General features: G+C 69.6%; 109 protein-coding genes, 1 tRNA gene and 1 riboswitch (2 of these 111 running past the window's edge). Of the genes, 38 read left to right on the top strand and 72 right to left on the bottom strand.

Annotation, left to right across the window (positions count from 1 at the left end; genetic code table 11):
• The 3 genes from HRC28_RS04985 to HRC28_RS04975 all read left to right on the top strand — a co-directional run.
• Positions 1-615, top strand: the 3' portion of a protein-coding gene (locus HRC28_RS04985; protein ID WP_182379062.1) for an HAD-IB family hydrolase. It extends 270 nt beyond the left edge of the window; only the last 615 of its 885 coding nucleotides appear in the window; the start codon falls outside the window, past its left edge; the stop codon is at positions 613-615.
• A gap of 144 nt (positions 616-759) precedes the next feature.
• On the top strand, positions 760-1,566 hold the full coding sequence (locus tag HRC28_RS04980; protein ID WP_182379061.1) for a sigma-70 family RNA polymerase sigma factor: 807 nt from the start codon (positions 760-762) through the stop codon (positions 1,564-1,566).
• Positions 1,567-1,681: 115 nt separating this feature from the next.
• Complete coding sequence (locus tag HRC28_RS04975) at positions 1,682-2,794, top strand: DUF5667 domain-containing protein (protein ID WP_182379060.1); 1,113 nt, start codon at positions 1,682-1,684, stop codon at positions 2,792-2,794.
• Between the two features lie 89 nt (positions 2,795-2,883).
• Here the strand turns inward: HRC28_RS04975 and HRC28_RS04970 are convergent, their stop codons facing one another.
• The 4 genes from HRC28_RS04970 to HRC28_RS04955 form a co-directional block, all read right to left on the bottom strand.
• Positions 2,884-4,089, bottom strand: coding sequence for a lysophospholipid acyltransferase family protein (locus tag HRC28_RS04970; RefSeq protein WP_182379059.1), 1,206 nt, complete (start codon positions 4,087-4,089; stop codon positions 2,884-2,886).
• On the bottom strand, positions 4,076-5,143 hold the full coding sequence (locus tag HRC28_RS04965; protein WP_182379058.1) for an NAD-dependent epimerase/dehydratase family protein: 1,068 nt from the start codon (positions 5,141-5,143) through the stop codon (positions 4,076-4,078). Before HRC28_RS04965 ends, HRC28_RS04970 begins: the two co-directional genes overlap by 14 nt.
• A 65-nt stretch (positions 5,144-5,208) precedes the next feature.
• On the bottom strand, positions 5,209-5,310 hold the full coding sequence (locus HRC28_RS04960) for an AURKAIP1/COX24 domain-containing protein (RefSeq protein WP_008356322.1): 102 nt from the start codon (positions 5,308-5,310) through the stop codon (positions 5,209-5,211).
• Between the two features lie 192 nt (positions 5,311-5,502).
• Positions 5,503-5,718, bottom strand: coding sequence for a helix-turn-helix domain-containing protein (locus HRC28_RS04955; protein ID WP_182379057.1), 216 nt, complete (start codon positions 5,716-5,718; stop codon positions 5,503-5,505).
• 239 nt (positions 5,719-5,957) lie between these two features.
• Here HRC28_RS04955 and HRC28_RS04950 point away from each other — a divergent pair, with 239 nt between their 5' ends.
• Positions 5,958-6,674 carry an HAD family hydrolase gene (locus tag HRC28_RS04950; protein ID WP_182379056.1) on the top strand — a complete coding sequence of 239 codons (717 nt, stop codon included), beginning with the start codon at positions 5,958-5,960 and terminating at the stop codon, positions 6,672-6,674.
• Between the two features lie 11 nt (positions 6,675-6,685).
• Here HRC28_RS04950 and proC read toward each other — a convergent pair whose 3' ends face one another.
• From proC to HRC28_RS04915, 7 genes are all read right to left on the bottom strand, one after another.
• Complete coding sequence (gene proC, locus HRC28_RS04945; RefSeq protein WP_182379055.1) at positions 6,686-7,492, bottom strand: pyrroline-5-carboxylate reductase; 807 nt, start codon at positions 7,490-7,492, stop codon at positions 6,686-6,688.
• Positions 7,493-7,587: 95 nt separating this feature from the next.
• Complete coding sequence (locus HRC28_RS04940; protein WP_182379054.1) at positions 7,588-8,964, bottom strand: choice-of-anchor D domain-containing protein; 1,377 nt, start codon at positions 8,962-8,964, stop codon at positions 7,588-7,590.
• 96 nt (positions 8,965-9,060) lie between these two features.
• Positions 9,061-9,993, bottom strand: a complete 933-nt coding sequence (locus HRC28_RS04935) for a proline dehydrogenase family protein (protein ID WP_182379053.1) — start codon at positions 9,991-9,993, stop codon at positions 9,061-9,063.
• Between the two features lie 85 nt (positions 9,994-10,078).
• On the bottom strand, positions 10,079-10,813 hold the full coding sequence (locus HRC28_RS04930) for an ABC transporter permease (protein ID WP_182379052.1): 735 nt from the start codon (positions 10,811-10,813) through the stop codon (positions 10,079-10,081).
• On the bottom strand, positions 10,810-11,526 hold the full coding sequence (locus HRC28_RS04925; protein ID WP_182379051.1) for an ABC transporter ATP-binding protein: 717 nt from the start codon (positions 11,524-11,526) through the stop codon (positions 10,810-10,812). Before HRC28_RS04925 ends, HRC28_RS04930 begins: the two co-directional genes overlap by 4 nt.
• Positions 11,516-12,331, bottom strand: coding sequence for a sugar phosphate isomerase/epimerase (locus HRC28_RS04920; RefSeq protein WP_182379050.1), 816 nt, complete (start codon positions 12,329-12,331; stop codon positions 11,516-11,518). Before HRC28_RS04920 ends, HRC28_RS04925 begins: the two co-directional genes overlap by 11 nt.
• 8 nt (positions 12,332-12,339) lie before the next feature.
• The gene (locus HRC28_RS04915) at positions 12,340-13,278 is read right to left on the bottom strand and encodes a Ppx/GppA phosphatase family protein (protein WP_182379049.1); all 939 of its coding nucleotides are present in this window, start codon (positions 13,276-13,278) and stop codon (positions 12,340-12,342) included.
• Positions 13,279-13,336: 58 nt separating this feature from the next.
• Between HRC28_RS04915 and HRC28_RS04910 the strand changes: the two genes are divergently transcribed.
• The 3 genes from HRC28_RS04910 to HRC28_RS04900 all read left to right on the top strand — a co-directional run bounded on the left by HRC28_RS04910 (position 13,337) and on the right by HRC28_RS04900 (position 15,748).
• Positions 13,337-14,098: a hypothetical protein gene (locus HRC28_RS04910; protein WP_182379048.1), complete on the top strand. Its 762-nt coding sequence runs from the start codon at positions 13,337-13,339 to the stop codon at positions 14,096-14,098.
• 103 nt (positions 14,099-14,201) lie between these two features.
• A complete protein-coding gene (locus HRC28_RS04905) occupies positions 14,202-14,840 on the top strand; it encodes a VOC family protein (RefSeq protein ID WP_182379047.1) in 639 nt (212 codons plus the stop codon).
• 221 nt (positions 14,841-15,061) lie between these two features.
• Positions 15,062-15,748 (top strand): methyltransferase domain-containing protein, encoded by a 687-nt coding sequence (locus HRC28_RS04900; protein WP_237111706.1) that lies wholly within the window; start codon positions 15,062-15,064, stop codon positions 15,746-15,748.
• Here the strand turns inward: HRC28_RS04900 and HRC28_RS04895 are convergent.
• Together HRC28_RS04895 and HRC28_RS04890 are read right to left on the bottom strand one after the other, a co-directional pair.
• Complete coding sequence (locus HRC28_RS04895; protein WP_182379045.1) at positions 15,742-17,283, bottom strand: S8 family serine peptidase; 1,542 nt, start codon at positions 17,281-17,283, stop codon at positions 15,742-15,744. The two genes, HRC28_RS04900 and HRC28_RS04895, sit on opposite strands and share 7 nt — an antisense overlap.
• A 95-nt stretch (positions 17,284-17,378) precedes the next feature.
• Positions 17,379-18,413, bottom strand: coding sequence for a LacI family DNA-binding transcriptional regulator (locus HRC28_RS04890; protein WP_237111705.1), 1,035 nt, complete (start codon positions 18,411-18,413; stop codon positions 17,379-17,381).
• Positions 18,414-18,484: 71 nt separating this feature from the next.
• Here HRC28_RS04890 and radA point away from each other — a divergent pair, with 71 nt between their 5' ends.
• Both radA and disA read left to right on the top strand, forming a co-directional pair.
• Positions 18,485-19,921: a DNA repair protein RadA gene (radA, locus tag HRC28_RS04885; protein ID WP_182379043.1), complete on the top strand. Its 1,437-nt coding sequence runs from the start codon at positions 18,485-18,487 to the stop codon at positions 19,919-19,921.
• A 161-nt stretch (positions 19,922-20,082) separates the two neighbouring features.
• Complete coding sequence (gene disA / locus HRC28_RS04880; RefSeq protein ID WP_182379042.1) at positions 20,083-21,156, top strand: DNA integrity scanning diadenylate cyclase DisA; 1,074 nt, start codon at positions 20,083-20,085, stop codon at positions 21,154-21,156.
• Between the two features lie 128 nt (positions 21,157-21,284).
• On the opposite strand, the gene HRC28_RS04875 is transcribed toward disA, so the two are convergent.
• Positions 21,285-22,037, bottom strand: a complete 753-nt coding sequence (locus HRC28_RS04875) for a hypothetical protein (protein ID WP_182379041.1) — start codon at positions 22,035-22,037, stop codon at positions 21,285-21,287.
• A 77-nt stretch (positions 22,038-22,114) separates the two neighbouring features.
• Between HRC28_RS04875 and HRC28_RS04870 the strand changes: the two genes are divergently transcribed.
• Positions 22,115-23,005, top strand: coding sequence for an A/G-specific adenine glycosylase (locus HRC28_RS04870; RefSeq protein WP_182379040.1), 891 nt, complete (start codon positions 22,115-22,117; stop codon positions 23,003-23,005).
• 21 nt (positions 23,006-23,026) lie between these two features.
• On the opposite strand, the gene HRC28_RS04865 is transcribed toward HRC28_RS04870, so the two are convergent.
• The 17 genes from HRC28_RS04865 to folP form a co-directional block, all read right to left on the bottom strand.
• Entirely contained in the window at positions 23,027-23,533 is a 507-nt protein-coding gene (locus HRC28_RS04865; RefSeq protein WP_182379039.1) for a nitroreductase family deazaflavin-dependent oxidoreductase, read from the bottom strand.
• Positions 23,534-23,595: 62 nt separating this feature from the next.
• Positions 23,596-26,163: an ATP-dependent Clp protease ATP-binding subunit gene (locus HRC28_RS04860; RefSeq protein ID WP_182379038.1), complete on the bottom strand. Its 2,568-nt coding sequence runs from the start codon at positions 26,161-26,163 to the stop codon at positions 23,596-23,598.
• A 141-nt stretch (positions 26,164-26,304) separates the two neighbouring features.
• Complete coding sequence (locus HRC28_RS04855) at positions 26,305-26,634, bottom strand: Lsr2 family protein (protein ID WP_182379037.1); 330 nt, start codon at positions 26,632-26,634, stop codon at positions 26,305-26,307.
• Between the two features lie 96 nt (positions 26,635-26,730).
• Positions 26,731-27,507 (bottom strand): type III pantothenate kinase, encoded by a 777-nt coding sequence (locus tag HRC28_RS04850; RefSeq protein ID WP_182379036.1) that lies wholly within the window; start codon positions 27,505-27,507, stop codon positions 26,731-26,733.
• 4 nt (positions 27,508-27,511) lie between these two features.
• On the bottom strand, positions 27,512-28,426 hold the full coding sequence (gene nadC, locus HRC28_RS04845; RefSeq protein WP_237111704.1) for a carboxylating nicotinate-nucleotide diphosphorylase: 915 nt from the start codon (positions 28,424-28,426) through the stop codon (positions 27,512-27,514).
• The gene (locus HRC28_RS04840) at positions 28,423-30,171 is read right to left on the bottom strand and encodes an L-aspartate oxidase (RefSeq protein WP_182379035.1); all 1,749 of its coding nucleotides are present in this window, start codon (positions 30,169-30,171) and stop codon (positions 28,423-28,425) included. Before HRC28_RS04840 ends, nadC begins: the two co-directional genes overlap by 4 nt.
• 28 nt (positions 30,172-30,199) lie before the next feature.
• Positions 30,200-30,619, bottom strand: a complete 420-nt coding sequence (gene panD, locus HRC28_RS04835) for an aspartate 1-decarboxylase (RefSeq protein ID WP_182379034.1) — start codon at positions 30,617-30,619, stop codon at positions 30,200-30,202.
• Between the two features lie 14 nt (positions 30,620-30,633).
• Positions 30,634-31,563: a pantoate--beta-alanine ligase gene (panC, locus tag HRC28_RS04830; RefSeq protein ID WP_182379033.1), complete on the bottom strand. Its 930-nt coding sequence runs from the start codon at positions 31,561-31,563 to the stop codon at positions 30,634-30,636.
• The gene (locus tag HRC28_RS04825; protein WP_182379032.1) at positions 31,560-32,498 is read right to left on the bottom strand and encodes a DUF2520 domain-containing protein; all 939 of its coding nucleotides are present in this window, start codon (positions 32,496-32,498) and stop codon (positions 31,560-31,562) included. The genes panC and HRC28_RS04825 overlap by 4 nt, the downstream gene beginning before the upstream one ends.
• A 171-nt stretch (positions 32,499-32,669) precedes the next feature.
• The gene (locus HRC28_RS04820; RefSeq protein ID WP_182379031.1) at positions 32,670-34,037 is read right to left on the bottom strand and encodes a polysaccharide pyruvyl transferase family protein; all 1,368 of its coding nucleotides are present in this window, start codon (positions 34,035-34,037) and stop codon (positions 32,670-32,672) included.
• A 2-nt stretch (positions 34,038-34,039) separates the two neighbouring features.
• Complete coding sequence (locus HRC28_RS04815) at positions 34,040-35,455, bottom strand: bifunctional cytidylyltransferase/SDR family oxidoreductase (RefSeq protein WP_182379030.1); 1,416 nt, start codon at positions 35,453-35,455, stop codon at positions 34,040-34,042.
• 61 nt (positions 35,456-35,516) lie between these two features.
• Complete coding sequence (locus HRC28_RS04810; protein ID WP_182379029.1) at positions 35,517-39,113, bottom strand: CDP-glycerol glycerophosphotransferase family protein; 3,597 nt, start codon at positions 39,111-39,113, stop codon at positions 35,517-35,519.
• A gap of 102 nt (positions 39,114-39,215) precedes the next feature.
• Positions 39,216-39,806: a hypothetical protein gene (locus tag HRC28_RS04805; RefSeq protein ID WP_182379028.1), complete on the bottom strand. Its 591-nt coding sequence runs from the start codon at positions 39,804-39,806 to the stop codon at positions 39,216-39,218.
• 92 nt (positions 39,807-39,898) lie between these two features.
• Entirely contained in the window at positions 39,899-40,381 is a 483-nt protein-coding gene (locus HRC28_RS04800; RefSeq protein ID WP_182379027.1) for a DUF3180 domain-containing protein, read from the bottom strand.
• 16 nt (positions 40,382-40,397) lie between these two features.
• Complete coding sequence (folK, locus tag HRC28_RS04795) at positions 40,398-40,967, bottom strand: 2-amino-4-hydroxy-6-hydroxymethyldihydropteridine diphosphokinase (RefSeq protein ID WP_182379026.1); 570 nt, start codon at positions 40,965-40,967, stop codon at positions 40,398-40,400.
• Positions 40,964-41,395 carry a dihydroneopterin aldolase gene (gene folB, locus HRC28_RS04790; protein ID WP_237111703.1) on the bottom strand — a complete coding sequence of 144 codons (432 nt, stop codon included), beginning with the start codon at positions 41,393-41,395 and terminating at the stop codon, positions 40,964-40,966. Before folB ends, folK begins: the two co-directional genes overlap by 4 nt.
• Positions 41,392-42,240 carry a dihydropteroate synthase gene (gene folP, locus HRC28_RS04785; RefSeq protein WP_182380458.1) on the bottom strand — a complete coding sequence of 283 codons (849 nt, stop codon included), beginning with the start codon at positions 42,238-42,240 and terminating at the stop codon, positions 41,392-41,394. The genes folB and folP overlap by 4 nt, the downstream gene beginning before the upstream one ends.
• Positions 42,241-42,323: 83 nt before the next feature.
• Here folP and HRC28_RS04780 point away from each other — a divergent pair, with 83 nt between their 5' ends.
• Positions 42,324-43,154, top strand: a complete 831-nt coding sequence (locus HRC28_RS04780; protein ID WP_202033226.1) for a hypothetical protein — start codon at positions 42,324-42,326, stop codon at positions 43,152-43,154.
• A 55-nt stretch (positions 43,155-43,209) separates the two neighbouring features.
• The gene (locus tag HRC28_RS04775; protein WP_182379025.1) at positions 43,210-43,800 is read left to right on the top strand and encodes an acyltransferase; all 591 of its coding nucleotides are present in this window, start codon (positions 43,210-43,212) and stop codon (positions 43,798-43,800) included.
• Here HRC28_RS04775 and HRC28_RS04770 read toward each other — a convergent pair.
• The 6 genes from HRC28_RS04770 to HRC28_RS04745 form a co-directional block, all read right to left on the bottom strand.
• Positions 43,787-45,076, bottom strand: coding sequence for a nucleotide sugar dehydrogenase (locus tag HRC28_RS04770; protein ID WP_182379024.1), 1,290 nt, complete (start codon positions 45,074-45,076; stop codon positions 43,787-43,789). The two genes, HRC28_RS04775 and HRC28_RS04770, sit on opposite strands and share 14 nt — an antisense overlap.
• A 14-nt stretch (positions 45,077-45,090) precedes the next feature.
• Entirely contained in the window at positions 45,091-46,683 is a 1,593-nt protein-coding gene (locus HRC28_RS04765) for a glycosyltransferase family 2 protein (RefSeq protein ID WP_182379023.1), read from the bottom strand.
• Between the two features lie 14 nt (positions 46,684-46,697).
• Positions 46,698-47,681, bottom strand: coding sequence for a Gfo/Idh/MocA family oxidoreductase (locus HRC28_RS04760; RefSeq protein ID WP_182379022.1), 984 nt, complete (start codon positions 47,679-47,681; stop codon positions 46,698-46,700).
• A complete protein-coding gene (locus tag HRC28_RS04755) occupies positions 47,678-48,772 on the bottom strand; it encodes a DegT/DnrJ/EryC1/StrS family aminotransferase (protein ID WP_182380456.1) in 1,095 nt (364 codons plus the stop codon). The genes HRC28_RS04760 and HRC28_RS04755 overlap by 4 nt, the downstream gene beginning before the upstream one ends.
• A 92-nt stretch (positions 48,773-48,864) precedes the next feature.
• Positions 48,865-50,847 (bottom strand): hypothetical protein, encoded by a 1,983-nt coding sequence (locus HRC28_RS04750; RefSeq protein ID WP_182379021.1) that lies wholly within the window; start codon positions 50,845-50,847, stop codon positions 48,865-48,867.
• A complete protein-coding gene (locus tag HRC28_RS04745) occupies positions 50,847-52,166 on the bottom strand; it encodes a glycosyltransferase (RefSeq protein WP_182381003.1) in 1,320 nt (439 codons plus the stop codon). Before HRC28_RS04745 ends, HRC28_RS04750 begins: the two co-directional genes overlap by 1 nt.
• Before the next feature lie 109 nt (positions 52,167-52,275).
• Here HRC28_RS04745 and HRC28_RS04740 point away from each other — a divergent pair, with 109 nt between their 5' ends.
• Together HRC28_RS04740 and HRC28_RS04735 are read left to right on the top strand one after the other, a co-directional pair.
• Entirely contained in the window at positions 52,276-53,856 is a 1,581-nt protein-coding gene (locus tag HRC28_RS04740; protein WP_182379020.1) for a glycosyltransferase family 4 protein, read from the top strand.
• 2 nt (positions 53,857-53,858) lie between these two features.
• The gene (locus tag HRC28_RS04735) at positions 53,859-55,997 is read left to right on the top strand and encodes an acyltransferase family protein (RefSeq protein ID WP_182379019.1); all 2,139 of its coding nucleotides are present in this window, start codon (positions 53,859-53,861) and stop codon (positions 55,995-55,997) included.
• A 9-nt stretch (positions 55,998-56,006) separates the two neighbouring features.
• Here HRC28_RS04735 and HRC28_RS04730 read toward each other — a convergent pair whose 3' ends face one another.
• Together HRC28_RS04730 and HRC28_RS04725 are read right to left on the bottom strand one after the other, a co-directional pair.
• Positions 56,007-57,098 (bottom strand): acyltransferase, encoded by a 1,092-nt coding sequence (locus tag HRC28_RS04730; protein ID WP_182379018.1) that lies wholly within the window; start codon positions 57,096-57,098, stop codon positions 56,007-56,009.
• Positions 57,099-57,154: 56 nt separating this feature from the next.
• Positions 57,155-58,417: a glycosyltransferase family 4 protein gene (locus HRC28_RS04725; RefSeq protein ID WP_182379017.1), complete on the bottom strand. Its 1,263-nt coding sequence runs from the start codon at positions 58,415-58,417 to the stop codon at positions 57,155-57,157.
• A 32-nt stretch (positions 58,418-58,449) separates the two neighbouring features.
• Between HRC28_RS04725 and HRC28_RS04720 the strand changes: the two genes are divergently transcribed.
• Both HRC28_RS04720 and HRC28_RS04715 read left to right on the top strand, forming a co-directional pair.
• A complete protein-coding gene (locus tag HRC28_RS04720; RefSeq protein WP_202033225.1) occupies positions 58,450-59,574 on the top strand; it encodes a DegT/DnrJ/EryC1/StrS family aminotransferase in 1,125 nt (374 codons plus the stop codon).
• The gene (locus tag HRC28_RS04715) at positions 59,571-60,206 is read left to right on the top strand and encodes an acetyltransferase (protein ID WP_182379016.1); all 636 of its coding nucleotides are present in this window, start codon (positions 59,571-59,573) and stop codon (positions 60,204-60,206) included. Before HRC28_RS04720 ends, HRC28_RS04715 begins: the two co-directional genes overlap by 4 nt.
• Here the strand turns inward: HRC28_RS04715 and HRC28_RS04710 are convergent.
• The 7 genes from HRC28_RS04710 to dacB all read right to left on the bottom strand — a co-directional run bounded on the left by HRC28_RS04710 (position 60,145) and on the right by dacB (position 68,296).
• On the bottom strand, positions 60,145-61,341 hold the full coding sequence (locus HRC28_RS04710; protein ID WP_182379015.1) for a TDP-N-acetylfucosamine:lipid II N-acetylfucosaminyltransferase: 1,197 nt from the start codon (positions 61,339-61,341) through the stop codon (positions 60,145-60,147). The genes HRC28_RS04715 and HRC28_RS04710 overlap by 62 nt on opposite strands.
• Before the next feature lie 15 nt (positions 61,342-61,356).
• On the bottom strand, positions 61,357-61,974 hold the full coding sequence (gene folE, locus HRC28_RS04705) for a GTP cyclohydrolase I FolE (RefSeq protein ID WP_182379014.1): 618 nt from the start codon (positions 61,972-61,974) through the stop codon (positions 61,357-61,359).
• Between the two features lie 13 nt (positions 61,975-61,987).
• Positions 61,988-64,066: an ATP-dependent zinc metalloprotease FtsH gene (gene ftsH / locus HRC28_RS04700; protein ID WP_182379013.1), complete on the bottom strand. Its 2,079-nt coding sequence runs from the start codon at positions 64,064-64,066 to the stop codon at positions 61,988-61,990.
• 96 nt (positions 64,067-64,162) lie between these two features.
• On the bottom strand, positions 64,163-64,714 hold the full coding sequence (hpt, locus tag HRC28_RS04695; protein ID WP_182379012.1) for a hypoxanthine phosphoribosyltransferase: 552 nt from the start codon (positions 64,712-64,714) through the stop codon (positions 64,163-64,165).
• Between the two features lie 5 nt (positions 64,715-64,719).
• Positions 64,720-65,715, bottom strand: a complete 996-nt coding sequence (gene tilS / locus HRC28_RS04690; protein WP_182379011.1) for a tRNA lysidine(34) synthetase TilS — start codon at positions 65,713-65,715, stop codon at positions 64,720-64,722.
• 27 nt (positions 65,716-65,742) lie between these two features.
• On the bottom strand, positions 65,743-66,792 hold the full coding sequence (locus HRC28_RS04685) for a zinc-dependent metalloprotease (RefSeq protein WP_237111702.1): 1,050 nt from the start codon (positions 66,790-66,792) through the stop codon (positions 65,743-65,745).
• 25 nt (positions 66,793-66,817) lie between these two features.
• Positions 66,818-68,296, bottom strand: coding sequence for a D-alanyl-D-alanine carboxypeptidase/D-alanyl-D-alanine-endopeptidase (dacB, locus tag HRC28_RS04680; RefSeq protein ID WP_182379010.1), 1,479 nt, complete (start codon positions 68,294-68,296; stop codon positions 66,818-66,820).
• A gap of 141 nt (positions 68,297-68,437) precedes the next feature.
• On the opposite strand from dacB, the gene HRC28_RS04675 reads away from it, so the two are divergent.
• Complete coding sequence (locus HRC28_RS04675) at positions 68,438-68,926, top strand: inorganic diphosphatase (protein WP_182380453.1); 489 nt, start codon at positions 68,438-68,440, stop codon at positions 68,924-68,926.
• 24 nt (positions 68,927-68,950) lie between these two features.
• Here HRC28_RS04675 and HRC28_RS04670 read toward each other — a convergent pair whose 3' ends face one another.
• On the bottom strand, positions 68,951-69,466 hold the full coding sequence (locus HRC28_RS04670) for a MarR family transcriptional regulator (protein ID WP_182379009.1): 516 nt from the start codon (positions 69,464-69,466) through the stop codon (positions 68,951-68,953).
• A gap of 92 nt (positions 69,467-69,558) precedes the next feature.
• On the opposite strand from HRC28_RS04670, the gene HRC28_RS04665 reads away from it, so the two are divergent.
• Positions 69,559-69,948 (top strand): cupin domain-containing protein, encoded by a 390-nt coding sequence (locus HRC28_RS04665; RefSeq protein WP_182379008.1) that lies wholly within the window; start codon positions 69,559-69,561, stop codon positions 69,946-69,948.
• Positions 69,949-70,024: 76 nt separating this feature from the next.
• Here HRC28_RS04665 and HRC28_RS04660 read toward each other — a convergent pair whose 3' ends face one another.
• From HRC28_RS04660 to HRC28_RS04625, 8 genes are all read right to left on the bottom strand, one after another.
• A complete protein-coding gene (locus HRC28_RS04660) occupies positions 70,025-70,591 on the bottom strand; it encodes a TetR/AcrR family transcriptional regulator (protein WP_182379007.1) in 567 nt (188 codons plus the stop codon).
• Entirely contained in the window at positions 70,588-71,271 is a 684-nt protein-coding gene (locus tag HRC28_RS04655) for a class I SAM-dependent methyltransferase (RefSeq protein WP_182379006.1), read from the bottom strand. Before HRC28_RS04655 ends, HRC28_RS04660 begins: the two co-directional genes overlap by 4 nt.
• A complete protein-coding gene (locus HRC28_RS04650) occupies positions 71,268-73,310 on the bottom strand; it encodes an acyl-CoA dehydrogenase (protein WP_182379005.1) in 2,043 nt (680 codons plus the stop codon). The genes HRC28_RS04655 and HRC28_RS04650 overlap by 4 nt, the downstream gene beginning before the upstream one ends.
• Positions 73,311-73,343: 33 nt before the next feature.
• Positions 73,344-74,564, bottom strand: coding sequence for a C40 family peptidase (locus HRC28_RS04645; protein WP_182379004.1), 1,221 nt, complete (start codon positions 74,562-74,564; stop codon positions 73,344-73,346).
• A gap of 115 nt (positions 74,565-74,679) precedes the next feature.
• Positions 74,680-75,765 carry a phosphatase PAP2 family protein gene (locus tag HRC28_RS04640; RefSeq protein WP_237111701.1) on the bottom strand — a complete coding sequence of 362 codons (1,086 nt, stop codon included), beginning with the start codon at positions 75,763-75,765 and terminating at the stop codon, positions 74,680-74,682.
• Positions 75,766-75,774: 9 nt separating this feature from the next.
• Positions 75,775-76,800, bottom strand: a complete 1,026-nt coding sequence (locus HRC28_RS04635) for an ABC transporter ATP-binding protein (RefSeq protein WP_182379003.1) — start codon at positions 76,798-76,800, stop codon at positions 75,775-75,777.
• Positions 76,800-78,449: an ABC transporter permease subunit gene (locus HRC28_RS04630; RefSeq protein WP_182379002.1), complete on the bottom strand. Its 1,650-nt coding sequence runs from the start codon at positions 78,447-78,449 to the stop codon at positions 76,800-76,802. Before HRC28_RS04630 ends, HRC28_RS04635 begins: the two co-directional genes overlap by 1 nt.
• Positions 78,446-79,519, bottom strand: a complete 1,074-nt coding sequence (locus HRC28_RS04625; protein ID WP_182379001.1) for a thiamine ABC transporter substrate-binding protein — start codon at positions 79,517-79,519, stop codon at positions 78,446-78,448. Before HRC28_RS04625 ends, HRC28_RS04630 begins: the two co-directional genes overlap by 4 nt.
• Positions 79,515-79,622: riboswitch (TPP riboswitch) on the bottom strand. It overlaps the preceding gene by 5 nt.
• Positions 79,623-79,679: 57 nt before the next feature.
• Between HRC28_RS04625 and HRC28_RS04620 the strand changes: the two genes are divergently transcribed.
• The gene (locus tag HRC28_RS04620) at positions 79,680-81,689 is read left to right on the top strand and encodes a hypothetical protein (protein WP_182379000.1); all 2,010 of its coding nucleotides are present in this window, start codon (positions 79,680-79,682) and stop codon (positions 81,687-81,689) included.
• Between the two features lie 3 nt (positions 81,690-81,692).
• Here HRC28_RS04620 and HRC28_RS04615 read toward each other — a convergent pair whose 3' ends face one another.
• Genes HRC28_RS04615 through HRC28_RS04600 form a run of 4 tightly spaced genes read right to left on the bottom strand, consistent with a single transcriptional unit; the run spans position 81,693 to position 85,965 of the window.
• A complete protein-coding gene (locus HRC28_RS04615; protein WP_182378999.1) occupies positions 81,693-82,763 on the bottom strand; it encodes an MBL fold metallo-hydrolase in 1,071 nt (356 codons plus the stop codon).
• A 9-nt stretch (positions 82,764-82,772) separates the two neighbouring features.
• Positions 82,773-83,630, bottom strand: coding sequence for an SDR family oxidoreductase (locus tag HRC28_RS04610; RefSeq protein ID WP_237111700.1), 858 nt, complete (start codon positions 83,628-83,630; stop codon positions 82,773-82,775).
• 1 nt (position 83,631) lies between these two features.
• Entirely contained in the window at positions 83,632-84,735 is a 1,104-nt protein-coding gene (locus HRC28_RS04605; RefSeq protein WP_182378998.1) for a diacylglycerol kinase, read from the bottom strand.
• Positions 84,736-84,756: 21 nt separating this feature from the next.
• Positions 84,757-85,965, bottom strand: a complete 1,209-nt coding sequence (locus HRC28_RS04600) for an NADH:flavin oxidoreductase (RefSeq protein WP_182378997.1) — start codon at positions 85,963-85,965, stop codon at positions 84,757-84,759.
• Positions 85,966-86,039: 74 nt separating this feature from the next.
• Between HRC28_RS04600 and HRC28_RS04595 the strand changes: the two genes are divergently transcribed.
• Genes HRC28_RS04595 through HRC28_RS04585 form a run of 3 tightly spaced genes read left to right on the top strand, consistent with a single transcriptional unit; the run spans position 86,040 to position 87,830 of the window.
• Positions 86,040-86,942 (top strand): oxygenase MpaB family protein, encoded by a 903-nt coding sequence (locus tag HRC28_RS04595; RefSeq protein WP_182378996.1) that lies wholly within the window; start codon positions 86,040-86,042, stop codon positions 86,940-86,942.
• A gap of 46 nt (positions 86,943-86,988) precedes the next feature.
• Positions 86,989-87,462, top strand: a complete 474-nt coding sequence (locus tag HRC28_RS04590) for a nucleotidyltransferase domain-containing protein (RefSeq protein ID WP_182378995.1) — start codon at positions 86,989-86,991, stop codon at positions 87,460-87,462.
• Positions 87,462-87,830 (top strand): HepT-like ribonuclease domain-containing protein, encoded by a 369-nt coding sequence (locus HRC28_RS04585; protein WP_182378994.1) that lies wholly within the window; start codon positions 87,462-87,464, stop codon positions 87,828-87,830. The genes HRC28_RS04590 and HRC28_RS04585 overlap by 1 nt, the downstream gene beginning before the upstream one ends.
• 21 nt (positions 87,831-87,851) lie before the next feature.
• On the opposite strand, the gene HRC28_RS04580 is transcribed toward HRC28_RS04585, so the two are convergent.
• From HRC28_RS04580 to nth, 5 genes are read right to left on the bottom strand one after another with little or no spacing between them, the layout of a single operon-like run.
• Positions 87,852-88,631 (bottom strand): enoyl-CoA hydratase-related protein, encoded by a 780-nt coding sequence (locus tag HRC28_RS04580; RefSeq protein ID WP_182378993.1) that lies wholly within the window; start codon positions 88,629-88,631, stop codon positions 87,852-87,854.
• A gap of 21 nt (positions 88,632-88,652) precedes the next feature.
• Positions 88,653-89,828, bottom strand: a complete 1,176-nt coding sequence (locus HRC28_RS04575) for a MarP family serine protease (RefSeq protein ID WP_182378992.1) — start codon at positions 89,826-89,828, stop codon at positions 88,653-88,655.
• 4 nt (positions 89,829-89,832) lie between these two features.
• Entirely contained in the window at positions 89,833-90,624 is a 792-nt protein-coding gene (locus tag HRC28_RS04570; protein WP_237111699.1) for a CoA pyrophosphatase, read from the bottom strand.
• Positions 90,621-91,262, bottom strand: a complete 642-nt coding sequence (locus tag HRC28_RS04565; RefSeq protein WP_182378991.1) for a TlpA disulfide reductase family protein — start codon at positions 91,260-91,262, stop codon at positions 90,621-90,623. The genes HRC28_RS04570 and HRC28_RS04565 overlap by 4 nt, the downstream gene beginning before the upstream one ends.
• On the bottom strand, positions 91,259-91,987 hold the full coding sequence (gene nth / locus HRC28_RS04560) for an endonuclease III (protein WP_237111698.1): 729 nt from the start codon (positions 91,985-91,987) through the stop codon (positions 91,259-91,261). Before nth ends, HRC28_RS04565 begins: the two co-directional genes overlap by 4 nt.
• 223 nt (positions 91,988-92,210) lie before the next feature.
• On the opposite strand from nth, the gene HRC28_RS04555 reads away from it, so the two are divergent.
• The 3 genes from HRC28_RS04555 to HRC28_RS04545 all read left to right on the top strand — a co-directional run bounded on the left by HRC28_RS04555 (position 92,211) and on the right by HRC28_RS04545 (position 94,772).
• Positions 92,211-92,831 (top strand): Crp/Fnr family transcriptional regulator, encoded by a 621-nt coding sequence (locus HRC28_RS04555; RefSeq protein WP_182380449.1) that lies wholly within the window; start codon positions 92,211-92,213, stop codon positions 92,829-92,831.
• An 85-nt stretch (positions 92,832-92,916) separates the two neighbouring features.
• A complete protein-coding gene (locus HRC28_RS04550) occupies positions 92,917-93,423 on the top strand; it encodes a SigE family RNA polymerase sigma factor (protein WP_182378989.1) in 507 nt (168 codons plus the stop codon).
• Positions 93,420-94,772, top strand: coding sequence for a hypothetical protein (locus HRC28_RS04545; protein ID WP_182378988.1), 1,353 nt, complete (start codon positions 93,420-93,422; stop codon positions 94,770-94,772). The genes HRC28_RS04550 and HRC28_RS04545 overlap by 4 nt, the downstream gene beginning before the upstream one ends.
• Here the strand turns inward: HRC28_RS04545 and HRC28_RS04540 are convergent.
• Positions 94,759-95,517 carry a helix-turn-helix transcriptional regulator gene (locus HRC28_RS04540; protein ID WP_237111697.1) on the bottom strand — a complete coding sequence of 253 codons (759 nt, stop codon included), beginning with the start codon at positions 95,515-95,517 and terminating at the stop codon, positions 94,759-94,761. The two genes, HRC28_RS04545 and HRC28_RS04540, sit on opposite strands and share 14 nt — an antisense overlap.
• Before the next feature lie 112 nt (positions 95,518-95,629).
• On the opposite strand from HRC28_RS04540, the gene HRC28_RS04535 reads away from it, so the two are divergent.
• Together HRC28_RS04535 and HRC28_RS04530 are read left to right on the top strand one after the other, a co-directional pair.
• Positions 95,630-95,992, top strand: a complete 363-nt coding sequence (locus HRC28_RS04535) for a DUF1330 domain-containing protein (RefSeq protein WP_182378986.1) — start codon at positions 95,630-95,632, stop codon at positions 95,990-95,992.
• 30 nt (positions 95,993-96,022) lie between these two features.
• Entirely contained in the window at positions 96,023-97,327 is a 1,305-nt protein-coding gene (locus HRC28_RS04530) for an MFS transporter (RefSeq protein ID WP_237111696.1), read from the top strand.
• On the opposite strand, the gene HRC28_RS04525 is transcribed toward HRC28_RS04530, so the two are convergent.
• The 4 genes from HRC28_RS04525 to HRC28_RS04510 all read right to left on the bottom strand — a co-directional run bounded on the left by HRC28_RS04525 (position 97,324) and on the right by HRC28_RS04510 (position 99,742).
• Positions 97,324-98,154, bottom strand: coding sequence for an MBL fold metallo-hydrolase (locus tag HRC28_RS04525; RefSeq protein WP_237111695.1), 831 nt, complete (start codon positions 98,152-98,154; stop codon positions 97,324-97,326). The two genes, HRC28_RS04530 and HRC28_RS04525, sit on opposite strands and share 4 nt — an antisense overlap.
• A 4-nt stretch (positions 98,155-98,158) precedes the next feature.
• Positions 98,159-99,064 carry an NUDIX domain-containing protein gene (locus tag HRC28_RS04520; protein WP_237111694.1) on the bottom strand — a complete coding sequence of 302 codons (906 nt, stop codon included), beginning with the start codon at positions 99,062-99,064 and terminating at the stop codon, positions 98,159-98,161.
• Positions 99,065-99,129: 65 nt separating this feature from the next.
• Positions 99,130-99,588, bottom strand: coding sequence for a RidA family protein (locus HRC28_RS04515; RefSeq protein ID WP_182378985.1), 459 nt, complete (start codon positions 99,586-99,588; stop codon positions 99,130-99,132).
• Between the two features lies 1 nt (position 99,589).
• Positions 99,590-99,742, bottom strand: coding sequence for a hypothetical protein (locus HRC28_RS04510; protein WP_182378984.1), 153 nt, complete (start codon positions 99,740-99,742; stop codon positions 99,590-99,592).
• Between the two features lie 121 nt (positions 99,743-99,863).
• Here HRC28_RS04510 and HRC28_RS04505 point away from each other — a divergent pair, with 121 nt between their 5' ends.
• The 7 genes from HRC28_RS04505 to HRC28_RS04475 all read left to right on the top strand — a co-directional run bounded on the left by HRC28_RS04505 (position 99,864) and on the right by HRC28_RS04475 (position 107,708).
• Positions 99,864-100,274 carry a hypothetical protein gene (locus HRC28_RS04505; RefSeq protein ID WP_182378983.1) on the top strand — a complete coding sequence of 137 codons (411 nt, stop codon included), beginning with the start codon at positions 99,864-99,866 and terminating at the stop codon, positions 100,272-100,274.
• A 70-nt stretch (positions 100,275-100,344) separates the two neighbouring features.
• A complete protein-coding gene (locus HRC28_RS04500) occupies positions 100,345-101,505 on the top strand; it encodes a histidine kinase (protein WP_182378982.1) in 1,161 nt (386 codons plus the stop codon).
• Positions 101,502-102,191, top strand: a complete 690-nt coding sequence (locus HRC28_RS04495; protein WP_272902668.1) for a response regulator transcription factor — start codon at positions 101,502-101,504, stop codon at positions 102,189-102,191. Before HRC28_RS04500 ends, HRC28_RS04495 begins: the two co-directional genes overlap by 4 nt.
• 61 nt (positions 102,192-102,252) lie before the next feature.
• Complete coding sequence (locus HRC28_RS04490; RefSeq protein WP_182378981.1) at positions 102,253-103,023, top strand: ABC transporter ATP-binding protein; 771 nt, start codon at positions 102,253-102,255, stop codon at positions 103,021-103,023.
• Positions 103,023-105,449, top strand: coding sequence for an FtsX-like permease family protein (locus HRC28_RS04485; RefSeq protein ID WP_182378980.1), 2,427 nt, complete (start codon positions 103,023-103,025; stop codon positions 105,447-105,449). The genes HRC28_RS04490 and HRC28_RS04485 overlap by 1 nt, the downstream gene beginning before the upstream one ends.
• A 79-nt stretch (positions 105,450-105,528) precedes the next feature.
• Complete coding sequence (locus HRC28_RS04480; protein ID WP_182378979.1) at positions 105,529-106,527, top strand: ArsA-related P-loop ATPase; 999 nt, start codon at positions 105,529-105,531, stop codon at positions 106,525-106,527.
• Positions 106,527-107,708, top strand: a complete 1,182-nt coding sequence (locus tag HRC28_RS04475) for an ArsA family ATPase (protein ID WP_182378978.1) — start codon at positions 106,527-106,529, stop codon at positions 107,706-107,708. The genes HRC28_RS04480 and HRC28_RS04475 overlap by 1 nt, the downstream gene beginning before the upstream one ends.
• A gap of 44 nt (positions 107,709-107,752) precedes the next feature.
• On the opposite strand, the gene HRC28_RS04470 is transcribed toward HRC28_RS04475, so the two are convergent.
• Positions 107,753-108,034, bottom strand: a complete 282-nt coding sequence (locus HRC28_RS04470) for a WhiB family transcriptional regulator (protein WP_182378977.1) — start codon at positions 108,032-108,034, stop codon at positions 107,753-107,755.
• 227 nt (positions 108,035-108,261) lie between these two features.
• Between HRC28_RS04470 and HRC28_RS04465 the strand changes: the two genes are divergently transcribed.
• On the top strand, positions 108,262-110,628 hold the full coding sequence (locus tag HRC28_RS04465; protein ID WP_182378976.1) for a transglycosylase domain-containing protein: 2,367 nt from the start codon (positions 108,262-108,264) through the stop codon (positions 110,626-110,628).
• Positions 110,629-110,637: 9 nt separating this feature from the next.
• Here the strand turns inward: HRC28_RS04465 and HRC28_RS04460 are convergent, their stop codons facing one another.
• Positions 110,638-111,096 (bottom strand): GatB/YqeY domain-containing protein, encoded by a 459-nt coding sequence (locus HRC28_RS04460; protein WP_182378975.1) that lies wholly within the window; start codon positions 111,094-111,096, stop codon positions 110,638-110,640.
• 36 nt (positions 111,097-111,132) lie between these two features.
• On the opposite strand from HRC28_RS04460, the gene HRC28_RS04455 reads away from it, so the two are divergent.
• From HRC28_RS04455 to HRC28_RS04445, 3 genes are all read left to right on the top strand, one after another.
• Positions 111,133-112,065 carry a metallophosphoesterase gene (locus tag HRC28_RS04455; protein WP_182378974.1) on the top strand — a complete coding sequence of 311 codons (933 nt, stop codon included), beginning with the start codon at positions 111,133-111,135 and terminating at the stop codon, positions 112,063-112,065.
• 100 nt (positions 112,066-112,165) lie between these two features.
• Positions 112,166-112,242, top strand: a tRNA-Pro gene (locus HRC28_RS04450).
• A 203-nt stretch (positions 112,243-112,445) separates the two neighbouring features.
• Entirely contained in the window at positions 112,446-113,303 is an 858-nt protein-coding gene (locus tag HRC28_RS04445) for a hypothetical protein (RefSeq protein WP_182378973.1), read from the top strand.
• 94 nt (positions 113,304-113,397) lie between these two features.
• Here HRC28_RS04445 and HRC28_RS04440 read toward each other — a convergent pair whose 3' ends face one another.
• Positions 113,398-113,680 carry the end of an aspartate-semialdehyde dehydrogenase gene (locus HRC28_RS04440; protein WP_182378972.1) on the bottom strand. Its footprint extends 761 nt past the window's final position, so only the last 283 of its 1,044 coding nucleotides appear in the window; its start codon lies beyond the right edge, outside the window; its stop codon occupies positions 113,398-113,400.

Raw genomic sequence — 113,680 nt, 5'->3', positions numbered from 1 at the left:
GAGGACCCCGAGCACGTCGCCGAAGCCCGCAACTCGGCCCTGGCGTTCATCGCCGGCCACACCGTCGCCGAGCTCGAAGAGGTCAGCGAGGAGATCTTCGACGAGGGCATGGCCCACCGGATCTGGCCCGGCACCCGTGCGCTGGCCCAGATCCACCTCGACCAGGGTCAGCGGGTGTGGCTGGTCACCGCGGCTCCGATCGAGATCGCCAGCCTGATCGCGCGGCGCCTCGGACTCACCGGCGCGCTGGGCACCGTGGCCGAACACATCGACGGCGTCTACACCGGCGCCCTGGTCGGCGACATGCTGCACGGCCCCGCGAAGGCGGTCGCCGTCCAGGCCATTGCGGACCGTGAGGGACTCGACCTGTCGGCCTGCTCGGCGTACAGCGACTCCTACAACGACCTGCCGATGCTGAGCCTCGTCGGCGACCCGGTCGCCATCAATCCGGACGCCAAACTCCGGGCCCACGCCCGCGCCGAGGGGTGGCGGATTCGCGACTACCGCACCGGGCGCAAGGCGGCCCGGGCCGGCCTCATCGCCGGTACGGCGGCGACGGGTGCGGCGGTCGCCGGGACCGTCGTACGACGCCAGGTCCGCCGCTTCCTCTCCTGACCGGCCCGCCAGAGGAGCCCGGAACCCCCAGGGTGACCACCGAAATTCATCCGATCGGCCCTCTCGGAGGTTCACAGGTTTGGGTAACACTCTGATTGGTTTCACCGTAGGATGCGCCGTGGGGGTACAGGGAGGGGACCGGGGATGACCTGGGAAAGCAGTAGCACCGCGCGTGGGCTCGACGCCCTGCGCGCCGCCGTGCTGTCTGTCCTGACCCTCGAACCCGCTCTCGCGATCGCTGGAACTGGCGGCTTTCCGGGCGACTCGCGCACCCGTCGTGACAACGGCTGGCTGCTCAGCGAAGCCCACGCCGAGCTCCCCAACGACGACTTCGACCGCACCTCCGGTCCGGCCGGGTACGGCGACGCCACCCTCGCCACGTCCTCCGAGGACTCCCCCGAAGCCCGCGAACGGCTGATCGGTCTCGTCGAGCTCGCCCGTGGCGGCGACTCCGAGGCGTTCGGCATGCTCTACGACCACTACCAGTCCTCGGTCTACCGCTTCCTCTACTACCGCACGCGGTCGGTCGTGGTCGCCGAGGACCTCTGCTCGGAGACCTTCTTCCGCGCCCTGCGCAACATGTCGTCGTTCCGGTGGCAGGGCAAGGACTTCGGCGCGTGGCTGATGACCATCGCCCGCAACCTCGCGACCGACCACTTCAAGGCCGGACGCACCCGCCTCGAGTTGACCACCGAGGACATGGGTCAGCACGACGACTCGACCGAGGGCCCCGAGAACGCCGTTCTGGCCGGGCTCACGAACGAGATCCTGCTCGAGTCCCTCACCAAGCTGCCCAACGAACAGCGCGACTGCCTGATCATGCGCTTCCTGCAAGGCATGAGCATCGCCGAGACCGCTCTGGCCCTGGGCCGCAGCGACGGCGCCATCAAGCAGTTGCAGTTGCGCGGGGTCCGGAACCTCGCGAAGTTGATGCCGGAGGGCCTGCGATGAGCGCCCTCACCCCGCGTCCCCAGGGTTTCGTCCGCGTAACTTCTGACGTTGTTCCCTCGTTGTACTGCTGTACGGATGGATGGGTCCACTCGACCCTGCTCACGCGAGGATGGACATGGTGATGCGCGGGAACGCCTGGTCGCGACGCGCCGAGGAGTTCGATGCCCTGGTGACCGGCAAGTCCGGTGACCTCGAGGGACATCGCGAACTGCTGGACGTGGTGGCTGCGCTGCGCTCCGTGGAGCCCGTCACCGCCCGTCCCGACTTCGTCGCCTCGCTGCGCACCCAGCTGATCGCCGCTGCGGAGCGCGAGCCCGCTCGCGTCGACCAGGCCATTGCGGCCCGGCTCACCCCGAAGCAGCGCCGCGGTTCGCGTGAGCGTCGCCTCGCGGCGGTCGTCGGCGGCTTCGCCGTCGTCTCGGCCACCGGCTCGATGGCCATGGCCTCACAAAGCGCCCTCCCGGGTGACGTCCTGTACCCGGTCAAGCGGGCGATCGAGAACGCCCAGACCAACCTGCAGGCCGACGAAGCCTCGCGCGCCGAGACCCTGCTGGCCCACGCCGAGTCCCGCCTCAACGAGGTGCGCGAGCTCACCGCCCGCGACGCCGACTCCGACGTGATCTCCTCGACGCTGCAGGACTTCACCGACCAGACCGAGCAGGCGTCCGAGGCCACCCTCGACGACTACGCGGCGACGGGCAAGAGTGAGCGGATCGCCGACCTGCGGGCGTTCGCCGCCGACAGCATGGACGTGCTGAGCGCGCTCGGTCCGGTTGTTCCGTCCGAGAGCCGTTCGATCCTGATCACGGCCACTCAGACGGTCCGCCAGGTCGACGTCGCTGCCTGGGAAGCCTGTGCCGCCTGCGCGGACGGCGACCTCGCCCAGATCCCCGACTTCGCGCTGCAGTCCCTCAGCAACGTGCTCAGCGGCACGATCCCGGACACCGCATCGGTCACCGCGCCCGGCAACTCGACGGCCAAGCCGAACGACAAGCCGACCACGGCCCCCGTGCTCCCCACTGAGATCCCGACCGGTCCCGCATCGCCCGTCGACCCCACCACGGTGCCCACCATCACCGACGGTGTCGGCGAGACGATCGACAAGGTCACCGACGGCGTCACCGGCGGTCTCACCGGCGGCGGCTCGACCCCCAGCACGGACGACCAGACGCTGACCGGGACCCTGGTCGACGGTATCGGCGGCCTCCTCGGCGGCTTGTTGCAGTAACTGCCTGACGGCAGTTGTTGTACGCACCCGACCGGCGTCGACGGGCAGCTTGCTGCCCCGGATCTACGCCGGAGACGCGCTCGGCGAAACTACTTGAAGACGCTTTGGCGCTGCATGAGCAGGCTGTAGAGGGTCTGCTGGATGGTCTCGCGGACCTGGTCAGTCACGTTGAAGACCAGCATCGGGTCCTCGGCCGCGCCGGCGTCGTACTCGTCGGTGCGGATCGGCTCGCCGAACTCCAGCAGCCACTTCGAGGGCAGCGGAATCAAGCCGAGCGGACCGAGCAGCGGGAAGAACGGCGTGATCGGGATGTACGGCATGCCCAGCAACCGGGCCAGCGCGGGGACGTTGCCGACGAGCGGGTAGATCTCCTCGGCGCCGACGACTGACAGCGGAACGATCGGGACACCAGTGCGCAGTGCGGCGGACACGAAGCCGCCACGTCCGAAGCGCTGCAGCTTGTAGCGGTCCGAGAACGGCTTGCCGATGCCCTTGAAGCCTTCGGGCCACACGCCGACGAGTTCGCCACCGCGCAGCATCCGCTCGGCGTCCTCGGTGCAGGCCAGCGTCGCGCCACCCTTGCGGGCAAGGGCGCCGACCATCGGCAGGCGGAACACGAGGTCCGCGCCGAGCGGGCGCAGGTGGCGGCCGGTCTGGTCGTGGATCGAGACCATGGTCATCAGGCCGTCGACCGGGATCGTGCCCGAGTGGTTGGAAACGACCAGGGCGCCACCGGTGGCCGGGATGTTCTCGGCGCCGCGGACCTCGATCCGGAACCACTTGTCCGCAATCGGGCGCAGCGCGGCCATGAAGAAACGGGTGGTGACCTCTTCGTCGAAGCCGTATTCGTCGACGGTGTAGTCGCCGGTGAGACGGCGTCGCAGGAAGGCCAGGAAGCGCGCCAACTGCGGCTCCCACTGGTCACCGAACATCTCGCGGCTGGCGTGCTGGAACGCGGCGAGCCAGTCGCCGACCGGGATGCCGGCCAGCGGGCTGTTCGATCGGTCTTCGGTGCGCGCAGCCGTCAGGCCGGTCGGTACGGCGGCCGGTTCGTCGAGCACGGACGCGGTCCGGATGACGGGCTCGTCAGCGGCCGGCTTCGGCGCCAGGACGTCGTCCGCCGCGGCGTCGGGTTCGGCGACCGGTGCGGTCGGCTTCTCCGGCTTCGCGGGCGGAGCCTTCTTCGTCGTACCGCTCTTGGGCGCGAGGCCCCGCGCAGCAGAGGAGGGGCGGGTCCCGGTGCCGCGGCCGGGCTGGCCGCGGGTACCGATCGGGATGATGTCAGCGTCGGCCATCGTGGTCTCCGGCAAGCGTGAGCTGGGCGGGACGGTCCTCGTCGACCGGGGGCAGGTGGTCTGCCAAGGCACCGAGGACGCGGTCAGCGCGTCCGCCGGCAGGCGGCAGGGTGGCGACGAACTCGGCCAGCGACTCGGCCGTGGAGTAGTGCGGCTCGAAACCGAGGTCTGTGCGCATCCGGGTGGTGTCGACGCCGCGACCGTAGGTCAGGAACGCGATCAGTTCGGGCGACAGGTCGGCCACGCGGGCCGACTTGAGGAAGGAACCGAGGCCACCGAAGGCGACGCCGGGCAGCGGGACACTGGTGCGACCCATCCGGCGCAGGACCTGGGACAACATGACCAGACCGTCGCCGGCGACGTTGAAGGTGCCGCCCGTGTCGGACAGCACCGCGTGGCGCAGCACGCGGTTGAGGTCGGTCTCGTGCAGGAACTGCAGGCGCGGGTCGAAGCCCAGCACGGTCGGGATGACCGGCATCCGCAGGTAGGAGGCCAACGGGCTCATCACCCGCGGGCCGAGCACATTGGCGCAGCGCAGCAGTGTGACCTGGACGTCGGGGCGGCGGCGCGCGAAGCCGCGGACGTAGCCCTCGACCTCGGTGACGTCCTTGGCGTACCCGGTCCGCGCAGGGCGCCGGGGCTCCATGTCCTCGGTGAACATCGCGGGGTCACGGCTGCTGGCGCCGTACGCGATGGTCGAGGACTTCACGACGAGCTGGCGGACCTGCTCGGCCTTCTGGCACGCCGCGAGGAGTTGCATCGTCCCCATGACGTTGAGCTCTTTCATCGTGCCGCGGGCACCGGCGGAACCGGGCGTGGCGATGACGCTCATGTGGACGACCGTGTCGACGCCCTCCTTGGCGATCACCTTGGCGATCACCGGGGTGCGGATGTCGGCGCGCACGAAAGTGACGTCGCCGAGATCACCGCGGGGCGGGATCACGTCGACGCCAATGACGCGGTCGACTCCGGGGTCGGTGGCGAGGGTGCGCGCGAACGTGCGTCCGAGGTCCCGGGAAACTCCCGTGACCAGGACCGTGCGACCGGCGCCCATACCCCGACTCCTCGGTTCAGGCCGCGCGCTCAAGGCGCGCGGCATGACCACTTACTGCAGAAGAATTACTTGCCGAGCTTGCGACGCTGAACGCGCGTCTTCTTCAACAGCTTGCGGTGCTTCTTCTTCGCCATCCGCTTACGGCGCTTCTTGATGACAGAACCCACGTGGAACCTCTCCAGATCGCCCGGCAACATTGCCAGGCGGAACGTTCGACGCTCCAGGTAGTCCCCGGAGCACCCGGTCAGCCTATCGGTGACCGGGTGGCCCCGGTGAATCTGCGTGGGAGATGGGATGAAGATCGCAATACGGGGGTGTGCACCGACCCCGGCCAACAGCGGGGGGCGGCCCGGCCAGAATCAGCCGGCGTCGTAGAAGGATTTGCGGAGGTACTCGTTGACGTTGTCCTCGGTGACCCGGAACGACCGCCCGACCCGCACCGCGGGCAGTTCGCCGTTGTGGACCAGTCGATAGACGGTCATCTTGGAAACTCGCATGACCGAGGCAACCTCGGCGATGGTGAGGAATTTCGGGTCCGGAAGGGACTCGGCGCGCTCGCGCGACGTAGGAGCCATGACAACCACCGCTTTCTTCGCGCCCGTCACTGCCTTCCCCAGCAGTGAACTCTGCGGACGCCTGAGCGTGACAATAGGGCCAGATGTGACGCGTGGGGAAGAGATTCACCTGTGAAACTTTTGAGGCGGCGGCGTGTCGCCTTGACCCTCTCGGTTAAGTCACACGGATGTTGTTCTGTCCATCCCGTCCCCGTGGCCGCTGCGCAGCGATGTCGGTGGGCGCTGGCAGACTGCGTTCCATGACGATCCAGGCACTGCTCCTCGACCTGGACGACACGCTCGTGGACCACCGCGGCGCGGCCGATCGAGGCCTGCGCGCATGGCTGACGGGACTCGGCCTGGCCGAGTCCCCGGCCGAGCTGGAAGGACACGTCGAGCGCTGGTTCGTGCTGGAGGCGCGCCACTACGAGCGCGCCCAGCGACGGGAACTGACCTACACCGAGCAGCGGCGGGTGCGGATCCGCGCGTTCCTGCCCAGCTGGGACCTCGCCGACGACCAGCTGGCCGACGACGTGTTCGCGGGCTTCCTGGGCTGCTACCAGGCCGCCTGGCGTGCGTTCGATGACGCAGCGGCCCTCATTGCCCGCGTCCGCCGCGCCGGCCTGCCCGTCGGCATCCTCACCAACGGCGACGAAGCGATCCAGACCAACAAGCTGCGCCGCACCGGCCTGCTCCGCGACGACGTCCCGGTCTTCGCCTCCTCGGCGCTCCCGGCCGCCAAGCCCGACCCCCGCTCGTACCTCACGGCATGCACGCGCCTCGGGGTCGACCCGGCCGCGACGTTGATGGTGGGCGACTCGTTGCGCCACGACGTCGTCGGCGCGCAACGCGCCGGCCTGCAGGCGCGCCTGCTCGACCGGCACGGCCGCTACGACGCCCACAGCAGCCGCGAACGCGTCCAGTCCGTGCGCGGGCTGTCCGAACTCAGCGACCTGGTCAGCCAGATCGCGAGTTAGTCCCGGAACTCCTAGGAGCCGAGCTCCTGCGAGCGGTTCCGGGCAGCTTCGAGGGCCGCCAGGAAGGCCGCCCGCACGCCGTGCACCTCGAGCTCACGAAGGGCCGCGGCCGTCGTACCACCGGGTGAGGTGACCTGCTCGCGCAAGACAGCCGGGTGTTCGCCCGTCTCGCGCAACATCAGGGCCGAGCCGACCAGCGTCTGCACCGCCAGTTCGTGGGCGACGGTGCGGGGCAGGCCGAGGTGGACGCCCGCCTCGATCATCGCCTCGACGACGAAGAAGACGTACGCCGGACCGGAGCCGCTGATGGCGGTGACCGCGTCCTGCTGCTTCTCGGGCACACGCACGACCTTGCCGACCGAGCCCATCAGCGCCTCGGCCTCGGCGAGGTGGCTGTCGTCGCAGTGAGTGCCGGGCGAGATCGCGGCCATGCCCTCGTCGATCAGGGCCGGCGTGTTCGGCATGACCCGGACGACGGCGACGCCCTCGGGGACCTTCGACTCGATGAACCCGGTGGTGATGCCGGCGGCGAGCGAGACGAGCAACTGGCCGGGGCGCAGGGCCGGGCCGATCTCGGCGAGCACGTCGGACATGTCCTGCGGCTTGACGACGAGCAGCACCGTGTCGGCTGCAGCGGCTGCGGAGACCTCGGCGACCACCGCGACGCCGTACTTCTCGTTGAGCTCAGCGGCGCGCTCGGCCCGCTTCTCGACGACCACGAGCTGGTCGACCGCGCGGCCGGACCGGATCAGGCCTGACAACAGGGTCTCCCCCATCACACCGGCACCGATCACGGCAGTCCGTCGGAACTCAGTCATGCGTCACTCATTTCCTGGAGATCAAGGACGTGAGAAACAGTGACAGGTCGCTCAGGCACAACGCCACCGGGTTCCACGTAACGAGCGTTGGCTGCTCAGGGGTTCACCCACTTGTAGATGCTCGTCGAGGTGGACGGCTTCAGGCCTGGGTTGCCGGAGTAGACGGCCTTGAAGGTGTGCACGCCCGTTGGGCCAGCGGCGACGGCGGAGCAGGTAGCAACACCGTGATCGTTGACGGGCACGGCGGCGCACGCCACGGACTTGCCGTCGTAGAAGGTCATCGTCCCGTTGTAGCCGTAGTCGTAGGTGAAGGCCCCCGGCGTCACCGTCGCGGTCAAGGTCATCGGAGAACCGATCCGGGGAGTCCCGGCGCTGGCCTTCAGCGTGGTCCTGCTCGCGACCTGGTACCCGCTGCCGGTGATTCGGAACTCTGGCAGGTGCACGCAGAGACCTGCGGCGTTGCACACCCCGACATAGGCGTCCGCCGCATGGCTCCCGGCCTGCATCGGTTGGAACTTGATCTCGACGAGGCAGACAGTCGGGCTCTGGCAGGTCGTCCTTCCGTACCGGAAATCGTTGGTCGGGTTGGGCACGGACGGGACATGACCGAAGCCGACTCCCGAGACGTGCCAGCCGGCGGCGAGGGTGACTCTCACCGACTTGACCGCTGTGGTGGTCACCCGGACCTGGCCGAAGGCCAGGCTGGTCGGCGAGACCGTGCCCGGCGCCGTACCCGTCCCGGAGATCGTTGAAGTGAGCGCGGTGCAGAACGAGAGATCCGCGACCTTGCAGACCCGCACCCTCATGGTGTCGCCCTGCTCCCCGATCGAGCGAGGGCGGAACGCGGCGGTCATCGTGCAGCTGGTCGCGGTGGGCGAGGCGCCACACGGGTCGGTGTAGACCCCGGGCGGGACGGCCGGGACGGTGAATGTCGCTGTGGCCGGTCCGGGCTGGTTGGCGAAGTCGACCAAGCGGACGAACCAGCCTGCGTCGAAAGTGACCGTGAACGGCTTGGTCACCGTCGCGCCAACCATTGCCTGACCAAAGGCAACGGCCGGGCTCGTGCCGGGGGCAACTCCCGTCCCGGTCATGGGCACGTAGGTGTGCGAGCACGAGCTGCTCGACGAACAGGTCACGACCCAAAGCGTCCCTGTGGCAACGCCGGCCTGGGTCGGGCTGAAGGTCGCCGTCACCGTGCACTCGGTCGGCCCGGGAACCGAGCACGTGGCCGGCACCGTGGGCACGTCGAAGGGCGCACCTTCCTGGGACTGGACATGATCGATCGTCTGCCCCGCGGCAACCGTCAAGGTCACGGACCGCGTCAGTGTCTTGCCGACCTGGATCGAGCCGAAGGAGACGGGCGAAGCGGTGACCGGTTCGGCGGCCTGGGCCGCCGTGTTCACCAGAGCGCTGGCGAGCAGCGCAACGAGGACGGCGAGGACACGCATCATCGGACGGGCGATTCGAGGCATGGGGGGTTCTCTCGGTAGGGGGCCCGGACATGCAACCACCGCGTAGCGATGCGAGTCAGCGGATTCCGGGAACTCACGGCCGGTGATCCGCCGCTTCTACCTCTTCGAGATCAGAGAGGTCAGGAAGAGGGACAGGTTCTGCGGACGCTCCGCCAGTCGCCGCATCAGGTAGCCGTACCACTGCTCGCCGTAGGGCAGGTAGACGCGCACCTCCTCGCCGCTCTCCGCGAGGCGGCGCTGCTCGGCGGGCCGGATGCCGTAGAGCATCTGGAACTCGTAGGTGCCGGGTGCCTTGCCGTAGCGACTGGCCAGGGACGCGGCGATCTCGATCAGCCGCGGATCGTGGGTGGCGATCATCGGATAGGCGTCGCCGGCGAACAAGGCCTTGAGGCAGCGGACGTACGAACGGTCGATGTCCCCCGGGTCGGTGAACGCGACCTCGGCGGGCTCGTCGTAGGCGCCCTTGCAGAGGCGGACCCGGCTTCCGGCGTAGGCGAGGGCACGGCAGTCGGCCTCGGTCCGGTGGAGGTGCGCCTGTACGACGGCGCCGACCTTCGGGAACTCCTCCCGCAGCGCCAGCACGATCCGCAACGTGGCGTCGGTGACCGTGTGGTCCTCCATGTCGATGGTGACCGTGGTCCCCGCGCCATTCGCGGCCCGACAGATCTTGCGCGCATTCGTCAGGGCGATCCGTTCGCCGTCCTCGAGCAGCAGCCCGATCGCGGTCAGCTTCAGTGACACCTCGGCGTACGACGACAGCCGGCGGTCGGCGATCTTGTCGAGCAGGATCCGGTAGGCCTGCACCGTGGCGGTCGCCTGCGTCTCGTCGAGCGTGTCCTCGCCCAGGTGGTCGATCGTCGTACCAATGCCGAGCGCGGCCAGCTCCTCGACGGCCTGCAATGCGTCGCGCACCGTCTCACCGGGCACGTAGTTGCGGACCATTCCGGACGTGATCGGGAGCGTCGTGACCATCTTCTTCACGGCGCCACTGCGCGACAGCAGCAGGAGGGAATCCCGGACCGGTCGCATGGCCCCAACTTACGCAAAGGGCCCACAGAATGGGGGTTTCAGCTCAGGTGTTCACCTGAGATCAAGCCCACGCGCGGCTCCGGTTTCAGTCCGTACGACGCCGCAGGGTCGCCGCACCGAGGGCCAGCGCGGCCACGGCGAACCCGGCCACGATCGCGACGTCGCGCCACACCTCGCCCGAGCGGGTGCTCGTGGCCAGCTGCTCCATCGCATCGACCGCATAGGACAGCGGCAGCAGGTCGGCCACGATCTCGAGCGCCCGCGGGAGCCGGTCGCGCGGCAGGAGGAGGCCACACAGCAGGATCTGCGGCACCACGATCGCGGGCAGGAACTGGACGGCCTGGAACTCCGTGCGGGCGAACGCGGAGACAAACAGGCCGAGCGCCGTGCCGAGGATCGCGTCCGCCACTCCGACCACGACGAGCAGCCCGGCGGCTCCGCGGATGTCGAGGTCGAGCAGCCCGATCGCGACGCCCGCCGCGAGGGAGGCCTGCACCGCAGCGACCGCACCGAAGGCCAGTGCATAGCCGAGCAGGAAGTCGAGGCGCCCCATCGGCATCGTGAACAGTCGCTCGAGCGTCCCGCTCGACCGCTCACGCAGCGTGGTCACGCTCGTCACCAGGAACATCACGAAGAACGGGAAGATCGCCAGCAGCGCCGGGCCGATCCGGTCGAAGACCAGTGGCGTGTCCAGGAAGACCCACCACAGCAGGGCCTGGAGCAGGCAGGGCAGCACCAACAGCATCGCGAGGGTGCGGTGGTCGCGGCGCAACTGGGTGAGCACCCGGGTGGTGATCGCCAGCGTCACGCGGGGATTCATGCCACGTCCCCTTCGACGAGGGCGAGGAATGCGCTCTCGATGTCGGCGGCGCCCGCCCGTTCCTTGATGGCAGCGGGGGTTCCCTGGGCGAGGATCCGACCTTCCCGCATCAGCAACAGGTGGTCACAGCGCTCGGCCTCATCCATCACGTGGCTCGACACGAGCACCGCCGTACCGCCGTCCGCGATCCGGTGGAACAACGCCCACAGGTCGCGCCGCAGCACGGGATCCAGCCCGACCGTGGGCTCGTCGAGGACCAGCAGGTCCGGCTTGCCGAGGAGCGCCACGGCCAGCCCGACCCGCGAACGCTGGCCGCCGCTGAGCCGGGACACCACGCTGTCGCGGTGACTGCCCAGGTCGACCGCAGCGACAGCCTCGTCGACGGCGCCGGCCGACCTGCCCAACACCCGCGCAAAGAAGCGGAGGTTCTCGGTGACCGTCAGGTCGTCGTACACGCTGGAGGACTGGGTCTGATAGCCGACGCGGTCGCGGACGGCCGGACTTCCCGCCGCTGCGCCGAGGACGGTGACCGTGCCCGCAGCGATCCGCTGGACGCCGACGATGCTGCGCAGGAGGGTCGACTTGCCGCACCCGGACGGACCGAGGAGGCCGGTGACGCCGGGGCCGATCTCGAGGTCGAGGCCGGCGAGGACGACGGTGCCGCCGCGCACCACCCGCAGTGCCTCAAGCGTCACCACCGCATCACTCGCCATGTGTCGAACGATCCTCCACCGGCACGACGGTCAGGTGCTGCTTGGCGAACTCCAGCGACTCGAGCAGGTCGGCCTCGCGTTCCTCGCGGGTCGTGCAGCGCCGGGTGTTGATCTCGAGCACCACCTCGCCCGCGAAGCCGGTCGCAGCGAGGTGCTGGAGGAAGGCGGCCGCACCGATGTCGCCACGACCGGGGACGAGGTGCTCGTCCTTGGCGGAGTCGGTGCCGTCCGTCAGGTGGATGTGGCGCAACCGCGGGCCGAGTCGCTCGGCCATCGCGATCGGGTCGGAACGCGCAATCGACGCGTGGGACAGGTCGATCGTGGTGTTGGCATAGGGCTCGTCGGAGGGATCCCACCCGGGCAGGTACATCTCCATCTGCCGACGGGACGCGCGCCACGGGTACATGTTCTCCACCGCGAACGCGATGCCGGTGGACTCCTCGAGAGCCGCGATCCCGTTGACGAAGTCGCGGGCGTACTCCTTCTGCCACCGGAACGGAGGGTGCACGACGACGACCTCGGCGCCGACCTCCTTCGCCATCGCCGCGGAACGCTCGAGCTTGCCCCAGGGCTCGACGCCCCAGACCGCCTGCGTGAACAGCAGGCACGGCGCGTGGATCGCACTCACCGGCATCTCATGGTGCTCGGAGAGGTGCCTGACCGCACTGACCTGCTGCGACAGAGCGTCGATGCCGACCATCACTTCGACCGCCTCGTAGCCGACGCTGGCCGCATAGGCGAAGCCGTGTGCGGTCGACTCGGGATAGACCGAACTGGTGGACAGTCCGATCCGAGGGCGGTTCATGGGGACCGTCACGGTCCGTCGGCCACACCGAGTTTGTCGATGCGCTCCAGGATCACGCCTTCACGCAGCGCCCACGGACAGATCTCCAGCTCGGCGAGGTCGAAGATGTCCATGCACGCCTCGGCGACCAGGGCGCCCGGAACGATCTGGTGGGTGCGGCTCGGGGAGACGCCGGGCAGCTCGGCCAGCTCCTCGGGCGTCATCGCGACCAGCTTCGGGATCCAGTGGCGCAACTCGGACAAGGGCAGCGAACGCGGGACGAGCGGGCCGTCGCCCGACGGCGCCGAACCACAGATCCGCGCCAGCGAACGGAAGGTCTTGGACGTCGCGGCAGCGCGATGCGTGGTCCCGCCGCGCAGCAGGTGGCCGGCATCGCGGGCGATCTCGGAGCGGATCCGGCGCCGGATCTGGCGCAGGTGCTCCTCATCCGGGGCCGCGGCGAACTCCGCGCGGGCCAGGCGCGCGGCGCCCAACGGCAGCGACCACGCAACAGTCGGCCGCTCGTCGGAGCCGGCGGCGATCTCCAGGGACCCCCCGCCGATGTCGAAGACAGCGAGTCGGCCGGCCGACCAGCCGAACCATCGTCGTACCGCCAGGAAGGTGAGGCGGGCCTCGTCCTCCCCCGGGAGTACGGCGATCCGCACGCCGGTCTGCTGCTCGACATGAGCAAGGACAGCTTCGGAGTTGCCGGCGTCGCGCACCGCGGACGTCGCGAAGGAGAGCATCTCCTCGCAGCCCTTCTCCTCGGCCACACGCACGGCCTGCGCCGTGAAGGCGGCGAGCGCGTCGATGCCGGTCTGTGACACATCGCCGGCCTCGTCGAGGTGTTCGGCGAGGCGAAGCGGCTCCTTGTAGGAGTACGCCGGGAGCGGGGCCGAACCGTCGTGGGCGTCGACCACGAGGAGATGACCGGTGTTGGAACCGATGTCGAGGACGCCCAGCCGCATGCGTCCAAGGTACTAGCCGCGACGCGGCGAGCCACCAGATCTCATCTAGATTGGGCGGATGCCTGAAGTCCCGCTCGTCTTTCCCCGCGCGTGGGTGGAATTCCAGAACCCCGCCGACGAGACCGAAGTCCTTCGTTGTGACCTGACCTGGCTGACGTCGAACTTCACCTGCATCTTCGGCAGCGGCTGCGCCGGCATCTACGCCGACTCTCCCGACGTCGGCTGCTGCACGCTCGGCGCGCACTTCGCCGACAAGGAGGACGAGGAGCGGGTCGCCGGCTTCGTCGAGCAACTCACTCCCGAGCAGTGGCAGCACCACCCCGGGCGCCCGGTGAAGCGCAAGGACTGGGTGGAGAAGGACGACGACGGCGAGCGCAAGACGCGCGCCCACAAGGTCGACGGCCAGAACTCCTGCGTGTTCGCGAATCGCGAGAACTTCCACGCTGGAGCGGGATGTGCGCTTCATGGGCTCGCCCTCGACCAGGGTCGCAACCCGCTCGAGACCAAGCCCGACGTGTGCTGGCAGTTGCCGATCCGACGCACCTTCCGTGAAGTCGAGCGGATGGACGGGTCGTCGTACACAGAGGTCTGCATCACCGAGTACGACCGCATCGGCTGGGGCCCCGGCGGCCACGACCTCGACTGGTACTGCTCGGGCAACACCGAGGCCCACGTCGGCATGGAACCGGTCTACATCTCCAACGAAGCCGAACTGGTCGCGCTGATGGGCCGCAAGGGGTACGACCAGCTGGTGGTCCACGCCGAGGCGCATCTGCGTTCGCGGTCGGCCCTGGCGTTGCACCCCGCCGACCCTCGCTGAGGCTGCCCCGTCGGCCCCTCCGGGCGTGACGACCACCTCTCGACATCAAGAAACCCGGACCCCGCTGGTTTCCCTCTCTCAGCACAGGCTCAGAATGTGTGGCATGCGCCTCGACCATCTCTCCTACGCGGCAGGACCCGACGGACTCGAGAGCACCGCTGCGCGCCTCGGGGCAGCACTCGGTCGTGAATTCGTCGATGGTGGTGTCCACCCCCGCTTCGGCACGGTCAACATGATCCTTCCGCTGGCCGACGGCATCTACCTCGAGATCGTCCAGGCACTCGACCACCCGGCGTCCGACAAGGCGCCCTTCGGCCAGGCCGTCAAGGCCCGCTCCGCCCTCGGTGGCGGCTGGCTCGGCTGGGCCGTCGCCGTCCCGGACATCTCCGTCGTCGAGGAGCGCCTCGGCCGCGCCGCCGCCCCGGGCTCGCGACACCGCCCCGACGGCACCTCGCTGAAGTGGCAGCAGATCGGCATCAACGGCCTGATCGCAGACCCGCAGCTCCCCTTCTTCATCCACTGGGACGTGCCGGCCGAGCTGCACCCGTCCGCCGGTGCCGACGGCAACGTGTCGCTCGCGGGCATCGAGATCGCCGGTGACCCGCAGCGGGTCAGCGAGTGGCTCGGCGAGACCGTCGAGGCTCCGCTCGAGGACGTCAAGGTCGAGTGGGTTGCCCCGCACGGCACCCCCGGCATCCTTGCCGCGCAGGTCCTCACGCCGAACGGCATCGTCCGTATCTGATTGGCCCGAGCTTCGCTCGGGCATGTCGGGCGCCCTTCGGGCGCCCGACGAGAATCAGATGAACGTGATGCGACAGCTGTAACGTGACTCGGTCGAACCCGTCGTGCCGCCCGCCGTTTCTGGACGGAGGAGCGAGCGAGGTACGAGCGAGCGGGGGAGGAAGAAACGGCGCAAGGGGGCGGCACGACATGCGCGAGCGAAGCGAGCGCCCAACAGGCAGAGTGATTCCCAGCCCGAACATCTGGCACCACACCGCCACCTACGAGCTCGAGAACCACGCCGCCGACCCCGACGGCCGCCTCTGGTCGGCGATGGAGGCACGGGTCGACTGGTCCGGCCAGGTCGTGCTCGACCTCGGCTGCGGCTCGGGGTTCCACCTGCCGCGCTTCGCCACGACCGCGGCGAAGGTCATCGGTGTCGAGCCGCACACCGGCCTGACCCGGCTGGCCGAGCGCCGGCTCCGGGCACGTGGCGTCGCCAACGGCGAGGTGCTGGCCGGCACCGCGCAGGCGATCCCGCTACCCGACTCGTCCGTGGACGTCGTACAGGCGCGGTGGGCGTACTTCTTCGGCCGCGGTTGCGAGCCCGGCCTGGTCGAACTCGACCGGGTGCTGCGGCCGGGCGGCACGGCACTGATCATCGACAATGACGGTTCGCGCTCCACCTTCGGCGGGTGGTTCCGGCGCGGCTACCCGCACCTGGATTCCCCCGCCGACACCGAGCGGTTCTGGAGCATCCGCGGCTGGACGCTCGACCGCGTCGACATGGGGTGGCGCTTCGAGAAGCGTGCCGACCTCGAGGCCGTCGTACGGATCGAGTTCAAGCCCGACATTGCGGACGAGATCCTGACCCATCACGACGGCCTCGAGGTCGACTACGCCGTCAACCTCTGGTCACGCGTTCACTGAACGGCGTCGAGTGCGTCGACGACGCCCTCTCCGTAGTAGCTGTTGTCCTGGTCGGTGCCGACGCACGGGGCGCCAGCGGTTGCCACCACGCAGGCGTGGTCGTCGGCCTGGGCCCGCAACTTCTCGACCATCTGTGCCGGCGTCCAGTCCGGGTGAACCGACTTCATCAGGGCCAGGACTCCGGCGACGTGGGGTGAAGCCATCGACGTACCGGACTTCAGGCCGTAGCCGTTGTTGGTGACGATGGTCGACAGGATCCGCGAACCGGGCGCGGCGACATCGATGACGCCGAGACCGCGGTTGCTGAAGCCCGAGAGGCGGTTCTCCAGCCCCGTGGTCGGGAAGCGCTCCAGCGACGAGACGGTGACGACACCATCGAGTTCGGTGGGGATGTCGTCGCACTCGCTGTTGATGGTCCGCACGATCGGCGTGCTGTCGTCCGGGCTGGTGTCGTCGGTCGTCTTGTTCGCCAGGTCGTACGACGAGTTGCCGGCCGCAGCGGCGTGCACGACGCCCTTGTCGGTGGACCAGGCCACCGCACGTCGTACGGCTTCCTTGGCGGCGTACTGGTCGGCCTGGTCCTCGCAGTAGAACATGAAGGGGTCGACGTAGTAGCTGTTGTTGGTGACGTCCATGCCGTGCTGGCCGGCCCAGACGAAGCCGCAGACCGCGAACTCGGGGTAGATGAAGCCCTCGTCGCTGACGACCTTCACGGACGCCATCTTCACGCCGGGCGCGACGCCGACGATGCCGGTGCCATTGCGGGCGGCACCGATGGTGCCGGCGACGTGGGTGCCGTGGTCGCTCGTCGTGGGGTACCAACCGGTGGCCGAGGTGTCAGGGCGGCCGGCGTCGGTGCAGTTCACGGAGTCGGCGACGTCGATGTTCGCCGCCAGGTCGGGGTGGTCGGGGTCGATGCCGCTGTCGAGGACGCCGACGACGACATCGCTCGAACCATCGGTGATCTCGTGCGCCTGGTCGGCCTTGATCATCGCGAGGTCCCACTGCTCGGACTCACGCGGATCGGGCGTGACCGCGAGCGTGGCCTCGGCGCCGGTGGTGTCGGCCTCGCGGTCGGCCGTGGAGCTCTTGCCGACCTGGCCGTTGCCCGGACCCCACGGGGCCGGGACACCCTCGGGCGTGCCCTCGAGGACCGACACGGTGCGGGTGGCGCCGACGGACTCGAGCGCGTGGCCCGCGAGTGCGCGGACCTGGTCACGGAAGTCGGCCTGGTCGCTGTGGGCGACGATGACGCCGATCTGGGGCCAGGTCTGGACGACGACGCCGTCCGCGGCGCGCACTGCCCGCTCGACCAGACGCACCTGGCCGGGGTTCACGATCTTCGTGTTGAGTAGGTACGACGACACCACGCCATCGGGCGTGGAGATCGGGACCGGGGTGGACGGGGGACCGTCGAGAGCGCCGGTCGGCGCCGCGCTGGCACCGGATCCGATCGCGGCGAGACTGGCCACGGTGAGGCCGGTCGCAACCGCGAGAGTGGCGACACGGAGTCGCCGATTGACACCTGAGGGCATGGGTGTTCCTTCCGAGTGAGATGCAGGATTACTGCGCCGTCATCCTCACACCCGCACAGTGTCCTTGTCGCCCCCTCCCGGGCAGGAGATTCTCCTCAACCGGAGGTGGTACGACGAATGGCGAGCTTCGGCGCGAGCAGGACTCCCGTGGCGTCGTACCCGAGGGGACCGAGCAGCCCGGTGAGGGCGTCGACCAACTCGACCGCAACCTGCTCCAGCGGCTGGCGCACCGACGTCAGCCCCAGCACCTGGGCGACCTGCGAATCGTCGAATCCGACGACCGCGACGTCGCGACCAGCGGGCATCCCGCGGTCGGTGAGCGCCTGGAGGACGCCCACGGCAAGGGTGTCGGAGGCGCAGACGAAGGCCGACGGTCCGACCGCGTCGAGGAGCTCCGACGCAGCCTGACGACCGGATTCGACGGTGTCCTCCACGGCGGCTTCGAGCCCCGACGTCGAGAGCCCATGGGCTGCCATCGCGCGGTGCCAGCCCTCGCGCCTGTCGTCTCCCAGCCTGGAGCCGGGCTTCCAGCCGATCCAGGCGATCCGCTCATGGCCGAGTTCGCGGACGTGATCGGTCGCGGCGTGCACGCCGGCGGCGCCGTCGACATCGACCCACGGGTGCGTGGCTCCGGGGTCGTCCCAGGGCCGACCGAACGCGACGAACGGAGCCCGCCGCTCGGCCAGTCCGACGGTCTGCTGGTTGCCGAGGTAGGTGTCGGTGACCACGAAGGCGTCGACGGCGGTGGAGCGGAGCAGGTCGTCGTACCCGCTCATCGGCTCAGGCCGGGAGCCCTCGGCGACGGGGCCGGTGGAGAGCAGCAGGACGTGGTAGCCGACGACCCGCGACGCCTCGACCAGGCTGCGCACGAACCGGTCCATCGCCATGTTGGCGGTGAACTCCTGCGGCGGCGTCAGGCGCAGGCCGATCAGCCGCGAGGAACGGGTGCGGAGTTGTCGCGCGGCCTGATTGGGGGTGTAGCCGAGGTCGTCGATGACCGCCCGCACGCGCTCCAGGGTGTCGGCGCGGAGCAGGTCAGGACTGTTGATCGCATTGGACACGGTCTGCCGCGAAACGCCCGCACGCTCCGCGACGTCGGCGAGCGTCGCCGGAAGCCGAGGAGTGTCCACCTGCCCATGATCCCACGCTCGTCGGGCGTGGCGACTCGGTGATGTCGGACCCATGTCCTACCTTCAAGAACATGGCTGGTTCGAAAGTACGTTCGACTTACCGATGCGGCGAGTGCAGCTGGTCCACCGCGAAATGGGTGGGCCGTTGTGGCGAGTGCCAGGCGTGGGGCTCGGTGTCCGAGGTCGCGGGCGCCAGCGCTTCCACCAGCCGTACGACGGCCTCGGCCGTGACCTCGGCCGCAGTGCCGATCGGACAGATCTCGGCCGACACCGCCGTCCACCATCTCTCGGGCGTGCCCGAGCTCGACCGGGTGCTCGGTGGCGGGCTCGTGCCCGGCGCCGCGGTGCTGCTCGCCGGCGAGCCCGGCGTCGGCAAGTCGACCCTGCTACTGGAGGTCGCCGCCCGCACCGCCCAGCGCTCCCAGCGCACGCTCTACATCACCGGCGAGGAGTCACCGGCCCAGGTCCGCCTGCGTGCCGACCGCACGGGAGCCATCCACGACGAGCTCTACCTCGCGGCCGAGACCGACCTCGGCGCGGTCCTCACCCACATCGAGCAGGTCCGCCCGAAGATGGTGGTGGTCGACTCCGTGCAGACCATCAGCGCCTCGGAGGTCGACGGCATCTCCGGTGGCGTCACCCAGGTCAAGGAAGTCGCCCAGGCGCTGGTGCGGATGGCGAAGAGCCGCGACATCACGGTCGTGATGATCGGCCACGTCACCAAGGACGGCGGGATCGCCGGACCCCGCGTGCTGGAGCACCTCGTCGACGTCGTGCTGCACTTCGAGGGCGACCGCGATTCGCGCTTCCGGATGCTGCGCGCGGTCAAGAACCGCTTCGGCCCCGTCGACGAGGTCGGCTGCTTCGACCTCGGCCCCGACGGCATCCGTGCCGTCGACGACCCGACCGGCATCTTCACCGAGCGCCACCACGGCCGCGTTGCCGGCACCTGTGTCGCCGTCACCATGGAGGGCCGGCGTCCGCTGCTGGCCGAAGTGCAGTCGCTGGTGACGGTCTCCCCCGCCGAGCGTCCGCGGCGTACGACGTCCGGGCTCGACGGTTCGCGCCTGGCCATGGTGCTCGCGGTGCTCCAGCAGCACTGCGGCATCAAGCTCCACCAGCACGACGTGTTCGCCTCCACCGTTGGCGGCGCGCGGCTCACCGACCCCGGCAGCGACCTCGCGGTCGCCATCGCCGTCGCCTCGGCGACCTTCGTCAGCGCACCCCCGGCTGGCGTCGTGGCGATGGGTGAGATCGGGCTCTCCGGCGAACTGCGCCGGGTGCGCGACCTGCCGCTGCGCCTCGCCGAAGCCGCGCGACTCGGGTTCGAGATGGCCGTCGTGCCGGCGGATCCTGGTGCCGCGCAAGGAGTGCGCCGCGCCAGCACCGACCGGATGATCGATGGGATGCGGGTCGTGGAAGCGCCCGACGTCGCGACCGCCCTGCGCCTGTTGCACCTCGACCGTCGTACCAAGCACGCGCTGGAAGTTCTCGAAGCGGCCGACTGACGGGCGTCCCGGGACGCCCGAACAGATCCGAACAGCCGCCAGTAGGGATAACCCTGCGCCAAGGTGGGTACTGATCGATAGGGTACGAGCGTTCCCGTTTCACCAGCACGGTCCGTGCCAGCAAGTTCGCCAGCCAGCCAGTCAGCAAGGGAGGAGCCCTCGTGATCACGTCGGCCGACCCCCGACTCCGCGAGACGCTCGCCCTGATCGCGCCGGGCACTCCGCTGCGCGACGGCCTCGAGCGGATCCTGCGTGGCCGCACTGGCGCCCTGATCGTGCTCGGTCAGGACAAGCTCGTCGAGACGCTGTGCACCGGCGGCTTCGAGCTCGACGTCCCGTTCACCGCCACCGGCCTGCGCGAGCTGGCCAAGATGGACGGCGCGATCATCGTCGATGGCGACCTCACCCGGATCATCCGGGCCGCCGTCCACCTGATGCCCGACCACGGCATCCCGTCCGAGGAGACCGGCACCCGGCACCGCACCGCCGACCGCGTCGCCAAGCAGACCGGACGCCCCGTCATCTCGGTGTCGCAGTCGATGCAGATCATTGCCGTGTACGTCGGCGACGTGCGCCACGTGCTCGAGGACTCCGGCCAGATCCTGTCCCGCGCCAACCAGGCGCTCGCAACGCTCGAGCGCTACAAGCTGCGCCTCGACGAGGTGTCGAGCACCCTGTCCGCGCTGGAGATCGAGGACCTGGTCACGGTCCGCGACGTCGCGGTCGTCGCCCAACGCCTGGAGATGGTCACCCGGATCGCCCGCGAGATCGAGGATTACGTCCTGGAGCTCGGCACCGACGGCCGCCTCCTCGCGCTGCAGCTCGAGGAACTGATCACCGGCGTCGACACCGAGCGGGAGCTCGTGATCCGTGACTACGTCCCCTCGCGTCGCCGCAGCCGCGACCCGAACGAACTCCTGTCGAAGCTCGAGGCCCTGTCGGCGACCGACCTGGTCGACCCGTCCGCGGTCTCCAAGGTGCTCGGCATCGGCACCGGCGAACATCTCGACGGCGCCGTGGCCCCCCGCGGCTACCGCCTGCTCACGAAGGTCCCGCGCCTCCCCACGAACGTCGTGGAAGGCCTGGTCGACCACTTCGGCACCCTGCAGAAGTTGCTCTCCGCCGGCATCGACGACCTGCAGGCCGTCGAGGGTGTCGGCGAACTGCGCGCCCGCAGTGTGCGCGAAGGCCTCAGCCGGCTGGCAGAGTCGACGATCCTCGAGCGCTACGTCTGAGGCCCGCTGACCGCGAGGAACGAGCGGTCAGCGTAGGCCGAAGAGGTTGAGGGCGCGTCCGGCCGAGGTACGAGGCCGGAACCGCGCGTCTCGAAACCAGGTGCGGTGGTGCTGGAAGGTGGCCGGGGCTACCGCGTGGGCGTGGCCTTCGGCGTGGGCGTGCCCTTCGGCGTCGGCGTCACCACAACAGTCCGGTTGGCGGGCCGGCCGAGACTGAACGCAGCCTCCGCCGGCTCTCCCCCGAGCGCCGCGGCGGCGATGGTGAAGTCACCGGGCAACACCCAGTGGGTGCGCGACGTACAGCCCTGATTCGACTCGCGGGCATTCCAGGTCATCGTCACGATCGTGGCCACCGCTCGTCGTACGACGACGGACTGGGACGGCACGGCCCGGGCGCACTGACGCGTCGACCAGATCTCTTCGTTGCCCTTGGCGATCCGGACCGTGACGCTGGTGCTGGAGACCTGCCACGTGCAGGCTTCGGCGGTGACGGTCTGCAGCGAGAGGCTGAGGGTGACGTTCCCGCCGGCAGCCTGGCCCTTGGCGACGGAGGGGGTGACGGCGACGTCGGCGGGCTTGCAGATGCCCTCCGGCGCGGCCAGGGTCGGCGTCACCTTCGCGCCCGGGGTCACGGGCGCGGTCGAAGTCGCCTCACCCGCGGTCACCGTCTGCGTTGCCGACACCTGCGCGCCGGCCTGCTCGGCCGCGGGCGTCTCGTCCGAGGAACCGTCGCTGCCACCGGTCAGCCATTGCGCGATCACGAACACGAGCGAGAAGGCCACGGTGCCGACGAACAGGCGCCGCCGCCAGTAGACGTCAGAGGGCAATGAGCCGCGCGTGGTCCGGCCGCGGGCGCTGGAGGGGCGGCGCTGCGACGACATGCCACCGACGGTAGTCAGCGACGCACCGTGATCCCGGCTGACCCGCCGGACAGGGCCGAAGTCACAATGGGTCTGCGATGACAACGAGTACGACGGACCCCGGCGAACGCCTGGTTGCCCCCATTCTCCAGTGGTTCGACGAGCACGCCCGCGACTTGCCGTGGCGGCGCCCCGAGGCCTCGGCGTGGTCGGTCCTGGTGAGTGAGTTCATGCTCCAGCAGACGCCCGTGGTTCGCGTGCTCCCCGTCCACGAGGCCTGGCTGGATCGCTGGCCGACTCCCGCAGCGCTCGCGGCCGACGCCTCGGGTGAAGCAGTGCGGGCCTGGGGACGACTCGGCTACCCCCGACGCGCGCTGCGCCTGCACGCGGCGGCGGTCGCCATCACCGAGCAGCACGACGGTGTCGTCCCGTCGTCGTACGACGAACTGTTGGCGCTGCCCGGCATCGGCGACTACACCGCGGCCGCCATCGCCGCGTTCGCGTACGGCCAACGGCAGGTCGTGCTCGACACCAACGTGCGCCGGGTCCTGGCCCGCACGGTGACCGGTGTCGAGTTCCCCGCACGGTCGGTCAACCGCGCCGAGCGCGACCTCGGCGCGGCCCTGCTGCCCGACGACGCACCGACCGCCGCGACCTGGTCGGTGGCCGTGATGGAGCTGGGAGCGCTGGTGTGCACGGCCGATCGACCCCGGTGCGCCGACTGTCCGGTGCGGGACGCCTGCGCCTGGCAACAGGCCGGCGCGCCGGCGTACGACGGACCACCGCGACCGGTGCAGGGCTATGCGGGCACCGACCGGCAGTGCCGCGGACGGCTGCTCGCGGTGCTGCGCGATGCACCGGGCGCCGTACCGAAGAAGCGCCTGGACGCGGCCTGGGACGAACCCGTGCAACGCGAACGGGCCCTGACCTCACTGCTCGCCGATGGTCTGCTCGTCCGCACCGGCGACGGCCACTACGCCCTCCCCTGACCGCGACCGTCCCTACGGACGTCAGGAGGGGGTCAGGCGAAAGACCCGGATCTCCCGGTCGGTGCGGGTCTTGTAGACCGCGTAGTTGCCGGCGAGATCGACCATCTTCTGCCACCCGGCGTCGGCCTCCGCGCCCGCGAGGAGCTCAGCGACCACCGGGATCTCGGAGCCGCCGCTGATGACGCGCGCCTCCGGCTGGGCCAGCAGGTTGCCCGTCCAGGCGGGGTGGTGCGCCTGGCCGAAGTTCGAACCGACCACGACCACCGACTCACCCTCGTCGCGGGCGTAGAGCAGCGGGCTCAGCCGCTTCTGGCCCGACTTGCGACCCGTCGTCTCCAGCAGCAAGGTGGGCAACCCGATCGGCCCCAGCACGGTGCGGCGCCCCCGGGTGCGCAACAGGACCTTGCGATCCAGCGGCATCAGCTTGCGGATCACGAAGGAGCCGGGCTTGCTGGCCGCGATCCGCACGGCCATGCCCTGCACCACTGCGTTCTCCGTGCCCCAGCGGTAGTCAGGAATGCTCGCCATGTCCCGATCAAAGCAGGTCCGACCCGGTCCGTCGATGACGGACCGGGTCGGATCAGGGCTTGCTACTCGCTGCTGGCGAGCGGGTCGGCGTCGCCGGACAGTTCCGCGACGTCGCCCGACGGCTCGGAGACCGTCTCGAGCGGCGGCATGTCCGGAACGCTGTTGACCTTCTGGCCCTCGAACGTGAACGACGCGTCCGGGCCTTCGCCGTCGACACCCACGAGCACGATCTGGCCGGGGCCGACCTCACCGAAGAGCATCTTCTCGGCGAGGGTGTCCTCGATCTCGCGCTGGATCGTGCGACGCAACGGCCGCGCACCCAGCACGGGGTCGAACCCGCGGGTGGCGAGCAGGTTCTTCGCCGCCTGGGTCAGCTCGAGCTGCATGTCGCGATCCTTGAGCCGGAGCTCCACCGAAGCGATCATGTTGTCGACCATGGCGACGATCTGCGCCTGCGACAGCGGCGGGAACACGATGATCTCGTCCACACGGTTGAGGAACTCCGGGCGGAAGTGCTGCTTGAGCTCGTCCTGCACCTTGTTCTTCATCCGGTCGTAGGAGCCCGCGGTGTCGCTGCCCTGCTGGAAGCCCAGGTTGACGGACTTGTTGATGTCCTTCGTACCGAGGTTGGTGGTCATGATGATGACGGTGTTCTTGAAGTCCACGACCCGGCCCTGGGAGTCGGTCAGGCGACCTTCCTCCAGGATCTGCAACAGCGAGTTGAAGATGTCGGGGTGGGCCTTCTCGACCTCGTCGAACAGGACCACGGAGAACGGCTTGCGGCGCACCTTCTCGGTGAGCTGGCCGCCCTCTTCGTAGCCGACGTAGCCCGGAGGCGAGCCGAAGAGCCGCGACACGGTGTGCTTCTCGCTGAACTCCGACATGTCGAGCTGGATGAGCGCGTCCTCGTCACCGAAGAGGAACTCGGCGAGGGTCTTGGACAGCCACGTCTTACCGACACCGGACGGGCCGGCGAAGATGAACGAACCGCCGGGACGCTTGGGGTCCTTCAACCCGGCGCGAGTACGACGGATGGCCCGGCTCAGCGCGCGCACGGCCTCTTCCTGGCCGATGACGCGCTTGTGCAGCTCGTCCTCCATCTTGAGCAGTCGCGTGGACTCCTCCTCGGAGAGCTTGATGATCGGAATGCCGGTCGCGACCGCCAGCACCTCGGCGATCAGCTCCTCGTCGACCTCGGCCACCTCGTCCATGTCACCGGAGCGCCACTGCTTCTCGCGGTCGGACTTGGCCAGGATCAGCTGCTTCTCCTCGTCGCGCAGACGCGCGGCGGCTTCGAAGTCCTGACCATCGATGGCGCCCTCCTTGCGCTGGCGCACATCGTTGATCTTGTCGTCGTACTCACGCAGGTCGGCGGGCGCCGTCATCCGGCGGATCCGCAGGCGCGAGCCGGCTTCGTCGATCAGGTCGATCGCCTTGTCCGGAAGGAACCGGTCGGAGATGTAGCGGTCGGCCAGCGTCGCCGCCGAGACCAGCGCCAGGTCGGTGATGGTCACCCGGTGGTGCGCTTCGTACCGGTCCCGGATGCCCTTGAGCATCTCGATGGTGTCGGCCACCGACGGCTCGGGAACCTGGATCGGCTGGAAGCGGCGCTCCAGCGCAGCGTCCTTCTCGAGGTACTTGCGGTACTCGTCGAGGGTGGTCGCACCAATGGTCTGCAGTTCGCCACGGGCCAGCATCGGCTTGAGGATGCTCGCCGCGTCGATCGCGCCCTCGGCCGCACCGGCACCGACGAGGGTGTGGATCTCGTCGATGAACAGCACGATGTCGCCGCGGGTGCGGATCTCCTTGAGGACCTTCTTCAACCGCTCCTCGAAGTCACCGCGGTAGCGGGAACCGGCGACGAGCGCACCGAGGTCGAGCGTGTAGATCTGCTTGTCCTTCAGCGTCTCCGGCACGTTGCCCTTGACGATGTCCTGGGCAAGACCTTCGACGATCGAGGTCTTGCCGACACCGGGCTCGCCGATGAGGACAGGGTTGTTCTTGGTACGGCGCGACAACACCTGCATGACCCGCTCGATCTGCGGCGCGCGGCCGATGATCGGGTCGAGCTTGCCCTCGCGGGCGTCCTGCGTCAGGTTGCGGCCGAACTGGTCGAGGACCAGCGACGACGACGGGGTCTCGCCACCACTCGTGCTGCCGGACGCGGAAGCGGACTGGCCGCTCTCCTTGCCCTGGAAGCCGGACAGCAACTGTATGACCTGCTGGCGCACCCGGTTGAGGTCGGCACCGAGCTTCTGGAGGACCTGGGCGGCCACGCCCTCGCCCTCGCGGATCAGGCCGAGCAGGATGTGCTCGGTCCCGATGTAGGAGTGGCCGAGCTGCAGCGCCTCGCGCAGGGACAGCTCGAGCACCTTCTTGGCACGAGGCGTGAAGGGAATGTGTCCCGACGGCGCCTGCTGGCCCTGGCCGATGATCTCCTCAACCTGGGCGCGGACCGCCTCCAGCGAGATGTCGAGGGACTCCAGCGCCTTCGCGGCGACTCCCTCGCCCTCGTGGATCAGGCCGAGCAGGATGTGCTCGGTCCCGATGTAGTTGTGGGAGAGCATGCGAGCCTCTTCCTGGGCCAACACGACCACACGGCGGGCTCGGTCAGTAAACCGCTCGAACATCAGCACGCTCCTCACGTCACAGGGAAGTTCTGGAGATACAACCCTTCGAACAGCCTACGCGTTCCATGTTCGGGTTCATTTCCAGTCCGCTGACAGCGAACAACCCAGCCCGTAGGGCCGGGTTGTTCTCTCTTTTCGGCGTCAGTTGGCCGAATCAAAGGCCTCGCGTACGTCGGCAGGGATCCGGCCGCGCTCGGGGACGGCGTGGCCGTTGGATCGGGCCCACTCGCGGATCTCCCTGGCGGAGACGCCACTGTCGGATGACGCCGCGGCGCGCGCACCCCGCCGGGCAGCGCGGCCGACCTTGCGGCCGTGGCCGACGTACGTCGCCAGGGCTTCCCGGAGCGCATCGGCATTCGTGTCGTTCAGGTCGATCTCGTAACTGGTGCCGTCAAGACCGAAGACCACCGTCTGGCTCGCCTCGGTGCCGTCGATGTCGTCCACCAGGGTGATGCTGACCTTTTGCGCCATCGCGGGAAACTCCTCTGCTTCTCTGCATTGTCACGAATTGACTCGTGTCCACGAGTTCATTGAAACAATCAAAGCACAAGGCAGTGAATATCGACATCACCGTTGATTGCGGAGGAACACCTTTTCCAGTCCGCGCAGGGTCAGCCACGGGGAGTGGTCGGTAAAGCACCGACAATCCTCGAAGACCAGTGGGGCGAGATGTCCGGTGGCAATCACCGCGACGTCCTCGGTGACACATCCCAATGCGGCAATGAGGCGCTCGACCATGCCTTCTACCTGACTGGCGACACCGAAGACCATTCCGGACTGGAGGGCCTCGACGGTGTTCTTGCCGATGACGCCGCGTGGGCGCACGAGTTCGACCATGCGCAATTGGGCGCCGCCGCGACTCAATGCGTCGAGAGAGATCTCAATTCCGGGAGTGATCGCTCCGCCGATGTACCGGCTCTGGGCATCGACGACGTCGAAAGTCGTCGCCGTACCGCCGAAGTCGACGACGATTGCGGGACCCGAATAATCGGCCGCTGCGGAAAGTGCGTTGACGATCCGGTCGGTGCCGACTTCGCGGGGATTGTCGACCATGATCGGAACTCCGGTGCGAATACCGGGTTCGACGATCACCTGCGCGACATCGGCGAAATGCACCGCGAGCATCTCGCGCCATGCGTTCAGTCCGGCGGGCACCGTCGAGCACACGACGATCCCGGTGACGTCCTGCTCCAGGTCGCCGAGCAGCCCGCGCAGGAGCACCGACCACTCGTCGGCCGTGCGCCGCTCGTCGGTCGACACCCGCCAGTCGGCAACGACTTCGCCGTCCTCGAGCAACCCGAGGACGGTGTGGGCATTGCCGATGTCGGCGGCGAGCAGCGGCATGGGACTACGTGGTCCGGAAGTCCAGGCCGAGGTCGAACACGTTGACCGAGTGGGTCAGCGCACCGACCGAGATGAAGTCGACACCGGTCTCGGCGACCTCACGGGCGCGCTCGAGGGTGAGCCCGCCCGACGCCTCGAGAGTGGCGTTGCCGCCCGCAGCCTGGTTGATCCGGACGGCCTCGGCCATGTCTGCGGTGCTCATGTTGTCCAGCAGCACCTCGGTGCAGCCAGCGGCGAGCACGTCGCGCAGTTCGTCGAGGTTCATGACCTCGACCTCCACCCGCAGGCCGGGGTTGGCGGCCACGACGGCCTGGTAGGCGGCCACGGGTCCACCCGCGGCAACGGCGTGGTTGTCCTTGACCATCGCGCGGTCGACAAGGCTGAACCGGTGGTTGACGCCACCACCGCACGCAACGGCGTACTTCTGCAACGCGCGCCAGCCCGGCAGTGTCTTGCGGGTGTCGAGCACCCGCGCACTGGTGCCGGCCAGGGCGTCGACCCAGGCAGCGGTCGCCGTCGCGACGCCCGACAGGTGCGACGCGAAGTTGAGAGCGGTGCGCTCGGCGGTCAGGACGCCCTGGACGGGGCCCGACACGGTGAGTACGACGTCGCCGGGCTCGACACGGGTGCCGTCGGGCACGCGGCCACTCAGTTCCACGGCGTCACCGAGGGCGTAGATGAACGAGAGTTCGGCGATGGCGAGGCCCGCCACGACCCCCGGCTCGCGAGCCACGAAGTCAGCGACGGCGCGGCCCATGTCCGGCATCGCGGCGCTGGTGACGTCGTCGGCGCCACCAGGCAGGTCTTCCTCGAACGCCAGCGCGATGTGGTCGTAGATCGCCTGCGGCGAGAGTCCGGCTGCGGCGATCTCCTCGACGAGCGACGCCGGCAGGGCGTCGTACGACGTCCGCGCGATCACGCGGCACCTCCATCGACCTTGGCATCGACCTTGGCATCGACTGCACCGTTGACCGTGCCGTCGGTGGCAGGCGAGGCAACGAAGGCCACCGTGCTCACCCCGTCGGTCATCCGGACGTCGAAGTGCCCGGCCCAGTGGGCGTCATCGCGTTCGGGGAAGTCCTCGCGCCAGTGCGACCCGCGGGTCTCCTCGCGCAGCGCGGCAGCGTCGGTGAGGGCGGCGCTGATGGTGACCAGGTTGGTGGCCTCCCAGGCGTCCTGGCCCACGACGTCGGCGACGTGGCCGGCCAGCTTGTCGAGCACGGCACCTGCCTCGGCGAGGCCGGGCGCCGTACGAAGGACACCGACCCTGGAGGACATCGCCTCCTGCAGTTCCCGGCGTACGTCGCCGGCAACGAGCCCCGCCGTACGACTGTCCTCGGTGGCCTCGCGCCACGGGGCGAGCTCCCCGGGCAGCACGTCCGCGATCCGCCGCGAGAACACGAGCCCCTCAAGCAGCGAGTTGGAGGCGAGTCGGTTGGCGCCGTGCACACCCGAGCAGGCGACCTCACCGGTGGCATAGAGGCCGGGCAGGTCGGTGCGGCCGTACAGGTCGGTGCGGACTCCGCCGGAGGCGTAGTGGCAGGCAGGTGCGACGGGGATCAACGCGTTGACCGGGTCGACGCCGTGGGAGCGGGCGGTGGCGAGGATCGTCGGGAAGCGCTTCTCCCAGAACTCCGCGCCCAGGTGGCGCGCGTCAAGCCACATGTGCGGTCGACCCGTCTCGATCATCCGCTTCATGATCGCCTTGGCGACGACGTCACGAGGGGCCAGATCGGCGAGTTCGTGGACGCCCTGCATGAAGCGGGTGCCGCCCTCTTCCGGCGGGCCGTCGACGAGGAACGCGCCCTCGCCACGAACGGCCTCCGAGATCAGCGGCTGCTGGCCACGGGAGTCGGGGCCGAGATACATCACGGTCGGGTGGAACTGGACGAACTCCAGGTCGCGCAATGTCGCACCGGCCCGCAGCGCCACGGCCATGCCGTCGCCGGTGGAGACCGACGGGTTCGTGGTCTGGGAGAACACCTGGCCGAGGCCGCCGCTGGCCAGGACGACCGCGCGGCAGTTCACGGCACCGACGCCGTCCCGCTCACCCTCACCGATGACGTGCAGGGTGAGGCCGGCCACGCCGCTCACGCCGTTCTCGTCCTCGCCCAGGAGCAGGTCGACGGCCAGCGCGTGCTGGATGACCTCGATGTCGGGGGCGGCCTCGATGGCCGCGATCAGCGCCCGCTGGATCTCCGCACCCGTGGCGTCGCCGCCGGCGTGCGCGATCCGGTCGCGGTGGTGCCCGCCCTCGCGGGTGAGCGACAGTTCGCCGTCGTCGGTGTGGTCGAAGTTCGTGCCGAGCGCGATCAGTTCACGAACGGCCTCCGGGCCCTCGTTGACCAGGATCCGCACGGCGTCCAGGTCGCAGGCGCCAGCGCCGGCAACGAGGGTGTCGACCTCGTGCTCCTCGGGGGTGTCCCCCGGCCCGAGCGCCGCGGCGATGCCACCTTGTGCCCACTGGGTCGAGCCGGCAGCCAGGACGTCCTTGGTGACGACGAGGATCTTGTCGACGTGCCCCCGCAGGCGCAGCGCCGCAGTGAGGCCGGCGATGCCGGAGCCGACGATGACGACATCCGCGCGGGTGGTCCAGCCGGGCCCGGGGGCGTTCAGCCGACCGGGCAGACGTCGTACGGCGGCCGGGGGCACGTGGTCAGACATTCCTGCAGGCTACTGATCCGCAGCCGGTTCAGCGCGAGGCGGTGACGTCGCCGCGCTCGAGGCTCGGGTCGCCGAAGGTCTCGGCCGGGTCGAACCCGGTGGCCATGATCTTGTTGTCGGCGTCGACGAAGACCACGCTCGGCTTGAACTCCTTGGCTTCCTCGGTCGTCATCTGGCCGTAGCCGATGAGGATGACCAGGTCGCCGGGGTGCACGAGGCGGGCAGCAGCACCGTTGATGCCGATGACGCCCGTGCCGCGCTCGCCGGCGATCGTGTACGTCTCGAGGCGGGCGCCGTTGTCGATGTCGACGATGTGCACCAGCTCGCCCGCCAACAGGTCGGCCGCGTCGAGGAGGTCCTCGTCGACGGTGACCGAGCCGACGTAGTGCAGGTCGGCCTGCGTCACGGTCGCGCGGTGGATCTTGCTCTTCATCATGGTGCGCAGCATGGGTTTTCCCCTTCTCAGAACTGCAAGGTCATGTTGTCGATGAGCCGGGTCGTACCGACCCTGGCTGCAACGAGGATCCGGCCTTCGGTGCCGGCTTCCGGAAAGTCGGGCAGCTCGCCCAGACCCGAATCGGTGAGCGCGAGGTAGTCGAGTTCCACGCCCGGCTCCTCCTTGATGACACTCATGGCAGCCCACCGGGCTGCCGCGACGCCGTACGACGCCCGTTCCTGGGCCGCACGGAGGGCACGGCTCAACGTGGCGGCCTGCTGGCGCTGCTCGTCGTCGAGGTACCGGTTGCGGCTGGACCGGGCGAGCCCGTCGGGCTCCCGATCCGTGGGGGCACCGACGATCTCGATGCCGAGGCAGAGGTCGGAGACCATCCGCCGGATCAGGGTCAGTTGCTGGTAGTCCTTCTCGCCGAAGATCGCGATGTCGGGACGGACCAGGCCGAAGAGCTTGGCGACCACGGTGAGCACGCCCCGGAAGTGTCCGGGCCGGCTGGCGCCGTCGAGGATGTCGGCGAGCGGGCCGGGCTGGACCGTGACGGCGTCGATCCCGGTGGTCGAGCCTGTCGAGACCTCGTGCGGGACGCCGTCGGGGTACATCTCGGCGATCACTGGCGCGAAGACGACGTCAACGCCCTCGGTCGCGGCCATCTCGAGGTCGGTGTCGAACGTGCGCGGGTAGCGGTCGAGGTCCTCGCCCGCACCGAACTGCAGCGGGTTGACGAAGATCGAGACCACGACGACGCCATCGGCGCCGGCACGCTCGCGCGCGGCCCGCATCAGGGTCGCGTGCCCCTCGTGCAGGGCGCCCATCGTGGGCACCAGCACGACAGGAGCATCTGCCCGGTGGTTGAGGTGCGAGCTCGCGAGCCTCGAAACCAGCAGGCCGGCGAGGTCTGCCCGGCTGCGTGCGACAGCCGGTGTGGTGGTGGCAGTCATGCCTGGTCGGCCCCCGCGTCACCTGCGGTCGAGGGGCGAGCGAAGCGGGACTCGATGCTCCGGTCGCCGTACGCACCGAGCACGTCGGCCATCTTCTGCGCGCGGATCGGGATCAGGCGGCCATCCGTGACGGCGCGGTCGAGCGTGGCCCAGGCCATGGCGACGTACGACGGAAGGGTGTCGGGTGCGTTGCGCGAGATGTCGGCCAGGTGGGCCGCAACGGTCTGCACGTCGCCGCGGACGATCGGCCCGGTGAGGGCGGCGTCACCGTGGGCGAGGGCGTTGTCGAGGGCGGCGTCGAGCAACGGGCGCAGCGTGCCGGACGGGTCGTCCACACCAGCGGCAGCGAGCATGCTCATGGCCTCGCTCACCAGGGTGACGAGGTGGTTGGCACCGTGGGCGAGACCCGCGTGGTAGAGCGTGCGCATCTCTTCGGGCACCCAGGTGGGGCGCCCGCCGAGGTCAGAAACGAGGCCTTCGGCGACCTCGCGCTCGGCGGGTCCGGCGGTGAGGCCGAAGACGCAGCCGTGCAGGCGCTCGAGGTCGACGACGGTGCCGGTGAAGGTCATGGCGGGGTGCAGGGCGATCACGTGCGCGCCGACTTCAGCAGCCGGGGCGAGCACGGCCAGGCCGTGGCGACCAGAGGTGTGGGCGACGTACTGCCCGGCCCGGATCGCACCGCTCGCGGCGAGGACCTGCACCACGTTGGGGAGCATGTCGTCGGGAACGGTCAGCAGCAACAGGTCGGCATCGCGCGCGACGTCGCTCGGCTTGCGCAGCGGGACGCCGGGCAGCAGCTCGGCGGCGCGGCGACGGGAAGCGTCGGACTCGCCGGCAGCGGACACGACATGGTGACCGGCGGCGTGCAGACCCGCAGCGAGGACGGCACCGACGCGGCCAGCGCCGATCACGCCCACGCGGAACTTGTGGGACATCTGAGAACCTTTCGTTCCCGTCCCTCCGACCACTCCTCCCTTGCGGGCGGAGCCGGGGTGGGTACCGGACGTTGTGCTCACGTTTTCCTGCGCCCCGGGGTTCCGGGACGAGACAACGGTACGCCGGTTGCGCCAGCCACGGAACGGGGTCGTTCCGTGGCCCCTGTCACATCAGTCGCGGTCCGTGCGCTGCCGGGCACGGGCGAGCCGCCGAGCCGCACGCCTCACGGGCGACGCACCCGTCGCGGGCGACAGGCGATCCAGGAGTTCCTGGCTCAGCCGAACCTGGTCCTGGCGCCGTGATTCGCGGGTCTGCTCACGCAGCCAGGCCACGTGCTCGCGGGAGGCCTCGAGGTCGGAAAGATGCGAGGGCTGGACCCCTGCCGGGAAGTCGAGACTCGCCATCCGGTCGTCGAAGGCGGCGCCACCGCCTCCGTGGGCGAACGTGTTCGCCAGGCCGTGCCGGTCGAGGTACGCAGCGAACCTGTCGAATCGGTCGCGATGCCCCGTGGCCATCGGCGACCAGTCGGCTTCCTCGATGAGCGCGACCGGGTCGACGTCCTCGGGCAGCGACTTCAGCATCCGGTGCGGGATCTCGAAGTAGCGGCACAACTCCATCGTCCGGGAGTCGCCACAGAGCACGAGCGCAGGCGTTCCGGCGAGCAGCGCGGCGATGCTGCCGTGGATCCGGGCACCGATGGAGACGTCGAAGCCCCGCAGGTCGTTGATCCACGACGCCGGGTCCACGTAGACCCGCGCCCTGCCCTCCCCGAACATCGGGTGCTCGGGGTGGGTCGGCATCAGCTTCACCGCCCCCGCGGGTGACGAGATGTCACGCCAGCGCAACTGCGCGGCCTCCACCGTGTTCTGCCCGATGAACGTCGTCTCGGGGAACTGCTCGTGGATCCGGGTGATGATGCGATCCAGGCCAAGGCTCCGCATAGCTGCGTGGGCGCCGTTGACGGCGATCCGTGAACTCTCCGACAACTCCCCGACGGGCCGGACGGGCTGCAGAACAGGGCCGTCGAAGAACATCGACGGACAGCCGATCACCTCGACGTCACGGAAGCCCAGGCCAGCGAGGTAGTCGGCCGTGAACTCGCCGCGCACGCCGATCGAGGGGCCGTGATCGAGAACGGCCGAGACGAAGTCGCGCACCGAGTCCTCCAGTGGGCCCAGGGCGGCGAGATCGCCTTCCGCATTGGCCTGCGCACCGACACCGAGAACGACGACGGGGACCTTCAACTGGCGCACGACGCGCGTCAGGCGCTGCAGTGCCGGAGCGAAGCTCGGCCGGAAGGCGTTGGCCAGCGGGACGACGAACGCGTCGTACTCGCTGTTGATCTTCTCGACGAGCCCCGGAAAGACGGTCAGGCCGTTGGAATCCACCTGGGTGTCCGGCGTCGAGAGGATCTTGTGGGAAGCATTGCTGAAGATCAGGTTGCCGGCGTTGGTTCCGAGCACGTCGCGCTCGATGGACTCCTCGACGCTCAGGACGTCGAACGGGTCCTTGCCCGACCGCAGCAGAATTCTCTTCACACTCAGTCGCCCAGGCTGAACGGGTCGTCCTTGCGGACGTCGTAGACATGGCCCGACTGGTCGGAGATCAGTACGTCGACCGAGGTGCGCGCGACGACCTGCGAATCCAGCAGGGTCCCGGGCGCCTCGTCACCGAACGCCTTGGTGCGCATCGGGGTGCCGGTCCGCTCGGGGTTGATGCAGTTCACCCGCACACCCGAGTCGGCCCACTCGTCCGCCAGCGCCTGGGTGAGGTTGACCGTCGCCGCCTTCGCGGAGGAGTAGAGGCTGTAGCCGCCGCGTCCGCGCGTGTAGGAACTCGACGTGAAGAGGAGGAGCGCGCCGCGCGTGGCCGCGAGGTGCGGGAAGAACTCCTGCGCGATGAAGATCGGCCCGAGGTAGTTGATCTCGGTGGCGGCGTAAACGGTCTCCTCGCTGGTCTCCAGCAGTTCGCCGCGGGGCAGGACGCCGGCGGTGTTGACCACGAAGTCGATCGACCCGGTCGCGGTGATCGCCTGCTTCGCGGCGGCGGCGACGTCGGACCGTCGGCCCACGTCGGTGTTGGTGGTGGACCGGCTGAACGTCAGCACCGTGGCGCCGTACGACGTCGCGAGGGCCGCGATGTCCGCACCGATGCCGTAGCTGCCACCGAAGACCACCATCGTCTTGCCGGCGAGCGCGTCCTTGTAGCCCTCGTCGGTCTTCGCTCGCGGGAGGTCGATGCCGGTGAGCTGGAAGAGCTTGTCGGCGATGAACACGTCGATCGGCTCGGTGACCTTCATGTTCCGGTCGTCGCCGCGCACCACGATGATCGGCTCGTCGGGGAGATAGCGCAGCACCACGCTGCAGTCATCGGTCGCGGTGAAGTCCGGATCGGCGGCCGCGATCTCGTAGGCCTTCGCGAGTACGTCGAGGCGGAACGCCTGCGGCGTCTGACCCCGACGCAGGGAGGCACGGGGCGGGATGCTCCGGATCGTGTCGTCCTCGGCCACCTCGATGATCGTGTCCGCTGACGGGATCGCGACGTCGACTGCCGGGTAGGACTCCAGTGCGGCAAAGCACTCGCCGATGATGCGCGGCGTGACGAGCGGACGCACCGCGTCGTGCAGCAGGATCCGCACCTCGGCGCCGGCGGCACTCGTCTGCAGGTGGTTGATCGCGAGCTGGGTCGTGGCGTTGCGGGTGTCGCCGCCCTCGAGGATCGCGGTGACCTTCGGGTACGCGTCGCCACGGGTGATCTCGCGGACCGCGTCGGTGTGGCCGGGCGCCATCATCACGATGAGCTCGTCCACGTCCGGGTGGTCGTGCAGCGCCACCAGGGTGTGCTCGAGGAGGGTCTTGCCGGCGACCTTGATCAGTTGCTTGGGGATGTCGAGACCCACCCGGGCCCCCACGCCACCGGCGAGGAGGACGGCGACGTTCTTCACGGGATTCGACATGGAGAACAGGTTAGTAGTGCCGGCCCGGCGTCTCGATACGCCCCGCTCGTTCCTCGCGGGGCTACTCGACGACCTGAGCGAAGAACGCTTCGACCACCCGACGGGCGGACTCGCCGTCCTGCAGGTGGTTGTACTTCTCGTGGAACCGGGCCAACTCCGGCGCACACGCCCGCTCGAGACCGGCGAAGTCGCGCAGCAGGCGGACCGCTTCGTCGGCGGTGTCGACCAACGGACCGGGAGCGGAGTCGCGGTAGTCGTAGAGGAATCCGCGGACGCCGCCGACGTAGGTGTCCAGGTCGGGGACGAGGAAGATCATCGGGCGCTGGGTCAGGGCGAAGTCGAAGCGCAGCGAGGAGTAGTCGAGGACCGCTGCGTCGGACGCCAGGATCAGGTGGTTGATCTCGGGGTAGTCGGTGACGTCGAGAAATCGGGCGGCCTCGCCACCGGTCGCGGTCGTCGCCGCATGGAACCGGTGCCCGCGCATCAGCAGCACGTAGTCCGGCCCGAGCGCGCGACTGGCGGCCTCGAGGTCCAGGTGCTGCACCATCTCGGCACTGCGCCAGTTCGTTGCCAGGTCGTCGCGCCAGGTCGGCGCGTAGAGCACTGCCTTCTGGTCCGGGCGGATCCCGAGCCGCAGCCGGGTCTCTTCGCGCAACGCCGTTGCCTCCGCCGAGACGAGGACGTCGTCACGGGGGTAGCCGTGGCTGTGGATCGGCCCGTCGTAGTCGTACTCCCGGCGGTAGTGCTCGTCCATCGCCGGCTCGGGCGTGAGGATCAGGTCCCACTCCCCCGACGTGCGGTGGAGTTCGAGCTCGATCCGCTTCTGGGTGAAGTTCTTGGCGCGCCACATGCGCAGCCCCATCGACTTGGCCGGGTAGCCGTGGAAGGTCTGCAGCATCTTCTGCCCCGGCTTGCGCGAGAACCACCGCTCCGGGTCGATGTTGAGGCAGAGGTACTTCACGCTGCCGAGTACGCGGTACCACGCACGCGTGTTCAGGACGACCGGGATGCCGCCCTCGGGCACCCACGACGCGGTGTCGGTGACACCCCAGTAGATCGTGAGTTCGGGGCGGGTACGACGCAGTTCCTCGTGGATGGCCAGCTGGCTGTCGGTGGCCGACGCGCCGACGTACGACTGGAGGTAGACCGCGTCTTCCTCGAGCGGGAAGTCGGTGGCGGCGTACCAGTCCTGCAGGACCTGCTGGGCGTACGGACCGCGCTCGTCATCAGCCATCGGGCGATGCAGCTCGATGTTGCAGTCCCGACCGAAGCGCATGAGGCGCGACGTGTAGGCGGCACCGACGGTGAACTGGTGCAGCTTGTCGATGGCGTTCTCGCCGAGCGGGGCAATCGATGAACGGCCACCGCTCACCACGGTGACCGGATAGATGCCTTGGGGCACCGGCGCCTCCCCCAGGCCCCACCGGTCGTGGACGAGCCGGAAGTTGACCCGCACCTCACCGGGCGCGGCGGGGTCGATGGTGCCGACAACAGTGGCCTTCTGCCCCGCCAGTTCGATGCGTACGTCGCCCGGCGGTTCGGCTGCGAGCCAGCGGCCGGTCACGGTGGCATCGAGGTCATCGACCACCACGTCGTCGACGACCAGGACACCGGCGGCCTCGAGGAGTTCGGTGTTGCCGTGGGCGTCGCGGCTCGCGACGATCCCCCCGCCTCCGACGCCCAGCCACTGCGCGTGGACAGCCGGCCAGCCGATCGGGTGCTCGGCGCCGTCAGCGGTCAGTGCGACGAGCGACCACCGGGTCTGCCCGGTCCAGGCGGGCGGCAGGTTGATCCGGAAGGTGGTGGCCCCGTCCTCGCCCACGGCGGTCGCGGCGCGTGCCTGCAGCGCGCCCTCGGCCGCGCGCACCGCGACGATCGAGAGTCCGGCGGCGTCCATCGTGCCGCTGACCGCTCGGCCCGTGACCTCGACCGAACGCAGCCGCGGGCCGGTGTCCGGGAGCACCCGCACGCCGGCGAGGGATGCGCGCGGACTGAACCCGACCAGGGCGCCGGCGGCGGGCCGGGGTGCCAGGTGGTACTCACCGACGAATCCTGCCGAGCCCTGCGCATCGACGCGGGCGATCGGACCGGACCGGGTCACCCCGTCGACGGTCAGGGTGACGTCGAGCCGCCAGGTGCGGCCGGTGGCCGACAGGCCAGCGGTTCGGGAGGCGGCGACCAGTTCAGGAACTGCGACGGTGGCGACGAACGCTCCCCACGAACCGTCCTGGCACCGGCGCGGCATCAGCTCCCACCCCTGGTTCGCCCGGAGGTCGCGGGCCTGCCGGAGGTCGAGCTCGATCCGCGCACCCGAGTCCTGGTCGACCAGGGCACAGGTCACGTCCGGCAACTCCGACATCGAGACGAACTCGATGGCTGCGAAGACGGTCAGCTCGATGGCATCGGCCGCGACCCAGCGCACGTCGCGCAACACCGCCGCAAGGCGCGTCTCCACGGGCGGCATCTCGAACAGGTCAGCCGGGATGGCGAGCTCGTCGTCGTCGTGGAACGGCAGCTGGGCGAAGACCTTGCCGTCGCGGACGACGGTCGGACAGCTGCCACCAGCGAAGAGCCGTGCCGCTGCGAACTCCGCCAGCTGCTCGCGGTGGTCGTGCTGCAGCAGCCAGATCTTGATGCGCGACTCTGCGGACAGCCGGGACCAGATCCGTTCGTCGGCCGATTCCAGCAGCATGATGACGTGGTCGCGCAGGGTCTTCCACTCGCGGTCGTCGGCGCGTTCGACATCGGCGACGAGGGGCTGGACGGCCGCTTCCAGGACACCCCAGAGCCACCAGTCGCGGGCGTCCGGTTGTTCCAGCGAGGTGATCGCCTGCCACGTGCGCGTGTGGTCGTCGATCCAGGCGTCGAGACCGGACAGGGCGTCGTGCACGGTCCCGACCCCGACCCCGTCCCGGCGACCCGTCGGAACGTACGTCGCCTGCTTGAGCAGGTCGAAGGACGCAGCGTGCCGCAGCAGACCGAGGGCGACGGCAGCGCCACTGGGCTGGGCATCGGTGAACTGCAGCCCGGACTGGCTCCACAGCGCGGTGGTGAAGAGCTTGTTGCCGACCCCCAGGTCGGTGACCGCCACCGGCGACGCGACGAGCGTGGTGCGGGAGACGTCGACGTGGTGGGCGGCGTCGTACGGCGAATCAGGGACCCAGCCGACCGTGTCGGGCTCCTTCATCTGGCCCACCACGAGCGGCGATCCGGACAACTCATGGGCGGTCACCAGGCGCGCGACGGCGGCCAGCGGGAAGTCATCGCCGCCACTGGCGACCATCACCACGGCGCCCCGCGCCGAAGCGATGCCGGCGTTGCGGGCGGCCGCGAGCGTGGGCTGGACCTTCGAGCGGATCCGGATCCGCCAGTCGGCGACGGCATGGCCGCGGGCGATCTCCAGCACCTTGTCGTGGCGGCCATAGGGCACCACCACGATGTCGAGGTTGCGGTAGGTCTGGGCACGCAGCGTGTCCAGCAACGGCCCGATCCGTGTGGTCTCGTCGTCGCTGAGCGGGAGGACCACCGAGACCCGGGTGCCGCTGAATCCGTTACGGAAGCGGCGCGTGGACCGACCGACGGGACCGCGCAACCGTCCGGGTCCCGACTTCGCGAGTCGGATCAGGGATTGCTTCGCGCGCGCTCGGTCGTAGGCCAAGAGTGAATCCTTCAGGTACGGCAGACGGTCGACTACGGGGTGAAGACGTGAATCCTAACGATCCGATCGATCCACCTGAGGGTCGGCCGCAGCGCCGTGGCGTCAGACCGCCTTGCGTGCGCTCCCGCGTGTCCGCGACTCCATGAGCTGCCATTCGGCCTGCAGCACGTCGAGCTCGGCTTCGAGCTCGGCGACGCGCACGACGGCCTGGCCGGCGCGCTCTTCGGCATCCGTGAGCCGCTCGCTGAGGCGCTCGGCAACCCGCTGGGCCTCCGCAGCCTGGTCGTGGGCGTCCGCCAGTTCCTGGCGGGCGTCGGCCAGTTCCGAGGCCGCGTCACCGAGACGCTTCTCGAGCCGGGAGATCGTGGCGTCGCGCTTGGCGAGCTTGCCGGTCATGTCGGCTGCGAACTCGACGTTCTCCGCCGTACGGACCTCGGTCAGGTCGGCGTACGCCCTGGCCTGTCCGGCACGGTCGCGCGCAGCGTCGTGACGCGTGGCGATCAGCTCGGTGTGGGCGATCTTGAGAGCGGCCGCGCCGAGGACCACAGAGCCCGCAGCAGCAACGGTGACCAGCAACCAGGAACCGGTCACAGCGGTACCCGCAACGGCCAGCGCCGCGAGCGTGAGGAGAGCGACGGCCACCAGAAGACGGGTGGACCGCTGACGACGACGGTTGCCGACGGGGGAAGTCATACCCGCACGGTATGCCTCAGGCGCCCCATGAGACGCACGACACGCTTGACACAACTGTCACAACAGTCACACGGGTTGCATGGGCGCGGGGGTCAGCGCGGCTCGGGGTCGTCCCCGCGCACCCGGCACGCCCGCTCGAGCAGGAGCGCCGCCACCGCGGCGGCCACCGCGCAGCCCGTCGCGATCAGGGACCGCACCAGCCGCTCATCGGCCAACTCAGCCGGGTCGCCGATCCAGCTGATGGCATAGCCGAGGTACCCGCCGGCCACCAGAGCACCCACCAGGGCACTCGCCCGCGCCAGCACCAGCCGATTGACCGCCTTGTGCGCCTCGAGCCGCTCTCGTCGTACCTGCACGGCCCGGTGGGTCGCCCAAGCGACGTACCCGAGGATCGCGGCCAGCAGGAGCAGCGCCAGGGGCTGCGGCGCGGTCACGAGAGGCGGTACGACGCTCAGCCGTTCGCAGAGAGGATGCACCGCCCAGCCACCGACCAGCCCCACCAGCGCCCAGCCCAGCAGGCTGAGCAACGAGGTGGGCCGCAGGGCGCCGCCTTCGGACTCCGGATCGGAGACCACTAGGACACGCCTTGGGTCACTCGAACTCGAGGACCAGATCAGCGCGCGGCTTCAAGCCGCTCGTGTCCACCTTGGCCAACAGTTCCGAGACCGGGCCCAGGCCCGGGAACTCGGCGTCGGACTCGAGGTCGCTCCACGGCTGCAGCACGAAGGCGCGCTCGTGCGCCTGCGGGTGCGGCAGGCGGAGTGCCTCGGTGTCGCTGCGACGGTCGCCGACCGCGATCAGGTCGACGTCGAGGGTCCGCGGAGAGTTCTTGACCTCGCTGCGCATCCGGTCGTAGGCGTCCTCGATGGCGAGGGCTCGGTCGAGCAGGCGGTGCGCCGACAGCGTGGTGTCGATCAGGACCACCGCGTTGAGGAAGGTCGCCGAGTCCGGCGGGCAGTCGACCGGTTCGCTCTCGTAGACCGGCGAGACGCCAGTGACCCACACGTTCGGGGTGTCGGCGAGTGCATCGACTGCGCCCTGGAGGTTCGAAAACCGTTCACCGAGGTTCGAGCCGAGGCCGATCACCACCCGACGAATGGGGCGCATCTCCCCCGTCAGGGTGTCTGCATCGATGATGTTCGGGTTGGGGGTCTCGGTCATGCTGGGCCCTCTGCCTTTCCGGTTCGGTCTCCCGCTGCAGGCGTCTCACGACGACGGGTGACGGTGAGCTGTACGTCGGCGAACGTCGCCTGGATCGGCGCATCCGGCTTGTGCACGGTCACACGCGCCCATTCAACACGACGGTCCAACAGACACACATCGGCAATCCGCTGCACGAGGGTCTCGATCAGGTCGACCGGGTCCCTCGTCACTTCCGCTACTACCTGGTCCACGAGGCTTCCGTAGTCCACGGTGTCACGCAAGTCGTCCGATGCGGCCGCTGGTCGGGTGTCGACGCCGAGAACGAGGTCGAACCTGAAGACCTGCCCGTCCCGTCGCTCGTGGTCGAAGACGCCGTGATGTGCGAAGCACTCGATGCCGAGGATGCTCAGTTCATCCAGGGGTCCGTCCAGAGGATCGTCCGTCACGCGCGTTCCTTCCCCGTCGCTGCCCGATCAGCGTTCTGAGTGTTCCACTGTGCCGCAACCGCAAGGGCGTCGCGGTGGGCGCGCACATCGTGGACCCGCAGGCACCAGACGGGGGTCCCGCCGACACCGGCCGCCAGCAGCGCGGAGAGCGCGACACCGGCTGCCTCCCGCTCAGCGACGGGCCGGGGCTCACCGCTGCCGTCGGCCAGGAGCCGTCCGAGGAAGGTCTTGCGGCTCGCGCCGACGAGCAGAGGGAAGCCGAGTTCGGCGAGCTGGTCGAGTCCGCGGAGCAGTTCCCAGTTGTGATGGGGCAGCTTCGCGAACCCCAGGCCCGGGTCCAGCACGATCCGTTCGTCCGCGATGCCCGCAGCGCGGATCGCCGCCACCCGGTCGGCCAGTTCGGCGCGCACGGCCTCGACGACGCCCCGGTCGTCGTAGTCGGTGAGTTGCTGCATGCGGTCGCTGTGCGCGCGCCAGTGCATCGCGACATAGGTGACGCCCGTCCGGGCCACCACGTCCAGGATCGCCGGGTCGGCCAAGCCGCCGGAGACGTCGTTGACGATCTGCGCACCGGCCTCGACCGCCCGCGCTGCGACCTCGGCGCGCATGGTGTCGACCGACACCACGGCACCCCCGGCGGCGAGCTCCTCGATCACCGGTACGACGCGGTCGAGCTCCTCCGCGAGCAGTGGCCGCGTGGCGCCCGGCCGGGTCGACTCGCCCCCCACGTCGAGGATGTCCGCGCCATCAGCCAGCAGCTGCAGTCCGTGCGCGACCGCACGCTGCGGGTCGTCGTACTGACCACCATCGGAGAAGGAGTCGGGCGTGACGTTGACGACGCCCATCACCAACGGTGCCGGCGAAGGGGAGAAGATGGTCACGGAAGGACAGTAGTGACTACGAGAAGCGCGCTTCCAAGGAGAGTTCCATGTCACGGATGAGGTCCATCGCGGTCAAGACCGTCAAGCCACTGGTCAGCGACCAGGTCTGGCAGCGGTTGAGGTCCACCCGGGGAGATCAACCGGACCCCCGGAGTTCGACGACCAGCGGCGCGCAGACAACGGCGCAGCGGCCGCCGTGGCACACCATGAGCCTCACCGAGATCGGACAGCACTTCGGCACTGACAAGGCCGGCCCGGGACATCACTACACCCAGCACTACGAGCGCCACTTCCAGCACCTGCGAGACGAGGAGTTCACCCTGCTGGAGATCGGCGTCGGCGGTTACGCCCGCGAGCGCAAGGGCGGCAAGTCCCTGAGGATGTGGAAGAACTACTTCCGCCGGGCCCAGATCGTCGGTCTGGACATCGAGGACAAGTCGTTCGTGGACCGTCCCCGCATCACCACCTACGAGGGCTCGCAGGTCGACGAGCAGGTGCTGCACCGGATCGTGGAGGAGCAAGGTCGTCCGCAGGTCGTCATCGACGACGGCAGCCACCGGCCCGAACACATCCGGGAGACGTTCCGCCTGCTGTTCCCGCTCCTCGCCGACGACGGCCTCTACGCCATCGAGGACACCCAGACGTCGTACTGGGCAAGTTGGGGCGGCAACCCCGACCGGAATGCCCCTGACACGACGATGGCGCTGGTGAAGGACCTCATCGACGGGCTCAACTTCGAGGAGTTCCCCCCTTCGGACTACGAGCCGACCTACAGCGACCGGCACGTCATCGCCGTGCACGCCTACCACAATCTCGTGATCATCGAGAAGGGGCTCAACGACGAGGGCAGCAACCGCGGGCCCGAGGGTCGACGCTGAGCACTGCGCCAGAGCACCGCGCCTGGATGGCACAGCGAGTCAGTACGGTGGACTGGTGAATGCAACCGTCAAGGACACCGCGCAGGTCGCGGACTCGGCCCGGCTGGGCGATGGCACCACCGTCTGGGAGCTCGCCCAGATCCGGGAGGACGCGACTCTCGGCGAGAGCTGCGTCATCGGGCGTGGCGCCTACGTCGGCACCGGCGTCCAGATGGGCGACAACTGCAAGCTGCAGAACTACGCGCTCGTCTACGAACCCGCAACCCTCGGCAACGGCGTCTTCATCGGCCCGGCGGCCGTGCTGACCAACGACCAGTACCCGCGCTCCGTCTCGCCGGACGGCGACCTCAAGCGCGCCCACGACTGGGAAGCGGTCGGCGTCGAGATCGGCGACGGCGCCTCGATCGGCGCCCGCGCGGTCTGCGTGGCACCCCTCAAGGTCGGTGCCTGGGCGCTCGTGGCCGCGGGCGCCGTGGTCACCCGCGACGTCCCCGACTTCGCCCTGGTCGCCGGCGTCCCGGCCCGCCGCATCGGCTGGGTCGGCCGGGCCGGCGTACGCCTGACCGAGTCAGCGCCGGGCGAGTGGACCTGCCCGGCGACCAGCGACGTCTACGACGAGAAGGACGGCGTCCTCAGCCGCCGATGACGACCCGGCGGACGCCCTCGACGTTCCACGCGTCGGCGTCCGTCGCACGGCGACCGTCCACCAGGACGGTGACGCCGGGCAGGTCGGCGGGCGTGAGCTTCTTGTACTCCGGGTGGTCGGCCTGCACGATCGCGGCCGTCACCGGCTCACCCGCGTGGGCGGGCAGGCCGAGCGCCTCGAGTTCGGCGTCGGTGTACATCGGGTCGGACACGAACGGCACGGCACCGCGCGCCTTCAGCCCCTCGACGAGCGGGAAGACGCCGGAGAAGGCGGTCTCCTTCACCGCGCCGCGGTAGGCCGCGCCGAGCACCAGCACCGGAACACCGGTGAGGTCGCCGTGCGCAGCGGCCAGCAGGTCGAGGGCGTACGACGGCATGCCGGCGTTCGCCTCGCGAGCGGCCGTCACGACGGTGGCCGCGGGGTCGTTCCACAGGTAGAGCCGCGGGTAGATCGGGATGCAGTGCCCACCGACGGCGATGCCGGGGCGGTGGATGTGGCTGTAGGGCTGCGAGTTGGACGCGTCGATCACCTTGAGGACGTCGACGTCGATCTGGTCGGCGTACCGGGCGAACTGATTGGCCAGGCCGATGTTGACGTCGCGGTACGTCGTCTCGGCGAGCTTCGCAAACTCCGAGGCCTCCGATGATCCGAGGTCCCAGACACCGTTGGCGTCGGCGAGGTCGGGGCGGTCGTCGAAGTCGAGCACGGCGCGGTAGAAGTCCATCGCCGCGTCGGCCGAGGCCTGGTTGATGCCACCGATGAGCTTCGGGTACTTGCGGAGGTCCTCAAACACCCGGCCGGTGAGCACCCGCTCGGGGCTGAACACCAGGTGGAAGTCCTCGCCGGCCTTGAGCCCGGAGAGCTCCTCGAGCTTCGGCCCGAAGCGGTTGCGCGTGGTGCCGATCGGCAGGGTCGTCTCGTAACTGACCAGGGTGCCCGGCTTCAGGCCGCGGCCCACGGCCTCGGTCGCCGCGTCCATCCAGTCCCAGCTCGGCGTACCGTCCGCCGCCACGAAGAGGGGTACGACGATGACGACTGCCTGCGCGGCGGCGACTGCGGCGGTGGTGTCGGTGGTGGCCGACAACAGTCCGGCGTCGACGGCCTCGCGGAGCTTCTCGGCGAGGTGGGCCTCACCGGGGAACGGCTCTTCGCCGCGGTTGACCATGTCGACGGCGAACTTGTCGACGTCTGCACCGATGACGCGGTGACCCTTGCTGGCGAACTGCACCGCCAGCGGGAGCCCGATCTTGCCGAGCGCGACCACACAGATGTCCACGTTTCCTGCTCTCCTCAGTTGCTTCCGAGCCGACCGAATTCGCGTCGCAGCCGTCCGGCTGCCCGGCGGGCGAGTGTCCGCGGGACGGCCACGTCCACCAGGACCCGATTCTCGGTCGATGATGTCACTGTCACGGTGAGCTTCCGCGATGGGGTGGCCACCTCGGAGACAGCGCTCACGGGTACGCGGATCGGGCGATCAATGGTCCGCCCGTCGGTCTCGAATCGGAGCCGGAGTCCCGCGCGGCGGATGCCCCGTTCGACAAACGGCGCCAGGTCGATCTCCGCCCGAACGGCTCCGTCGGCGTCGATGGTCACCGGGGCACTGGCCAGCACCGGGGGGCCGTCGGCCGGGGGAAGGTCGAGCGCCTCGCGAGGTTCGCCGCCCTCGTTGACGGGGCTGAGTGTCAGCCGGGCGTGCTGCGCCGACGCCGGGTCGAGCGTGGTGGTCTCCGCGATCAGGGTGATCGTGTGGCCGTCCAGGCGAACCGTTGCGTCCGTCTCGATGCTCTTCGTCCACGGAGTGATGGCGCCTTGCGGGATCGCGAACAAGTCATCGGGGAGCCCGTCGCGGAACCCGGGCAGGCGCCGGAACGCACCGCCCGCGTCGACCAACAGTTGCCCGATGGGCGGAGCCTCCTCGGAGGACGCGCGGACCGCGGCCAGGTCGCCCGCGACGACGTGGTGCCAGCGAATCCGTCGCGGCACGATGAGCCGGCGCCGTACGCCCTCGGTGAGGTAGCGCTCCGCGAGCACCGCCAGCGCGGCGACGAGGCCGGCCCCGTCCTCGTCGGAGAGTTGCGGCAGGTCGCGGGTGATGAGCTTGTCGAACTCCCACGAGAAGTGCCGGACGAGCAACGCGTCACGGTCGTCACCCTCCGGCTCGATCTCGCAGAGGTGCTCGACGACCGCGGTCAGGTCGGCCAGACGGGTCGGCCAGTCGATGTTGTAACTGATGTTGCTGTCGTCGGTCCGCTTGACCGCGAAGTACGCCGTCGGGGCACCCAGCACGCCGATCCGCCGTGCCGCGCGGAGTGCCGCGAGCGTGAAGGGCTGGTCGCTGCCGACGCGCAGGTCGAGCGGGTAGCGCAACCCGTGCTCGACGACGAGGTCGCGGCGATACAGCTTCGTGTTCGACAGCGAGTAGGGAAGCAACGTGCCGGGGTAGGCCAGGTCCGGGTGCTCACTCCCGAACAGGCGCTGGTCGACGTGCCGACCGTTGACGCCCTCGGCCACCGGCACGACGACGTCCGCCTGCCACTGGTCGGCGCGCTGGACCAGGCGCTCCAGCGCATCGAGGGCGAGGTAGTCGTCGGAGCCGAGGAAGAACACGTAGCGCCCGGTCGCGTGCTCGAGACCGGCGTTGCAGGGCCGGGCCGGGCCGCCCGAATTCTCCTGGTGGAACACCCGGACGACCCCGGAGTACGACGCCGCGTACTTCTCGAGCAGTTCCCCGCTGCCGTCCGTCGACCCGTCGTCGACCGCCACGACCTCGAGGCGTTCGTGGCCGATGGTCTGGCCAACCAGCGAATCGAGGCAGGCGCTCAGGTAGTCGACGGTGTTGTAGACCGGAATGATGACGGTGACGTCGACTGCGGGGGTTCCCATGGGTGAGGTGCCGGCTAGAGCCGGACCGCTCCACCGTCCTTCGAAGAAGCGAGGATCCCGGCAGCAACCTCGACGGTCCGCATGCCCTGGGCGAGCGTGACGATGTCGGACTCCTTGCCGAGCACGGCGTCACGGAACTGCTCGTGCTCGCGCAGCAGCGGCTCCCGCTTCGGGATCGCGAACCGGGTGACGTCACCCTCGACGACGCCGCGGAAGGCGCTGACGGCTTCCCACTCGGTCGGCACTGCACCGTTGGCGTAGAAGGTCAGGTCAGCGGTCAGGGTGTCGGCGACGAACGCACCACGCTCGCCGGTGATGACCGTGGACCGCTCCTTGAGCGGGCTCAGCCAGTTGACGAGGTGGTTGACCACCGCGCCACCGTCGAGCTCGCCGACGACCACGATCAGGTCTTCGTGCTCGCGGCCGCTGCGGCGGGCAGCCCGCGCGGAGACCGAGACGTAGTTCTGTCCGGTGACCCACGCGGTGAGGTCGATGTCGTGGGTCGCAAGATCCTTGACCACACCGACGTCGGCGATGCGGCCGGGGAACGGACCCTGGCGGCGGGTGACGACCTGGTAGATCTCGCCGAGGTCGCCGGCGGCGAGACGGGCGCGCAGGCTCTGCAGGGCAGGGTTGTAGCGCTCGATGTGGCCGACGCCGCCAATGAGTCCACCCTCGGCGAACGCGTCGACGAGGCGTTTGGCTCCTTCGACCGACGGGGCGAGCGGCTTCTCGATCAGGGCATGGATGCCAGCGGCCGCGAGCTTGAGGCCGATCTCCTCGTGAGTGCCGGTCGGAGCGGCGACGACGACGTAGTCGGGCTTGAGCGCGATCAGGGCGTCGACGTCCGGGACGATCGGCGCGCCGTGCGAGACCCGCTGGTCGGTGACGACGGCGTCGGCGGCACCGACGAACTCGACGTCGTCGAGGATCGACAGGATGCGCGCGTGGTTGCGCCCCATGGCGCCCAGGCCGACCAGGCCAGCCTTCAGCGTCATGCGTTCACCGCCGCGACGATGCGGTCGAGTTCTTCGGCCGTCAGCGTCGGGAACACCGGCAGGGACAGGGCCTCGAGGGCCGCCTTCTCGGTCTCCGGCAGCTCCCAGCGGGGGTCCGGCACACCGGCCTCGTTGAGGAACGGCTTCAAGCGGTGCACCGGCGTCGGGTAGTACGTCGCGCTGCCGATCTTCTGCTCGGTGAGCCGGGCCTGGAGGGCGTCGCGCTCCGCGGACCGGACGGTGTACTGGTGGTACGAGTGCAGGTAGCCCTCGGGCACGACCGGCGTGGCCGCTGTCGTGATCCCGGCGGTCAGCGTGGCCGCGTTGGCCCGACGCTGGTCCGTCCAACCGGCAAGGCGGCGCAACTGGTTGCGGCCGACCGCGGCGGCGACGTCGGTCATCCGCGTGTTGGTGCCGACGACCTCGTTGGCGTAGCGCTGCTCCATGCCCTGGTTGCGCAGCAGGCGCAGCTGGCGGGCGAGTTCGGCGTCGGCCGTGGTGATCATGCCGCCCTCGAGGGAGTGCATGTTCTTGGTCGGGTAGAAGCTGAAGCAGCCGGCGGTGCCGAGCGAGCCGACCGGGCGACCGTCGATCGCCGCGAGGTGCGCCTGGGCGGCATCCTCGACGATCGCGAGCTTGTGCCGGTCCGCGATCGCGTTGAGGGCCGTCATGTCAGCAGGCAGGCCGTAGAGGTGAACCGGCATGATCGCGACGGTCTTCGGCCCCACGAGCGCCTCGACGGCGGCGGGATTGATGTTGAAGGTGTCCGCCTGGATGTCGGCGAAGACCGGGGTCGCGCCGACGAGGCGGATCGCATTGGCGGTGGCCGCGAAGGTGAAGGACGGGCAGATCACCTCGTCGCCCGGACCGAAGCCGAGGGCGAGCAGGGTGAGGTGCAGTGCCGACGTACCGCTGTTGACGGCGACGCAGTGGCGTCCGTCGACGACTGCGGAGAACTCCTCCTCGAACGCCTTCACCTGCGGGCCCTGGACCACCATGCCGGAGCGCATGACGTCGACAACGGCCTGGATGTCGGATTCGTCGATCACCGGCCGGGCGGCCGGGATGTTCTGAATCGCGGAGTCGGTCATTCTTGTCCTCTCGTCGTACTGCTTGCGGGCTCGCGCCAACGCACCCGACCTAATCATGCCGGGAGCGTGTCAGGGAAACGACGCGGCGCTGTTCACTTCCCGAACAGGGCCGCGTCGAACGCCGGCCCCGTTGCGGTCACGTCCCATGGGCGGGCCGCATCGCGTGCCGCCGCGGACTCGGCCTGCCACTGTTCGGCGGTCGCCGTCGTCGCCAGGACACGGGCCACAGCCTCCTCGACCGAGCCCACGACCCAGTGCTCGGGGTAGAAGGTGCGGGCCCCGTGCTCCTGCTGGGCGAAGAACGGCCAGTCCCGGACGACGGGTACGGCGCCGCTGGCGGCACCCTCCACGACGACCAGGTGCGCACTCTCGCGCACCGAGGTGCTGAGGATGACGCCGACCGAGCGGAGCGCCCCGGGCACGTCACTCGTGTAGCCGCGGCGCTCGACGACACCTCGCGGCTCGAGTTCGCGCAGGTCGGCGCGGTACGCGGCGTCGTACGCACGACCGATGGCGGAGCCGGTGTTGTCCAGGTCGGCACCGAAGAGAAGCAGTCGGTAACGCTCGTCGTGCGCCTGCAACCGGCGGACGACCTCGATGGCCCATCGCACGTCCTTGGCCACCGCGGAGATGCCGATCAGCGCCAGCGTGAACCGTGCGTCGTCGTCCTTGGGCTGGTCGAAGCCGGTCAGGTCGACCACGTTCGGCACCACCGAGACCGCGGGGTGCTCGGCCAGTGCGGGCACGGCGGCCTGGCTCAACTCGCGCAGGTGCTCACTGACGAAGACGACCTCGTCGACGCGGGAGAAGTCGACCAGGTGGGGCGAGAGGGACCAGGCCTCGAAGCTGTGCAGCCGCACCACCACCCGCGCCGTACCCGGGTCGATCAACGTGGCAAAGACGGCCGTCGGCGTGCACCATTCGATGAGGACGACGTCGGCCCAGTCGTAGTGCTCGCGGAGTCGCTCCTCAGCCATCTCCTCGGCACGGCCGTCGCCGTTGAGAAGGGACTGGAAGACCGGGTTCAGTCCGCCCTGGATCCCGAGCTCGGCGGGCCCGATGGTCCTGACCTCGGCTCCCTGCTCGCGCTCGAGGCGCGCGGTGATCGCTCCGACGAAGTTGGTGTTCCCGCTCGACATGATCACGACGCGGGCTGGCCGGTCCGCACCGATCGCGGCAGCAGGGTGCCGGCGTCCGGCCGGGGTTGCCAGACGGCGCAGCACTTCGCTGTCCTGCAGCGCCGCATTGAACCCGGACGGGTCGGCCGCGAGCGGGGAGACCAGCGAATCGAAGTGGATGCCCGGATAGAAGGCCAGTCGGGTCGCGGTGAGGAAGGATCCGAGCGCGTTGCGGGTCTCCCCTGCGGCCAGCAACCGGTCGGCGTGCGCGAGCTCTGCGGCCACCGCGTCGACGAGATTCGTCGGCACCTTGGCCGCCGCGAGCTCGGCGAAGGCGACGGTGCCGAGCTCGTCGGCCCGGACGCGCGTCTCCTCGACGGCCGGATCCGGAACCTCGGGGCGCCGGGTCGCTCGTGCAGCGCGACGCAGCTTGCCAGCGACGCGCCGTGCCTTGCGCCGGCCCCGGACCATCAACGAAGGCCCGTCCGGCTGCGGAACGGCCACCGCCGCGGCTGTCGGGGCCGCGGCTTCGGCGGCAGGGGGCTCGCTCGGGGAGTTGAGCTTGTCGAGCGCCTGGAGGCCGGCGTAGACACCGGCCCGAGCCGCAGCCCGGCGGTTGCGTTGAGCGAGACGCCACACCGCGAAGACAGCACGGTTGTCGACCGCGACGAGAAGGTCCGCCGACAGCGCACGCTCGACGGTCCACGCGTCGCGCTCGATCTCGAACCACATCCGGCGCGGCGGGATCACCACGATGCTGCGCCGCCAGAACGCCGGCGGGTTGCCCTCCGATGCCTCGTTGATGAAGCGGACCTCGGTCCCGGCGCCCACCGGTACGTCGACGGTCGGAACGGACACCAGGGTGAGCTGTGCCCCGCGGTCCTCGAACTGGCGGACCACGTCGGCCAGGAAGCGCGGCTCGTGGCGGGTACCGACGAACAGCACGACCGCGCTCATCAGGGGGCCACCTTGTCAGTGAGTGCCGAAACCGCGTCGATCATGATCCGGCTGCGCTCGAACTGTTCGGCGTAGTCGCGGGCGGAGCGACGCAGCGCATCATCAGCGCTGCGCGCGAGTTCAGCGGCACGACCGAACGCTGAGACCAGGAAGTCGTGGTCGAGCCCGGCCACGCCGGTCCACAGCGGATAGCCCTCGAGCAAGGTCGAGGCATCGTGCCGTACTTCGTGGGCCGAGACGATCGGCAGCGCCGTCGCCATGCACTCGTAGACCTTGCCGGACGTCATGAAGGCACCGCCGATGACCATGAAGGTCACCGCGTCCAGGCTGCCGTAGAACTCCCCGACATCGCGCTTGGGCACCGGGCCGCCGTAACTGACGCCGTCGGCCTCGGCAGCGATCAGCTGCTCCAGCACTGCGGACGAGCCGCGCACCGCACCGGCGCCGAGGTTGCCCCGCCAGTCCCAGGTCGCGCCCTCGAGCAGCGGGTTGGTCGCGCGCGCCTCACGCCACGCACCCAGGACCGTGCTGACGAACTCGGGGCGGAAGTTGATGGTGCCGAGGTAGCCGAAACGCAGCGGCCCCGCGGGGGGCTGCGGGATCTGCGTGGGGATGCTGTCGCGGTCGAACCCGTTGCGGACGACGCGGACCTTGTCCGCCAGCTCCGGGTACCGCACGCGGTAGTGCTCGGCGATCGGGTCGTTCACGAGCCACAGCGACTCCGCGGCTTCGAGGGCACGCTGCTCCCACCGGCCGCTGACCGAATCCCGCTCGAAGGCCTCGCCGCCCTTGATCACGTCGACCGACCAGCCGTCGCGGAAGTCGACAGCCATCGGCACCTGGTGCTCCTCGTGCAGTCGCAACGCGGCGGCCAGCGAGACGTACGGGACGCAGCTCACCAGGATCAGGTCGAAGGGGTCCTCGCGATGCAGGTCGACCACCACCCGCTCCAGGTCGTCGCGCCAGCCACCGAAGGTCGGCTCCGGGAACGACTCCTCGTTCCTCTCCCGCCACTCCTTCAACCAGCGTGCCGGAGTCAGCGCCCGTGCTTCGTCGTAGGTGCGGATGTCCGTCTCCAGGTCCGCACGCGCAAGCGGGAGTTCGATCACCCGGATCGAGGGATCCACGTTGTCCAGCAGGGACTCGTCCAGGCCGAACTCGTTCTCCCACATCTCCCGTGCCGCGTTGAGAACGGTCACCTGCCAGCCAGCGCCGGCGAAGGCGTTCGCGATCTCCCGGAGCCGATAGGAGGAGCTCTTCAACGCCGGAGGGAACCCGAAGGCGAGGAACAGGAGCCGTCGTGGCCTGTCGGTGTTCAAGGAAATCCTTTCGCCGGCGAAATCGGGAGAAGCGGCGCGCCTCGGTATCGTACGGCGGTGCGATCCCGAACCCGGGACCGCACGATCCACAAGTGGGGAGCCCAACGCGATGTTGCCGCCCGGCGATGCTCGAACCGACGACGTCCCGGATGCCGACGACGCGCCCGACCGGCGCCCACGCGTGGTGATCCTCGTCGACAACGACGTGCGCCGGGACTCCCGGGTGCAGAAGCAGGCCACCTCCATGGCGGAGCACGGCTGGGACGTCCGCGTGCTCGGACTGGCCCCGCGTGGCGAAACGGCGCGGTGGGAGCTCGGCGGCGCCCAGGTGCGGCTGCTCAAGGTCACCACCAACCGTCGGCCCTACGAGGCCCGCAGCCCCCGCTGGCGCAACCCCCTGGCGTTCGGCTCCCAGGAACGTGAGCGTCAGCAGCAGCTCGCTGCAGATCGCCGCCGCGCCGACGTGACTCTGCGGCTGGCTCGTGCCCGGAACGCGGCACTCGCCAAGGACCGCACCCTGCACCGGGCCCAGCCGGTCAGCCAGCTGCCGCGTCGGGCACTGGCCAAGGCGCTCGGCGACCTGGTCGGCCTGCGTTCGCGGGCGACGGAGTCCGTACGCCGCAAGCGCCGGACCCAGACGGCCCCGCTGGACCGCGCCGCCACCTGGTTCCACGTCAAGGTGGGCGGGCCGAAGGCCTGGCGCCAGCTGGACAGCCACCTGTGGGACTTCGAGGCGGCCTACGGCCCCGCGATCGACAAGCTCCGCCCCGACGTCATCCACGCCAACGACTTCCGGATGCTCGGCGCCGGGGCACGCGCCAAGATGCGCGGCGTGCTGCAGGGTCGGAAGATCGCCCTGGTCTGGGACGCCCACGAGTTCCTGCCCGGCGCCAAGCCGTGGAACGACCACCCCCGGTGGCACGTCGCGCAGATGGCGCACGAACGCGAGTTCGCCGCGTACGCCGACGAAGTGGTGACCGTGTCCGGGGAGCTCGCCGAGCTGCTCGTCGAACGACACGGCCTGTCCCGGACGCCGTCGGTCGTGCTGAACTGCCCGACCATCGCCACCGACGACGGCTCGGCCCGTCCGGGTGTGCGTGAGCTGTGCGGTGTCGGCCCCGAGACCCCGATCCTCGTCTACAGCGGTTCGCCGTCACGGCAGCGCGGTCTCGGCACCGTGATCGAGTCGCTGCCCGCGATGCCCGGTGTGCACGTGGCCCTCGTCGTCGCCGTGCCCGAGTCGGCTCCTGTCGTCGAGGTCGTCGAGCGCGCGCAGGAACTGGGGGTCGCGGACCGACTGCACCTGCTGCCGTACGTCGCTCCCGAGCACGTCGTGGAGTACCTCTCCTCCGCCGACGTCGGACTGATCCCGATCCAGCACTTCCCGAACCACGAGATCGCACTGATCACCAAGTTCTTCGAGTACAGCCACGCCCGGCTGCCGATCGTGGTCAGCGACGTGCGCGCCATGTCGACCCAGGTGAAGGCGACCGGGCAGGGCGAGGTCTTCATCGCCGACGACGTCGCCGACTTCACCCGCGCCACCCTGGCCGTGCTGGCCGATCCGGCTCGCTATCGCAGCGCGTACGACGACCGGGTCCCCCTCTCGGAGTGGACCTGGGAGCGGCAGGCCGAGATCCTCGACGGCGTGTACCGCGCGGGCGTCCAGTCGCTGGCTGGACCGTCCTGACCGTGAACGCCCACCGGACCCCCGACGAACGACCCGGAGCCGCGCAGTTCCGTCCCGACATCGAAGGTCTCCGCGCCGTCGCAGTGTCGGTGGTGCTGTTGCACCACGCCGGGCTGGCCATCCCCGGCGGCGGTTTCGCCGGCGTCGACATCTTCTTCGTCGTGTCCGGCTTCGTGATCACGGCCCAGTTGCTGCGCGAACTGGAGCGCACCGGCCGGATCAGCTTGCCCGGGTTCTACGCCCGCCGCGCCCGGCGACTGCTGCCCGCCGCGGCGGTGGTCCTCGTCGTCACGACGCTGATGTCGTGGCTCATGGTCTCGCGGGTGCAGTGGCAGGCCATCTCCACCGACATCATCGGCGCCGCGACGTATGTCGTGAACTGGGTCTTCTCGGCCCGCTCCGTCGACTACATGGCCGAGGACGTCGCGCCGTCCCCGGTCCTGCACTTCTGGTCACTGGCGGTGGAGGAGCAGTTCTACTTCATCTGGCCGCTGGTGCTGTTGGGCCTCCTGTGGGTGGGCGGCAAGCGCCGCCGACGCGACGACTCGGCGCCGCCGCGGCGGGCAATCCTGGCGATCGGCCTGACCCTCGTCATCGTCATCCCGTCGCTCCTGTGCGCCTTCTGGCTCACCGCCGAGCGTCCCTCCGAGGCCTTCTTCGTCACCCCGACGCGACTGTGGGAGCTCGGCATCGGCGCGCTCGTGGCGCTCGGCGCGACCCAGTGGGACCGGCTGTCCCGGCGGGCCGGACAGGCCCTGGTCCTGGCCGGACTCGCCGTCCTCGGTACGGGCCTGATGCTGCAGTCCACGCAGACCGCATGGCCCGCACCCGGCGCTCTCGTGCCGACGCTGGGCACGGCCGCCGTCATCATCGGGGGCTTCGCCGCCGGGCACACCGGCGTGGGTCGCCTGCTCGGCAATCCACTGTTCGTCTGGGTGGGCGGACTGTCGTACTCGCTCTACCTGTGGCACTGGCCAGCCCTGCGGTTCGCCACGTGGCAGTGGGGGGAGCTCTCCGCGGCCCAGGGTCTCCTCGTCGTCGTACTCTCCGTCGTTCCGGCCTGGCTGTCGTACCGCTTCGTCGAGAGCCCCGTGCGCCACTCGAAGGCGATCGCAGCCTCGCCACGCCTGGCCCTGTCCATCGGCCTGAACTGCACCCTGGTCGCCGCCGTTGCCGGCCTCGTCCTCCAGGGCGCAGTCCTGCAGTCGCGAGGCACGGCCAGCGGGATCGGGGGTGCCGGCATCCAGTTGGTCCCCGAACAACTGCGCGGCGCGGAGACCAGTCCCCCGTCCGCCGACACCACCCCCCTCTTCGACGTGATCACTCCGGATCCGGTGGACGCGGTCCTCGACTCCCCTGCCCTGTACGAGAAGGGCTGCGCCGTCGAGGTCTACGACACCGACGTGAAGGCCTGCGACAGCGGCGACCCCGACGGCGGTCCCTTGGTGGTCGTCGTCGGCGACTCCAAGGTCGCCCAGTGGATGCCGGCCATCGACGCGATCGCCGAGGCCAACCACTGGCGGGTGCGGATCTACACCAAGGGCGGCTGCACGTTCACCGACACGATGACGTTCGTCGCCGGCAAACCCTTCCCCGAATGCCGGGAATGGGGCCAGGAAGTGTTCCGGCGCCTTTCCGAGGCCAAGGGCAAGGACCGCCCCCAGGTGCTGATCACGACCGGCCTGCGCAAGGCTGCGGCCGATGCCGACGGCAAGGAGACCCTCGAGGGCCTCGTGGCGGGCTACGTCAGCTACTGGCAGCAGTTCACCGACCAGGGCACCCGGGTGATCGCCCTGTCCGACACCCCGAGTCCGTCACCGGAGATCGGCGCGAACGCGTACGAATGCGTGGCCGAGCACGACGCGGCCACCGCGGGCGACGACTGCTCCTGGCCGTATGCCGAGTCGAGCAGCAACCTCGCGATGAAGGAGGCGGCCGAGCAGGTCGACGACGCTGCCTTCATCGACATGAATCCGCTGGTCTGCCCCGATGGCGTCTGCAAGGCGGTGATCCGGAACGTGCTCACCTATCGGCAGGGCTCGCACATCACGGCGACCTGGGTGAAGGTGCTGGCACCGGACCTCGCCAACAAACTGGTGCCGCTGGTCAAGGACCACCTCGCGTCCGCCGGGACGCCGTAGCCGCCGGTTTCAGAAGATCCGGCGCAACCAGGGCACGCGGGCGGCGGCCACGCTGATCGCGAAGGATGCGACGACCACCATCGCGTAGAGCTCGAGCTTGGCCACAGGGGCCGGGTCGGCGTACAGGTCCGGCCACCAGCGGCGGACCACCGCAACGAGCAGCAGATGCACCAGGAACACCCCGAAGGTTGCACTGCCGATCGCCCCGATGACCTTCACCACCCGCTCCTTCGGCCGCAGGCGTGCGCAGAGGTCGATCACGCACAGGTAGATGGCGAGCGCGGCCCCGACCGTCGGGAGCGAGACGTAGTGCACCGGGAGGAACGCGCGCAGCCAGGCGAAGTCGGGAGCGACGTTGAACAGCCAGATGTCGAGTGTCACCAGGGCGACCGCGATCCCGCCTGCCCAGATCCAGCGGCGACCCTCGGCCCGGGGCTCCCGCCAGGCGTACCCGGCGATGAAGAGCCCGACGTACGGAATCCACAGCGTGATGGCCGTGTCGGTGCGGGTGCGCGGGAAGCCCAACTGGGTCGCGACCAGGGGCAGCACCAGCAGCGCCGCGCCCCACAAGCAGGCAACGATGGCCGTGATCTGCGCGCGGCGCGCGTCCCCGTCGCGCAGGAAGGCCGCGATGACAGGCGCAACGACGTACAGGCCGAGGATCAGCCACAGGAAGTACAGCGCCGTGTAGACCTTGCCGTCGATGAAGTTCACCGCAACGGTCTCCGGGACCAGGTCCGCCTGCAGGATCCAGTGACGGACGACCACGAGATAGACCAGGTGCCACACGATCACCGCTGGCAGCAGGCGCACCGCCCGCTTCTTCAGGAACGCTCCGGGGCCGGCCGCATGCGCCCGTGGCGCGAGCAGCAAGGCGCCGCTGACCATGACGAACATCGGGACGCACCAGTTGCTGCCGATGGCGAGGATGACCGCGAAGTTCCAGGTGTCCGTGCCGCGCAGGTCAGGTCGCCCCAGGATCAGGCCGAAGACGTGAATGGCGACGACGCCAAGGATCGCCAGGATGCGCAGGACGTCGTAGTCCCAGCGATGGGCCGACGCGGCGGTCTGCGGGCGAACATCCTTTTCGCTCAAAGTCACCGGACGCATCCTATTTCAGGGTGCGGTGCAACGCGCAGGCAGCCCGGAAGCCGCCGCTAACGCCGTACGACGGCGCGACGCCACGCCCGCCCCGCCAGTCCGCGGGCCGTGCGGCGCTTGAGCGCGGCGATCTCCTGCTGCGCCTCCAGCAGCTCGGCGCGCTTGACCTGGAGCTTGCCGCGCAGCTCCTTGGTCCGCCCCCGCAGTCGGACTCGTTCGGCCCGCTCCTTCTCGAGGCGGGTCCGCAGGACCTCCAACGCCGCTTCGGTGGGCGGCACGGTCCAGTCGGGGAAGGCCGGGATGCCCGGGCGGCCGGGTGATCGGTAGAGCTCCTCCAGGAGGCGACCGACCACGGCCGGCGAGTGCTCGGTCTCGACGTACTGCCGACCCTCCTGCCCCAGGCGCACCCGGCGCTCAGGGTCCGTGAGGAGCCCGCGCATGACGTCCAGGAAGGTGTCCGGCGACGCCGAGACGACCGGCATCGCGGGGTGCCGCTCCCGAACCTGGTCACGGATGCGCGCGACGGCCACCCGACCCAGCGCCATCGCCTCGAGCGACGTCACTCCCGCGTCTCCACCGAGCAGCTTCTCCACCACGATGTCCGCGCGGCCCATCCTGGCCAGCGCCTCGGCGTTGCTGACCCCCTCGATCAGGTCCAGGTCGAACGGGACCCCCTCCTCGCGAAGGGTGTCGAGCGACTGCAACACGATGTCCGTGCCCTTGGTCGAGCGGCGGCTCGGAGCGTGGGCGACGACCGCCCGGGCCCGGTCGGGTGGCGCGCCCACCCGGATGCCGTCGGTGTCGACGATCTTCGGGACGTACACACCCTCGTCGACGTAAGGCAGGTCGAGCACGCTGCCCACGGTCATGTGGGAGGCGTACCGGCGAATGACCGCCAGCCGCGTGGTGATCAGGTCCTCATCGCAGGGAACGTCTGCGAACCGGTAGTAGCTCCACGTGTCGTCGGCGATGTGATGGCTCCGCAGGCGCGCGTCCGAGCCGTGGAAGGTGAACACCACCGTCACGCCGAGCGACCGCCACACCGGCAGGTCCCAGAACCAGGGCAGGAACTCGCGCTGGGGCACCAGCGAACTCGCGTAGTGGAAGTGCACGACGTCGAAGCCCTGCTCGACCGCCTCCATCAAGGTGCGGAGGATCGCCAACGGGCCGGCCGTCACGTCGACGGTCCGATCGACCGGATACCCGAAGGGATGCTCCCGGAATTGCCAGACCTCGACCTCGTGTCCGGCCTGACGAAGTCCCTGGGCCATCAGCCACGGCTGATTGGCGATGTTGACCGGCGCCTGGAGCACGCGCATGAGCCGACAGGGTAGTTCAGTAGAGTCGCCGGGTGCCTGTGTTTGAGGAACCCCGCCATGTCGGCCGGCCCAACATGGGTGATCGTGAGGCCTTCCTGACCCGGGTCGGCGAGATCTTCGACCGCGGCTGGTTCTCCAACGACGGCCCGGTGGTCCGCGAGTTCGAGTCCCGCCTGGCCGAGATGGCCGGCGTCAAGCACTGCGTGGCGACATGCAACGGCACCATCGCCCTGGAGATCGCCATCCGCGCGCTCGGGCTCGAGGGCGAGGTGATCGTGCCGTCGTACACGTTCATCGCGACGGCTCACGCCCTGCACTGGCAGGGCATCACCCCTGTGTTCGCCGACATCGACCCGACGACCCACACGCTGGACCCCGAATCCGTGCGGCGCGCGATCACGCCGCGGACCACCGGCATCATCGGCGTGCACCTGTGGGGTCAGCCCGCGGCGGTCGAGGAACTCCAGGCCATCGCGGACGAAAACGGCCTCGAACTGCTCTTCGACGCCGCCCATGCCTTCGCCTGCACCCACCGGGGCCGGATGATCGGCAGCTTCGGTCGCGCCGAGGTGTTCAGCTTCCACGCCACGAAGTTCTTCAACAGCTTCGAGGGCGGGGCGGTGATGACGGACGACGACGAGGTCGCCGAGAAGGCCCGCCTGATGCGCAACTTCGGCTTCGCTGGATACGACAACGTCATCCACCCCGGCACCAACGGCAAGATGATCGAAGTCTGCGCCGCCATGGGACTGACCAACCTCGAGACGCTGTCCGCGACGATCGCCGTCAACCAGCGCAATCACGCCGCGTACGCCGCCGGGCTGGCCGACGTTCCGGGCCTGGAGCTGATGTCGTTCGATCCCGACGAGGCGAACAACTTCCAGTACGTCGTCCTCCAGGTGAAGGAGGGCGCCGGAACCACCCGGGACGCCCTGGTCGAGGCCCTGCAGCAGGAGAACGTCCTCGCCCGTCGCTACTTCTGGCCGGGATGCCACAAGATGGCGCCGTACCGCGACCTCGACCCCGACGCGGGCGACACCCTGCCCGTGACCGAGCAGGTGGCCGGTGAGGTCGTCGTCCTGCCCACTGGCAGCGCAGTGAGTGTCGCCGACATCGAACTGATCACCGGCCTGATCCGGGCCCAGGCCGGCCGATGACGCAGCTCCTCCACATCTTCGGCGCCGGTGGGCACGGCCGGGAACTGGCCTGGCTGGCCCGGGACGTCCACGGCGAGGACCTGGACCTGGTCTTCCTGGTCGACGACGAGAGCCACCTCAGCGGGCCGGTGCACGGCCATCCGGTCCGCCTCCTGGCCGACGTCACCCGCGGTGGGCTCTACGTGGCCGCGATCGGCGACCCGGCGATCCGCGAGCGTGCCGCGCGGGCGTGCGAGACGGCGGGGCTGGTGGCGACCACCCTGATCCATCCGCGCGTCGAGCACTCACCCGATCGGGTGCGGTTCGGGCCCGGGAGCGTGGTGGCCGCCGGCAGCGTCCTGACCACCGACATCGCCCTGGGCCGGCACGTCCACGTCAACGTCGGCTGCACCGTCAGTCACGACGCGGTCCTGGAGGACTACGTGACCCTGTCCCCGGGAGTGCACATCGCCGGACACGTCACCGTCGAACGCGGTGCGTTCCTCGGGACCGGGGTCACCGTCATCAACGGAACCGCCACCGAGCGGCTGGTGATCGGCGCCGGCGCCGTCGTGGCGGCCGGAGCAGTCGTCACCGGTTCCGTCGCCCCGGGAGCACTCGTTGCCGGCGTGCCCGCCGTGCAGAAGCGCTGACCCGCTTCTCCAGCTCCGCTACGAACCGGGTCAGGTTGGCCTCCACCCGGTCGGTTCCCCAGAAACCCTCGAGCACCTCACGGTGCCGCGCCAGTGCGTCGGCCTCCACCGGCCCCTCGGGTAGGGGCTCCTTGAGCCTGGCCGCAGGATGGATCTCGAGCCCGAGCTCTCGCAACCACGTGTAGAGCGGGTTGCGGCGGTCCAGGTAGACGTGGGTGCCCTGCTGCACCGCAGCGACGATATTGCCCAGGCCCTGTTGGCGGCGGTGCAGGAACACAGCAGTTCCGCACCCCGCGAGGATCTCGAGGTACTCGTCGATCGGCAGGTGCTCGACGATCGGGAAGAAGCGCTCACCGAGGAGCCGCTCACCGCCCCGGATCACCCCGTCGCGGTAGGCGGCGTCCCCGTAGGTGAGGGGTACGACGACGCGGCGCGAGCCCAGGTCGGCATCGGCGAGCCGCCGAAAGGTTTCCAGGTGGTTGTTCGTCCACGCCGCCGAGTTGCCCACGAGGATGTCGTCGCCGTTGGCCACGGCATCGCCAGCACGGCACATCGAAGCGACGTCCCCGTAGTTGAGCTGTCGGTACTCCCCGCGGAAGCCCGGGAAGGCGCGGGTGAAGACGTCGAGGTCCGGCGGCGCCGGGGCCGAGAAGAAGTCGGTGCGCCGGGCGACCGTCTGCCGCACCATGTCGAGCGCGGCACCCTCCAGTGAGCCGGCTTGCCCCTCGACGACGAGTCGTCCCAGCCGATCGGGGACCTTGCCGCGGTGCACGCGCTTCAGCAGGTTGAGGGTTCGTACGCCGTACAGGTCCGCGGCCGCCTCGCCGCGGTAGTAGTCGAAGCCGAAGCCGCTCCACACCACGACCACGTCGGGCGGCAACTGTGCACACACCAGGGCCGCGAAGTCGGACATCGCGTGTACGACGACGACATCGGCTTCCTGGAGCTGTTCGACGACGAGGTCGACGTTCTCGGCCGTCGGCAACACCCAGGAACTCGGACCGGTGAACTCCCCGGAGCGCGGCTCCCTGCTGGTGGCCTGCACGAGCACGTTGGCGCCCGGGGCCAGTCGCTCGAACCGTGCGACGAGGTAGTCGACGAAGTGGGAGTCCGAACCGATGTGGAAGATCTTCATCGGGTGGGTTCTGGCCTACCGGGTTCCGTTGATGATCAGACTCATGGCCTCGGCCCGGGTCGCCGGGTTGTGCATGGAACCGCGGATCGCCGAGGTGATCGTGCGGGCACCGGCTTTGCGGACACCCCGCATCGTCATGCAGAGGTGCTCGGCCTCGATCACCACGATCACGCCGCGGGCGTCGAGCAGTTCCATCAGCGAGTCGGCCACCTGGGTGGTGAGTCGCTCCTGGACCTGGGGGCGCTTGGCGTAGACGTCGACGAGCCGGGCCAGCTTGGACAGCCCGGTGATCTTGCCGCTCTCGGCGGGGATGTAGCCGACGTGGGCGACCCCCGTGAACGGCACCAGGTGGTGCTCGCACATCGACCACAACTCGATGTCGCGCACCAGGACCATCTCGTCGTGCCCGATGTCGAATGTCGTCGTGAGGACGTCCTCAGCGGTCATCCGCAGACCGGCAGTGAGCTCGGCGTACGCCCGTGCCACCCGGGCCGGCGTCTCCCGCAGGCCCTCGCGCTCGGGGTCCTCCCCGATCGCTGCGAGCAGCTCCCGGACGGCGGCCTCGGCCCGGTCATGGTCGAACGCAGGCACGTCAGCAGGCTCCCGTGCAGGCACGGTGATCGGGTCGGCCATCAGGGTCCTTCTGTCAGGTGCCGGCAGAGGGTGCGGGCGGCTGCGGGTCATTGGGCGGAAGGATCGGGGCACCGCCGTGGACGTCACCGTCCGGACCCGGAGGGGTCAAGATCTGACCGCTGTCCGATTCTGCCGCGGGTGCTCCGTTGACCGTGAGGCCGTTCTGCGCCGCCCGACGCCGGATCTCCTCGGGGATCTCCACCGGGGGGATCTCGGAGGGGATGCGCGTCGGCGAACCGGTCCAGGCCGGACGACGGGGACGCAGCCGCAGTGCGGTGAAGACCTCCGCGACCTCGGCCTTGTCGAGCGTCTCCTTGTCGAGCAGCGCCAGCACGAGCTGGTCGAGCACGTCGCGGTTCTCGACCAGGATGTCGAAGGCCTCCTGGTGCGCACCGGCGAGGAGCAGCTTGGTCTCCTCGTCGATGATCGCGGCGACGTCCTCGGAGTAGCCGCGGCCATGACCCATGTCGCGACCCATGAAGGGTTCGCCAGCAGCCTCGCCGAGCTTGATCGCACCGAGGCGCTCGGTCATGCCGTACTGGGTGACCATCGCGCGGGCGACGCTGGTCGCCTTCTCGATGTCGTTGCCGGCGCCGGTGGTCGGGTCGTGGAAGACCATCTCCTCGGCCGCCCGGCCGCCCAGCATGTAGGCGAGCTTGTCGAGCATCTCCGAACGGGTCTGGGAGTACTTGTCCTCATCCGGGAGCACCATCGTGTAACCGAGGGCCCGGCCGCGCGGCAGGATCGTGATCTTGTGGACCGGGTCGCCACCCGGCAGCGCCGCTGCGACGAGGGCGTGGCCGCCCTCGTGGTAGGCGGTGATCAGCTTTTCCTTCTCCGTCATCAGGCGGGTACGACGCTGCGGGCCCGCGATGACGCGGTCGATCGCCTCGTCGAGCGTCGCCGCGTCGATGACCTTCTTGTTGTTGCGCGCCGTGAGCAGCGCCGCCTCGTTGAGCACGTTGGCGAGGTCGGCACCCGAGAAGCCGGGCGTACGACGGGCAACGGCCAGGAGGTCGACGTCGGTGTAGAGCGGCTTGCCCCGCGAGTGCACGTCGAGGATCTGCTTGCGGCCGGCCAGGTCAGGCGCGTCCACGGGGATCTGGCGGTCGAAGCGGCCCGGACGCAGCAGTGCCGGGTCGAGCACGTCGGGACGGTTCGTCGCGGCGATCAGAATGACTCCGCCGCGGACGTCGAAGCCGTCCATCTCCACCAGGAGCTGGTTGAGGGTCTGCTCGCGCTCGTCGTGACCGCCACCCATGCCGGCACCGCGGTGGCGACCCACGGCATCGATCTCGTCGATGAAGACGATCGCGGGGGCGTTCTCCTTGGCCTGTTCGAACAGGTCACGGACACGCGAGGCACCGACACCGACGAACATCTCGACGAAGTCCGAGCCGGAGATCGAGTAGAACGGCACGCCGGCCTCGCCGGCAACGGCGCGGGCGAGCAGGGTCTTGCCGGTACCGGGCGAGCCGTAGAGCAGCACGCCCTTGGGGATCTTGGCGCCGACGGCCTGGAACTTGGCGGGCTCCTGGAGGAACTCCTTGATCTCGCCGAGCTCCTCGATCGCTTCGTCGCAACCAGCGACGTCGGCGAACGTGGTCTTGGGCATGTCCTTGCTGATCATCTTGGCCTTGGACTTGCCGAACTGCATGACGCCCTTGCCGCCACCCTGCACGTTGTTCATCAAGAAGATGAACAGCAAGATGATGAGCGCGAAGGGCAGCAGCGTCGCGAGGATCGAGCCGAGCAGGCTGGGCTTGGGGTTCTTCGAGTTGGCCTTCTCGATGGTGCCCTTGGCGACCTGCTCGTCAACAGCCGCGAGGATCGTTTCCTGCTGGCCGTTGATGTAGTAGGCGAGCACCTTGTCGCCGGTCTTGCGGGTGCCCTTGTCGAGAGTGGCCTCGATCGACTGGTCACCATCGATGAAGGTGATGTCCTTGACCTCGCCCTTGTCGATGTACTTCGACAACTGGGACGTCTGGACCTCGTCGTACCCTCCACCGGGCGCGAGCAACTGCAGGGCAAGGACCACGGCGAACACCGCAACGACGATCCAGAGCCAAGGCCCCCTGAAAACGCGCTTCACAGACTCAACCGCTCCTCGTCATCACATCAGAATCAGTCGACGGTACACGCCGACAACTCTGCCATTGTGTCCGGTCCCTGGTGACCGGAGCACCATTCACGAGTAGACGGAAGGCGAGAGGGTGCCGATGTCGCGCAGGTTGCGGTACTTCTCGCGGTAGTCGAGGCCGTAGCCGACCACGAACTCGTTGGGGATGTCCCAGCCGACGTACTTGGCCTCGATGGGCATCGTCAGGGCCTCGGGCTTGCGCAACAGGGTCGCGATCTCGACGCTCGCCGGGCCCCGGGAGCCCAGGTTGGACGTCAGCCACGACAGGGTCAGGCCGGTGTCGATGATCTCGTCGACGATCAGGACGTGGCGCCCGGTGATGTCGGCGTCGAGGTCCTTGAGGATCCGCACCACACCGGAGGACTTCGTCCCCGAGCCGTACGACGACACGGCCATCCAGTCCATCTCGACGTGCTTCGTCAGGGCGCGCGACAGGTCGGCCATGACCATGACCGCACCCCGCAGGACGCCCACCAGGACGAGGTCCTTGCCGTTGTAGTCGCGGTCGATCACGGCGGCCATTTCGGCGATCCGGGCCTGGATCTGGGCCTCGGTGAAGAGAACCTCGACCAGGTCGTTGCCGACGTCTGCTGCGTCCATGGGCGTCAGCCTGCCACAGCGGTGGGGCGGAACCGGAGGTGGGAGCGATCGCGGTACGCCGTCACGTGGCCCGGGAGCTGGACCTCGCCGCTGATCGCCCCCAGCGCCAGTTGGTGCAGGGCTGTGACGTGGACGTGGAAGAGCTCGGCGTCGCGCGCACCGGCGGCCAGCGCGGCCAGGCGCAGGACCCGGGTGGCGACGGCGCGGGGCACCTCGTCGAGTTCGCCCAGGTCGACGCTTGTCCCGTTGGTCGAGCTTGTCGAGACCATCGCCTCGTACGCCGACCGGGCGATCGCGTCGAGGGCCTCGACGTCGTCGCGGATCTGGTCCGCGGTGCGCGCCAGCGTGGCGGCGATCCCCGGGCCGAGCTCGTCCTCGAGGACCGGCAGCACCCGCTGGCGCACCCGCACCCGAGCGAACACCGGATCGTCGTTGTGGGGGTCGTCCCAGAACTCGATGCCCTCCGCCAGGCATGCCGCGACCGTGTCGGCGCGGGCGACGTCGAGCAGCGGGCGGTCGTAGTGCTCGAACGACCGGCGCATCCCGGCGATGCTGCGGGCACCGCTGCCCCGGGCGAGCCCGAGCAACACGGTCTCGGCCTGGTCGTCCCGGGTGTGGCCCAGGAGCACCGACTTGGCATCGAAGTGCTCACGCAACTGCCCGAGGACCTCGTACCGGGCGCGACGGGCCGCCGCCTCGACACCCAGCCCGGCCGGGTCGACCTGGACCCGGATCGAGGCCGTCTCGTCGGCTCCGAGCGCGGCCATCTGGAGGACGACGCGACCAGCATGGTCCGCCGACCCGACCTGCAGGCCGTGGTCGACGGTCGCGCCGATCACCCGGAGTCCTGCCTTCTGGCCCTCGAAGATCGTCGCGCTCAGCAGGGCCAGGGAGTCCGCACCGCCCGAGCAGGCGACCAGGACGGTCATGCCCCGGTCCAGGCCGTTGAGGTATCGGCGTACTCCCTGACGGACCGCAGCGACGGCCGGATGGAGTCCCATCAGACGGTGCCCATCAGACGGTGCCCATCAGCTGAGGACGCGGCGGACCCAGCCCTCGGGGTCGCTCAGTTCGGCCTTGCTCGGGAGGTTCTCCGGACCGGCCCACACGGCGTTGAACTCCTCCATGCCGACCTTGTCGACGACGGCGCGGACGAACTGCGCGCCGTCGCGGTACTGCGCCATCTTCGCCTCGAGGCCGAGCAGTCGGCGCAGCACGCGGTCCAGGGTGCCGACGCCCTTGCGGCGCTGGGTGAATTTCGCGCGGATCTTGTCGACGCTGGGGATCACGCTGGGGCCGACATCGTCCATGACCACGTCCGCATGGCCCTCGAGCAGCGACATCATGCCCGTGACCCGGTCGAGGATCTCGCGCTGCTCCGGGGTGCTGAACATCTCGACGATGCTGCCGCCGCTGCGGGCGGACTTGACCGCGTCGGTGATGCGTTCGAGACCACCGTCGATGAAGCTGCTCGGGTCGACCGCGTTGCTGATCGCGGCGACCTCCGAGAACAGGTGCTCGCGCATCCACGGCACTGCCGTGAACTGCACACGGTGGGTCTCCTCGTGCAGGCAGACCCACAGGCGGAAGTCGTGCGGGTCGACCTCGAGCTCACGCTCGACGTGCACGATGTTCGGCGCGACGAGGAGCAACCGGCCGTGCGGCGGGTGGAACGGGTCGAACTGCCCGAGCACCTTGCCGGCCAGGAAGCCCAGCAGGCCTCCGACCTCGGCGCCGGTGACCTTGGAACCGACCTTGACCGCGAGGCGGCCCGGCGGCTTCGCCTCCACCATCTTCTCGACCATCGGGCGGGTGGCGACCGCGAACGCCTCCGCATTGGCCTGGATCCAGCCGCGGCGGTCGACCACGAGGATCGGGGCCGTCCCGTCGGGGGCGTCGAGTCCGGTGAACTCGCGCACGAGCCCCGTCGAACGATTCGCGCCCGCCCGCAACTCCGCCACGGCGTCGTCGGCCTCGGTCCGGGACACGACCGGTCCCTCACCTGCCAGGCGCGAGCCGAGGGACACCGCGAGGTCCCAGTCGATCATCGGGGGGAGTTCAGCGGTCGGCTCGGACATGGAAGGAAGCGTAGGCCGTGGGCGGTCAGCGGCCGCAGGAGCAGGCGCCGAGGCTGGCCGCCGCGTTGTCCAGCGCCGTCTGCGCCAGCGTCTCCTTGGGATCCTTGATCCGGTCGGCCATCAACGCGAACGCCATCAGGTTGCCGTCGCGGTCGACGGCGATCCCCGCGAGCGACGACACGTTCGACAGGGTTCCGGTCTTGGCGCGCACCCGTCCGCGTCCGGCAGCCGGGCCCCTGTCCATCCGGTTCGCGAGCGAACCGGTGAAACCGGCGACGGGCAGGGCGGCCAGCAGCGGGCGCAGTTCGGGGTGGGCGTCGGCGGCCGCCATCCGCAGGACACCGATGAGTACGGCGGGTTCGAGTCGGTTGTCGCGCGAGAGCCCACTGCCGTCGTACAGGACGGAATCACCGAACTTCACGCCGTTCGCAGCGAGCACCCGCTCGACGCCGGCCTGCCCGGCCGCGGAGGATCCAGCGCCCTGGTCGGCGACACCGATCTGGCGCAACAGGACCTCGGCGGCCGAGTTGTCGCTGACCTCGATCAGGCGCTGCACGATCTGCGCGACGGTCGGACTGCTCACCGAACTGACCGGGGTCGCCGCTGCCGGCGCCACCGCATGGCCGGTACGACCGGTGGTCTTGATGCCGTTCCGGGCGAGCACCTTGCGGAACAGCTCCGCGGCGGTCACCGACGGAGCCATGACCCGTCCCGAGCCATCCGGGTCGCGGCCCTGGTCCACCCACAGGGCAGTGATCGGCGCAATGTCATCGGGCACGTAGCCCGGCTCCCAGGTCGGGTTGATCGCCGGACCGGAGAACAGCGAGTCGTCGTACGCGAACTGGACCGAGAGGATGCCGTCCGCCTTCAACGCCCGAGCCGTCAGCCGGGCGAGCGTCCGGATGCTGGCCCGCTTCGGCTCGAAGGTCGCCGACCCCGCCGTCGCGGGCTCCGGGGCACTCGACGAGAGGAACGGGTCGCCGCCCCCGACCAGGGTCAGGGTGGGCGTCGTACCGCTCCGGTCGAGGACGGTCGTGGTCTTGAAGACCTTGTCCCCGCCGAGCAGGAACAGCGCGACCGCCGACGTCACGATCTTCGTGGTCGAAGCCGGGATGGCCGTGACGGCGCCTTCGGCCTTCTCGTACGCGATGCCCGTGCCGTCCAGCGGCCCCACGGCTGCCAGCACGTGGGCGCCGAGGTCGGTGTCATTGAGGTCGCCGAGCGCCTGCTTCAGCGCCGCGGGATTCAGTGGGCCCAGCCCGTTGGCCGGCTCCGCCACCGCGCCCGGGAGTACGACGTCCGGCACATCGACCTCGGGCGGCGGTGCCACCGCGGCCGGGTCGGCGGGCACGCCCGACTGCCCGTTGCGGAAGTCGTCCCACTGCTGCTCGGCCCATCCGGTCTGCCAGGCGACGCCGCCGCCGGCAACCAGCGCGACCACGACGAACCCACCGAACGCCCTCTTCAGGCGCCCGGAACCCCGCTCCTCGTCGCTGCTGGCCACTTTTCCCTCTCCCCGACTGCGCGTTCGGAGACATTGTGCGGGACAATGACGCCGACAACGACGTGGGGCAGGCCTGAAGAACCAGCGGCCGCCCCCGCCGGACCCGACATCCGGGCCAGAAATTTGTGGAGGAAGCCAGTGCTGGAATTCGACGTCCTCGTGGAAATCCCCAAGGGGAGCCGCAACAAGTACGAGGTCGACCACGAGTCGGGACGCATGCGTCTCGACCGGTTCCTCTTCACCTCGACCATGTACCCCGCTGACTACGGCTACATCGAGGACACCCTCGGCCAGGACGGCGACCCGCTCGACGCCCTCGTGCTGCTGCAGGAGCCGACGTTCCCCGGCATCCTGATCAAGTGCCGTGCGATCGGCATGTTCCGCATGACCGACGAGGCCGGCGGCGACGACAAGGTCCTCTGCGTCCCCGCGGGCGACCCCCGCATGGAGCACCTGCGCGACATCAACCACGTGGCGAACTTCGACCGCCTCGAGATCCAGCACTTCTTCGAGGTCTACAAGGACCTCGAGCCCGGCAAGTCCGTCGAAGGCGCCGACTGGGTCGGCCGCGTCGAGGCCGAGGCCGAGATCAACGCGTCCTTCGAGCGCTTCAAGCTCGACCCGCACTGATCTGATCAGCCGAGTTGGGGTTTGTCACCCGCGAGTTGGGGTTTGTGACCCGCGAGTTGGGGTTTGTGACCCGCGAGTTGGGGTTTGGGTGAGCCAGCCGGGCAGGTCGCCGATGGGCCGGTCTCCGGCCACTTCGGCGAGGGCGTCGACCATCGCGTCGAAGCGGACGGCGCCGAGCTGATTCCGCCAGCGGTCCATGACGTGCTCGAAGCCGGCCGCGCTGGCGGCCAGGAACTCCTCAGCGCGAGGCGTACAACGCAGCTGGACCGCCCTTCGATCGCCCGGCACTGAGCCTCGGGCGACGTACCCGGCTCCCTCGAGGCCAGCCGCGGTCTTGGCCGCAGCCTGCTTCGAGACGCCAAGACGATGACCGAGCTCGTTGATCGTGCACCCCTCGGGGCCGATCGCCTGGAGCGCGAATCCGTGCAACGGCCGAGCCTCGGGATGGCCCTGCTCGGCCAGCTCCCCGTGGAGGGCATCGACGGCGTCCCGGAACGCGCCGGCCAGGAGCAGTACGACGCGCCAGCCCGGCTCGCTCATGAGTACCTCCAGTTCGACAACTCGGTTGACCATATCCAACGCGTTGCCTACGGTAGATAGACAACAACATTGTCTATCTACCTGGAGTCGGTATGCCCGCCGTCAAGATCGCCCGTTCGGAAAGTCGCGTCACCGAGACGCCCAACGCTTCGATGACCACGCTCGCGTCGCCCACCCAGGGCGGAACGCAGACGCTGAGCCTGTGGCGCGTCGCGATGCAGACCGGCCAGCGAGGACCACAGCACGCCTTTGACGTCGAGCAGGCGTGGCACGTGCTCGACGGCACGGCGACCGTGGTCGTCGACACCGAGACCATCGACCTGTCAGCCGGTGACACCCTGGTCCTGCCCGCCGGCGCGCAGCGGCAGGTCAGCACCGAGTCCGGCGCGGTGTTCGTCATCACCGGCCCGGCCAGCGGAGTGGCGACCCCGATCTCACCTGAAGGCCGTGGCGAGCCCGTCTCGCCCGCCTGGATCGCCTGACCCGTACGCCGCGAGACACAAACCCCAACTCGACGGTCACAAACCCCAAGTCGCGCGCGACAAACCCCAACTCGCGTCAGCGCGGAGCAAGCAGTGAGGACAGTTCGGTTGCGATCACGGCCGGGCTGTCGTCGTACTCCGGGGGCATCGGGACGAAGCTGACCGCGATCCGGGCGACGGTGCGCGCCAGCGTGCGGCGTTGGTCGACGTCGACGTCGGGCCAGGAGTTGCGCAGGGCGACCTCGAGCCGGGATGCGACGTGGGTCAGCAGGGTGCCCGCGTCGGCGGTCACCAACTGGACCAGGTCCGGATGCGCGTCACCGGCGCGCACGCGCTGGATGAGCGGGTCGGTCGCGGCGACCTCCAGGTAGATCTGCAGACCCGCTTCCAGCCCGGCGCGCGGGTCGTCGCGGTGCTCCTCGAGGGTGGCGGCGATCAGGTCGCACAGCGCGTCGGCCAGGGCGATCGTGTACGCCTGCGCCAGGCCGTAGCGCGACCCGAACGAGTTGTAGAGGGTCTGCCGGCTGACACCGGCGTCCTTCGCGACCGCCTCGAGGGTGACGTCTCCCCACGGCTTGGCCAGGAGCAGGTCCCGCAACGCCGTGAAGACAGCCTCGCGCCGCGCGGCGCTCCCTCTCCTCACGTGCGCTTGACTCCGCGGAAGTAGCCGATCGCTCCGCTCTTCTCGAGTACGACGTCCGCGATCCCTTGTCCCGCAAGCCAGCCCTGGAGGTCGTTGCTCGTGCAGCCGGGGCCGAGCACGCTGGCGAGTCGCCCGATCCGCCGCATCGGCTCGAACCGCAACCCTGTGTCGTTGAACAGGGCGCTGCCCGTGAGGACGCCGCCCGGCTTGAGCACGCGCGCCATCTCGACCACCGCACGTGCGGGGTCGGGGAAGCAGTGCAGCCCGGTGAAGGTGACGACCATGTCGAACGAGGCGTCGTCGAACGGCAGGTTCCCGACGTCGGCGATCTCCGGCACGACCTGGTCGGCGACCCCCCGCACCTCGGCTGCCCGCATCGTGCGGTCCAGCATCGCCTGCGCGATGTCGCCGGCGACGTACTCGACGCCCTGACCGGGCTTGAGGCCGCGCAGGGCGACGCCGCCCCCGCAGGGGATGTCGAGGATCCGCTTGCCGGCCGGTTGGGCACCGATCTCGGCGGCGGCCTTGTAGAGCCGGCTCAGGTCGCTGTTGATCCCGACCCGCCAGAGCGCTCCGCCGGCACGAGGGTGCTCGACGGTCCAGTCGTAGAAGGTCGCCCAGAGCGGGTCTTCGTCCCAGTCGCCGATGCCGGGGACGCGGGACAGTGCCTTGCGAATCATGGTTTCGAGGCTCGCTTCGCTCGCACCTCAACCACCGGGCTGGCTCGCTTCGCTCGCACCTCAACCACCGGTTGGATCAGCGCCGGGGCGCGCAGCAGTTCGGTCGGCACCGCGAACGCGTCGACCAGGTCGCCGGCGACCGGGCGCACCCGACGGCACAGGTCACCGATCTCGCGGGTGATCTGCTTGGACCGCTGCGTGGTGAGGCGACCGTGCTCCATGAACCAGGCGGCGTCGTCCTCGATGCTCGTCAACGCATACAGGTCACACAACATGTTGAGGGCGAGCTTGTTGTCCCCGTCATCGAGGGTCGCGAGCTTCTCGACGAACGCCTCGAGGACCAGCCGCTCGACGTGCGCCTTGGCCGTGGAGATCACGTGGTCCTGGACCCGGGAGAAGACCTCTCCCGGGTTCATCCCGGAGTCGACGCCGCGCTTGAGCCGCTTGGCGACGCCACCGATCCGGTGCTCCTCGCGGAACCGGAACATCGCGAGGTGGTAGCTCGGGTCGAGCAGGCCGCTGTCGGTGTACCAGGCGTCGTCGCGGTCGGGCAGCGCGTCACGGATCTGCTGCAGGATCTTGTGGACGCGGGTCTTCTCCAGCACCGTCTCCACGGCGACGCTGGCCACGAACCGGACCATCCCGAGCTGGTCGAGGTCGGAGAAGTCGCTGGCATAGTCGGTGAGCAGGCCCTTGCCGACCAGTTGCAGCAGGACGTGGTTGTCGCCCTCGAAGGTCATGAACACGTCCGTGTCGGCCTTCAGCGCGGCGAACCGGTTGACCGACAGATAGCCGGCTCCGCCGCAGGCCTCGCGGCACTCCTGGATGACATCGGTGGCGAGCCAGGTCGACAGCGCCTTCGTGCCCGCGGCGCGCGACTCCAGCAGCCGCCGGGACTCCTCGTCCGGAGTGATTCCCGAGAAGACGTCGTGCAGCCGGCTGGCGAGCACCTCCTGCGCGAAGTGCAGGGCGTAGGTCCGGGCCAGGCGCGGGAACAGCCGGCGCTGGTGCAGGCCGTAGTCCAGCAGCAGCTGCTCGGCGTCCTCGCCCTCCTTGGCGTTGCCCGTCTCGAACTGCCTGCGGTGCAGGCCGTACTTCACCGCGATCGTCAGGGCCACCTTCGCCGTGCTGACCGCGGCCGAACCGACCGAGACCCGGCCCTGGACGAGGGTTCCGAGCATCGTGAAGAAGCGGCGGCCCGAGCTCTCGATCTCGCTGACGTACTTCCCGTCCTCGGTCACGTCGGCGAACTTGTTGAGCAGCGCCTCGCGCGGGACGCGCACGCCGTCGAACCAGATCCGGCCGTTGTCGACGCCGTTGAGGCCCATCTTGTGGCCGTCGTCCTCGATCCGGATGCCCGGGAGGGGGTTGCCCAGCTCATCGCGGATCGGCACCACGAACGCGTGCACGCCGTGTCCCTCGCCCTCGACTTCGAGCTGCGCGAACACAGCCGCCATCCGGGCGTGCTTCGCCGCGTTGCCGATGTAGTCCTTGCCCGCTTCAGGCGTGCTCGTCGTGATCACGAACTCCCCCGCAGCCGCGTCGTACGTCGCCAGGGTGCCCAGCGCCTGCACGTTGCTGCCGTGGGCGGTCTCCGTCATGGCAAAGCAGCCGAACAGCTTGCCGGTGATCAGGTCCGGGAGATACGCGTCGTGGTGCCGCTTCGTGCCGAGCTGCAGGATCGCGCCACCGAACAGGCCGAACTGGACGCCGAACTTCACGAGCACCGACAGGTCGCCGTACGCGAGGGTGTCGAAGGCGGCGATCGAGGCGCCGATGTCCTCCCCGCCGCCGTACTCCTTCGGGAAGCCCACGCCGGGGGCGCCGGTCTCGGCGATCTCGAGGACCACCTCGCGCACCCGCTCGCGGAACTCGTCGCGGGTCATCGTCTCGGCGTCCTCCAGGACCGAGGCGTACGACGGCAGCAACCGGCGCACCTCGGTGCGCATGTCGACGTACTTGCCATCGAGGACGCTGGTCAGGCCAGGGACGTCGATCGTGAGTGCCGGGGGCTTGGTCGTGGTCGTGTCCTCAGCCATGGACTGAACCTAACGGACCACGAAGTGTGGGCATCAGGGACGGGCGTAGAAATCCGGGGTGCGCCAGTAGTGGAGCGATTCCTGGGTGACCGGACGGCCGGTGCGCGGTGCGTGGATGATCTGGCCGTTCCCGACGTAGAGCGCGACGTGGTAGATCGAGCCGGGGTTGCTGCCCTCGCCCCAGAACACCAGGTCGCCGGGCCGCAACTGGCCACCCGAGATGGGCGTGGAGACGTCGTACTGGGCGACGGAGTAGTGCGGGAGGCTCTTGCCGCCGGCTGCCCAGGCTTCGGCGGTCAGGCCGGAGCAGTCCCATGCGTTCGGGCCGGAGGCGCCCCACCGGTACGGCTCGCCGAGCTGGGCGCGGGCGAACGCGATGGCCGCCTGGGCACCGTTGCTCGGTGCAGGAGCTGGGCCGGGGTCGGCCGGCTTCGGATCGGGGTCCTTCGGCTCGGGCGTCGGAGTGGCGTCGCGAACCGGGGTCGGCCTGGCCGCGACCCGGGCAGCCCGGCGTTCCTCCTCGAGCGCAGCCTGGCGGCGGGCGGCGAGGGTGACACTGACGCCCTGCAGTCGGGCGAGGGTGCGGACCAGTTGGGCCTTGCGGCGTTCGATGCGGGCCGTGGTCGCAGCGGCGGTCCGGGCGGCGTCCTGCGCCTCGTCGCGCGCGACGCGAGCGTCGGCTGCGGCCCGGTCGGCACGGACCGCTGCGGCCGAGGCGACCTTCTCGGCCTTCTCGGCGTCGTCGGCCGCCGCGATGAACTCGTTGCGCTGCTGGTTGAACATGGCCTGGACGTGGTCGATGGCAGCGGATCGCTCGACCAGGGCCTCCATCCCGTCGGCAGAGATGAAGGCACCGACGGCAGACAGTTCGAGGCCCATCGCCTCAGCGGTGATCACGGCGTCGCGGTAGTCGACCTTCTGGAGGGCCATCGTCTGGTCGGCCCTCACCGACGCCGCTTCCGCGACCCGTTGGGCGGTCCGCGCCTGTTGGGCGGCCCACCGGGCGCCATTCCAGGCCTCGGTGGCCTTCGCGGCGCGAACCGAGGCCGTCTCGAGGTCGGCAGCAGCCGCCGCGAGCTTCTCCTGGACGACCTGCACCTTCGTCTTCGCGACGGATGCCCGGTCCCGCGCGGCGCGGACGTCGCTCACCGAGGGGGTGTCGGGATCGGCTGGATCAGCCTGCGCCCCGGGGACGAAGACGGCCGCCGTCAGCACCAGCGCAAGAAGACCTGACCCGAGAGTTGGAGTGCGCACTCGCGTCACCGTAGTGCGATTTCGTCACATCCGAAACAAAAACCCCAACATTCTCAGGATTCATCGGCGTGTCGGCTTGACGAACTACATCGTTGTAACTCTCGAAATGACGTCGTTAGTCGACCTCGATGGGTACCTTCGACGTCGTCGTGGTCGGGTGTGAATGCAGGCCGCGATCGAACTTCTGACCGCTCGCGATCCCACCGACGTAGAAGGCCACGACGGCAATCGCGATGCCCGCGATGTCGTCGGCGACGTAGTGCCAGCCGAAGTACAGGGTCGCGACGACGGTCAGGCCGAAGTTCACCCAGAAGACCCACTTCAGGATCTTCGAGCGCAACGTGTACTGGACCATCAGCGCGAAGAGCAGGGTGATCGCGCAGTGGAGGCTCGCGAAGCCGGCGATCGAGTTCACCGAGCCGGTCGCGCCGCCGTACAGGACATTGCCCCTGGCTCTCACGATCCCGTTCATCAGGTCGGTCGTGCCGGTGTGCGCCAGACCTCCGGTTCCGTAGTACTCCGCGGCGTAGGCGATACCCGGGCCGAGGGTCGGGAGGAGGTAGTAGGACAGGGTGCCGAGCGACCAGGCCAGGCACTGCGAGGTCACGAACCAGTAGCCGAACGACATGTTCCGCGACCAGACCAGCCAGGCCGTCACGCCGAGCGGGACCAGCGGCAGGAACATCAGGTAGATCGGCGAGAGCACCTCAGCGGTGACCGTCTTGCCCAGGATCGCGTGCAGGACGTCGCTCGGGTCGTTCCCGAAGAAGATGACCCGGTCCATGATGTGCAGCTCGCGGTCGTAGGACAGCGCCCGGACCTCGCCCGGTGCGGCGGCCGGGTCGGAACGCACAAAGGGCAGGAACGACTTGAGGTTCCGATAGCTGACGTAGGTCAGGTAGAAGCTGATGACACCGATCGCCACCAGGGTGGCGCGTTCCCTGGTCCAGTGGGTCTTCAGGCGGTGCCGCACGATCGGCATCACCCGGTTCGGACGGCCACGGGCCTTCCAGAGGGTCAGCGGCAGCAGGTCCAGCAGCAACGCGCCGATGAGCAGCAACGGCAGGCGGATGTAGGACGGTCCGAGGAAGCTGCCCTCCGGGTCGAGCAGGCGGCGGTCGAGCTTGACCGCGGTGAAGATCGCAAGCCCCAGCATGATCGCGGCCGTGCCGATGAGGAGGGTATAGGCGCGGCGATACACCGGGGCAGTCTAGGAGACCGATCCTGACCATCGTGCTGGTGCGTCGGGAATCACGGCCAGGCCACGCCGATCCACCTGTACGGCGGCGCTGTTTCCCGACGCCGGTGCCCACCCCGGGGCGCCCACGGCCTCGAGATCACCGACCCCGTCGACCGACACCACGACACGACTCCCGTCCGGCGTCAGGCCGAAGTCCTGTACGACGGCCGGTTGGCCCTGCCCGGGTCCCGCTTGGACCGCCGAGGACCGGACCGCCACCGCCGCGCCGGGAGCGGCGGGCGCACCCGCCAGTCGCAGCAGGGCGGCCGCAGCATCCCCTTCCAGTACGCGGGAGTAGCCGAGGAACAGGGCGGTGTCGCCGTCGACGGGCGCTCCCCACACCTCGGTCGCGGCGCCCTCCTGCACGATCTGGCCCCCGCGCATCACCGCGAGCCGGTCGGCGACCGCGAAGGCCTCGGCCTGGTCGTGGGTGACCATCAGCGCGGTCGTTCCGGACGCGGTGAGGATGCGGCGCAGGTCGGTGGCCAGGCGGCCGCGCAGTTCCGCGTCGAGGGCACTGAGCGGTTCGTCGAGGAGCAGCAGGCGCGGGCGTGCTGCGAGGGACCGCGCCAGGGCGACCCGTTGCCGCTCGCCGCCGGAGAGGCTGCGCGGCAGGCGGTCGCCGAAGCCCGCGAGCCCGACGAGAGCGAGCAGGTCGTCGACCTCGGTGCGGACTGCGGCACGCGACAACCCGCGCAGGCGTTGGGCGTAGCCGACATTGCGGGCCACGGTCAGGTGGTCGAAGAGTTGTCCGTCCTGGAACATCAGCGCGAAGCCGCGGCGGTGCGTCGGGGTGTCGGCGAGGTCGCCGCCATCCCACGAGATCGACCCTTCGGCGAGGGGCTCGAGTCCGGCGACTGCCCGCAACAGGGTCGACTTGCCGCAACCCGACGGGCCGAGGACGGCGAGCACGTCGCCGTCCTTGACGGAGAGGTCGACGGCATCGACGGCACGGGTGCCGTCGAAGGTGACGGTCACGCCCTTGAGGTCCAGCATCACCAGGCTCCTGTTCCCGGCACACGCAGCCGCTCGACGACAAGGATGACAGCGGCGGTCACCGCAGCCAGGACGACCGAAGCCGCCATCGCGGTGCCGTAGTTGAGGGCACCGGGATGGCTCAGCAACCGGTAGATCGCGACGGGCAGTGTGGGCTCGGCAGGCCGCACGATGAAGGACGTCGCGCCGAACTCGCCCAGCGACACGGCGAACGCGAAGCCGGCGGCTGCGAGCAACGGCCGCCACACGACGGCCACGTCGACGGTGCGGATCGCCCGCAACGGTGAGGCCCCGAGCGAGGCAGCAGCTTGCCGCTGCCGGTCGTCGATGCCCGCCAGGACAGGAACGAGGGTCCGCACCACCAGGGGCAGAGCCACCAGGGCCTGGGCGATCGGCACCAGGAGCGGGCTGCTGCGCAGGTCCAGTGGCGGCTCGTCGAGTGCGATCAGGAATCCGAAGCCCAGGGTCACCGCGGAGACGCCGAGCGGCAGCATGAAGAAGCCGTCGAGCACGGTGCGCATCCGGCGACCGGTGCGCGTCCGGGTCCGCCGGGTCACCACGAACGCGACGATCAGGCCCAACGACAGGGACATCCAGGTCGCGTCGACCGCGATCCGCAGCGACGCGGCCAGCGCGTCGGTCACCGACACCTGGAGCAGTCCGTCACCCGACCCCTCGAGTGCGCGGTAGAAGTCGAGGGTCCAGGCACCGTCGCTCCGGAAGGACGCGACGACCAGCGTCAGGATCGGCAGCGACACGGCCAACAAGGTCAACGCGGTGACCACCACTGCTGGAATGTCACGAGCTTGCGGTCGTGCTGGGGCAGCCACGGATCGTCGTACCGTCGGGTCGGGGACGGCGCGCAGGCGTCCGACCACGACCAGGAGGACGACGACCGCGATCATCTGCACCAGCGACAGGGCTGCGGCCGCGGGCAGGTCGAGCAGGTCCGCGGTGAGCAGGTAGATCTCGGTCTCGACCGACGAGTACTTCACGCCGCCGAGCACCAGCACGACACCGAACGCGGTGGCGCAGAACAGGAAGACCACGCTGGCCGCGGAGACGATCGCCGGTCGGAGCGCGGGGAAGGTCACGGTGCGGAACACCTGCCACGGCGAGGCGCCCAGCGCCGCGGCGGCCTCCCCCGGTCGGCGGTCGAGGCCCTCCCACGCCACGCCCACGGTGCGGATGACGACCGCGACGTTGAAGAACACCAGGCCGATCAGGATCGCCACCGGGCTGCCGTCGAGACCCAGGAAGCCGAGCGGCCCGGACGACGAGATCAGCTCACGAACCGCGAGGCCGACGACCACCGTGGGCAGCACGAACGGCACCAACAGCGCCGCCCTCACCAGCGCGCGGCCCCGGAACCGCAACCGGTGCAGGACATACGCGGCCGGGACTCCCAGCAAGACAGCGATGGCGGTCGCGACCGTGCTCGTCCAGACGGTGAACCACAGCACCCGCCCCGTCCGGGGTCGCTGGAGTACGTCGACCACGGCTCCCGGATCGAAGCGGCCCTCGGGCCACAGGCCACGCCCGAGCATCGCGCCGACCGGCAGCACGAAGAACACCGCGAAAACGACCACCGGGACGGCAGCAAGCAGCGCGAACGCTGCCTTGCGGCCTGTCCCGGCGGAGGAGGTCATCGGGAGATGATCTCGTTCCACTCCTCCAGCCACGCCTGGCGCTCGCTGGCGATCTCGGCCGGAGCGACCTGGTCCGTGCCCTCGGGGCGCTTCGCGAAGGTGGCCCACTCGGCCGGCAGTTCGATGCCGTCGGCGACCGGGAAGACGTACATCGAGGGAGCCAGTGCGGCCTGCACCTCGGGGCTCAGCAGCCAGTCGATGACGGCCTCGGCACCAGCCACGTTGGTCTCGTCGTCCTCGTCACCCTTGAGGATGCCGGCGTACTCGACCTGCTCGAAGCAGTTGTCGAGCAGCGCGCTCGTCGTCGACTTCGTGCCGGCCTTGTTGAGCGTGAAGGCGGGCGAGGAGTCGTAGGACACGACGATCGGGCGGTCGCCACCGGAGAAGGTGAAGTCGGTGAAGTACGCGTCCGACCAGCCCTTGACGACCTTCGCGCCATTGGCGACCAGGTCCTCCCAGTAGCTGGGCCACTCGTCGCCGTACTCCTCGATCGTGGCGAGCAGGAAGGCCAGGCCAGGCGAACTGGTGCTGGCGCCCGGGATCACGAACAGGTCCTTGTAGGCCGGCTCGGTCAGGTCCGCGAGGCTGGTCGGGGCAGCGATGCCGTTCTTCCTGAACCACGCGTTGTCGACGTTGACACACACGTTGCCGTTGTCGATCGGGGTCAGCGCGTCATCGTCGTCGCCCTCGAGTTCGAACTTCTCGGCACCCGCGGGCAGCGTCGGCGCGTACGACGCGAAGACGCCCTCGTCGATGGCGCGCGTGGCGAACGAGTTGTCGACACCGAACACGACGTCGCCGACCGGGTCGTCCTTGGTGAGGACCAACTGGTTGGTGAGCGCACCGGCATCCTCGAGCTTGCTGATCTCGAGGGTGTAGCCGGACTCCTTCTCGAACGCCGCGACCATCTCGTCGGGCAGGGCGAAGGACTCGTGGGCAACGAGGGTGACGCTCTTGTCGGTGGCTCCGGTCTCGCCGTCGTTCTCACTGCTGATGAGCGAGCAGCCGGAGGCGACCAGCGCCACCGCTGCGACACCGATGACCCGAGTGACGTGAATGCGCGCACGCATGATGAAGATGACTCCCTTCGCCGGTCTTAACCGGAGCAGGTTCGGAGGGTCTGCGGCGGATCCGCACTCTCAGCACCGATTCGGTGCTCCCCTGTCGTACCCACAGAAGGTAACCGATCGGACGATCCGGACCGGTGCCGGTCCGCCCTAGGGTGGCGCGGTGACAACGGTGATCGCGCGCGGCAAGGCCTCGGCAGTCCGCACCCACCCGATCGCTGTCCTCTACACCGTCACTGCCTTCACCGGCGCCGCGCTCTTGTTCCTCGTCGAGCCGATGGCGGCCCGCATGCTGCTGCCGTCGTACGGCGGCGCGGCCAGCGTGTGGGCGACGTGCACCTTGTTCTTCCAGGTCGTGCTGCTGCTCGGCTACGTGTTCGTCCATCTGACCTCGCGCCTGGGCCCGCGCGGGCAGCCGCTCACGCTCGCCCCGTTTCTGCTGCTTCCCCTGCTCGTCCTGCCGCTCGCGCTGCCGTCCGACGCGACCCCGGAGTCGTCGCCGGTCTTCTGGCTGCTCCGCACGTTGCTGGTGATGATCGGCCTGCCGTTCGCCGTACTCACGACGACGGGGCCGGTCCTGCAACGGTGGTACTCCTGGCTGGACGTTCCCCGCGCCGACGACCCCTACTTCCTCTACGCCGCGAGCAACGTGGGCAGCTTCGTCGGCCTGCTGGCCTACCCGTTCGTGGTCGAGCCTCACTTGTCCCTCGGCACGCAGCGCTCGGCATGGTCGTGGGCGTTCGTGGGCTTCCTCGCCCTGGTGGCCGCCTGCGGCCTGGTCGCCTTCCGGGGACATCGACGTGCTGCTGCGCCTGCCCAGCACTCTCAGCGGCCCGCCGTACGCCGGATGCTGATCTGGCTGGCGCTCGCGTTCCTGCCGTCCTCACTGATGCTCGGCGTGACCACGCACCTGACGACGGACGTCGCGCCGGTGCCGCTGCTGTGGGTGGTGCCCCTGGCGATCTACCTCGCCACCTTCGTGATCGCCTTCGCGGGAACCGGGCGCAAACGACCGGGCACCGCGGCAGCCGTCGCCATCGTTCTGGTGATCGTGACCCGGGCCCTGACCCTCGTCGAGCGCACCCTGCCGCTCCCGGTGACCGTCCTGGTCCACCTCGCCCTGCTCGCGGTGGTCGCGTACGTGGCGCACGCGCTGCTCGCCGCGGACCGGCCCGCGGCCGACCACCTGACCCTGTTCTTCGTCGTGGTGTCGATCGGCGGTGCGCTCGGCGGCCTGTTCAACGGACTGCTCGCGCCCCTGCTCTTCGACCGGGTCATCGAGTACACACTCGTGCTGGCCGGCGTGCCCCTGTTGTGGCTCGCGCTGGGAGCCACGCGCTGGATTGCCCTCGGCATGACCACCGTGCTCGCCATCGGCGCGTTCATCTCCCTGCCCCGCGGAGAGGTGCTGGCCAGGTCTCGCACCTTCTACGGCTCCTACCTCGTCGTCCAGCACGACGATCGGGTCGAGCTCGCCCACGGAACGACCGTGCACGGCTTCCAGTCCCGCAAGCCCGACGAGCGCTCGGAGCCGACCAGCTACTACGCCCGCAACGGCCCGCTCGGCGACGTGTTCGACACGGTCGGCAAGGACCTCGTCGACATCACGGCCGTCGGCCTCGGGACAGGCACCATCGCCGCCTACGGCCTTCCGGGGCAAACAATCCGGTTCATCGAGATCGACCCCGAAGTCGTGCGGATCGCGAGCGACCAGCGCTACTTCACGTTCCTGGCCGACTCAGCTGCAACCGTGGAGACCACGGCCGGCGACGGACGGCGGCGCGTCGCCGAGCTCGCCCCCTCCACGACCGACCTGCTGGTCCTCGACGCCTTCAGCTCGGACGCCATCCCGGTGCACCTGCTGACCGCCGAGGCCTTCGCCGAGTACGCGACCCGCATCCGCAACGGCGGCTCCATCGTCGTCCACATCAGCAACCTGTACTTCGACCTCGCACCGGTGGTCGCGGGCGCCGCGCAGCGGCTGGGCTGGCACGCAGCCGTCGGCGAGGGCGGCAGCAAGCCCCTCGGCGTCCGATCGGGCTGGATCGCACTGAGCCCCGAAGGCGGTCTGGCGGACACCCTCGTCGCGGAGTCGAACTGGGCGCCGCTGACCGGCACGGCCGACCAGGCTTGGACCGACGACCACGCATCGCTCCTCGAAGTACTGCGCTGACCGTCAGGTCGCGAGGTACAGGACCCCGTCGGCGTGATCGGCCTCCGTGGCCTGGCCGCGCGCGACAAGCAGGTCGAGGTGGGCCTTGGTCTCCATCGCCGCCATGCCCTGGCTGAAGATGTCGAGAGTGTCGAAGGCGTGCTCGTGCCGAGTCCAGCCGAGGTCGCGCGCCACGACGATCGACGACACCTCGCCGCGGGCTCGCAGCGAGGCCAGGCACTGGTCCAGGCGAGTTTCGTGGAAGGCCAGCAGTTCATCCACCCGGTCGTACGACGACGGGGCGACCGGACCGTGCGCGGGAAGGATGCGCAGGTCGGGCAGGCCACGCACCTTGGCCAGCGAGGCCATGAACTGCCCCAGCGGTTGGTCGGCCGGCGGCACGGTGAAGCCGATCGACGGGGTGATCGTGGGCAACACGTGGTCGCCCGCGAACAGGACGCCCTCGACCTGGTCGGCGTAGACGTAGTGGCCCGGCGTGTGACCGGGGGTGTGGACGGCGTCGATCGTGCGCTGACCGATCGCAAAGGACCGGTCGCCCTCCAGCCAGACATCGGGGAACTGCCAGTCGGCTGCGTTCGGCAGTTCGCCGTCGTGGCCGGCCTCCCACTCCTGGGCGATCTCTTCGGCGCCGGCAGTCCGCAGGACCGCGAGGAACGGGCTCTCCCCCATCTCCGCCCGGGCCGCCCGTTGCAGCAGCTCGAGCGCCGGCTTCTCATCGATGCCGAGCGACACCTCCGCGCCGAACTCCTGACCGAGCACGTTGGCCATCGTGAAGTGGTCGCGGTGCACGTGGGTGACCAGGAACCGGCGGATGTCACCGAAACCCGAGCCGATCGACCGGAGGCTCTTGTCGAGCAACTCGCGCGCCACCGGGATCGACCAGCCGCCGTCGATCAGGGTGAGTCCATCGTCTCCCTCGACGACGTACACGTTGATCGCCTTGAGGGCGTCCATCGGCAACGGCAACGGAATCCGGTAGATGCCGTCGGCGACCTGCCAGGCACCCTCGTTCGCCCAGTGCTCGCCGGAGTCCGGTGAAATGGCGTGGCCGGTGGCGATCCCTCCCGTGGTCATGAGGTCACCTTAGGAAGGGGTCGTTGAAGTCGCTCCACTGGGGACCAGATCGGGCAGGTTGAGGTCGAGGTTCGGCTCCTGGATGCCGCCGTCGACCTCGAGCAGTTTTCCGGTCACGAACTGGCCGGCGCGGGAGGACAGGTAGAGCACTGCCGCCGCGATGTCCTCGGCCTCGCCGATGCGACCGAGCGGCGTGGCCTCCTCCATCTGCTGCTTCATCTCGGGCACGCCCGCGACGAACTCCAGGGCACTGGTCATCACCGAACCGACATAGACCCCGTTGACGCGGATGTTCGGGGAGAGGTCGGTTGCCGCGAGCCGCGTCCAGTGCGCGAGCGCGGCCTTCGCGACGCCGTACGCGAGGTAACCGCGGGCCGCCGTACGACCCATCATCGAGCTGATCGAGGTGATCGACTTCTGGCGTCCCTCGCCGGCCGAGGCCAGCATCAGCGGGACCGCGGCGCGGCTCAGCGCATGCGCGGTGGCGACGTTGAAGTGGAAGGACTCCTCCAGGTACGCCACATCCGTGTCGAGGAAGGCGTTCGGGATCGTGCCGCCGACGTTGTTGACGACGATGTCGAGACGGCCGAAGGCGTCGTACGCCGCTTGGGCGAGCCCGGCCACCTCATCGGTGTGCGCAAGGTTCGCTGGTACGACGACCGCGCGGCGCCCGACGGCCTCGATCCGGGCCGCGACCTCCTTGAGCTGGGAGTCGGTGCGCGAGGAGATGAGGACGTCGGCGCCGGCCTCCGCCAGCGCGATTGCGGTGGCGGCGCCGATGCCCCGGCCGGCACCGGTGACGACGGCGACGTGGTCGGTGATCGTGAAGCGGTCCAGGATGGATTTCGAGGCTCCCTCCGGTCGCACCTCAATCACCGACCTTGACGAGTCCGCGGCCGGTGACGAGCGGCAGGTCCAGCGCGGTCAGCAGTCCGGGCCGGGCGGCAACGACAGCCGGCACCGCGTTGATCAGGCGCTGGGCGGTGATGATCATCCCGGAGACGTTGTGGTCGCCGTGCTCGCCGTGGTGGGTGAACTCCACCTTCATGCAGGGCTCGCCGGTGATCTCGATCCGGTAGCAACCGTCGCCCTCGTGCGGACGTGGCCATTCCGGTTCGGCCTCGGCGTCGGTGCGGGTGACGTGCTCGAGGGTGACCCGCGGGACGCCGTCGACCGTGCCGATCACGCGGAACAGCACCGATCCCATGGTGCCCTCCTCGACATCGACCGAGTGGGTCTTGACCGAGCGCGGGGCGGGGCGGCGGGTGACCTCCTCGACCAGCGGTTCATCCAGGGTGACGCCAAGTCCCGCGGCGATGACGCGCACGACCGGGCCCCACGCCGTACTCAGGATGCCGGACTCCCACAGCATCGGGCGGGTGTCCATCGGCTGCCCGAACCCGAAGATGTCCTTCATGACGACGGGTTGGTAGTAGGTGGAGTAGTCGGCGATCTCGCTGACCTTGATGTGGTCGATGCGCTGGCTGAGGCTCGTCATCACCAGCGGCAGCACGTCGTTCGCGAAGCCGGGGTCGATGCCGTTGACGTGCAGGCTGGCGTTGCCCTGGCGGCCGGCCTCATCGATCGCGTCGATCATCTCGGCGGGCAGGGTGCCCTCGTTGTGCAGCAGGATGACCGGCCCGGAGGACACGACGTTGACGCCGTCGCGGATGAAGCCGGTGAGGTCCTCGATCGACTCGAAGAGCCGGTCGTCGGTCATCGCGCCGTGCACGATGCAGTCCGGGCGCAGCGCGATCAGCTCATCGCGGTCGGTGGTCGCCTTGACGCCGAGTTCGCGACCGAGCTCGGCGAGCTCGCCGGCGTCCTTGCCGTGCTTGGCGGCCGTCGATGTCCAGACACCGACCAGCTCGAGGTCGGGGTGGGCGTCGACGCCGGCGATGGCGTGCCGGCCGATCGTGCCTGTCGACCAGACGACGACACGCAGCGGCTTCTCGGGGATGACCTGTGACATGCGGTCAATCTAGAACAGGTTCTAGTTCTGGGGAAGGGCCGCGACGGGAATCGCTTCGCCCGGGCCCCACTCCGGGCACCGCGTGCCGGAGTAGATCGTGGGCATGCACCGGTTGCAGTGGATGCAGATCCCTTGGGTCGCCGTGCCGGCCCGGAGCCGGTTGACCAGGTCCGGCTCGCGCAGCAACGCACGCCCCATCACGACGAACTCGAACCCGTCGGCCATCGCCTGCTGCATGGTCTCCAGCCGGTTGATCCCACCGAGCAACATCAGCGGCGTCGACACGGCGGCCCGGAACTCCAGCGCCTTCGACCGGAAGTACGCCTCCTCGAACTCGTACTCCTTGAGGAAGCTGCGGCCCGCCGGCGTGCGCATCCCCCACTTCACCAGCGGCGGCATGGTCGCGGCGAACTCGTTGACCGGCGCCCCACCGCGGAACAGGTACATCGGGTTCATCAACGACGAGCCACCCGACAACTGCAGTGCATCGAGGTGCCCGTCGGACTCCAGCAGTTGCGCGAACTCGATACCGGTCTCGGTCGTCACGCCGCCGGGGAAGCCGTCGGAGACCGAGATCTTTGCCGTCACGGCGACCGCGTCCCCCACCTCCTCGCGTACGACGCGCGCGACCTGCCGCGCCAGACGAGCTCGCCGCTCCAGCGGCCCACCCCACCGGTCACCGCGGCGATTGAGCGCCGGCGCCAGGAACGAGGAGATCAGGTACGAGTGGGCCATGTGCAGTTCGAGGACGTCGAAGCCGGCACGCACGAGGGTGCGCGCGGCGGAGACGTAGGCACCGGTGACCCGGGTCAGGTCCTTCTCGCTCGCCGAGCGGATCATCTGCATCGACAGGGGGCTGGGCATCGGGCTGGCGGAGATCGCCCCGACGCCATTGGACCGTCCGTTGGCGACCGGGCCGGCGTGCCCGACCTGGGCGGAGATCTTCGCTCCGGTCGCATGGATCGCGTCGGTCAGGCGCGAAAGTCCCGGCAGGGTCCGCTCTCCTACGACGATCTGCTCGCGATGCGTCCGGCCCTCCGGTGCGACCGCCAGGTAGGCAACCGTCGTCAGACCGACGCCGCCCTCGGCCGGCGCCTGGTGATAGGCAATCAGTTCGTCGGTGACTTCGCCGTTCGGCGTACGCCCCTCGAAGGTGGCGGCCTTGACCGTCCGGTTGCGCAGGCGCACTGGACCGAGGTCGACGGGACTGAACACATCGGGGACGCTCACGCCTGCACCCTAGCCGCGAAAACTGAAACGTGTTCTCGTCTCCGGGAAGGCGATTTCGGCGCTATCGTCCGATCATGGCCAAGTCGCTCTGGCGCGAACGCAACGACGCCCTCGACCCCGAGACCGACTACGTCGAGATCGTGCAGAACCTGTCGACGTACGAATTCCCCTGGGACATCCTCCAGGCCCTGGGGTTCGCGCTCTTCCGCACCTTCGCCGTCCCCAGTGTGGGTCGCCTCCTCTACGAAACGGGTGCCTTCACCGAGGCCACGCAGAAGCGGTACGACGACACCGGGCTCCTGCTCGAGCCGCCCATCGTGCACGGCTTCGAGAGCGCCGAAGGCAGGGCCGCCCTGCGCCGGATCAACCAGATGCACAAGGCGTACGACATCAGCAACGACGACATGCGCTACGTCCTGTCGACGTTCGTCGTGGTCCCGAAGCGCTGGCTCGACGAGTTCGGCTGGCGACCGCTCACCGACAACGAGGTGCGGGCGGTGGTCAACTACTACCGGGCCCTCGGGAAGCACCTCAACATCAAGGACATCCCGGAGACGTACGACGCGTTCATGCACCTGATGGACGACTACGAGCGCACCCACTTCGCCTTCGACCAGGGCGGGCGTCGCGTCGCCGACGCGACCCTGCACCTGATGACGACGTTCTACCCCCGCCCGACGCGCAAGGCCGTGCACCAGTTCGGCCGCGCGTTGATGGACCGCCCACTGCTCGACGCCTTCGGGTACGTCGCACCGCATCCCGTCGTTCGCAAGGCGAGCGTCGCCGCCATGAAGGCACGCGCCCGCCTGCTCCGCCACGTGCCCTCGAAGCGGAAGCCGACCTTCGCGATCGACCTGCCGCGGATCAAGAGCTACCCCGACGGCTACGCGATCGGTGCGCTCGGCACGTTCCCTGTGCCGGGGTCGGGCGGCTGCCCGGTCCGGCACACGGCGGGCGCCGCCAAAGCGTCTGCCTGATGGAGATGCCGCAGTTGCGATCGTACCCAGGTGATAAGATTCCCTTATGACATTGGCGGCCCAGTACGTGAGTGCTCGTCACGACGAGGACGTCGCGAGGGTTCGGCGCATCCTGGCGTTGCGAGCGATGACCGCCAACGGCATGTCGCAGCGCGCGATCGCCGAGGCGCTGGGCATCAGCCAGCCGGCGGTCAGCCAGCAACTCAAGTTCGCACCCGAGTTGAACAACATCCATCCCAACGTTCTCCTCGAGGCAGCGGCTCCAGTGCTCAAGGCTCTCGCCGCAGAGAACGGCTACTCGCGACTCGCGGTCTTCGGTTCGGTTGCTCAGGGCAGCGCGCGGGCAGACTCCGACATCGACCTCATCGTCGAGACACCGCAGGGGACGTCGTCCTTCGGGTTCCTTCAGTTCAAGCAATTGATCGAGAAGGTGATCGGCCGAGAGGTCGACCTGGTCGACTACGGCGGCCTCAAACCGCGACTCGACGACGACATTCGTCGGGAGGCGGTTCTCCTTTGATGGAACGCAAGGCCACGAAGGAGTTGCTCCACATCCAGGGGTGGCTTGACCGTGTTGACGAGATAGTCGAACGCGGCAAGGACATCTACCTCGCGGATGCCCTGCTCCAGGAGGCCGGCGATTCGCTCATGATGAAGCTGGGCGAAGCCGCGAACCGGCTTTCACGACTGAATGTCCTGGCCCCGCAGGGAGTTGAGTGGGCGCTGGCTGTCGCCAACCGCAACTTCCTCATCCACCAGTACGACGAGGTCAATCGGGAGCTCACCTGGTTGACGCTTGCCCGCGATCTGCCCGACTGGAAGCACTCGCTGGCAGGCCTGTTCGAGGATGCGGGCAGAGCCCTGGACCGCGACGCCGATCAGACCTGAGCCTGCAACGCGTCCGCCTGGTCAGCCCTGGTTGAACTGCGCCGCGCGCTTGCCCACGAACGCCGCGACACCCTCGATGCCGTCCGGCGATCCGGCCTGGTTGCGGATCGAGAGGGTCTCCTTGCGCAGCGCCAGCTCGGGCGCCGGGACGGCGACCTCGCGCAGCAGGCGCTTGGCGGCACCGTTGGCCGAGGCCGAGCCGGCGGCGAGGACACCGACGACCTGCTCGACGGTGTCGGCCAGTTCGGCGGCCGGGACCAGTCGCGCGACCAGCCCGGCGTCGTACGCCTCCTGGGCGGTCAACAGGTCACCGAGGATCGCCAGACGCAGGGTCCGGTGCAGGCCGAGGGTGTTGACGAGCAGCGAGCTGCCGCCGTCCGGCGAAAGGCCGACCTTCGTGTACGCGAGGCTGAACTTCACGTTGTCAGCAGCGATCACGACGTCACCGACGGCCGCGAGCGGGAAGCCGGCGCCGGCGGCGGTGCCCTGGACGACGGTCACGACGATCGCCTCGGAGCGGACCAGTTCGCCGACCACGCGGTGCAGCGCCTCGGCGAGGTCGTCGATGAAGTCGGCGGGGTTCTCGGCGGTCTCGAAGGCGGCGAGGTCGCCGCCCACGGAGAAGAACCGGCCCTCGGCAGCGAGCACGATGACCCGCGCGCCGTCGCGACCCGCACTGCGGACTGCGTCGAACAACTGGGCCACCGATGCGGGATGGATCGGGTTGCCCCGGTCCCCGTCGACGAGGGTGATCCGGGCAATCCCGGCGTCGTGGGCGTAGCTGACGTAGGTCTCGGTCACACGTTCATGATGCCGGAGCGATCAGGCAGCGCAGTCCCCGGTGTCCTTCTCGGACTCCTCGGCCTCACCGGCGCGCGCGCTGGCCGTGACCTGCTTGGCGGTCAATGCGTAGCCCGTCTCCGGGTCGGTGACCGACGCAGCGAAGACCACGCCGGCGACCTGGCCGTCGGGGGTGACGATCGGACCGCCCGAGTTGCCGGGCCGCACCAGGCCGCGCAACGAGAAGACCTCGCGTACGACGGTGCCGGAGCCATAGATGTCGGGGGAACGGAGGTTCTGCATGGACCGGATCCGGCCGGTCTGCACGTCGAACGGCCCGTCCTGCGGGTAACCGACGATGGCCACCGGGTCTTCAGCGACCGACGTGGTGTCGAAGTCCAGGACGTTCGCGTTGCCGGTGTCGACCGCCAGCACCGCGATGTCGAGCTCCTTGTCGTAGAGCACCACCCGCGCCAGTTCGGTGCCGCCGTTGATGCTCACCTCGGGGTCGTCGACACCTGCGACGACGTGGGCGTTGGTCATCACGCGGTCCTCGGCGTAGACGAAACCGGTTCCCTCGACCCCGCGGCCGCACTGGTTGGCGCCACGGATCTTCACGACGCTCTCGCGGGTGGCCTTCACCTTCGCGGTGCCGGGCAGGTTCGCCGGGCCCGGGGCGACCTCGATGATCTGCTCCGGAGCGAACGGCTCGAGGTAACGCGGGAAGAAGCCGGTGCCGACGACGTTGTTGAACGCCTGGAGCACGTTGGGGGCGGCGTCGGGCAGGACTTCGTTGACCTTCGACAGCACGGTGGAACTGCGCACCATCGAGGTCACCGAGCCGATCCGGGTGCCGGAGATCGCCACCCCGAGCGCCCAGGCCACCAGCAGCACGGCCAGCGCCGACAGCAGCGCGCCGCCGATGGCATCGACGGCCCGGGCCGGCTGCCAGGTGATCCGTTCGCGGACCCGGGCGCCGGCGTACTGCATGAGGGCCTGGCCGAGCGAGGCACACAGGATGACAATGAAGAGCGCGCCGAGGGAGACGGCCAGCGACGGGTCAAGGCTGCCGAGCACGATCGGCGCGAGCAGGATGCCGCCGAGGCCGCCGGTCAGCAGGCCCACCGTGGCGAAGGCGCCGGTGACGAAGCCCTGCCAGTACCCCGACAGGGCGTAGGCAAGGACGAGCAGGACGAGCAGCCAGTCGAGGAAGTTCACGCGGTCACTCGTCCGGTTCGAGGAGGTCCATGCCGTCGTCACCCGCCCGGTCGTCGTCGCCCGTCCCGGACGTCCGGCGGACGTACTCGGCGAGCATGTACTCCGGGAGATCATGCACTGGCGGGTCGTCCGCTGGGGGGAGCCACCCGAGGAACGAGAAGAACCGGGTCAGGATTCCGCCCGTGAAACCCCACAGGATGACGTCCTTGTCGTCGCCGATCAGGAAGCCGGGACCGTTCCACCCACCCGGGTGGCGCACCGAGATCCGGTGTTCGGGATCAACAAGTTCGCGCAGGCCGACCCGGTGGATCTGGTGGACCTCGTCGGGCGAAGCGACCCGGACCGGGCCCGGATCACGCCACCAGCCCAGAACCGGCGTGACCGCGAAGTCGGACGGTGGCAACCACAGCTCGGGGAGCACGCCGAAGATCTCGACGCTGCCGGGATCGACGCCGATCTCCTCCCACGCCTCCCGCAGCGCCGCCTCGACCGCGGTCTCGCCGGGATCGATCTTGCCGCCGGGAAAGGAGACCTGCCCGGGGTGGGAGCGCATGTGGTGGGCGCGTTCGGTGAGGAGTACGTCGCCGCCCGCGTCACTCTCACCGAACAGCATCAGCACCGCTCCGCGGCGCGGGTTGCCCCCGGCAGGCGGGAGGAACTGGGTGAGCTCGATGCCCTCGATGTTGCGCGACCCCTCGGCCAGCGGCCGCAACCAGTCGGGCAGGTCCGCGGGAATCTCGTCGGGGACACGGTCCACCATCCGGGCCCGGACGTCGTCCGGCATCGGCGTGCTCATCGGGCCCCTTCCTGTGCAGTTTCGTCGGGTGTCGTTGCGGTGACGTCGATCCCGAGGTGCTGGTCGACCAGCGCGACCAGTTCCTTGAGGGAGTCGACGCCACCAGCAGACTGCTGGATCTCGCCGCCCGCGTCCACGAACACGAACTGCGGCAGGCCCTGGACGACCAGATCCGTCTCCTGCAGGTCACCGCACGCGTCGGCCAGCGACGGGTAGGTGACGCCGCTCTGCCGGGCGAGGTCGATCGCCGCACCGGGATAGGTCTCGAGGTAGTCGACGCCGAGGACGGCGACCTGGTCGCCGTACTTCTCGTGGAACTCCTGGAGGACCGGGAGTTCCTTGCGGCACGGGCCGCAGTTGGACGCCCAGAAGTTGAGGAGGGCCGGCCCGCGAACCTCGGCGAGCGAGCGGGAGGTCGTGCCGCCGAGGCAGTCCAGCGCGAGGTCGGGCAGGTCGGCAGCGGGCGCGGTGGTGTCGGTCTCGAAGTCGCAGTCGGCGATGCCGGCCGCTTCGCGGTCCTTGACCAGGTCGGGCGAGTCGACGTCGACCTTGCAGGCCAGCGAGGGGGCGACGCTGTCGCAGCCCGTGAGCAGCACCCCCAGCGCGACGAGAGCGAGCAGAAGGGCGTGCGGCCTCAATTCGGTCCCTCGGTGCGCAGCAGCTTGTCGGCCTCGCCCGGGTCCGTCGGACCTTCGCCGTACGACGGACACCAGCGCGCCACCGGACAGGCACCGCACGCAGGCTTCTTCGCGTGGCAGCAGCGGCGGCCGTGCCAGATCAGGTGGTGCGACAGCATCGTCCAGTCACGCTTCTCGAAGAGGGCGCCGACGGCGTGCTCCACCTTCACCGGGTCGGTCTCCTCGGTGAAGCCGAGGCGCCGCGAGAGCCGGCCGAAGTGCGTGTCAACGGTGATACCGGGGACGTCGAACGCGTTGCCGAGCACCACGTTGGCGGTCTTGCGGCCGACACCCGGCAGCGTCACGAGGTCCTCGAGACGCCCGGGCACCTGACCGTCGTACCGCTCCATGAGGGCAGCGCTGAGCTTCAGCAGGGACTCGGTCTTGGCCCGGAAGAAGCCGAGCGGGCCGACGATCTGCTCGAGGTGGTCGCGGGCGGCGGCGGCCATCGACGCCGGGTCGGGGTAGGCCGCGAACAGGATGGGCCGCACCAGGTTGACCCGCTTGTCCGTGGTTTGGGCGGACAACACGGTCACGACGAGGCACTCGAAGGCGTTGTCGAAGTCGAGCTCCGCCTTGGCGTCGGGATAGGTCTCGGCGAGCACCCGATCGATCTTGCGGGCCCGCCGGACCCGCTGGGTGGGGGTTTCGTCCTCGACCGCAATGGCCCGCTTGTTCTCCCGCACGGGCCAAGCGTACGGGCGCCCGCCGACAGCACAGCCCGCCCAAACCGCCGCCCGTTGACTAGGTGTGAGTTCGACCACTGGCTAGGATGCGGATCGAGCGTGTTGATGGGTCGTATCCGTCCCTGGGGGGCGGGCCTTCGATGCGTAGTCACCTTGGAGGAAAAGCGTGGACAACGACGTACTCCGTCAGGCGCCACTGTTCAGCGCGCTCGACGACGAGGCCATGGCCGCCCTGCGCACGTCGCTGGCGACCACGCGACTGCGCCGCGGCGAGGTGCTGTTCCACGAAGGCGACACCGGCGACAAGCTGTACGTCGTCCTCGAGGGCAAGGTGAAGCTCGGCCGCACGTCCTCGGACGGCCGCGAGAACCTGCTCGCGATCATGGGCCCCGGCCAGATGTTCGGTGAGCTCTCGCTCTTCGACCCGGGCCCGCGCTCCGCCACCGTCACCGCAGTCACCGACGCCGACTTCGCCTCGCTGTCCCACGACGACCTGCTGCGCTGGCTCGAGGGCCGCCCGGTCGTCGCCCGCGGCCTGCTCACGCAGCTCGCCGGCCGTCTCCGCAAGGCCAACGACGTCGTTGCCGACCTCGTGTTCTCCGACGTCCCCGGCCGGGTCGCCAAGGCGCTGCTCGACCTCGCCGACCGCTTCGGCCGCACCGCCGACGACGGCGTCCACGTGCACCACGACCTCACCCAGGAAGAGCTGGCCCAGTTGGTCGGCGCTTCCCGCGAGACGGTCAACAAGGCACTCGCCGACTTCGCTTCGCGCGGCTGGCTGCGCCTGGAGCCCCGCTCGGTCGTCATCCTCGACGTCGAGCGCATGGGTCGCCGCGCCCGCTGATCCTCAGCGGCAAAGGTTTTTCTGCACGGTTCACCCCCGGACCACCCGTCCTGCGCGTAGGTACGGGTGAAAGGGGGTCAGCCGCATGCCACACGCACCACGGGACGCATTCGAAGAGTTCGTCCATGCCCGCACGCCGGCCCTGACCCGCACCGCGTACCTCCTCACCGGAGACGCTCACCTCGCGGAGGACCTCGTGCAGACAGCACTCTTCAAGGCGGCCCGCGCCTGGCACCGGATCAACGGTGACCCGGAGCCCTACGTGCGGCGCATCCTCTACACCCAGAACATCTCGTGGTGGCGGCGTCGCAAGCTGAACGAGACCCTCACCCCGTCGTACGACGACAAGGCCGGCCCGGGGCGCGAAGCCGATCGCGAGCTGCGGATGAGTCTGGAAGCGGCGCTGGCCCAACTCACGGTGCGCCAGCGCTCGGTGCTGGTCCTGCGCTACTTCGAGGACCTGACCGAGGTCGAGACCGGCGCCGCACTCGGCATCTCCTCAGGGACCGTGAAGTCGACGACTCGGGAAGCGATGGCCCGCATCCGGTCCCGTGCACCGCACCTCGAAGAACTGCTCGAGGGTGCGTCATGAGCGGCGAACGGCTCCGTGAAGAGCTGGCCCGGATCGCGGAAGGCGCGCCTCAGGTCGACGTTCCCGCCGACCTCTACGCCCGCGGCCGCCGAGCGACGGCGCGGGCCCGTGTCCTTGCGGCGGGGGCCGCCGTCGCATGCGTCGCGTTGCTCGTCGCGGTGCTGGCGCCGGCGCTGCAGACCGATCGCACGCCGGTCGCCGGCAAACCAGCGCCCGCCATGCCCGACCACATCCATGCCGTACCGCTGCACGTCGACGATGCCCAGACCGACCTGAAGATCGGCATCGGCGCGGCGGCCTTCGTGACCGAGACCGGCATCCCGGTGGTCGTCAGCGCGATGACCGGCGAGTACCACCTGCTCGACCTCGAGGGCCTGTTGACGCAGGAGAACGACTCAAGCGGCCCCACCCTCGACCACCCGCCGATCGCTCTCTCGCCCGACGGGCAGTCCGTGGCCTGGGGCTGGCTCGAGCGGGGCGGCGACGACCTGGCCGGTGCGCGGAGCGGAATCCGGATCGCCGACCTCGAGACCGGTGTGGTCCGGGATGTGGTGATCGAGGCCGAGCGCCCGGTCCTCGTCAACCAGGTTTCGTGGTCGTCGGACAGCCGATGGGTCGGTTGGGGCGGCACCTTCATCACGAAGTGGACCGACGACGCGTTCAACACCGAGACCTACCTCGGCGGGCACCTGCGGCCGGGCGAGAACACGACGGACTGGGTCGAACTGCCCGAGCCCACGAGCGAGACCGACCAACAGACCATCGCAGGCGACCTCTCGTTCCTGGTCGCCGTCACGAACACCGGTGAACTGTCGGCCATCTCCGGCAACCTGTGGTGGCAGCCCGGCAACCGGACCCAGATCTCGCTGCGGGCCGATCTACGGATCAGCACCTTGTGGTCCGAGGCTGGCCGCTGGTTCGTCCTGGTCCACTCCGTCGATGGCGACGAGGTCGCCATGGTGCGCGAACTGCCCGACGGCCAGGACCAACTGGCCTTCACCCTCGCACCCCAACCCCGGATGCTGGGCGTGCTGAGCGACGGGACGCTGCTGCTCCACCAGGAGTCCCTCGACGGCGACGGCCGCATGCCCCCGAACGTCGAGATCGTCACCCCCGACGCGCAGGCCGGCGAGATCGACGCGCTCGAGATCATCGACGTCGACCCAGGCGTCCTTGGCCTCACGCTCGCCGCCGACCTGATCGATCCCGATCACCCGACGGTCGAACGGCCGGCACCTGACTGGCCGTGGTCGACCGAACGCAAGCTCGTCGTCGGCGGTCTGGCTCTGCTCGGTCTCGTCCTGCTCGGCGGAGTCGTGCTGCTCGCGCGACGCCTCAGTACCCGTTGAGGATCTTCCGCGTCGCCTCGTCGGCCGGGTAGAACGCCTCGATCGCCAGCTCCGACAAGGTCACCTCGCGCGGCGTCCCGAACACGGTCGTGGTGGAGATGAAAGACAGCACCGTGTCCTCACCCACCCGCAACTGCAGGGGTACGACGAGCGCGGACGAGTCGATCGGCTCGACCCCGTCGCCGGCGACTTCGGCCGCGAGCTCCCCGATGAACGGGTCGCCCGTGGCGTCGTACTCGTGGCGGAGGCGTTCGGCGAGGTGGGCGCGCCACTCCTCGAAGTTCACGACGCGGGGACCGAGGCCGCGCGGGTGCAGCGAGAGCCGGATGACGTTGATCGGCGGCTCCAGCAGGTCCGGGTCGATGCCGTCCATCAGCGAATAGGCGGCGTCGTTGGCGCTGACCAGTTCCCAGCGGCGGTCCACGACGAGCGCCGGGTAGGGGTGGTGCGCGGCAAGGATCGCCTCCAGCGCGGCATTGGCCTCGGCCATCGGCGGGTCGCTCAACTGGTGCTCCGGGTGGGCGGGCGCATGGCCGGCGGCCAGCAACAGTTCGTTCTGCTCCCGCAACGGGACCTCCAGGTAGTCGCACAACCGCAGCACCATCGAACTCGTCGGCCGGGAGCGGCCGGTCTCGATGTAGCTGAGGTGTCGGGTCGAGACGTCGGCCCGGCTGGCGAGCTCGAGCTGGGACAGGTGCCGTCGCTGCCGCCAGTCGCGGATCAGCTCTCCTGCAGGTGCGTTCACGTCGCCCAACCTAGCCAGCGCAACGCAGCAGGGACATGACCTCGGAGGTCATCGCCCGTACGCCAGGTGTCGCGGTGGGATGCAGGTCCACCGCACATGACAGGAGAACACCATGAGCACCTCCGTGAATGCCCGCGCCTACGCCATCGCCTACCTCCGCGAGATCGACTTCGGGGACGCGATCGTCGAGTACATCGAGAAGATCGACGCCACCCTTGCGCCGTACGGCGGCCGGTTCCTGGTCCACGGCGGCGAACTGACGCCGGCCGAGGGCACCTGGGACGGCGACATCGTGATCATCGAGTTCCCGGACCAGGCAGCGGCCAGCGACTGGTACCTGTCGCCCGCCTACCAGGCGATCCTGCCGTTGCGGACCGAGCACTCGCAGTCCATCGCGGCGATGGTCGAGGGCGTCCCGAGCGGCTACCGCGCCGTCGACAAGCTCGCTGTTCTGCTGGGCGGCACCGGCGGCTGACACCGGTCGCGGCGCGGCTAGCCTGATCGTGTGAACCTGCCCGCCGCGACCGTCGCGCGGGGGGCGTACCCGATCTGGGTCGTCGGACTGCTCGTCTACCTGCTGGCCGTGTTCCACCGGTCCTCGCTCGCCGTGGCCGGCCTCGCCGCGACCGAACGCTTCGACATCGGCGCCTCCCAGCTCGCGACCTTCACGATGTTGCAGTTGCTCGTCTACGCAGCGATGCAGATCCCGGTGGGCCTGCTGGTCGACCGCTTCGGGCCACGCCGGGTGCTGCTGACCGGCGCCGTCGTTCTGATCGTGGCGCAGGCCGGCTTCGCGTTCGCCGACACGTACGCGCTGGCGCTGCTCGCCCGGCTCTTCGTGGGCATCGGCGACGCGATGACCTTCATCTGCGTGCTGCGCCTGGTCACCACCTGGTTCGCTCCGCGCCGGATCCCGCTGATGACCCAGCTGACCGGCGTGCTGGGACAGCTCGGCGCGATCCTCGCCGCCGTACCCATGACGTGGGCGCTGGGGAACCTGGGCTGGACCCGCTCGTACCTGCTCGCCGCGTCGCTCGGCATCGTCCTCGTCATCGCGCTGTTGACGATCGTGCACGATGCCCCCTCGTCGCGATCGGTGTTCGGGCCGGCGCTGTCCTGGCCGCAGATCCGCTCGAGCCTGGGGGCGTCATGGGCCGAGCCGGGCACTCGCCTCGGCTTCTGGATGCACTTCTCGACGCAGTTCAGCGCGACCACCCTGGGCCTGCTCTGGGGCTATCCGTTCTTCGTGCGCGGCGAAGGTCTGTCCGACCATGCCGCCGGCCTGTTGCTGACACTGATGGTCATCGCCGTGATGATCACCGGACCGGTGCTGGGGTGGGCGATCACGCACCACCCGTGGCAACGCTCCACCATCGTCCTCGGCATCGTCGTCTCCATCGTCGTGGTCTGGACCGTCGTGCTCGCGTGGCCGGGCAACGCACCGCTGCCCCTGCTGGTGCTGCTCGTCATCGTGGTCGGTGTCGGTGGCCCGGCCTCGATGATCGGGTTCGACCTCGGTCGCACCTCGAATCCCCCGGACCGACTCGCCAGCGCGACGGGAATCATCAACCAGGCCGGGTTCATCGCGAGCCTGCTGCTCGTCGTCGGCATCGGTGTCGTCCTCGACTGGCGCACGCCGGGATCGAGCACTGACTACACGCCCGACGCGTTCCGCGCCGCGATGTCGTGCCAGTACCTGCTCTGGGGCGTCGGCCTCGTGCAGATCTGGCGCTACCGGGTGAAGGCGCGCGCCAAGATCATGGCCGAAGAGCCCGAGGCGTACGGCCGGGCCCCGCACCAGTTGGGCTAACGCCCCGCCAGGTAGGCCAGTTGTGCCCGCACGGACCACTCGGCTGCCACCCACAACGACTCGTCCACGTCGGCGTACACGACCTCGACGACCTGGCGCGGCAGGTCGGGGTCCTCGGCGACATCGGGGGGCAACTGGGCCGGCGTCAGGCCCAACCGTGACAGGGCGGCCTCGACCTGGGCCAGGCGTTCGCGGCGGTGCACCACGTAGTGGTCGAGTACGGCGGCCGCCTCCGGGAGGACCGGGCCGTGAGCCGGCCACAGCGACTGCGCCCGGCCGTCGGTGACGAGCGAGCGCATCTTCGCGATGGAGTCGAAGTACGAACCGAGGTCGCCGTCGGGATGGACGATCACCGTCGTGCCGCGGCCGAGCACCATGTCGCCGGTCAGCAGCGCACCGTCGGCCTCGATCAGCAGGGACACCGAGTCGCTGGTGTGCCCGGGCGTCGTCACCACCTCGACCTGCAACCCGGCAACCGACAGCACCTCGCCGTCGACGATCGGCTCCGAACGCCAGCACTGCTCGGGATCCAGGCCGCGCACGCCGCAGCCCATCCGCTCCGCGAACGAGCGGGCCGCCTCGGTGTGGTCGAGGTGGTGGTGCGTCACCACGACGGCCTCCACCTGGCCAGCGACAGCAGCGACCGCGTCGAGGTGGTCGTCGTGCAACGGGCCCGGGTCGACCACGATCGAGCGGTCCGCGCCCGGTTCGCGCAGGATCCAGGTGTTGGTGCCGTCGAGCGTCATGATCCCTGGGTTGGGCGCGAGAACGCAGCGCCCGCGGGCGCCGTACTCACCGCCCTGCCAGGGCACCAACGCCGCGCTCACGACCTCAGGACCTCCGGGCCGCCACCAACGGCCGCAGCTCGTCGGGCATCGACAGCGTGAAGCCGTCACCCAACGGCTCGACCTGGGGCATGAACATCTCGACCGTGCGGCCCACGCTGGCGGCCATCACCTCATCGAGACCGGCATGGGTGCCGATCTCCAGACAGGTGAGGTACGTCGGCGGGAGCATCGCGAGCTCGCCCCGATCCGCCTGGTCGGCCGCTTCGGCGGCCGGCAGCCACACGACCTCCGACGACTCGGTGGACACGTCGCGGGTCAGCTGGCCCTCGGGCAACCGGGCCGCGAAGAAGTAGGTCCGGTAGCGCTTGGGCTCGAAGACCGGGGTGAGCCAGCCGGTCCAGATGCCGAGCAGGTCGGTGCGCAGCACCAGTCCGCGGCGGGTCAGGAAGTCGGTCATCGACTCGGCGCGCGACTCGAGCGCGACCCGGTCGGCCTCCCAGTCGTCGCCGGTGGTGTCGGCGATGACACTGTCGGCCGAGGTGCCGGCGAGCAGCACGCCCGACTCCTCGAAGGTCTCCCGGACGGCCGCGCACACGAGCGCCCGCGCGACGTCCTCGGCCGTCCCGAGGCGGGTGGCCCATTCGGCGGGCGACGGCCCGGCCCAGGCGACGGTGTGGTCGTAGTCGCGCGGGTCGACGCCACCACCGGGGAACACACACATGCCACCGGCAAAGGCCATCGTGGTCTGGCGCCGCAGCAGGTAGACCTCGGGCGCACCGTCCACACCGGGCCGCAGCAGGATCACGGTCGCGGCGTCGCGCGGCTCGGCCGCCTCACGCTGCCCGTCGGCGTACTCCTGGGCAAGCGTTGCGAGCTTCTCCGGCAACGGCACCGGAGGAAGCGGCAATGCCTTCAGCCCGAGCGTGTCTCCGGTGGCACCGCCGGACAATACAGATCCGCTGTCGACCACCGGTGGGAAACCGGCGGCCCCACCTCCCGCCACGCTGCCGGGTGTCACCCGACGACCTCGGCGATGACCTCGACCTCGACGGCCGAGTCGAGCGGCAGCACGGCGACACCGACGGCCGAGCGTGCGTGCACGCCGAGCTCGCCGAACACCGCACCGAACAGCTCGGAGGCGCCGTTGGCGACGGCGGCCTGCGCCGTGAAGTCCGGGGCCGAAGCGACGAAGACGCCGACCTTGAGGATCCGGATGCCCTCGAGCGTGCCGGTCACCGAACGGATCGCCGCCATCGCGTTGAGCGCGCACTGACGGGCGCACTCGTACGCCGTCTCGGGCGTGACCTCAGCACCGACCTTGCCGGTCGCGACCAGCACGCCGTCGCGCATCGGGATCTGCCCGGCCGTGTAGACCATCGCCCCGCTGCGGACAGCGGGCAGGTACGCCGCGACGGGCGGAACGACGTCCGGAACCGTCAGTCCGAGTTCGGCAAGCCGCTCTTCCGCTGTCATCTCACTCGGCCGGACGCTTGAAGTAAGCGATGTCGTTGCCACCCTGGCCGGGAACGAGGGCAACGAGCTCCCACCCGTCCTGGCCGAAGTTGTTGAGGATCTGGCCCGCAACGTGGTTGAGGACGGGCGCTACCTGGTACTCCCACTTGGTCATGCTCAGCACGATACTCAGCCCGGTCAGGCGCTCCGGTCGAGGGCGGCGCCGACGCCCGGATCCGGGCCGGCTGGGATCGGAACGGAGTGGCCGACGTCACAACTTGTGCGACGATGCGGCCGTGAGTCTCGACAACGCCGTTTGGATGTTGACCGGGCTGGCCGCGGTCGTCGTACTCCTGACCAGGATGCGCCTCTCCTCGGAGCAGTCCCAGGCAGGCCACGCCCTCGTCCCTCTCGGGATCGTCCGGGCCCACACTGTCGTGGGCATCGCGGCACTGGGCGTCTGGATCTACTACCTGACGTCGCCCGGCGGGACCGTCGGCGCCATCGCGCTGGTCGTGTGGTGGATCGAGGTCCTGATCGGCCTGTTGATCCTGACCCGGTGGATGTCGCGTCCGAGCAAGCACGCCGCCGACGCGACGGGCGACAGTTGGGCGCAGGGCCCGGCGCTGTCGATCCTGGGCCACATCGGCATGCTGGTCGGCATCAGCTTCTTCACGTGGATCGTTCTGGCGGACAAGCTCTCCTGAGCCCACACCGACGCCCGGGTCCACCCGTGGTCTGACGCGTCGACGCCGAACCTCCCTCTACGGTGGACCGGTGGCTCGACCAGACCGGCAACCGTGGCGCCTCGGCCCCCGGGGCGTGCGGTGGTTCGACCTCGGCCTCACCGCGTTCCTCCTGTTGCCGGTGCCGGCGTTCCTTCTCTTCGGGAACCCGCTGCACGGACTGCTCATGCTGGTCCAGATCGCACCCCTCGCCGTTCGCCGGCGCTGGCCCGTTCCGGTGTTCGCGGTCGTCGCGGTCGGCTGTGCCATCCAGGCACCCCTCGTCGACGTCCCGCTGTGGAGCCAGTTCGCCTTCCCGATCGCGACGTACTCGGTGGCCCGGTTCGGCTCGACCTGGTGGAGCGCGGCCGCGGTGGCCACCGGACTCCTCGGCGCCGGCATCGCGTCGGTCGTGTGGCTGCGCGGGTACGACGGCACGCAACTCACCTTCCAGAACGTCTCTGCCTACTTCCTGACCATCGCCCTCGTCGTGGTGGTCGCGTGGGCGCTCGGCACCCTCAACCGCGTGCGGCAGTCGTACGTCGACGCGCTGGTCGAGCGCGGAGAGCAACTCGAGCACGAGGCGGCGCAGCAGGCGGCGCTCGCCGCGATCGAGGAGCGACAGCGGATTGCCCGCGAGATGCATGACGTCGTCGCCCACGGACTCACCACGATCGTGGTGCAGGCCGACGGAGCCCGTGCGGTGGCCGCCACGGATCCCTCGGTCGTCGTACCCACTCTCGCGACGATCGCGGACACCGGACGAGAGGCGATGGCCGAGATGCGCCGGATGCTCGGCCTGTTGCGCGCCGACGGCGCCGCGACCACACCGCAGCCCCGGCTGGCTGATCTCGCAGGGCTGGTCGCCGAGGCCGAAGCGGCCGGGACTCCGGTGACGACAGAGTGGCCCGATCCTGCGCCGACCGTGTCCGACGGGGTCGGCCTCACCGTCTATCGCGTGGTCCAGGAGTCACTGACGAACGTTCGCAAGCACGCCGGGCCGGGCGCGACAGCTGCCATCCGGCTGCGAGTCGACGGCGAGGCCGTCGTGGTCGAGGTCGACGACGACGGGCGCGGGGCCGCAGCCCGCACCGACGGCGGCGGTCTGGGGCTGACCGGAATGCGCGAGCGGGTCGGCGCCCACCGGGGTGCCCTCGACGCCGGTCCGCTACCCGGCGGTGGCTACCGCGTGTGCGCAAGGATCCCGCTGTGAAGGCGACGAGCGCTACCGCGAGCGAGCCGATCCGGGTGTTCCTCGTCGACGACCAGGAACTGGTCCGCGCCGGCTTCCGAATGCTGATCGACAGCCAACCCGACCTCACCGTCGTGGGCGAGGCGGGCGACGGCGGCGAGGCGCTGGAACGACTGGCCGTGACCGGCTGCGACGTCGTCCTGATGGATGTGCGGATGCCCCGGCTCGACGGCGTCGAGGCGACCCGGCGCCTGATGGAACGACCCGGCGCCCCGCAGGTCATCGTGCTCACCACGTTCGACCTCGACGAGTACGCGTTCGCCGCGATCCGGGCAGGTGCGGCGGCCTTCCTGCTCAAGGACGCGACGCCCGAGGTCCTGCTCGGCGCCGTACGAACGGTGCACGACGGCGAATCCGTCGTCGCGCCCAGCACCACCCGTCGGCTGCTCGAGCACTTCGCCACCACCCTCCCGGATCCGGCGATGCCCACGCCCGACCAGCGACTCGACGCCCTCACCGATCGCGAGCGCGAGACGCTCGTGCTCGTCGGCCGCGGCCTGTCGAACACCGAGATCGCGGCGCAGTTCGTGGTGTCGGAAGCAACGGTCAAGACCCACATCAACCGGTTGTTGTCGAAGACCGGCTCCCGCGACCGGGTCCGACTGGTTGTCCTCGCCTTCGAGACCGGGCTGGTCCACCCGCAGTAGGACACCCGGATCAACCTCCGGCCTGACGATTCGCGGGCGGCCGACGACAAGGCTCGCAGGCATGACCTCCCTGCAGACCAGCCCCCCATCTCTCACCGGCCCGACCCTCGCTGCCAGCGCTCGCGGCGTCACCCGGACCTATGGCCGCGGCGACACCCTCGTGTCCGCCCTGCGCGGCGTCGACCTCGACCTCCCGACCGGCCGGTTCACCGCGATCATGGGCCCGTCGGGGTCCGGCAAGTCGACGCTGATGCACTGCCTGGCCGGGCTCGACCAACCCACGGACGGCACGGTCGTTGTCGCCGGGCAACCCCTGGAGTCCCTGGACGACGATGCCCTCACCCGGTTCCGCCGCGACCACGTGGGCTTCGTGTTCCAGGCGTTCAACCTGCTGCCGATGCTGAGTGCCGAACAGAACATCTGGCTGCCCACCGAACTGGCGGGACGTCCCCACCCGGACCTCCGCGAGCGCTTCGACCACATCGTCACGACCCTCGGACTGACCGACCGCCTCACCCACCGACCCGCGGAACTCTCCGGTGGCCAGCAGCAGCGGGTCGCGATCGCCCGCGCCCTGCTCACCGCTCCCGCCATCGTGTTCGCCGATGAGCCGACCGGCAACCTCGACAGCACCTCTTCGGCCGAGGTGTTGTCGTTCCTGCGCGGGTCGGTGCGCGAACTCGGCCAGACCGTCGTGATGGTCACCCACGAGATCGACGCGGCCGGTTACGCCGATGACGTCGTCGTTCTCGCCGACGGCCGGGTCACCCACCATCTCCACGACCCGTCGCGCGCGGACCTCGTCGCCGCGCTCGCCGCCCGGGGCGCCTGATGCGCACCGTGCTCCTGGCGTCCCTGCGCACCCACACCCGGCGGTACGGCGCCGCCCTGCTCGCGGTCGTCGTCGGCGTCGTGTTCATCGTGGTCACCGGGGCCCTGTCGTCGGCCGTACGTGAGGGGCTGACCGCCGGCGTGGCCGTCCCGTACGACGGCGCGGACGCCGTGGTCGACCAGCCCTCCACTGCGGATGCGACCCGCCTGCTGGACGCCGCGCCCGCGGTGGGCGCCGACGCATGGTTGATCGGCTGGACCCTCCAGCAGGTCACCCACGACGGCAAGGTCGTCGACAGCAGTGCCGACATCGCCCAGGTCCCCGATGAGCCCGACCGGCGCTGGCAGGAGCTCGTCGACGGGCGGTTCCCCGCGGGACCGGGCGAGGCCGTGGTCGACACCAACGCCGCCAAGGTCGCCGACGTCGGCCTCGGCGACCGGCTCCGGATCGGGTCCGGCAGCCAGGCCCTCGACGTCGAGATCGTCGGCCTGGCCGACTCGCCCTCGGCCTTCTCGGTGGCCTCGGTCTACCTGCTGTGGGGCGACCTGTCCCGGTGGGAGGACAGCCTCTACGTCAGCAGCGTCGCGTGGGCCGACCCCGGTGGGCTGAGTGAGGCACGCGCGGCAATCCGGGACGTCGTACCGACGGCGGAGGCGATGAGCGTCGACGCCTTCACCCAGCTCGTCCAGAAGGAGATCAACAACGAGGTCGACCTCATCGCGATCATCGTGCTGCTCTTCGCCTCCATCGCTCTCCTGGTCGCGGTGCTGGTCATCAACAACACGTTCACGATCCTGTTCGCGCAGCGCGCTCGGGACTTCGCGCTGCTGCGCTGCGTGGGAGCCACCCGGCGCCAGCTCGTGCGCACGGTGCGCCTCGAGTCCCTCCTGATCGGGCTGCTCGCGGCCGGCATCGGCATCGGCGCGGGGCTGGGCCTGGGCCACGGCCTGGTCGCGTTCGTGCGGGCGCAGTGGCCGGACGCGCACATGGGTGAGGCCTCGGTCGGCGCAGCCTGGCTGCTCGTCGCCGCGGCCGTCGCCCTCGGCGTCACGCTGGTCGCCGCCTGGCTCCCGACCCGGCGGGTGGTCAAGGTGAGCCCCCTGACCGCGCTCCGCCCGGACGACAGCACCCGGATCGGCACCTCCACCGGCCGGATCCGGCTCGGCCTCGGTTGCCTCGTGATCGCCGTCGGCGCGCTTGCTCTGGCCGTGGCGGTCGAGGTGACCAGCCCACCGGCGCTCATCGCGGGTGGGGCCACCACCTTCGCCGGCGTACTGCTGACCGGCCCGGTGCTCGTGCCGGCGCTGATCCGCGCGCTGGGGCGCGTCACCGGCCGAGTCCTCGGTCCCGCAGGTCGCCTGGCGGCAGCGAACGCCGTCCGCAACCCGCGACGGACGGCCGCCACCGCTGCGTCGCTCCTGATCGGCGTCACCCTGACGACGGCGGTCCTGACCGGCATGGCCAGCTCGCGATCGGCGCTGGCGGACAAGATGGACGAACAACACCCGATCGACGTCGCCATTACCGGCACCGGACCGCTGTCTCCCGACGTGGTCGAGCGGATCTCGGCCGTCGACGGCGTCGAGGCCACGGCCGCGGTACCCGGCACGACCGCCCGGATCCAGGGCCTCGGCCAACTGCCCGTCATCGCCGCACCGCCCTCCGGGCACGGAGTCCTCCACGGCGATCTCGTCGAACCGGGCGCCCGCCAGGTGCAGGTGCCATGGGATCTCCTCGGCGACGGTGTCGAGGCCGACGACCGCGTCGACGTCACCGTGGGCGACCGGACGCAGCGGCTCCGGGTCGTCGGCGGCGAGGGCTGGGGAGAGGCGGCCCTGGTCCGTCGTACGACGCTCGACCTGCTGACCCCTGATCCGTCCGTACAGGCCCTGTGGGTCCGCGCGGCCGACGATGCCGACGCGGAGGACCTCGCGGGCTCGCTCGAGGCGATCGCCGTACCGATCGACGCCGGGCTCGAGAACGGCCTGGCCCGACGGGCCTACGTCGACCTCCAGCTGGACGTCGTGACCGGCGGCGTCGTGGGCCTGCTCGCCATCGCGGTGCTCATCGCCCTCGTCGGCATCGCCAACACCCTCGGCCTGTCCGTCCTGGAGCGGGGTCGCGAGCACGCCCTGCTCCGCGCACTGGGCCTGACCCGCCGCCAACTCCGACGAATGCTTGCCACCGAAGCAGTTCTGCTGGCCGTGGTCGCCACGGTCCTCGGCACCGCGCTGGGGGTGACGTTCGCGTGGGCTGGCGTGCAGGCCCTGGTCGGTCCCGTCGTCAGCGGTGCCGGTCTGGTGCTGCCGTGGACCCAGTTGGCCCTGGTCGTGACGGCATCAGCGGTGGCCGGTCTGCTCGCCGCCGTGGTCCCGGCCCGCCGGGCCGGTCGTACGACGCCCGCGGCGGGACTCGCGATCGAGTAGCCGGGCCAACACACCAGCGTGGGGAGGTTCACGGGGCGTGTCAGCACCCGCGGGCCTCCCCTGTCGCTACGCTGCCCCGGTGAGTGATTGGCCGAAGGTTCGCCTGCACATCGTCTCCGGCAAGGGCGGTACGGGTAAGTCGACCGTGGCCTCGGCGCTCGCGCTCGCGCTGGCCCGCAAGGGCAAGAACGTCCTGTTGTGTGAGGTCGAGGGTCGCCAGGGCATCGCGCGGATGTTCGACGTCGACCCGCTCCCGTACGTCGAACGGCGCCTGACCACCGGCCTCCCGGACGAGGACGGCGGCCGCGGCGTCGTCTACGCCCTGCACATCGACGCGGAGTCCGCGCTCCTGGAGTACCTCTCCATGTACTACCGCCTCGGCCGCGCCGGGAAGGCGCTCGACCGCTTCGGCGTCATCGAGTTCGCCACCACCATCGCGCCGGGCGTGCGCGACGTGCTGCTCACCGGCAAGGTCTACGAGGCCGTCGAGCGCAACAGCCGCAACAAGGGCGCCATCAACTACGACCACGTCGTGCTGGACGCGCCGCCGACCGGCCGGATCTGCCAGTTCCTCAACGTCAGCAACGAACTGGCCGGGCTGGCGAAGGTCGGCCCGATCAAGGCGCAGTCGGACACGATGATGACCCTGTTCCGTTCGCCGCGTACGGCGGTCCACCTGGTCACCGTGCTCGAGGAGATGCCGGTGCAGGAGACCATCGACGGCATCGCCGAACTGGGTGCCAACCGGCTCCCGGTCGGCGGCGTCATCGTGAACCTCGCCCGGCCCCAGGATCTCGATGCCGACGACCTCGCCGCCGCGCGCACGGGCAGCCTCGACCAGGCCGCCATCGAGAAGGACCTCGCGGCAGGGGGCCTCGCGGTCACCCCGACCCTGGTCGAGGACCTCGTCGCCGAGGCAGCCGACCACGCCGAGCGTCGCGCCCTCGAGGACTCCCAGCGGGCGCTGGTCGCCCAGCTCGACGTGCCGTCCTACGAACTCCCCCGGATGGCCGGCGGCATCGACATCGGCGGCCTGTACGAACTCGCCGCCCACCTCCGAGCGCAGGGAATGGCCTGATGGCACGCAGCAGCACCCAACGCCAGACCCGCGTCGGCCCCGCCACCACGCCCGCCCGGCGGGCCGGCACTCTCGACGTCGACGCCCTCCTCGATGACCCGACGACGGGGATCATCGTGTGCTGCGGCTCCGGCGGCGTCGGCAAGACCACGACCAGTGCCGCGCTCGCGCTGCGGGCAGCCGAACGGGGGCGGAAGGTCGTCGTACTCACGATCGACCCGGCTCGCCGCCTCGCGCAGTCGATGGGTATTGCGGAGCTCGACAACACCCCGCGGCCGGTCAGCGGCATCCAGGGCGAGGGCACCCTCGACGCGATGATGCTCGACATGAAGCGCACCTTCGACGAGGTGGTCATCTCCCAGGCCAGCCCGGAGAAGGCGAAGCAGATCCTGGCCAACCCGTTCTACATCGCACTGTCGAGCTCGTTCGCGGGCACGCAGGAGTACATGGCGATGGAGAAGCTCGGCCAGTTGCACCGTGACTCGCAAGCGGCCGGCACCTACGACCTGATCGTCGTGGACACACCGCCGTCCCGGTCAGCGCTGGACTTCCTGGACTCCCCCGAACGCCTGTCGAGCTTCCTGGACGGCAAGTTCGTCCGGCTGATGATGGCGCCGGCCAAGGGCCCCGCGAAGCTGATGTCGGCCGGCTTCGGTCTCATCGTGAACGCGATGACCAAGATCCTGGGCGCCCAGTTCCTCAAGGACCTGCAGACCTTCGTCACCGCACTCGACACCGTCTTCGGCGGCTTCCGCCAGCGCGCGCAACTGACCTACTCGCTGCTCAAGGCCGACGGTACGGCGTTCCTCGTGGTCGCCGCCCCGGAGCCGGATGCACTGCGCGAGGCGGAGTACTTCGTGGAGCGGCTCAGCGAGGACGGCATGCCCTTGGCAGGACTGGTGATCAACCGGGCCAGCCCGGAGCCGGCCGGCGCCCTGTCGGCGGACGAGGCGATGACGGCAGCGGAGCGGCTGCGTCAACAGGATGCCGGGTCGCTGACGGCCGGACTGCTCCGGCTCCACGGGGACCGGGTGCGGATGGTGCAGCGCGAGGGCATGCTGCGCGACCGGTTCGCGACCGCGCACCCGCAGGTGTCGACGGTCGTCGTGCCGGCGCTTGCCGGAGACGTGCACGACCTCGATGGGCTGCGCACGGTCGGCACCCTGCTCGCACAGGGGTGAAACAGGCCGGGAAGGTCGCTCGCGCGACCCTCCCGGTTCAGGCCTCAGACAGCCGGTACGCCCTGGCCGTCGCGCGCGTCCTCAAGGACCTTGCGCCACGACGCACTTGGGCGGCGGCGCAGCAGCGCACGGCGCTCCCGCTCCGTCATTCCGCCCCAGACGCCCCACTCGATCTGGTTGTCGAGCGCCTCAGCGAGACACTCGGTGCGCACGGCACAACCCGAACACACTTGCTTGGCCTTGTTCTGCTCTGCACCACGGACGAAAAGCTGGTCCGGCTGCGATTCTCTACAGGCCGCCCTGGGCGCCCAGTCATCTACCCACATGTTGTCCCCTTGTGGTTCCCACATCCGAAGAGCCAGCACCCCCACAGCGCATGGTCTCTTCGACTTAGACAAAGTAAAGGATGAAGACCCCTCTCCAACACCGCTCGTTCTGCCCAACCTGTCTAGTCACATCTGACTAGTCCGCACTTGGTCGAGCGCGCCCGTCCTACCGTCGTTCACCTCGCGACGAGTCCGGGTCGCACAGGTATGTCCCGTACCCTGAGGCCATGTCTCGTACCCGGTTCGACGGCCTGCCGCCCGGCAAGATCGCCTCCCATCTCGGCGTGATGCTGCTGGTGTCTGCCGTCCTCGGGGTCGTCGTGTCGGGTCTGGCGATCCCGTTTGCCGGTGTCCTGGGCTTCACCGCCCGCAACGTGGCCGAGTCCGTCGACGACCTCCCGCAGCAACTCGCGACCGAGCAACTGCCGCAGCGCACCGAGATCAAGGACAAGGGCGGGCGCACCATCGCCACCCTGTACGACCAGAACCGGGTCGACGTACCCCTGCGCCAGATGTCGCGCACGATGGTCGAGGCCATCGTCGCGATCGAGGACTACCGCTTCTACCAACACGGTGCGCTCGACGTGAAGGGCACGGTGCGCGCCCTGTTCACCAACCAGGCCGCCGGCGGCGTCGCCCAGGGCGGCTCGTCGATCACGCAGCAACTGGTGAAGCTGACCCTGATCAACCAGGCCAAGACCGACGAGGAACGCGCCGCAGCGACCGACGACACCTACGGTCGCAAGCTCAAGGAACTGCGCTACGCGATCGCGCTGGAGAAGCGCCACACAAAGGACTGGATCCTCGAGCGGTACCTCAACACCGCCTACTTCGGTGACGGCGCGTACGGCGTCCAGGCCGCCGCCCAGCACTACTTCAGCGTCAACGCCAAGGACCTGGACCTGCGCCAGGCGGCTCTCCTGGCCGGACTCGTGCAGAGCCCCGAGGCCTACAACCCCACGAAGAACGCCGCCCAGGCGATGGTCCGACGCAACATCGTGCTCGGCCGGATGGCCCAGCTCAGCGTCGTCACGGACGCCGAGGCCGACGCCGCGAAGAAGCGCAAGCTCGGGCTCAAGGTGCAGGAGCAGCCGAACGGCTGCGTGAACTCGGGTGCGCAGTTCTTCTGCGACTACGTCGTGCGCTGGCTCAAGACCGACCCCGCACTGGGCGAGACGCCCGCCGAGCGCGAGGCGCTGATCTTCAACGGTGGCCTGACGATCAAGACCACCATCGACATGCGCTTCCAGAAGGCCGCACAGGCGTCGGTGAAGTCCCACGTCTTCAAGGACGACGCGGCCATCGGCGCCCTGGCGCTGATCGAGCCCGGCAGCGGCAACGTCCGAGCGCTGGCCCAGTCGCGACCGATGGGCAAGAAGAAGGGCCAGACCTTCCTCAACTACGCGGTGCCCACGAAGTACGGCGACGCCGCTGGCTTCCAGCCGGGGTCGACCTTCAAGGCCTTCGTGCTCGCCGCCGCGATCCAGAAGAAGATCCCGCTCAGTCAGCGGTTCCCGGCGCCCAACCCCGGTCGCTTCGTCGAGAGCGAGTTCGAGACCTGCGACGGGCCCTACCAGAGCAGCGGCATCTGGACGCCCGGCAACTCCACGCGATCGTCGGCCTCGCCGAACCTCTACGAAGGCACGCAGAAGTCGGTCAACACCTTCTTCGTGAACCTCGAGAAGGAGGTCGGCATCTGCGAGCCGTGGAAGCTCGCCAAGCGGATGGGCATCCGCTCCCTGACCAAGGCGAACATCGTGCCGTCGTTCACCCTCGGCGTGGCCAGCGTGAGCCCGCTGGAGATGGCCGAGGCCTACTCGACCTTCGCCGCACGCGGCCTGCACTGTGACGCCCGTCCGGTCACGCAGATCGAGGACGTCGACGGCAACATCCTGAAGAAGTACGAGAAGGCGTGCACGCAGGTGCTCGCCAGCCCCGTCGCGAACGCCGTCAACGACGTGCTCCGCGGCGTGATCGCCCCCGGTGGCTTCGGCCAGGCGTTGAGCCCCGGGCAGCCGGCTGCAGGCAAGACCGGTACGACCAACGCCAACAACTCGGTCTGGTTCGCTGGCTACACGCCCAACCTCGCGGGCGCCTCGGTGGTGGCCGGCATCAACAAGGCGGGCCAACCCCAGTCCCTGGACGGCAAGTCGGTCGGCGGCCGGACCCTGTACACCTCGTCGGGTTCGACCACGGCCGGGCCGCTGTGGGGGGACACCTTCAAGGCGATCGCCCAGTACCTCGACGACGAGGACTTCGAGCGGCCTTCCTCCACCGACATCGCGGGCGTCCTGACCCCGATTCCCGACGTCGCCGGCCGAAGCTACGAAGACGCGCGTTCGGAACTGGCGGCCCTCGGCTTCACGGTCGCCCGTGGCAGCACGGTCGACTCGGGCTACCGCGCCGGACTCGTCGCCTACTCCTCCCCCGGCGCAGGGGCCGACCTCGGCTCAGGTGACACGGTCACCCTCTTCATCTCCGACGGCAGCCCGAAGGCGGCGAAGAAAAAGAAGAAGCGCGGCGGGCCGCCTGCCGGTGGCGCCACCGGCGGCGCCACGGACGACGCCACCGACGACGCCACCGACGACGACTGACGTACGGGCTCAGCCCAGCTGGCGCCGTACCTCCGCGGCCACGGCTGCGCCATCGGCACGCCCCTTGACCTGCGGCGTCACGATGCCCATCACCTGGCCCATGGCCTTGGGGCCGGCACCAGCCGCGCCGATCTGCTCGACCGCTGCGGTGACGATCGCTGCGATCTCCTCGACCCCGAGCTGCTGGGGCAGGTAGTCCTGGAGCACAGCCGTCTCGGCACGCTCCTTGGCGGCCTGCTCGGGCCGGTTGCCCTCCTCGAACGCCACCGCGGCCTCGCGGCGCTTCTTCGCCTCGCTGGACAGGACGCTGAGCACCTCGTCGTCGGTGAGCTCCTTGGCGACCTTCCCGGCCACTTCTGCGTTGGTGACTGCGGTGAGGACCATCCGGAGGGTGGAGGACCGGAGGTCGTCACGGGCCTTGATCGCGGTGGTCAGGTCAGCGCGCAGACGGTCCTTGAGGGTGCTCATGCCTTGATTGTGCCTGCCGTGTGATGTGCTTGCCGAATGGGATTAGGGCAGGCGCTCCTGCGCACGGCGGGCCTCGGCGGCGCGCTCGGGGCCGCGGTGACGTCGTACGCGGTCTGGGAGGCCCGTCAGTACACGCTGCGGACCTACGACGTCCGGGTGCTGCCTGCCGGAATGCGCCCGTTGCGGGTCCTGCAGCTCACCGACATCCACATGACGCCCGGGCAGACCCGGAAGCAGGAGTGGCTGCGGTCGCTGGCGGCTCTGGAGCCCGACCTGGTGATCGACACCGGCGACAACCTGGCGCACCGCGATGCGGTCCCCGTCGTACTCGACAGCCTCGGCGGCCTGCTCGACCTGCCCGGCGTCTTCGTCCACGGCTCCAACGACTACTTCGAGCCCGGCCTGCGCAACCCGTTCGCCTACCTGACACCGGACGACGGCAAGCGCCACACCGACGTCCCCCAACTTCCATGGGGTGACCTGACGGCCGGGATGGCGGGCGCGGGCTGGCTGGACCTGACCAACCGGCGTTCGCGGCTGACCGTCGGCGAGACGACCTTCGCGTTCGCCGGGGTCGATGACCCGCACCTCGGGTACGACGACCTCGCCGCCGTCGCCGGACCGGCGGAAGCGGATGCCGACCTGCGCATCGGGGTGGCCCACGCGCCGTACCTGCGGGTGCTGGACCAGTTCGCCGACGACGGGTACGACGCGATCATCGCCGGGCACACGCACGGCGGCCAGGTGCGGCTGCCCTGGCCCGGCGGTTCCCGTGCGCTGACCACCAACTGCGACATCGAGCCGGCCCGCGCACGCGGCCTGCACCGCCACCCCGCCGACTCCCGGCCGGGTGATCCTCGATCGTCGGTGCTGCACGTCTCCGCGGGCATCGGCACGAACCCCTACACGCGGATCCGGATCGCTTGCCGACCCGAAGCGGTCGTCCTCAACCTGCTGCCCGTGGCCTAGGGCACCCCGTCCGCAACCCGGCTCCCGATTGCAGGTCGGCCTCCCGGCTCCGCTATGCTCCCGTGCTTGTGAGCCGTCCCCGCAAGGGGCTGGTGATCGGCGGGCTGTGGCGCAGCTTGGTAGCGCGCTTCGTTCGGGACGAAGAGGCCGCAGGTTCAAATCCTGTCAGCCCGACCATGTGATGTCTCAGGACATCGGTAAGGGACCCGGACCCACGGAAGTGGGTTCGGGTCCCTTGCTTTTGCCGGTCTGGGCCCCGCCGGGGCTCTTCCCCGCGCTCAGCCCGCACCAGATGCGTGCTGAGCGCGGGTCAACGGCGTGTCGGACCCCTGCGTGGGTGTTGCCACCCCACGCCAGCCCTTCGTGACAGACTGCACGCCATGTCAGACGAGCAGGACAAGCTGAAGCTCAGCTTGGAACCGCCCAAGTTGTTCGGGCGCAAGAAGAAGCCGGCCGAGAAGTCCGACGCGCCCGCAGAGCCCAGCACGGCAGCCAGCCCCGCGGCCGCCACTCGTCCGACGCCCCCGACCGCCGAGGTCCCCGTGGCCACGGAAGCGGTCGTCGAGGAGCCCGCGCTCGAAGAGCCGACCGCGGTCCTGGAGGCCGTGGAGCCGGAACCCGAACCGGAGCCCGAACCCGAACCGGAGCCCGAACCGGAGCCGGAACCCGAACCCGAGCCCGAACCCGAGCCCGAACCGGAACCTGCTCCCGTGGCAGCGAAGCCTGTTGAGCCGACGCCGGCGCCCAAGCCCGCCGCCGCGAAGCCGGCCCCGAAGCCTGTTGAGCCGGAGCCGGTGGCGACGACCACGGCGGCCACCGAGGACGCCGAGATCTCCCAGCTGGCCCAGGGGCCGCTGCTGACGCTCTACCGCGCCGCAGCCCTCACCGGGTTCGCCGTGGGCGCCACGATGGTCGCGCTGACCTGGCTGTCGCTGCGTGGCTGCGAGGCCGTCCGGGGCACGTCCTCGTGCGGCGGGGGCCCGGGCTTCCTGCTGCTGATCGCCACCTTCGCGCTCTGCGTGCTGCTCGGCAGTGCCCTGCTGAAGGTCTTCCTCATCCCCGACCCCGGCAGCAGCAGCTTCCTCGCAGTCGGCCTGGTGGCCGTGGTGGCCCTGCTGTTCCTGATCGACCTGCTCGACAGCTGGTCGATGCTGATCATCATTCCGGTCCTGAGCATCGGCGGCTATCTCGCCTCGGTCTGGGTCACCAAGACGTTCGTCGAACCAACAGACGCCTGATACTGCGCTGGGGCTGGACGACGAAACTCATGCCTGGACGACGAACCTTCCTCGTCCAGGCATGAGATTCACCGGCCGGCCGGTGAATCTCCCGTCACCGCGAGGCGGCGATCAGCTCGGCGATCTGCACGGTGTTGAGAGCGGCACCCTTGCGCAGGTTGTCATTGGAGACGAACAACGCCAGGCCGCGGTTGTCGTCGACACCCGGGTCCTGACGGATCCGGCCGACGTACGACGGGTCCTTGCCGGCTGCGGCGAGGGGGTTCGGGATCTCGGCGAGCTCGACACCAGCGGCGCCGGACAGCAACTCGGTCGCGCGGGCGGCCGTCAGCGGCCGCTCGAACTCCGCGTTGATCGCCAGCGAGTGGCCGGTGAAG

It is taken from the genome of Nocardioides sp. WS12 (assembly GCF_014108865.1).
Classification (GTDB): domain Bacteria; phylum Actinomycetota; class Actinomycetes; order Propionibacteriales; family Nocardioidaceae; genus Nocardioides.
Note: the sequence above shows the minus strand (reverse complement) of the source record. Positions and strands in the feature narration are given on the sequence as shown.

Bases quoted from the DNA above. Each gene is read 5' to 3' on its own strand.
- HRC28_RS04980 (WP_182379061.1), top strand. From the start codon at position 760: ATGACCTGGGAAAGCAGTAGCACCGCGCGTGGGCTCGACGCCCTGCGC.
- HRC28_RS04975 (WP_182379060.1), top strand. From the start codon at position 1,682: ATGGTGATGCGCGGGAACGCCTGGTCGCGACGCGCCGAGGAGTTCGAT.
- HRC28_RS04970 (WP_182379059.1), bottom strand. From the start codon at position 4,089: ATGGCCGACGCTGACATCATCCCGATCGGTACCCGCGGCCAGCCCGGC.
- HRC28_RS04965 (WP_182379058.1), bottom strand. From the start codon at position 5,143: ATGGGCGCCGGTCGCACGGTCCTGGTCACGGGAGTTTCCCGGGACCTC.
- HRC28_RS04955 (WP_182379057.1), bottom strand. From the start codon at position 5,718: ATGGCTCCTACGTCGCGCGAGCGCGCCGAGTCCCTTCCGGACCCGAAA.
- HRC28_RS04950 (WP_182379056.1), top strand. From the start codon at position 5,958: ATGACGATCCAGGCACTGCTCCTCGACCTGGACGACACGCTCGTGGAC.
- proC (WP_182379055.1), bottom strand. From the start codon at position 7,492: ATGACTGAGTTCCGACGGACTGCCGTGATCGGTGCCGGTGTGATGGGG.
- HRC28_RS04940 (WP_182379054.1), bottom strand. From the start codon at position 8,964: ATGCCTCGAATCGCCCGTCCGATGATGCGTGTCCTCGCCGTCCTCGTT.
- HRC28_RS04935 (WP_182379053.1), bottom strand. From the start codon at position 9,993: ATGCGACCGGTCCGGGATTCCCTCCTGCTGCTGTCGCGCAGTGGCGCC.
- HRC28_RS04930 (WP_182379052.1), bottom strand. From the start codon at position 10,813: ATGAATCCCCGCGTGACGCTGGCGATCACCACCCGGGTGCTCACCCAG.
- HRC28_RS04925 (WP_182379051.1), bottom strand. From the start codon at position 11,526: ATGGCGAGTGATGCGGTGGTGACGCTTGAGGCACTGCGGGTGGTGCGC.
- HRC28_RS04920 (WP_182379050.1), bottom strand. From the start codon at position 12,331: ATGAACCGCCCTCGGATCGGACTGTCCACCAGTTCGGTCTATCCCGAG.
- HRC28_RS04915 (WP_182379049.1), bottom strand. From the start codon at position 13,278: ATGCGGCTGGGCGTCCTCGACATCGGTTCCAACACCGGTCATCTCCTC.
- HRC28_RS04910 (WP_182379048.1), top strand. From the start codon at position 13,337: ATGCCTGAAGTCCCGCTCGTCTTTCCCCGCGCGTGGGTGGAATTCCAG.
- HRC28_RS04905 (WP_182379047.1), top strand. From the start codon at position 14,202: ATGCGCCTCGACCATCTCTCCTACGCGGCAGGACCCGACGGACTCGAG.
- HRC28_RS04895 (WP_182379045.1), bottom strand. From the start codon at position 17,283: ATGCCCTCAGGTGTCAATCGGCGACTCCGTGTCGCCACTCTCGCGGTT.
- radA (WP_182379043.1), top strand. From the start codon at position 18,485: ATGGCTGGTTCGAAAGTACGTTCGACTTACCGATGCGGCGAGTGCAGC.
- HRC28_RS04875 (WP_182379041.1), bottom strand. From the start codon at position 22,037: ATGTCGTCGCAGCGCCGCCCCTCCAGCGCCCGCGGCCGGACCACGCGC.
- HRC28_RS04870 (WP_182379040.1), top strand. From the start codon at position 22,115: ATGACAACGAGTACGACGGACCCCGGCGAACGCCTGGTTGCCCCCATT.
- HRC28_RS04865 (WP_182379039.1), bottom strand. From the start codon at position 23,533: ATGGCGAGCATTCCTGACTACCGCTGGGGCACGGAGAACGCAGTGGTG.
- HRC28_RS04860 (WP_182379038.1), bottom strand. From the start codon at position 26,163: ATGTTCGAGCGGTTTACTGACCGAGCCCGCCGTGTGGTCGTGTTGGCC.
- HRC28_RS04855 (WP_182379037.1), bottom strand. From the start codon at position 26,634: ATGGCGCAAAAGGTCAGCATCACCCTGGTGGACGACATCGACGGCACC.
- HRC28_RS04850 (WP_182379036.1), bottom strand. From the start codon at position 27,507: ATGCCGCTGCTCGCCGCCGACATCGGCAATGCCCACACCGTCCTCGGG.
- HRC28_RS04840 (WP_182379035.1), bottom strand. From the start codon at position 30,171: ATGTCTGACCACGTGCCCCCGGCCGCCGTACGACGTCTGCCCGGTCGG.
- panD (WP_182379034.1), bottom strand. From the start codon at position 30,619: ATGCTGCGCACCATGATGAAGAGCAAGATCCACCGCGCGACCGTGACG.
- panC (WP_182379033.1), bottom strand. From the start codon at position 31,563: ATGACTGCCACCACCACACCGGCTGTCGCACGCAGCCGGGCAGACCTC.
- HRC28_RS04825 (WP_182379032.1), bottom strand. From the start codon at position 32,498: ATGTCCCACAAGTTCCGCGTGGGCGTGATCGGCGCTGGCCGCGTCGGT.
- HRC28_RS04815 (WP_182379030.1), bottom strand. From the start codon at position 35,455: ATGTCGAATCCCGTGAAGAACGTCGCCGTCCTCCTCGCCGGTGGCGTG.
- HRC28_RS04805 (WP_182379028.1), bottom strand. From the start codon at position 39,806: ATGACTTCCCCCGTCGGCAACCGTCGTCGTCAGCGGTCCACCCGTCTT.
- folK (WP_182379026.1), bottom strand. From the start codon at position 40,967: ATGACCGAGACCCCCAACCCGAACATCATCGATGCAGACACCCTGACG.
- folP (WP_182380458.1), bottom strand. From the start codon at position 42,240: ATGGGCGTCGTCAACGTCACGCCCGACTCCTTCTCCGATGGTGGTCAG.
- HRC28_RS04780 (WP_202033226.1), top strand. From the start codon at position 42,324: ATGTCACGGATGAGGTCCATCGCGGTCAAGACCGTCAAGCCACTGGTC.
- HRC28_RS04765 (WP_182379023.1), bottom strand. From the start codon at position 46,683: ATGGGAACCCCCGCAGTCGACGTCACCGTCATCATTCCGGTCTACAAC.
- HRC28_RS04760 (WP_182379022.1), bottom strand. From the start codon at position 47,681: ATGACGCTGAAGGCTGGCCTGGTCGGCCTGGGCGCCATGGGGCGCAAC.
- HRC28_RS04755 (WP_182380456.1), bottom strand. From the start codon at position 48,772: ATGACCGACTCCGCGATTCAGAACATCCCGGCCGCCCGGCCGGTGATC.
- HRC28_RS04750 (WP_182379021.1), bottom strand. From the start codon at position 50,847: ATGAGCGCGGTCGTGCTGTTCGTCGGTACCCGCCACGAGCCGCGCTTC.
- HRC28_RS04740 (WP_182379020.1), top strand. From the start codon at position 52,276: ATGTTGCCGCCCGGCGATGCTCGAACCGACGACGTCCCGGATGCCGAC.
- HRC28_RS04725 (WP_182379017.1), bottom strand. From the start codon at position 58,417: ATGCGCGTGCTCCAGGCGCCGGTCAACATCGCCAATCAGCCGTGGCTG.
- HRC28_RS04715 (WP_182379016.1), top strand. From the start codon at position 59,571: ATGACGCAGCTCCTCCACATCTTCGGCGCCGGTGGGCACGGCCGGGAA.
- HRC28_RS04710 (WP_182379015.1), bottom strand. From the start codon at position 61,341: ATGAAGATCTTCCACATCGGTTCGGACTCCCACTTCGTCGACTACCTC.
- folE (WP_182379014.1), bottom strand. From the start codon at position 61,974: ATGGCCGACCCGATCACCGTGCCTGCACGGGAGCCTGCTGACGTGCCT.
- hpt (WP_182379012.1), bottom strand. From the start codon at position 64,714: ATGGACGCAGCAGACGTCGGCAACGACCTGGTCGAGGTTCTCTTCACC.
- tilS (WP_182379011.1), bottom strand. From the start codon at position 65,715: ATGGGACTCCATCCGGCCGTCGCTGCGGTCCGTCAGGGAGTACGCCGA.
- HRC28_RS04685 (WP_237111702.1), bottom strand. From the start codon at position 66,792: ATGTCCGAGCCGACCGCTGAACTCCCCCCGATGATCGACTGGGACCTC.
- HRC28_RS04670 (WP_182379009.1), bottom strand. From the start codon at position 69,466: ATGAGCGAGCCGGGCTGGCGCGTCGTACTGCTCCTGGCCGGCGCGTTC.
- HRC28_RS04665 (WP_182379008.1), top strand. From the start codon at position 69,559: ATGCCCGCCGTCAAGATCGCCCGTTCGGAAAGTCGCGTCACCGAGACG.
- HRC28_RS04655 (WP_182379006.1), bottom strand. From the start codon at position 71,271: ATGATTCGCAAGGCACTGTCCCGCGTCCCCGGCATCGGCGACTGGGAC.
- HRC28_RS04650 (WP_182379005.1), bottom strand. From the start codon at position 73,310: ATGGCTGAGGACACGACCACGACCAAGCCCCCGGCACTCACGATCGAC.
- HRC28_RS04635 (WP_182379003.1), bottom strand. From the start codon at position 76,800: ATGCTGGACCTCAAGGGCGTGACCGTCACCTTCGACGGCACCCGTGCC.
- HRC28_RS04630 (WP_182379002.1), bottom strand. From the start codon at position 78,449: ATGACCTCCTCCGCCGGGACAGGCCGCAAGGCAGCGTTCGCGCTGCTT.
- HRC28_RS04625 (WP_182379001.1), bottom strand. From the start codon at position 79,519: ATGCGTGCGCGCATTCACGTCACTCGGGTCATCGGTGTCGCAGCGGTG.
- HRC28_RS04615 (WP_182378999.1), bottom strand. From the start codon at position 82,763: ATGACCACGGGAGGGATCGCCACCGGCCACGCCATTTCACCGGACTCC.
- HRC28_RS04605 (WP_182378998.1), bottom strand. From the start codon at position 84,735: ATGTCACAGGTCATCCCCGAGAAGCCGCTGCGTGTCGTCGTCTGGTCG.
- HRC28_RS04595 (WP_182378996.1), top strand. From the start codon at position 86,040: ATGGCCAAGTCGCTCTGGCGCGAACGCAACGACGCCCTCGACCCCGAG.
- HRC28_RS04590 (WP_182378995.1), top strand. From the start codon at position 86,989: ATGACATTGGCGGCCCAGTACGTGAGTGCTCGTCACGACGAGGACGTC.
- HRC28_RS04585 (WP_182378994.1), top strand. From the start codon at position 87,462: ATGGAACGCAAGGCCACGAAGGAGTTGCTCCACATCCAGGGGTGGCTT.
- HRC28_RS04570 (WP_237111699.1), bottom strand. From the start codon at position 90,624: ATGAGCACGCCGATGCCGGACGACGTCCGGGCCCGGATGGTGGACCGT.
- HRC28_RS04555 (WP_182380449.1), top strand. From the start codon at position 92,211: ATGGCCGCCCTGCGCACGTCGCTGGCGACCACGCGACTGCGCCGCGGC.
- HRC28_RS04550 (WP_182378989.1), top strand. From the start codon at position 92,917: ATGCCACACGCACCACGGGACGCATTCGAAGAGTTCGTCCATGCCCGC.
- HRC28_RS04545 (WP_182378988.1), top strand. From the start codon at position 93,420: ATGAGCGGCGAACGGCTCCGTGAAGAGCTGGCCCGGATCGCGGAAGGC.
- HRC28_RS04535 (WP_182378986.1), top strand. From the start codon at position 95,630: ATGAGCACCTCCGTGAATGCCCGCGCCTACGCCATCGCCTACCTCCGC.
- HRC28_RS04515 (WP_182378985.1), bottom strand. From the start codon at position 99,588: ATGACAGCGGAAGAGCGGCTTGCCGAACTCGGACTGACGGTTCCGGAC.
- HRC28_RS04510 (WP_182378984.1), bottom strand. From the start codon at position 99,742: ATGACCAAGTGGGAGTACCAGGTAGCGCCCGTCCTCAACCACGTTGCG.
- HRC28_RS04490 (WP_182378981.1), top strand. From the start codon at position 102,253: ATGACCTCCCTGCAGACCAGCCCCCCATCTCTCACCGGCCCGACCCTC.
- HRC28_RS04485 (WP_182378980.1), top strand. From the start codon at position 103,023: ATGCGCACCGTGCTCCTGGCGTCCCTGCGCACCCACACCCGGCGGTAC.
- HRC28_RS04475 (WP_182378978.1), top strand. From the start codon at position 106,527: ATGGCACGCAGCAGCACCCAACGCCAGACCCGCGTCGGCCCCGCCACC.
- HRC28_RS04470 (WP_182378977.1), bottom strand. From the start codon at position 108,034: ATGTGGGTAGATGACTGGGCGCCCAGGGCGGCCTGTAGAGAATCGCAG.
- HRC28_RS04465 (WP_182378976.1), top strand. From the start codon at position 108,262: ATGTCTCGTACCCGGTTCGACGGCCTGCCGCCCGGCAAGATCGCCTCC.
- HRC28_RS04460 (WP_182378975.1), bottom strand. From the start codon at position 111,096: ATGAGCACCCTCAAGGACCGTCTGCGCGCTGACCTGACCACCGCGATC.
- HRC28_RS04455 (WP_182378974.1), top strand. From the start codon at position 111,133: ATGGGATTAGGGCAGGCGCTCCTGCGCACGGCGGGCCTCGGCGGCGCG.
- HRC28_RS04445 (WP_182378973.1), top strand. From the start codon at position 112,446: ATGTCAGACGAGCAGGACAAGCTGAAGCTCAGCTTGGAACCGCCCAAG.